General features: G+C 51.5%; 113 protein-coding genes, 1 tRNA gene, 1 pseudogene and 1 riboswitch (1 of these 116 only partly in view). Of the genes and pseudogenes, 62 read left to right on the top strand and 53 right to left on the bottom strand.

Annotated features, from left to right (window positions below):
- Positions 1 to 113 precede the first annotated feature (113 nt).
- The 10 genes from hybG to yghX all read right to left on the bottom strand — a co-directional run bounded on the left by hybG (position 114) and on the right by yghX (position 8,141).
- A complete protein-coding gene (hybG, locus tag FQ015_RS09940; protein WP_000334896.1) occupies positions 114 to 362 on the bottom strand; it encodes a hydrogenase maturation factor HybG in 249 nt (82 codons plus the stop codon).
- A 12-nt stretch (positions 363 to 374) separates the two neighbouring features.
- Positions 375 to 716 carry a hydrogenase maturation nickel metallochaperone HypA gene (gene hypA / locus FQ015_RS09935; protein ID WP_000544952.1) on the bottom strand — a complete coding sequence of 114 codons (342 nt, stop codon included), beginning with the start codon at positions 714 to 716 and terminating at the stop codon, positions 375 to 377.
- On the bottom strand, positions 709 to 1,197 hold the full coding sequence (gene hybE, locus FQ015_RS09930) for a hydrogenase-2 assembly chaperone (protein ID WP_001001337.1): 489 nt from the start codon (positions 1,195 to 1,197) through the stop codon (positions 709 to 711). Before hybE ends, hypA begins: the two co-directional genes overlap by 8 nt.
- Positions 1,190 to 1,684 carry a HyaD/HybD family hydrogenase maturation endopeptidase gene (locus FQ015_RS09925; protein WP_001221942.1) on the bottom strand — a complete coding sequence of 165 codons (495 nt, stop codon included), beginning with the start codon at positions 1,682 to 1,684 and terminating at the stop codon, positions 1,190 to 1,192. The genes hybE and FQ015_RS09925 overlap by 8 nt, the downstream gene beginning before the upstream one ends.
- Positions 1,684 to 3,387 (bottom strand): hydrogenase 2 large subunit, encoded by a 1,704-nt coding sequence (gene hybC / locus FQ015_RS09920; RefSeq protein WP_000083065.1) that lies wholly within the window; start codon positions 3,385 to 3,387, stop codon positions 1,684 to 1,686. The genes FQ015_RS09925 and hybC overlap by 1 nt, the downstream gene beginning before the upstream one ends.
- The gene (hybB, locus tag FQ015_RS09915) at positions 3,384 to 4,562 is read right to left on the bottom strand and encodes a Ni/Fe-hydrogenase cytochrome b subunit (protein ID WP_000017703.1); all 1,179 of its coding nucleotides are present in this window, start codon (positions 4,560 to 4,562) and stop codon (positions 3,384 to 3,386) included. The genes hybC and hybB overlap by 4 nt, the downstream gene beginning before the upstream one ends.
- Positions 4,552 to 5,538 carry a hydrogenase 2 operon protein HybA gene (hybA, locus tag FQ015_RS09910; RefSeq protein ID WP_001081868.1) on the bottom strand — a complete coding sequence of 329 codons (987 nt, stop codon included), beginning with the start codon at positions 5,536 to 5,538 and terminating at the stop codon, positions 4,552 to 4,554. The genes hybB and hybA overlap by 11 nt, the downstream gene beginning before the upstream one ends.
- Positions 5,539 to 5,540: 2 nt before the next feature.
- A complete protein-coding gene (hybO, locus tag FQ015_RS09905; protein WP_000145410.1) occupies positions 5,541 to 6,659 on the bottom strand; it encodes a hydrogenase 2 small subunit in 1,119 nt (372 codons plus the stop codon).
- A gap of 188 nt (positions 6,660 to 6,847) precedes the next feature.
- Positions 6,848 to 7,135: a DUF2623 family protein YghW gene (gene yghW / locus FQ015_RS09900; protein WP_001059139.1), complete on the bottom strand. Its 288-nt coding sequence runs from the start codon at positions 7,133 to 7,135 to the stop codon at positions 6,848 to 6,850.
- 118 nt (positions 7,136 to 7,253) lie between these two features.
- Positions 7,254 to 8,141, bottom strand: coding sequence for a YghX family hydrolase (yghX, locus tag FQ015_RS09895; RefSeq protein WP_001360974.1), 888 nt, complete (start codon positions 8,139 to 8,141; stop codon positions 7,254 to 7,256).
- Between the two features lie 156 nt (positions 8,142 to 8,297).
- Between yghX and gpr the strand changes: the two genes are divergently transcribed.
- Positions 8,298 to 9,338 (top strand): L-glyceraldehyde 3-phosphate reductase, encoded by a 1,041-nt coding sequence (gene gpr / locus FQ015_RS09890; RefSeq protein ID WP_032185134.1) that lies wholly within the window; start codon positions 8,298 to 8,300, stop codon positions 9,336 to 9,338.
- A 39-nt stretch (positions 9,339 to 9,377) separates the two neighbouring features.
- Here gpr and FQ015_RS09885 read toward each other — a convergent pair whose 3' ends face one another.
- Positions 9,378 to 9,872, bottom strand: coding sequence for a TIGR00645 family protein (locus FQ015_RS09885; protein ID WP_000439331.1), 495 nt, complete (start codon positions 9,870 to 9,872; stop codon positions 9,378 to 9,380).
- 190 nt (positions 9,873 to 10,062) lie between these two features.
- Here FQ015_RS09885 and yghA point away from each other — a divergent pair, with 190 nt between their 5' ends.
- Positions 10,063 to 10,947: an NADP(+)-dependent aldehyde reductase gene (gene yghA, locus FQ015_RS09880; RefSeq protein WP_160524001.1), complete on the top strand. Its 885-nt coding sequence runs from the start codon at positions 10,063 to 10,065 to the stop codon at positions 10,945 to 10,947.
- Positions 10,948 to 11,105: 158 nt separating this feature from the next.
- Here the strand turns inward: yghA and exbD are convergent, their stop codons facing one another.
- Positions 11,106 to 11,531, bottom strand: a complete 426-nt coding sequence (exbD, locus tag FQ015_RS09875) for a TonB system transport protein ExbD (protein ID WP_001240714.1) — start codon at positions 11,529 to 11,531, stop codon at positions 11,106 to 11,108.
- 6 nt (positions 11,532 to 11,537) lie between these two features.
- On the bottom strand, positions 11,538 to 12,272 hold the full coding sequence (gene exbB, locus FQ015_RS09870; protein ID WP_000527851.1) for a tol-pal system-associated acyl-CoA thioesterase: 735 nt from the start codon (positions 12,270 to 12,272) through the stop codon (positions 11,538 to 11,540).
- A gap of 251 nt (positions 12,273 to 12,523) precedes the next feature.
- On the opposite strand from exbB, the gene metC reads away from it, so the two are divergent.
- Together metC and yghB are read left to right on the top strand one after the other, a co-directional pair.
- Positions 12,524 to 13,711 (top strand): cystathionine beta-lyase, encoded by a 1,188-nt coding sequence (gene metC / locus FQ015_RS09865; RefSeq protein WP_160524000.1) that lies wholly within the window; start codon positions 12,524 to 12,526, stop codon positions 13,709 to 13,711.
- Positions 13,712 to 13,849: 138 nt separating this feature from the next.
- On the top strand, positions 13,850 to 14,509 hold the full coding sequence (gene yghB, locus FQ015_RS09860; RefSeq protein WP_000268419.1) for a DedA family general envelope maintenance protein YghB: 660 nt from the start codon (positions 13,850 to 13,852) through the stop codon (positions 14,507 to 14,509).
- Positions 14,510 to 14,548: 39 nt separating this feature from the next.
- Here the strand turns inward: yghB and yqhC are convergent, their stop codons facing one another.
- The gene (gene yqhC, locus FQ015_RS09855) at positions 14,549 to 15,448 is read right to left on the bottom strand and encodes a DNA-binding transcriptional regulator YqhC (RefSeq protein WP_001332907.1); all 900 of its coding nucleotides are present in this window, start codon (positions 15,446 to 15,448) and stop codon (positions 14,549 to 14,551) included.
- A gap of 193 nt (positions 15,449 to 15,641) precedes the next feature.
- On the opposite strand from yqhC, the gene yqhD reads away from it, so the two are divergent.
- From yqhD to FQ015_RS09830, 5 genes are all read left to right on the top strand, one after another.
- Positions 15,642 to 16,805 (top strand): alcohol dehydrogenase, encoded by a 1,164-nt coding sequence (gene yqhD / locus FQ015_RS09850; RefSeq protein ID WP_095501209.1) that lies wholly within the window; start codon positions 15,642 to 15,644, stop codon positions 16,803 to 16,805.
- A 104-nt stretch (positions 16,806 to 16,909) separates the two neighbouring features.
- The gene (gene dkgA, locus FQ015_RS09845) at positions 16,910 to 17,737 is read left to right on the top strand and encodes a 2,5-didehydrogluconate reductase DkgA (protein ID WP_160523999.1); all 828 of its coding nucleotides are present in this window, start codon (positions 16,910 to 16,912) and stop codon (positions 17,735 to 17,737) included.
- Between the two features lie 199 nt (positions 17,738 to 17,936).
- A complete protein-coding gene (locus FQ015_RS09840) occupies positions 17,937 to 18,863 on the top strand; it encodes a YbjP/YqhG family protein (protein WP_160523998.1) in 927 nt (308 codons plus the stop codon).
- A 50-nt stretch (positions 18,864 to 18,913) separates the two neighbouring features.
- On the top strand, positions 18,914 to 19,171 hold the full coding sequence (yqhH, locus tag FQ015_RS09835; protein ID WP_000848523.1) for a lipoprotein YqhH: 258 nt from the start codon (positions 18,914 to 18,916) through the stop codon (positions 19,169 to 19,171).
- Between the two features lie 17 nt (positions 19,172 to 19,188).
- Positions 19,189 to 19,419, top strand: coding sequence for an LPP leucine zipper domain-containing protein (locus FQ015_RS09830; protein ID WP_001037461.1), 231 nt, complete (start codon positions 19,189 to 19,191; stop codon positions 19,417 to 19,419).
- Positions 19,420 to 19,457: 38 nt separating this feature from the next.
- Here FQ015_RS09830 and FQ015_RS09825 read toward each other — a convergent pair whose 3' ends face one another.
- The 9 genes and pseudogenes from FQ015_RS09825 to ygiW all read right to left on the bottom strand — a co-directional run bounded on the left by FQ015_RS09825 (position 19,458) and on the right by ygiW (position 30,186).
- Complete coding sequence (locus FQ015_RS09825) at positions 19,458 to 21,677, bottom strand: YgiQ family radical SAM protein (RefSeq protein WP_000095184.1); 2,220 nt, start codon at positions 21,675 to 21,677, stop codon at positions 19,458 to 19,460.
- A gap of 115 nt (positions 21,678 to 21,792) precedes the next feature.
- Complete coding sequence (locus FQ015_RS09820; RefSeq protein ID WP_227456947.1) at positions 21,793 to 22,467, bottom strand: ankyrin repeat domain-containing protein; 675 nt, start codon at positions 22,465 to 22,467, stop codon at positions 21,793 to 21,795.
- Positions 22,468 to 22,728: 261 nt separating this feature from the next.
- Entirely contained in the window at positions 22,729 to 24,153 is a 1,425-nt protein-coding gene (locus FQ015_RS09815) for a hypothetical protein (protein WP_160523997.1), read from the bottom strand.
- A 50-nt stretch (positions 24,154 to 24,203) separates the two neighbouring features.
- On the bottom strand, positions 24,204 to 25,616 hold the full coding sequence (gene ftsP / locus FQ015_RS09810; RefSeq protein WP_000059405.1) for a cell division protein FtsP: 1,413 nt from the start codon (positions 25,614 to 25,616) through the stop codon (positions 24,204 to 24,206).
- A gap of 75 nt (positions 25,617 to 25,691) precedes the next feature.
- The gene (gene plsC / locus FQ015_RS09805) at positions 25,692 to 26,429 is read right to left on the bottom strand and encodes a 1-acylglycerol-3-phosphate O-acyltransferase (protein WP_000965712.1); all 738 of its coding nucleotides are present in this window, start codon (positions 26,427 to 26,429) and stop codon (positions 25,692 to 25,694) included.
- A 233-nt stretch (positions 26,430 to 26,662) separates the two neighbouring features.
- Positions 26,663 to 28,921, bottom strand: coding sequence for a DNA topoisomerase IV subunit A (parC, locus tag FQ015_RS09800; protein WP_001281881.1), 2,259 nt, complete (start codon positions 28,919 to 28,921; stop codon positions 26,663 to 26,665).
- Between the two features lie 137 nt (positions 28,922 to 29,058).
- Positions 29,059 to 29,130 (bottom strand): annotated as a pseudogene (locus tag FQ015_RS24710) (hypothetical protein); the annotation flags it as partial.
- Between the two features lie 128 nt (positions 29,131 to 29,258).
- Positions 29,259 to 29,741, bottom strand: a complete 483-nt coding sequence (locus FQ015_RS09790) for an AraC family transcriptional regulator (RefSeq protein ID WP_000793821.1) — start codon at positions 29,739 to 29,741, stop codon at positions 29,259 to 29,261.
- Between the two features lie 52 nt (positions 29,742 to 29,793).
- The gene (gene ygiW, locus FQ015_RS09785) at positions 29,794 to 30,186 is read right to left on the bottom strand and encodes an OB fold stress tolerance protein YgiW (RefSeq protein WP_000712658.1); all 393 of its coding nucleotides are present in this window, start codon (positions 30,184 to 30,186) and stop codon (positions 29,794 to 29,796) included.
- A gap of 151 nt (positions 30,187 to 30,337) precedes the next feature.
- Here ygiW and qseB point away from each other — a divergent pair, with 151 nt between their 5' ends.
- The gene (gene qseB / locus FQ015_RS09780; protein WP_001221493.1) at positions 30,338 to 30,997 is read left to right on the top strand and encodes a quorum sensing response regulator transcription factor QseB; all 660 of its coding nucleotides are present in this window, start codon (positions 30,338 to 30,340) and stop codon (positions 30,995 to 30,997) included.
- Positions 30,994 to 32,343 carry a quorum sensing histidine kinase QseC gene (gene qseC / locus FQ015_RS09775; RefSeq protein ID WP_000673345.1) on the top strand — a complete coding sequence of 450 codons (1,350 nt, stop codon included), beginning with the start codon at positions 30,994 to 30,996 and terminating at the stop codon, positions 32,341 to 32,343. The genes qseB and qseC overlap by 4 nt, the downstream gene beginning before the upstream one ends.
- A gap of 45 nt (positions 32,344 to 32,388) precedes the next feature.
- On the opposite strand, the gene FQ015_RS09770 is transcribed toward qseC, so the two are convergent.
- Positions 32,389 to 32,721, bottom strand: a complete 333-nt coding sequence (locus tag FQ015_RS09770) for a DUF2645 family protein (protein WP_000912121.1) — start codon at positions 32,719 to 32,721, stop codon at positions 32,389 to 32,391.
- Between the two features lie 315 nt (positions 32,722 to 33,036).
- Here FQ015_RS09770 and mdaB point away from each other — a divergent pair, with 315 nt between their 5' ends.
- Positions 33,037 to 33,618, top strand: coding sequence for an NADPH:quinone oxidoreductase MdaB (mdaB, locus tag FQ015_RS09765; protein ID WP_000065441.1), 582 nt, complete (start codon positions 33,037 to 33,039; stop codon positions 33,616 to 33,618).
- 30 nt (positions 33,619 to 33,648) lie between these two features.
- The gene (locus FQ015_RS09760; RefSeq protein WP_000958598.1) at positions 33,649 to 33,963 is read left to right on the top strand and encodes a putative quinol monooxygenase; all 315 of its coding nucleotides are present in this window, start codon (positions 33,649 to 33,651) and stop codon (positions 33,961 to 33,963) included.
- A 47-nt stretch (positions 33,964 to 34,010) separates the two neighbouring features.
- Here FQ015_RS09760 and parE read toward each other — a convergent pair whose 3' ends face one another.
- Genes parE through nudF form a run of 5 tightly spaced genes read right to left on the bottom strand, consistent with a single transcriptional unit; the run spans position 34,011 to position 38,417 of the window.
- Positions 34,011 to 35,903, bottom strand: a complete 1,893-nt coding sequence (gene parE, locus FQ015_RS09755) for a DNA topoisomerase IV subunit B (RefSeq protein ID WP_000195269.1) — start codon at positions 35,901 to 35,903, stop codon at positions 34,011 to 34,013.
- A gap of 28 nt (positions 35,904 to 35,931) precedes the next feature.
- Positions 35,932 to 36,513 carry an esterase YqiA gene (yqiA, locus tag FQ015_RS09750; protein WP_000105733.1) on the bottom strand — a complete coding sequence of 194 codons (582 nt, stop codon included), beginning with the start codon at positions 36,511 to 36,513 and terminating at the stop codon, positions 35,932 to 35,934.
- Positions 36,513 to 37,340 (bottom strand): 3',5'-cyclic-AMP phosphodiesterase, encoded by an 828-nt coding sequence (cpdA, locus tag FQ015_RS09745; RefSeq protein ID WP_105276767.1) that lies wholly within the window; start codon positions 37,338 to 37,340, stop codon positions 36,513 to 36,515. Before cpdA ends, yqiA begins: the two co-directional genes overlap by 1 nt.
- Before the next feature lie 24 nt (positions 37,341 to 37,364).
- On the bottom strand, positions 37,365 to 37,787 hold the full coding sequence (locus FQ015_RS09740) for a DUF1249 family protein (RefSeq protein WP_000833393.1): 423 nt from the start codon (positions 37,785 to 37,787) through the stop codon (positions 37,365 to 37,367).
- Positions 37,788 to 38,417: an ADP-ribose diphosphatase gene (gene nudF / locus FQ015_RS09735; protein WP_000917127.1), complete on the bottom strand. Its 630-nt coding sequence runs from the start codon at positions 38,415 to 38,417 to the stop codon at positions 37,788 to 37,790.
- Positions 38,418 to 38,621: 204 nt separating this feature from the next.
- Between nudF and tolC the strand changes: the two genes are divergently transcribed.
- The 3 genes from tolC to FQ015_RS09720 all read left to right on the top strand — a co-directional run bounded on the left by tolC (position 38,622) and on the right by FQ015_RS09720 (position 42,088).
- Complete coding sequence (gene tolC, locus FQ015_RS09730; RefSeq protein ID WP_000735298.1) at positions 38,622 to 40,103, top strand: outer membrane channel protein TolC; 1,482 nt, start codon at positions 38,622 to 38,624, stop codon at positions 40,101 to 40,103.
- Positions 40,104 to 40,250: 147 nt separating this feature from the next.
- Positions 40,251 to 40,922, top strand: a complete 672-nt coding sequence (locus tag FQ015_RS09725) for a DUF1190 family protein (RefSeq protein WP_000831534.1) — start codon at positions 40,251 to 40,253, stop codon at positions 40,920 to 40,922.
- A 5-nt stretch (positions 40,923 to 40,927) separates the two neighbouring features.
- Positions 40,928 to 42,088 (top strand): glutathionylspermidine synthase family protein, encoded by a 1,161-nt coding sequence (locus FQ015_RS09720; protein ID WP_000442860.1) that lies wholly within the window; start codon positions 40,928 to 40,930, stop codon positions 42,086 to 42,088.
- A 37-nt stretch (positions 42,089 to 42,125) separates the two neighbouring features.
- On the opposite strand, the gene ygiD is transcribed toward FQ015_RS09720, so the two are convergent.
- On the bottom strand, positions 42,126 to 42,914 hold the full coding sequence (gene ygiD, locus FQ015_RS09715) for a 4,5-DOPA dioxygenase extradiol (protein WP_105278339.1): 789 nt from the start codon (positions 42,912 to 42,914) through the stop codon (positions 42,126 to 42,128).
- A 142-nt stretch (positions 42,915 to 43,056) separates the two neighbouring features.
- Between ygiD and zupT the strand changes: the two genes are divergently transcribed.
- Entirely contained in the window at positions 43,057 to 43,830 is a 774-nt protein-coding gene (zupT, locus tag FQ015_RS09710; protein WP_001295627.1) for a zinc transporter ZupT, read from the top strand.
- A 57-nt stretch (positions 43,831 to 43,887) separates the two neighbouring features.
- Here the strand turns inward: zupT and yqiD are convergent, their stop codons facing one another.
- Positions 43,888 to 44,058: a protein YqiD gene (gene yqiD / locus FQ015_RS09705; RefSeq protein ID WP_000469268.1), complete on the bottom strand. Its 171-nt coding sequence runs from the start codon at positions 44,056 to 44,058 to the stop codon at positions 43,888 to 43,890.
- 262 nt (positions 44,059 to 44,320) lie between these two features.
- The gene (ribB, locus tag FQ015_RS09700) at positions 44,321 to 44,974 is read right to left on the bottom strand and encodes a 3,4-dihydroxy-2-butanone-4-phosphate synthase (protein ID WP_039021375.1); all 654 of its coding nucleotides are present in this window, start codon (positions 44,972 to 44,974) and stop codon (positions 44,321 to 44,323) included.
- Positions 44,975 to 45,077: 103 nt separating this feature from the next.
- A riboswitch (FMN riboswitch) is annotated at positions 45,078 to 45,226 on the bottom strand.
- A 121-nt stretch (positions 45,227 to 45,347) separates the two neighbouring features.
- On the opposite strand from ribB, the gene ubiK reads away from it, so the two are divergent.
- Positions 45,348 to 45,647 (top strand): ubiquinone biosynthesis accessory factor UbiK, encoded by a 300-nt coding sequence (gene ubiK / locus FQ015_RS09695; protein ID WP_160523995.1) that lies wholly within the window; start codon positions 45,348 to 45,350, stop codon positions 45,645 to 45,647.
- A gap of 34 nt (positions 45,648 to 45,681) precedes the next feature.
- Here ubiK and glgS read toward each other — a convergent pair whose 3' ends face one another.
- Positions 45,682 to 45,882: a cell surface composition regulator GlgS gene (gene glgS / locus FQ015_RS09690; protein ID WP_001296424.1), complete on the bottom strand. Its 201-nt coding sequence runs from the start codon at positions 45,880 to 45,882 to the stop codon at positions 45,682 to 45,684.
- Between the two features lie 268 nt (positions 45,883 to 46,150).
- Here glgS and FQ015_RS09685 point away from each other — a divergent pair, with 268 nt between their 5' ends.
- From FQ015_RS09685 to FQ015_RS09670, 4 genes are all read left to right on the top strand, one after another.
- Complete coding sequence (locus tag FQ015_RS09685; protein WP_160523994.1) at positions 46,151 to 46,780, top strand: OB-fold-containig protein; 630 nt, start codon at positions 46,151 to 46,153, stop codon at positions 46,778 to 46,780.
- Positions 46,781 to 46,806: 26 nt separating this feature from the next.
- Positions 46,807 to 48,468, top strand: a complete 1,662-nt coding sequence (locus FQ015_RS09680; RefSeq protein ID WP_039021373.1) for a flotillin family protein — start codon at positions 46,807 to 46,809, stop codon at positions 48,466 to 48,468.
- Between the two features lie 238 nt (positions 48,469 to 48,706).
- Positions 48,707 to 48,766, top strand: a complete 60-nt coding sequence (locus FQ015_RS09675; RefSeq protein WP_100733770.1) for a type I toxin-antitoxin system Ibs family toxin — start codon at positions 48,707 to 48,709, stop codon at positions 48,764 to 48,766.
- Between the two features lie 316 nt (positions 48,767 to 49,082).
- On the top strand, positions 49,083 to 49,142 hold the full coding sequence (locus FQ015_RS09670; RefSeq protein ID WP_100733770.1) for a type I toxin-antitoxin system Ibs family toxin: 60 nt from the start codon (positions 49,083 to 49,085) through the stop codon (positions 49,140 to 49,142).
- Positions 49,143 to 49,261: 119 nt separating this feature from the next.
- On the opposite strand, the gene hldE is transcribed toward FQ015_RS09670, so the two are convergent.
- From hldE to tnpA, 4 genes are all read right to left on the bottom strand, one after another.
- On the bottom strand, positions 49,262 to 50,695 hold the full coding sequence (gene hldE, locus FQ015_RS09665) for a bifunctional D-glycero-beta-D-manno-heptose-7-phosphate kinase/D-glycero-beta-D-manno-heptose 1-phosphate adenylyltransferase HldE (RefSeq protein WP_000869178.1): 1,434 nt from the start codon (positions 50,693 to 50,695) through the stop codon (positions 49,262 to 49,264).
- Positions 50,696 to 50,742: 47 nt separating this feature from the next.
- Complete coding sequence (glnE, locus tag FQ015_RS09660; protein WP_160523993.1) at positions 50,743 to 53,583, bottom strand: bifunctional [glutamate--ammonia ligase]-adenylyl-L-tyrosine phosphorylase/[glutamate--ammonia-ligase] adenylyltransferase; 2,841 nt, start codon at positions 53,581 to 53,583, stop codon at positions 50,743 to 50,745.
- Between the two features lie 22 nt (positions 53,584 to 53,605).
- Entirely contained in the window at positions 53,606 to 54,907 is a 1,302-nt protein-coding gene (gene ygiF / locus FQ015_RS09655) for an inorganic triphosphatase (RefSeq protein ID WP_039021371.1), read from the bottom strand.
- Positions 54,908 to 54,978: 71 nt separating this feature from the next.
- Complete coding sequence (gene tnpA, locus FQ015_RS09650) at positions 54,979 to 55,431, bottom strand: IS200/IS605-like element ISEc41 family transposase (protein ID WP_000266196.1); 453 nt, start codon at positions 55,429 to 55,431, stop codon at positions 54,979 to 54,981.
- A 12-nt stretch (positions 55,432 to 55,443) separates the two neighbouring features.
- Here tnpA and FQ015_RS09645 point away from each other — a divergent pair, with 12 nt between their 5' ends.
- The 3 genes from FQ015_RS09645 to cca all read left to right on the top strand — a co-directional run bounded on the left by FQ015_RS09645 (position 55,444) and on the right by cca (position 58,914).
- Positions 55,444 to 56,649 carry an RNA-guided endonuclease InsQ/TnpB family protein gene (locus FQ015_RS09645; protein WP_160523992.1) on the top strand — a complete coding sequence of 402 codons (1,206 nt, stop codon included), beginning with the start codon at positions 55,444 to 55,446 and terminating at the stop codon, positions 56,647 to 56,649.
- A 342-nt stretch (positions 56,650 to 56,991) separates the two neighbouring features.
- Positions 56,992 to 57,612 (top strand): TIGR04211 family SH3 domain-containing protein, encoded by a 621-nt coding sequence (locus FQ015_RS09640; protein ID WP_001125332.1) that lies wholly within the window; start codon positions 56,992 to 56,994, stop codon positions 57,610 to 57,612.
- 63 nt (positions 57,613 to 57,675) lie between these two features.
- Positions 57,676 to 58,914 carry a fused tRNA nucleotidyltransferase/2',3'-cyclic phosphodiesterase/2' nucleotidase/phosphatase Cca gene (gene cca, locus FQ015_RS09635; RefSeq protein ID WP_160523991.1) on the top strand — a complete coding sequence of 413 codons (1,239 nt, stop codon included), beginning with the start codon at positions 57,676 to 57,678 and terminating at the stop codon, positions 58,912 to 58,914.
- An 80-nt stretch (positions 58,915 to 58,994) separates the two neighbouring features.
- Here cca and bacA read toward each other — a convergent pair whose 3' ends face one another.
- Both bacA and folB read right to left on the bottom strand, forming a co-directional pair.
- Positions 58,995 to 59,816 (bottom strand): undecaprenyl-diphosphate phosphatase, encoded by an 822-nt coding sequence (bacA, locus tag FQ015_RS09630; RefSeq protein WP_001305111.1) that lies wholly within the window; start codon positions 59,814 to 59,816, stop codon positions 58,995 to 58,997.
- Positions 59,817 to 59,906: 90 nt separating this feature from the next.
- On the bottom strand, positions 59,907 to 60,275 hold the full coding sequence (gene folB, locus FQ015_RS09625; RefSeq protein WP_001295541.1) for a bifunctional dihydroneopterin aldolase/7,8-dihydroneopterin epimerase: 369 nt from the start codon (positions 60,273 to 60,275) through the stop codon (positions 59,907 to 59,909).
- A 104-nt stretch (positions 60,276 to 60,379) separates the two neighbouring features.
- Between folB and plsY the strand changes: the two genes are divergently transcribed.
- Positions 60,380 to 60,997 carry a glycerol-3-phosphate 1-O-acyltransferase PlsY gene (gene plsY, locus FQ015_RS09620; RefSeq protein ID WP_001272796.1) on the top strand — a complete coding sequence of 206 codons (618 nt, stop codon included), beginning with the start codon at positions 60,380 to 60,382 and terminating at the stop codon, positions 60,995 to 60,997.
- Between the two features lie 12 nt (positions 60,998 to 61,009).
- On the opposite strand, the gene ttdR is transcribed toward plsY, so the two are convergent.
- Positions 61,010 to 61,942 (bottom strand): L-tartrate utilization transcriptional activator TtdR, encoded by a 933-nt coding sequence (ttdR, locus tag FQ015_RS09615; protein WP_000935203.1) that lies wholly within the window; start codon positions 61,940 to 61,942, stop codon positions 61,010 to 61,012.
- 206 nt (positions 61,943 to 62,148) lie between these two features.
- On the opposite strand from ttdR, the gene ttdA reads away from it, so the two are divergent.
- The 3 genes from ttdA to ttdT are packed head-to-tail and all read left to right on the top strand — an operon-like array spanning position 62,149 to position 65,174.
- Positions 62,149 to 63,060, top strand: coding sequence for a L(+)-tartrate dehydratase subunit alpha (gene ttdA / locus FQ015_RS09610; protein ID WP_000986806.1), 912 nt, complete (start codon positions 62,149 to 62,151; stop codon positions 63,058 to 63,060).
- Entirely contained in the window at positions 63,057 to 63,662 is a 606-nt protein-coding gene (gene ttdB / locus FQ015_RS09605) for a L(+)-tartrate dehydratase subunit beta (protein WP_000722957.1), read from the top strand. Before ttdA ends, ttdB begins: the two co-directional genes overlap by 4 nt.
- 48 nt (positions 63,663 to 63,710) lie before the next feature.
- On the top strand, positions 63,711 to 65,174 hold the full coding sequence (gene ttdT / locus FQ015_RS09600; protein ID WP_000804924.1) for an L-tartrate/succinate antiporter: 1,464 nt from the start codon (positions 63,711 to 63,713) through the stop codon (positions 65,172 to 65,174).
- A 42-nt stretch (positions 65,175 to 65,216) separates the two neighbouring features.
- Here ttdT and tsaD read toward each other — a convergent pair whose 3' ends face one another.
- Positions 65,217 to 66,230: a tRNA (adenosine(37)-N6)-threonylcarbamoyltransferase complex transferase subunit TsaD gene (tsaD, locus tag FQ015_RS09595; RefSeq protein WP_001264356.1), complete on the bottom strand. Its 1,014-nt coding sequence runs from the start codon at positions 66,228 to 66,230 to the stop codon at positions 65,217 to 65,219.
- A gap of 237 nt (positions 66,231 to 66,467) precedes the next feature.
- Here tsaD and rpsU point away from each other — a divergent pair, with 237 nt between their 5' ends.
- The 3 genes from rpsU to rpoD all read left to right on the top strand — a co-directional run bounded on the left by rpsU (position 66,468) and on the right by rpoD (position 70,575).
- Positions 66,468 to 66,683 carry a 30S ribosomal protein S21 gene (gene rpsU / locus FQ015_RS09590; protein WP_001144069.1) on the top strand — a complete coding sequence of 72 codons (216 nt, stop codon included), beginning with the start codon at positions 66,468 to 66,470 and terminating at the stop codon, positions 66,681 to 66,683.
- Positions 66,684 to 66,793: 110 nt separating this feature from the next.
- Entirely contained in the window at positions 66,794 to 68,539 is a 1,746-nt protein-coding gene (gene dnaG / locus FQ015_RS09585; protein ID WP_000918834.1) for a DNA primase, read from the top strand.
- 194 nt (positions 68,540 to 68,733) lie between these two features.
- On the top strand, positions 68,734 to 70,575 hold the full coding sequence (rpoD, locus tag FQ015_RS09580) for an RNA polymerase sigma factor RpoD (protein WP_000437371.1): 1,842 nt from the start codon (positions 68,734 to 68,736) through the stop codon (positions 70,573 to 70,575).
- A 78-nt stretch (positions 70,576 to 70,653) separates the two neighbouring features.
- Here the strand turns inward: rpoD and mug are convergent, their stop codons facing one another.
- Positions 70,654 to 71,160, bottom strand: coding sequence for a G/U mismatch-specific DNA glycosylase (gene mug, locus FQ015_RS09575; RefSeq protein ID WP_000228932.1), 507 nt, complete (start codon positions 71,158 to 71,160; stop codon positions 70,654 to 70,656).
- A 124-nt stretch (positions 71,161 to 71,284) separates the two neighbouring features.
- Here mug and FQ015_RS09570 point away from each other — a divergent pair.
- A tRNA-Ile gene (locus tag FQ015_RS09570) sits at positions 71,285 to 71,360 on the top strand.
- Positions 71,361 to 71,413: 53 nt separating this feature from the next.
- Here the strand turns inward: FQ015_RS09570 and nfeF are convergent.
- Positions 71,414 to 72,178 carry an NADPH-dependent ferric chelate reductase NfeF gene (gene nfeF / locus FQ015_RS09565; protein ID WP_001065923.1) on the bottom strand — a complete coding sequence of 255 codons (765 nt, stop codon included), beginning with the start codon at positions 72,176 to 72,178 and terminating at the stop codon, positions 71,414 to 71,416.
- A gap of 287 nt (positions 72,179 to 72,465) precedes the next feature.
- On the opposite strand from nfeF, the gene nfeR reads away from it, so the two are divergent.
- Complete coding sequence (gene nfeR / locus FQ015_RS09560) at positions 72,466 to 73,089, top strand: DNA-binding transcriptional regulator NfeR (protein WP_000018005.1); 624 nt, start codon at positions 72,466 to 72,468, stop codon at positions 73,087 to 73,089.
- Positions 73,090 to 73,195: 106 nt separating this feature from the next.
- Here nfeR and aer read toward each other — a convergent pair whose 3' ends face one another.
- Positions 73,196 to 74,716, bottom strand: a complete 1,521-nt coding sequence (gene aer, locus FQ015_RS09555) for an aerotaxis sensor receptor Aer (protein WP_160523990.1) — start codon at positions 74,714 to 74,716, stop codon at positions 73,196 to 73,198.
- Positions 74,717 to 75,133: 417 nt separating this feature from the next.
- Here aer and ygjG point away from each other — a divergent pair, with 417 nt between their 5' ends.
- Positions 75,134 to 76,513 carry a putrescine aminotransferase gene (ygjG, locus tag FQ015_RS09550; RefSeq protein WP_039021416.1) on the top strand — a complete coding sequence of 460 codons (1,380 nt, stop codon included), beginning with the start codon at positions 75,134 to 75,136 and terminating at the stop codon, positions 76,511 to 76,513.
- Between the two features lie 41 nt (positions 76,514 to 76,554).
- Here ygjG and FQ015_RS09545 read toward each other — a convergent pair whose 3' ends face one another.
- Positions 76,555 to 76,887 carry a tRNA-binding protein gene (locus FQ015_RS09545; RefSeq protein ID WP_000450588.1) on the bottom strand — a complete coding sequence of 111 codons (333 nt, stop codon included), beginning with the start codon at positions 76,885 to 76,887 and terminating at the stop codon, positions 76,555 to 76,557.
- A gap of 218 nt (positions 76,888 to 77,105) precedes the next feature.
- Here FQ015_RS09545 and ebgR point away from each other — a divergent pair, with 218 nt between their 5' ends.
- The 7 genes from ebgR (at position 77,106) to fadH (ending at position 89,120) form a co-directional block, all read left to right on the top strand.
- Entirely contained in the window at positions 77,106 to 78,089 is a 984-nt protein-coding gene (ebgR, locus tag FQ015_RS09540) for a transcriptional regulator EbgR (RefSeq protein WP_160523989.1), read from the top strand.
- A gap of 183 nt (positions 78,090 to 78,272) precedes the next feature.
- Entirely contained in the window at positions 78,273 to 81,365 is a 3,093-nt protein-coding gene (gene ebgA / locus FQ015_RS09535) for a beta-galactosidase subunit alpha (RefSeq protein ID WP_160523988.1), read from the top strand.
- On the top strand, positions 81,362 to 81,811 hold the full coding sequence (locus FQ015_RS09530; protein WP_001219950.1) for a beta-galactosidase subunit beta: 450 nt from the start codon (positions 81,362 to 81,364) through the stop codon (positions 81,809 to 81,811). The genes ebgA and FQ015_RS09530 overlap by 4 nt, the downstream gene beginning before the upstream one ends.
- Before the next feature lie 62 nt (positions 81,812 to 81,873).
- Positions 81,874 to 83,307, top strand: coding sequence for an amino acid permease (locus tag FQ015_RS09525; RefSeq protein ID WP_001285446.1), 1,434 nt, complete (start codon positions 81,874 to 81,876; stop codon positions 83,305 to 83,307).
- A gap of 133 nt (positions 83,308 to 83,440) precedes the next feature.
- Positions 83,441 to 84,511, top strand: coding sequence for a protein YgjJ (ygjJ, locus tag FQ015_RS09520; protein ID WP_160523987.1), 1,071 nt, complete (start codon positions 83,441 to 83,443; stop codon positions 84,509 to 84,511).
- Positions 84,512 to 84,526: 15 nt separating this feature from the next.
- Entirely contained in the window at positions 84,527 to 86,878 is a 2,352-nt protein-coding gene (gene ygjK, locus FQ015_RS09515) for an alpha-glucosidase (RefSeq protein WP_160523986.1), read from the top strand.
- Positions 86,879 to 87,101: 223 nt separating this feature from the next.
- Positions 87,102 to 89,120 carry an NADPH-dependent 2,4-dienoyl-CoA reductase gene (fadH, locus tag FQ015_RS09510; RefSeq protein ID WP_160523985.1) on the top strand — a complete coding sequence of 673 codons (2,019 nt, stop codon included), beginning with the start codon at positions 87,102 to 87,104 and terminating at the stop codon, positions 89,118 to 89,120.
- Positions 89,121 to 89,164: 44 nt separating this feature from the next.
- Here fadH and higA read toward each other — a convergent pair whose 3' ends face one another.
- The 3 genes from higA to rlmG form a co-directional block, all read right to left on the bottom strand.
- Positions 89,165 to 89,581, bottom strand: coding sequence for a type II toxin-antitoxin system antitoxin HigA (gene higA, locus FQ015_RS09505; protein WP_000560266.1), 417 nt, complete (start codon positions 89,579 to 89,581; stop codon positions 89,165 to 89,167).
- Positions 89,578 to 89,892, bottom strand: a complete 315-nt coding sequence (gene higB, locus FQ015_RS09500; RefSeq protein WP_000550189.1) for a type II toxin-antitoxin system toxin HigB — start codon at positions 89,890 to 89,892, stop codon at positions 89,578 to 89,580. The genes higA and higB overlap by 4 nt, the downstream gene beginning before the upstream one ends.
- 284 nt (positions 89,893 to 90,176) lie before the next feature.
- Positions 90,177 to 91,313, bottom strand: a complete 1,137-nt coding sequence (rlmG, locus tag FQ015_RS09495) for a 23S rRNA (guanine(1835)-N(2))-methyltransferase RlmG (RefSeq protein WP_039021360.1) — start codon at positions 91,311 to 91,313, stop codon at positions 90,177 to 90,179.
- 84 nt (positions 91,314 to 91,397) lie between these two features.
- Here rlmG and FQ015_RS09490 point away from each other — a divergent pair, with 84 nt between their 5' ends.
- The 5 genes from FQ015_RS09490 to sstT all read left to right on the top strand — a co-directional run bounded on the left by FQ015_RS09490 (position 91,398) and on the right by sstT (position 96,697).
- On the top strand, positions 91,398 to 91,901 hold the full coding sequence (locus FQ015_RS09490; protein ID WP_160523984.1) for a M48 metallopeptidase family protein: 504 nt from the start codon (positions 91,398 to 91,400) through the stop codon (positions 91,899 to 91,901).
- A gap of 76 nt (positions 91,902 to 91,977) precedes the next feature.
- Positions 91,978 to 92,670, top strand: a complete 693-nt coding sequence (locus FQ015_RS09485; protein WP_160523983.1) for a SanA/YdcF family protein — start codon at positions 91,978 to 91,980, stop codon at positions 92,668 to 92,670.
- 78 nt (positions 92,671 to 92,748) lie between these two features.
- Entirely contained in the window at positions 92,749 to 93,735 is a 987-nt protein-coding gene (locus FQ015_RS09480) for a Gfo/Idh/MocA family protein (RefSeq protein ID WP_160523982.1), read from the top strand.
- Between the two features lie 282 nt (positions 93,736 to 94,017).
- Positions 94,018 to 94,983, top strand: a complete 966-nt coding sequence (gene alx / locus FQ015_RS09475) for a TerC family membrane protein Alx (RefSeq protein WP_001098830.1) — start codon at positions 94,018 to 94,020, stop codon at positions 94,981 to 94,983.
- A gap of 469 nt (positions 94,984 to 95,452) precedes the next feature.
- The gene (gene sstT / locus FQ015_RS09470) at positions 95,453 to 96,697 is read left to right on the top strand and encodes a serine/threonine transporter SstT (protein WP_000211655.1); all 1,245 of its coding nucleotides are present in this window, start codon (positions 95,453 to 95,455) and stop codon (positions 96,695 to 96,697) included.
- Positions 96,698 to 96,700: 3 nt separating this feature from the next.
- Here sstT and FQ015_RS09465 read toward each other — a convergent pair whose 3' ends face one another.
- From FQ015_RS09465 to uxaC, 3 genes are all read right to left on the bottom strand, one after another.
- Entirely contained in the window at positions 96,701 to 97,252 is a 552-nt protein-coding gene (locus FQ015_RS09465; RefSeq protein WP_000128138.1) for a YgjV family protein, read from the bottom strand.
- 82 nt (positions 97,253 to 97,334) lie between these two features.
- Complete coding sequence (uxaA, locus tag FQ015_RS09460) at positions 97,335 to 98,822, bottom strand: altronate dehydratase (protein ID WP_001199369.1); 1,488 nt, start codon at positions 98,820 to 98,822, stop codon at positions 97,335 to 97,337.
- Positions 98,823 to 98,836: 14 nt separating this feature from the next.
- Entirely contained in the window at positions 98,837 to 100,249 is a 1,413-nt protein-coding gene (gene uxaC / locus FQ015_RS09455) for a glucuronate isomerase (RefSeq protein ID WP_160523981.1), read from the bottom strand.
- 482 nt (positions 100,250 to 100,731) lie between these two features.
- On the opposite strand from uxaC, the gene exuT reads away from it, so the two are divergent.
- The 13 genes from exuT (at position 100,732) to FQ015_RS09395 (ending at position 108,943) form a co-directional block, all read left to right on the top strand.
- The gene (gene exuT, locus FQ015_RS09450) at positions 100,732 to 102,030 is read left to right on the top strand and encodes a hexuronate transporter ExuT (RefSeq protein ID WP_001298326.1); all 1,299 of its coding nucleotides are present in this window, start codon (positions 100,732 to 100,734) and stop codon (positions 102,028 to 102,030) included.
- Between the two features lie 129 nt (positions 102,031 to 102,159).
- Positions 102,160 to 102,936 (top strand): transcriptional regulator ExuR, encoded by a 777-nt coding sequence (gene exuR / locus FQ015_RS09445; RefSeq protein WP_000406496.1) that lies wholly within the window; start codon positions 102,160 to 102,162, stop codon positions 102,934 to 102,936.
- A gap of 239 nt (positions 102,937 to 103,175) precedes the next feature.
- Positions 103,176 to 103,259: a protein YqiM gene (gene yqiM, locus FQ015_RS24165; RefSeq protein WP_211180508.1), complete on the top strand. Its 84-nt coding sequence runs from the start codon at positions 103,176 to 103,178 to the stop codon at positions 103,257 to 103,259.
- Between the two features lie 21 nt (positions 103,260 to 103,280).
- Positions 103,281 to 103,943, top strand: a complete 663-nt coding sequence (gene yqjA / locus FQ015_RS09440; protein ID WP_000422149.1) for a DedA family general envelope maintenance protein YqjA — start codon at positions 103,281 to 103,283, stop codon at positions 103,941 to 103,943.
- Positions 103,944 to 103,946: 3 nt separating this feature from the next.
- Positions 103,947 to 104,330: an EnvZ/OmpR regulon moderator MzrA gene (gene mzrA / locus FQ015_RS09435; RefSeq protein WP_001166773.1), complete on the top strand. Its 384-nt coding sequence runs from the start codon at positions 103,947 to 103,949 to the stop codon at positions 104,328 to 104,330.
- A gap of 146 nt (positions 104,331 to 104,476) precedes the next feature.
- Positions 104,477 to 104,845, top strand: a complete 369-nt coding sequence (gene yqjC, locus FQ015_RS09430; RefSeq protein WP_001352920.1) for a DUF1090 family protein YqjC — start codon at positions 104,477 to 104,479, stop codon at positions 104,843 to 104,845.
- Positions 104,846 to 104,882: 37 nt separating this feature from the next.
- Positions 104,883 to 105,188: a DUF883 family protein gene (locus tag FQ015_RS09425; protein ID WP_000031415.1), complete on the top strand. Its 306-nt coding sequence runs from the start codon at positions 104,883 to 104,885 to the stop codon at positions 105,186 to 105,188.
- Positions 105,189 to 105,190: 2 nt separating this feature from the next.
- On the top strand, positions 105,191 to 105,595 hold the full coding sequence (locus tag FQ015_RS09420; protein WP_000785722.1) for a phage holin family protein: 405 nt from the start codon (positions 105,191 to 105,193) through the stop codon (positions 105,593 to 105,595).
- Positions 105,585 to 105,884 (top strand): YqjK-like family protein, encoded by a 300-nt coding sequence (locus FQ015_RS09415; protein WP_000096086.1) that lies wholly within the window; start codon positions 105,585 to 105,587, stop codon positions 105,882 to 105,884. The genes FQ015_RS09420 and FQ015_RS09415 overlap by 11 nt, the downstream gene beginning before the upstream one ends.
- A gap of 186 nt (positions 105,885 to 106,070) precedes the next feature.
- Positions 106,071 to 106,463 (top strand): DoxX family protein, encoded by a 393-nt coding sequence (locus FQ015_RS09410; RefSeq protein WP_000732238.1) that lies wholly within the window; start codon positions 106,071 to 106,073, stop codon positions 106,461 to 106,463.
- 247 nt (positions 106,464 to 106,710) lie between these two features.
- Positions 106,711 to 107,697, top strand: a complete 987-nt coding sequence (yqjG, locus tag FQ015_RS09405) for a glutathionyl-hydroquinone reductase YqjG (RefSeq protein WP_160523980.1) — start codon at positions 106,711 to 106,713, stop codon at positions 107,695 to 107,697.
- Positions 107,698 to 107,979: 282 nt separating this feature from the next.
- Positions 107,980 to 108,345 (top strand): DUF805 domain-containing protein, encoded by a 366-nt coding sequence (locus FQ015_RS09400; protein WP_000384145.1) that lies wholly within the window; start codon positions 107,980 to 107,982, stop codon positions 108,343 to 108,345.
- Positions 108,346 to 108,586: 241 nt separating this feature from the next.
- Positions 108,587 to 108,943: a DUF805 domain-containing protein gene (locus FQ015_RS09395; RefSeq protein ID WP_001198788.1), complete on the top strand. Its 357-nt coding sequence runs from the start codon at positions 108,587 to 108,589 to the stop codon at positions 108,941 to 108,943.
- Positions 108,944 to 108,993: 50 nt separating this feature from the next.
- Here the strand turns inward: FQ015_RS09395 and yhaJ are convergent, their stop codons facing one another.
- Positions 108,994 to 109,890, bottom strand: coding sequence for a DNA-binding transcriptional regulator YhaJ (gene yhaJ, locus FQ015_RS09390; protein ID WP_001041010.1), 897 nt, complete (start codon positions 109,888 to 109,890; stop codon positions 108,994 to 108,996).
- A 104-nt stretch (positions 109,891 to 109,994) separates the two neighbouring features.
- On the opposite strand from yhaJ, the gene FQ015_RS09385 reads away from it, so the two are divergent.
- Both FQ015_RS09385 and yhaL read left to right on the top strand, forming a co-directional pair.
- Positions 109,995 to 110,696 (top strand): pirin family protein, encoded by a 702-nt coding sequence (locus FQ015_RS09385; protein WP_160523979.1) that lies wholly within the window; start codon positions 109,995 to 109,997, stop codon positions 110,694 to 110,696.
- A 22-nt stretch (positions 110,697 to 110,718) separates the two neighbouring features.
- Positions 110,719 to 110,883, top strand: coding sequence for a protein YhaL (yhaL, locus tag FQ015_RS09380; RefSeq protein ID WP_001306007.1), 165 nt, complete (start codon positions 110,719 to 110,721; stop codon positions 110,881 to 110,883).
- 132 nt (positions 110,884 to 111,015) lie between these two features.
- On the opposite strand, the gene cyuA is transcribed toward yhaL, so the two are convergent.
- On the bottom strand, positions 111,016 to 112,186 hold the 3' portion of the coding sequence (cyuA, locus tag FQ015_RS09375) for a cysteine desulfidase (protein ID WP_160523978.1). The gene runs 140 nt beyond the window's last position; only the last 1,171 of its 1,311 coding nucleotides appear in the window; its start codon lies off the right edge, out of view; it ends in the stop codon at positions 111,016 to 111,018.

Genomic DNA, 112,186 nt, shown 5'->3' with positions numbered 1-112,186 from the left:
GAAGGGATGAAAAAAACAGCGCCTGACGGCGCTGTGTCTGGCATGCCTGCAATCTGGGAAACCGGGGTAGAAAAAAACTTGCAGGCCATAACAGTATCTACGAAAGCTAATCATCACGCGCTGGTAATGTCGTAATCCATTTGGCGCAGCGCGTCTAATGTGGCTTTGGCTTCATCTTCGTCGATGATGCTCATGGCAAATCCGACGTGTACCAGTACCCACTGGCCCAGCAAATCGGCAGGGTTACCTTCACAAATCAGGGCGATATTCACGTCGCGCTTGATACCACATACTTCTACCTGCGCAAGCTGGTGAATATCTTCACCGACAGCCAGCACCTGGCCTGGAACGCCAATACACATTGTTAACTCCGGTTATTCAACTTCAATACTTTTGACGATCAGCGAATCGCCGGTATCGACACGCAACCGCTCGCCGTGACAGATCGGACACTGCGCATCGTGCTGATGAATCTCCACCACCTGGCTACAATCCCAGCACCAGGCCTGGGCGGGTTTATAGACGATATGTAAATCGCACCCTTGCGCCACCGTTCCGTGGCAGACAATTTCAAAACTAAAACGGACGGCGCTCTCCTCAACGCAGGATAGCGCGCCAATTTCCAGCCACACGGCGGTGACGCGCTTAACATCGTGCTGCTCCGCCTGCCGTTGGATAATTTCAACGGCGCTCTGGCAAAGCGACAACTCATGCATTTTCGCCACTCCTGCGGCCAAACAGCAGGGCGCGACGCCCTGCGTGTGGTACATCCGGATTGGTGACCGGCAGCGAAAGGATCATCCGCGCGCAGTCATCCGTCAGCCGTTGGCCCTCTTCAATCGACATGCTATGCGAAAGCGGCGACATCAGCGAGCAGGAGAGGTATTGCGAAACACCGTCCAGTTCACCAACAGTAAAGGTCATGGTGCCATACGGCAGTTGCAGACCAATTTTTTCACTGACTTTGCGCAGTGGCCAGAGTTGATCCGGGCCGGGGAAGATAACTGCACTCAGCATCCACGGGGTGATTACACACCCCGTCCACTGACCTTCGAACAGCGTAAAGTCAGAAACATACACTGGCATTGAAGGATGCAGAAAAGAGAGATCGTGCATCGAACGCCGGGCAATTTCTTCAAACGCTGCCTGTACTTGCGCCTTCGGGGAGGTCTGAAAACCTGCTATCTCTTCATTCATGAGTCGCCTCCCGTGGGATGGCTTCCACGCCTGATTCGCGCAGCGCAACCAGAACCTGCTCAAGCGCAGGTTCAATCATCGCTTCGACCGTCGGCGTCAAGCCGATGTGCGGCTCCAGCGATTCCGGGATCACGCCGACCAGGGTCAGCTTTTTCGGAAACTCACCGGTGAAGCGCAGGGCCGACAATACGTCGGCCAGGCCAAGCTGATGCGGAGAGATTTTGTTGGTAAACAACGCCGGAACTTCTTCATCCCGCAGGATCATCATCGTTCCCGGCGCGTTCTTTTTCGACACAATGGCATCGGCGATAATCAGATGATCGCGATTTGCCATGTCGCCAAGCAGCTCCATTCCCGCCGTGCCGCCATCGAGGATCTCAACATAATCCGGCAGAATGTATCGTTGCTCTAATGCTTCGACAATCCGCACACCGATGGCTTCATCGGTCAGCAAAATATTGCCAACCCCTAAGACTAAAATACGCATTACAGTACCTTCACTGAAACCACTTCGTTGCCGTCGGCATCCACTACGTGTACCGCACAGGCCATGCACGGGTCAAAGGAGTGAATGGTTCGCACGACTTCCAGCGGTTTATTCGGATCAGCAACCGGCGTGCCCACCAGCGACTGTTCGTAAGGACCAACGTCGTCATTGAAGTTACGCGGGCCAGAGTTCCAGGTTGATGGAACAACTGCCTGGTAGTTACTGATAATACCGTCTTTGATCACCATCCAGTGAGAGAGCATACCGCGCGGTGCTTCAAGGAAGCCAACGCCTTTGAACTCACCTGTAGCCGGAATGTTCGGCTTCACAAAGGTGGTGTGATCGCCTTTGCCGATATTGGTAATCAGTGCACTGTATTGATTTTGCAGGATATCCTGCAATTCGCAGCAGTGAACGGTACGACCAATAATACGGCCCAGCGTGGAGTGCAGCTGCGCCACTTCCAGCGTGTTGCCTGTCAGTTTCTGATAAATCGCAACGATTTCATTCAGTTTGTTTTGGGTAGATTCGCGACCTGCCGCCAGTTTCACCAGCATGTTAGCCAGCGGACCCACTTCTACCGTTTTGCCGTAGAAAGTCGGTGATTTCACCCAGGAATATTTACCGTCGTCAGACCAACCGTCGTAAGCCGGAATGGTGGTACCTTCCCACGGTGCCTGCGGCGCTTCGTCTTTATACCAGGAGTGCTTCGCACTTTCCTGAATCCCTTTGATCAGATATTCATCGGAATGAGAAGTGATCGGACGATACGAGGACAGATCCGCATTCTCAATGTAGCCGCCCGGGAACAGGAAGCTACCATTTTTGCTGTCGGTCGGAAATTCCGGCACGCTCAGGTAGTTCACCGCACCTTTGCCGCGCGTCAGCCATTCCGGGTAGAACGCGGCGATAACCGCGGTATCAACCTTGTAAACCTGCTCAACAAAGTCGCTCAGTTTGTCGATGAAAGACTTGATGTACATCAGGCGCTCAAGGTTCAGCACACCCAGACCGTCGAGGTTGATCGGGTTCGCGACACCACCTACCGCCAGGTTCTGAATGTGCGGCGTTTTACCGCCCAGCAGCGCCACGACGCGGTTAGCGTCACGCTGGCACTCCAGCGCTTGCAGGTAGTGCGCTACCGCAATCAGGTTAACTTCTGGCGGCAGTTTCATTGCCGGGTGACCCCAGTAGCCATTGGCGAAAATACCCAACTGACCGCTGGCAACCAGATCTTTGATCTTGTTCTGAACTTTGGTGAACTCTTCCGGGCTGTTCAGATGCCAGGTCGAAACGCCTTTCAGCATTTCGGAGGCTTTGGTTGGATCAGCTTGCAGTGCCGAAGTGATGTCCACCCAGTCCAGCGCCGAAAGCTGATAGAAATGAACGATATGGTCATGCGTGGTGTGCGCAGCCAGAATGATGTTACGGATGTATTGCGCGTTAACCGGAACGTCGATATTCAGCGCACTCTCTGCCGCACGGACAGAAGACAGCGCGTGAGTGGTAGTACATACGCCACAGATACGTTGCACAATCATCCATGCATCGCGCGGATCGCGGTTTTTCACGATCTCTTCCATGCCGCGCCACATGGTACCGGAAGCCCATGCTTTCGAAACGACGCCATTTTCGATTTCGCAATCTATGCGTAAATGCCCTTCAATACGGGTTACCGGATCAATAGTAATTCTCTGGCTCATGCTTTGCTCGCCTCATGACGATTATGATCGTTTTGTTTTAAAGGAGGAAGTATCGGCAGTAGACGAATGAGTACGATGTAAGCGCAAATCTCAATAGCCACAAAACCAATAGAAATCAACAGTTCTTCCCAGGTCGGGAAGTAGGCGTAACCGCCGCCCGGGTTGAATGCCACCAGCGAATAGGTCAGACGCCAGGTTGCACAACCTAACAGTGCGCTCAGTGCTGACAGGAACAGCATGCGGGAATCATTACGCAGCTTCGCCACACGCAGAACAACCAGCGGGAAGAGCATCAGCAGGACTTCAATCCAGAACATCACGGAGTAGAAGTCACCGGCAAACGCTAACGACAGCTTGTCGCGATAGATCAGCTCGCCAAAGCGCAACACGATGAAAATCGCCAGCAACACACTGATGGTGTTGGTCAGTTTGACGAACAGGCTCTTTTCATCCGGACCGTTGCCACGCAGACCCGCCTGCACCAGCGAACCTTCAAAGATGACAATCGAGAAGCCCATGATGAACGCCGTCAACAGCGAGAACAGCGGCAACATTTCATAGCTTTGCCACAGCGGATGCACCTTGTAGCCCGCCGAGATCATCAGCGACCCCATTGAAGACTGGTGCATAGTTGGCAGCAGCGCGCCGAGCGCGATGATGAAGAACATCACCTTGTTCAGACGCTGTAGCGATACTTTCCAGCCCAGACGTTCAAACAGTGCCGGAGCAAACTCGAGTGCCATCACGCCGATGTAGATAGTCATACAGACCGCCGTCTCGAACAGTACCGAGTTCACGTTGAAGTGACCCGGAATGTAGAAGTACGGCAGGTTCCAGTAGCGCCCCACGTCGATAGTGATCGACAAGCCACCCAGTGAGTAACCAAACAGACTTGCCAACAGTGCCGGACGCACCAGCGGATGGTATTGCCCACGATTAAAGACGTATACCGCCCACGCCAGCGCCCAGCCGCCACAGGCAAAGCCGGTGCCGATCAGCAGGTCAAACGCGATCCACACGCCCCACGGGAAGCCGCCGTTCAGGTCAGAGACAGAGCCCAGACCGAACACCAGACGCTTCACAATCAGGAGCATACAGATGACGATTAACGGTCCAAAAATCATGACCGGTTTACTGATGATTTTGCCGCCCAGCGGTTGTGGATCATGACTCATGATCGTCTCCTCCGTCGTGATGGTCGTTTTTGGTGTTGCGACGAACCAGCACGGTTAAGCCCGCCAGCACAGCCAGTGGTAGCATCATGCCTTTATACAGGGTGTGTTGAACATGTTCGGAACGCGCACCAGTAGAAAGATCGTCCAGTTTCGGCAGGTCGAGATTTTCATAAGGCACACCCGTCAGTACCAGAACCTGAGTACCGCCGCCCTCTTTCTCGCCGTACAGATGCGGATAATATTTCGGCACTGTGTGCAGGTAAGTGTCGCCAGATTTCAGCGTCTGACGTGGATAGTGGTATTCGCTGCCAGGCTTCAGCGCCAGACGTTTTTTCGCCTCCGCCATCAGCTCTTCACGCGTACCAAAAATCACCGCGCCCGCCGGGCACACTTCTACGCAGCCAGGCAGACCGCCTTTATCAAGACGTTCCACACCTTTCTGGTTGCAAAGCTCACACTTATGCAGCGCACCAAACGGGTTGTTGTAGTCGTACTTCGGCACGTTGTACGGACAGGCAACCATGCAGTAACGGCAGCCGGTGCACACATCTTTGTCGTAATGGACAATGCCGGTTTTCGGATCTTTTTTCAGCGCAGAAACCGGGCACACTGAGACACAGTTCGGATCGACGCAGTGCATACACTGTTTCTTAATGTACGCATAGCCGTTCTCTTCCTGGTCTTTGTTGACTCCCGTGCCGCTGGTCCACACCTGGATAATGTTATTGGTGTACGGCGACAGTTTGTCGTTATTCGACCAGGTCTGTTCCCCTTGTGGGTTACGTTCAGGGAAGTTGATATCCTGACACTTAGTGACGCAAGCCTGGCAGCCTACGCACAGCGTCGAGTCGTACAACATCCCCAGCGATCCCGGAATTGGCGGGCGGTTTTCAGCAGCCGCATGACTGACAGACGGCAACGCGCCCGTCAGCAATGCCCCGCAGGAGGCTGCTTTAATAAAATTACGTCTGTTCACGGTTATTCTCCCCGTGAGTCAGCGTTATCTTTCTTTTGCTGACGACCCAGTTCACGCACCGCCATCACGCTGACACCGGCAACCAGCCCAACCACACCGCCGAGCAAACCAATAGCGCCTGCCGAGACGTTGCCGCCTTCTTTAGCGTTAACGTCCGGTTTCTGTGAACGTGGAGTCTGGTTTTCGACGTTGGCAAGCTGATGGATGCCTTTATGGAAGCCGATACCTTCTTCGTTACAGCCATAGCACGGGTGACCAATCGCTACCGGCCACACACCGCCAACATCGCAGAATTGCAGCGTTGAGCAGTTGCCGTAAGTTTCTGGCCCTTTACAGCCGAGGTGGTACAGGCACCAGCCTTCGCGGTGGCCTTCATCACCGAACTCTTTGGCAAAACGACCAGCATCGAAGTGCGGGCGGCGTTCGCAGTGTTCGTGAATCAGACGGCCATAGGCGAAAGTCGGACGGTTTTTGTCATCCAGTTTCGGCGGTTTGCCGTAAGTGATGATGTGCGCAACGGTCGCGAGGAAGTTGTGCGGGTTCGGTGGGCAGCCCGGAATATTGATAACGGTTTTGCCCGGTAGAACTTCTTGCAGGCTGACTGCGCCAGTTGGGTTAACTCCAGCTGCGGCAACACCGCCCCACGCAGAGCAGGAACCGATAGCGATAATGGCTGCTGCGCCTTCCGCCGCTTTGCGGATGTGATCCACAATCGGCTCACCGGCAACCATGCAATAAATACCATTATCTTTTAATGGGATGGAACCATCCACCACTAACACATACTGCCCTTTGTACTTCTCGAGAGCGTTATGTTTGTTCTCTTCGACCTGATGACCGAAGGCGGCGGAAAGCACTTCGTGATACTCGAGAGAGATAGTCTCCAGCACGAGGTTTTCTACCGTTGGATGCGTTGCACGAAGCAGAGATTCCGTACAACCGGTGCACTCCTGCGCGCCAATCCAGATAACTGGCGGACGCTGCGGGTTAGTAACCGATTCGGCCATTTCTGCAGCGGCTTTGCTACTTAACCCCATGGTGGCGGCTAATGCTGCACAAAGCTTCATGAAATCACGACGGTTAATGCCGTGAGAATGGATGAGGGTGTTATCTCCAGTCATTTATAGTTATTCCGTTGCGAAGACCTGGCATATATTTTGCCTCAATCGCAAAATCAATAATGCGATCGATGCGCCATTTACCACACATTTATTATGGTTATCGATATCATGATACTGCGGCGGGGCACTAAAACGAAGGGAATAAGCATTAGTGTAATTAATTAAAGCAAGATAATACGTATGTTTGATCAATTTTCGAGGCGATAACCGGCCATAAAAAAGCGCAACGTAGAACAGGAATTATTCTCACGAAAGAAATCCATTACCATCTCTTTATCCAGTCCATAGCGGCGCGTCAGAATCCCCGCTTCCCAGGCGCTAAGCTGGCGATCTCCGGTCTTTTCGTACATCCGGTGTGAGTAGCCTAATACAAAACCGCGTTTATAATCGGCACAGTATTTTGTCACATTAACCGCACTGTCGGCATGCGTTGCTTTTAATCCCGCCATTAAGCCTTTACCAAAATGGTTATTCATCGTTCACCTCATTCGCTATATATTGTCATATATAGCGATATTTTAGGCAAAGAACGACTTTTGCGCACGCTATTTTTTCATGCTTGTTTAAGACGTAATCCCGTAAGAGATAAACCTATCAGGAGAGATATTTATCGAACCATTTCAGCGTCCTTTGCCAGGCAAGATCGGCGGCAGATTTGTCATAACGGGGCGTGGAATCATTATGGAATCCGTGATTAACCCCCGGATAGATATACGCCTCATAGACCTTATTATTGGCTTTCAACGCCGCCTCGTAAGCGGGCCAGCCCTCGTTGATTCGGGTATCCAGTTCCGCGTAGTGGAGCAGTAAAGGCGCTTCAATCTTCGCCACATCGGCAGTGGGTGCCTGACGACCATAAAACGGCACCGCGCAGGCCAGTTCCGGATACGCGACAGCCGCCGCGTTCGATACACCACCGCCATAGCAAAATCCGGTAATACCCACTTTGCCTGTCGCTTGCGGATAGCGTTGCATAAACTCAATTGCGGCAAAGAAATCATTCATCAGTTTGGTTGGATCAACCTGCTGTTGCAGCTCACGACCTTTATCATCATTACCCGGATAACCTCCAACGGAACTTAAGCCGTCAGGTGCCAGGGCGATATACCCCGCCTTCGCTACTCGCCGTGCCACATCTTCGATATACGGATTCAGTCCACGATTCTCATGCACCACCACCACGGCTGGCGTTTTGCCGCTCATCTTTGCGGGCTTCACCAGATAACCCCGTACCTCGCCGTGACCATTTGGCGAAGAATACGTGATGTACTCAGCAACAATTTCCGGGTCGGTAAACTCTACCTGAGTCGCCAGCGCATAATTTGGCTTGAGCAAATCAAACAACGCTAATGCCGTCATCCCGCCCACCGCATACTTCGCCGCAAGGTTGAGGAACTCACGTTTCGAAATTTTCCCGTGAGCGTAATAGTCGTAGTAATCCAGCAACTCTTGTGGGAAATCTTTAGCGGTCAGACGCGGCATCATTGCACTCCTCAATTGGTGTTTTTTTAAGCAAAGCATAAGCACGTGTTTTTGCCCAATTTTTCGTCACACTGTGAGCGATGCTACGGGATCCCCCCTGGTAAATCGCTAAACTGGAAACATTGTTTCGAAATTGAATGGTGGAAAGGAGAGGTCATGGTCTGGTTAGCGAATCCCGAACGTTACGGGCAGATGCAATACCGCTATTGCGGAAAAAGCGGTTTACGCCTGCCCGCGTTATCGCTCGGTTTATGGCACAATTTCGGTCACGTTAACGCACTGGAATCACAGCGTGCGATCCTGCGCAAAGCGTTTGATTTGGGCATTACGCACTTTGATTTAGCCAACAATTACGGGCCGCCTCCCGGAAGCGCAGAAGAGAACTTTGGTCGCCTGCTGCGGGAGGATTTTGCCGCTTATCGCGATGAACTGATTATCTCTACCAAAGCCGGATACGATATGTGGCCCGGCCCGTACGGCTCTGGCGGCTCACGTAAATACCTGCTCGCCAGCCTCGACCAAAGCCTGAAGCGGATGGGGCTGGAGTATGTCGATATCTTTTACTCTCATCGCGTCGATGAAAATACGCCGATGGAAGAAACCGCCTCTGCGCTGGCTCATGCGGTACAAAGCGGTAAAGCGCTTTATGTCGGGATCTCCTCTTACTCGCCAGAGCGGACGCAAAAAATGGTCGAATTACTGCGTGAGTGGAAAATTCCGCTGTTAATTCATCAACCTTCATACAATTTACTTAACCGCTGGGTAGATAAAAGTGGCCTGCTGGATACCCTGGAAAATAACGGCGTGGGCTGCATTGCCTTTACTCCTCTGGCTCAGGGATTGCTGACCGGCAAATATCTCAACGGTATTCCTGAAAATTCACGTATGCATCGTGAAGGGAATAAAGTTCGTGGCCTGACGCCGAAAATGCTCACCGAAGCCAACCTCAACAGCCTGCGGTTATTGAATGAAATGGCACAGCAGCGTGGACAATCAATGGCGCAAATGGCGTTAAGCTGGTTGCTGAAAGATGAGCGAGTGACGTCGGTATTGATTGGTGCCAGCCGCGCGGAGCAACTTGAGGAGAACGTGCAGGCGCTGAATAATCTGACATTTAGCACCGAGGAGCTGGCGCAGATTGATCAGCATATCGCCGATGGCGAGCTGAATCTGTGGCAGGCGTCTTCCGATAAATGACCTGTTAATAACGGGCGCGAGAACCGCGCCCGAATCAGATCAGTGATTATGACGAGTCAGTCGGTCAAGATAGCCCATCACAAATGCAGAGAGCACAAACGTCAGATGGATAATGACGTACCACATCAGTTTGTTATCAGGGACATTTTTCGCATCCATAAAGACGCGCAGTAAGTGAATGGAAGAAATTGCCACAATCGACGCTGCTACTTTGTTTTTCAGCGACGTTGCGTCCATTTTCCCCAGCCAGTTCAGCTTCTCTTTGTTCTCGGAGATATCCAGCTGCGAGACGAAATTCTCATAACCGGAAAACATCACCATCACCAGCAAACCGCCAACCAGCGTCATATCCACCAGCGACAGCAACACGAGGATCAAATCTGATTCCGCCATCGAGAAGATATTCGGCAGTACGTGAATAATCTCCTGGAAGAACTTCAGCGCCAGAGCAACTAACGCCAGCGAAAGGCCAAAGTACACGGGGGCAAGCAGCCAGCGAGAAGCATACATTGCATTTTCAAGAAAACGTTCCATACATTCCTGTCGTGTAGTTAAAACGGGCAACAGTATATCGCAATTGAGTAAACAGCGCGCAACAGCAAATCAACATATCCGTTAAACCTTTGTCGCATAAATCCGAGGTTTAGGGATCTTCCTGGTTCCCTTATCAACGCATCGAGAGCGTCTACCCTTAAAGGACGTTGAACCTGAAGGGAGAAAAACAATGTCTCATTTAAAAGACCCGACCACGCAGTATTACACTGGTGAATATCCCAAACAGAAACAACCGACGCCAGGCATCCAGGCGAAAATGACACCGGTGCCGGATTGCGGCGAGAAAACCTATGTTGGTAGCGGTCGCCTGAAAGATCGTAAAGCACTGGTGACAGGGGGCGATTCCGGAATCGGTCGTGCTGCCGCCATCGCTTACGCGCGTGAAGGCGCTGACGTAGCGATCAGTTATCTTCCGGTGGAAGAAGAAGACGCTCAGGATGTGAAAAAGATCATTGAAGAATGCGGACGCAAAGCCGTCCTGCTGCCTGGCGATTTAAGCGATGAGAAATTCGCCCGTTCGCTGGTTCACGAAGCGCACAAGGCGTTAGGCGGGCTGGATATTATGGCGCTGGTCGCCGGGAAACAGGTTGCCATTCCTGATATTGCAGACCTCACCAGCGAACAGTTTCAAAAGACCTTTGCCATTAACGTTTTCGCACTGTTCTGGCTAACCCAGGAAGCGATCCCCCTGCTACCGAAAGGTGCCAGTATCATCTCCACTTCGTCAATCCAGGCGTACCAGCCAAGCCCACATTTGCTGGACTATGCGGCTACGAAGGCGGCGATTCTGAACTACAGCCGTGGCCTGGCAAAACAGGTCGCAGAAAAAGGCATTCGAGTGAACATTGTCGCACCAGGCCCTATCTGGACAGCACTGCAAATTTCCGGCGGACAAACGCAGGATAAGATCCCGCAGTTTGGTCAGCAAACACCAATGAAACGTGCAGGGCAACCGGCGGAGCTGGCCCCAGTGTATGTTTATCTGGCGAGTCAGGAGTCGAGCTATGTCACCGCAGAAGTACACGGCGTGTGCGGCGGCGAACATTTAGGCTAAAAAAATGCCCGGTTGCGAAAAGCAACCGGGCATCATTATGCATTTAACTCTTGCCGGATGCGGTCTAAACGCCTTATCCGGCCTACATGTCATGCAAATTCAATATGTTGCAATATATTTTGTAGGCCTGATAAGCGTAGCGCATCAGGCAATTGTCTTTATTTCGCTTTGGCAGTTTCTTCGCCAACCAGACCTATCTTCAGGTAACCCGCCTGATGCAGCGTGTCCATTACCTTCATCAACGTCTCGTAATCGACAGTTTTATCCGCACGGAAGAAGATAGTGGTATCTTTCTTACCTTCGGTTAACGCATTCAGCGCTGTAACCATTGTTTCATCGGTGACCGGATCGTTACCGATAAACATCGAGTTGTCCGCCTTCACCGACAGATAAACCGGTTTTTCCGGACGAGGCTGCGGCGTGCTGGTAGAAGCAGGCAAGTTCACCTTCACATCTACCGTCGCTAACGGCGCTGCCACCATAAAGATAATCAGCAGAACCAACATCACGTCGATAAACGGCGTCACGTTGATATCATGCATTTCGCCGTTATCGTCGAGGTTTTCGTTAAGATGCATTGCCATCGGACATTATCCTGCGCGTAATTTTTGGGCGACACGAACCGGATGCGCAGCGGCGCTGGCTTCCAGATCCAGGTCACGACTTTGCAGCAATAATACCTGCGCTGCGACATCACCCAGCATCGCTTTAAAGCCGCCAATCTGACGTGCAAATACGTTATAGATAACGACCGCCGGAATCGCTGCCACGAGGCCGATTGCCGTTGCTAACAGAGCTTCTGCGATACCCGGCGCAACGACAGCCAGATTAGTGGTCTGCGTTTGCGCAATACCGATAAAGCTGTTCATGATGCCCCAGACCGTACCAAAGAGGCCCACAAACGGCGAAATCGCGCCGATGGTTGCAAGGTAGCCGTTACCGCGGCCCATTTGACGCCCCACGGCGGCGACCCGACGCTCCAGACGGAAGCTGGTACGTTCTTTAATACCTTCGTTATCGTCGCTGCCTTCTGACAGTTCCAGCTCATCCTGCGCTTCATTGAGCAAATGCAGGCTTAAGCTTTTGCTACCAAAATCAGCGGCGATATCGTTGGCCTGGTTCAAGGAACGCGCTTGGGCCAGCAGTTGCTGTTCGCGTTTCAGGCGACGCTTCTGATTGAAGAACTCAACGCTCTTACTGAAGAAGATTGCCCAGGTGACTACGGACGCCAAAATAAGCCCAATCATCACGCACTTAACGACAATATCGGCGTGCTGATACATACCCCAGACGGAAAGGTCCGTCTGCATTAAATTATTACCCACTGTGTATCTCCAGGACGCAAATCACAAAATCTGCGCATAATAATATCAAAACGACGTCGAATTGATAGTCGTTCTCATTACTATTTGCATACTGCCGTACCTTTGTTTTCTTTTCCTTGCGTTTACGCAGTAAAAAAGTCACCAGCACGCCATTTGCGAAAATTTTCTGCTTTATGCCAATTCTTCAGGATGCGCGCGGCAACATTCATGCTAGTTTAGACATCCAGACGTATAAAAACAGGAATCCCGACATGGCGGACAAAAAGCTTGATACTCAACTGGTGAATGTAGGACGCAACAAAAAATATACCCTCGGCGCAGTAAATAGCGTGATTCAGCGCGCGTCTTCGCTGGTCTTTGACAGTGTAGAAGCCAAAAAACACGCGACGCGCAATCGTGCCAATGGCGAGTTGTTTTATGGACGGCGTGGAACGTTAACCCATTTCTCCTTACAAGAAGCGATGTGCGAACTGGAAGGTGGCGCAGGCTGCGTGCTGTTCCCCTGCGGAGCAGCAGCGGTTGCTAATTCCATTCTTGCTTTTGTCGAACAGGGCGATCATGTGTTGATGACCAACACCGCCTATGAACCGAGTCAGGATTTCTGTAGCAAAATCCTCAGCAAACTGGGCGTAACGACATCGTGGTTTGATCCGCTGATTGGCGCGAATATTGTTAAACATGTGCAGCCAAACACTAAAATTGTATTTCTGGAATCGCCGGGCTCCATCACCATGGAAGTCCACGACGTTCCGGCGATTGTTGCCGCCGTGCGCAGTGTAGTGCCAGATGCCATCATTATGATCGATAACACCTGGGCGGCCGGCGTGCTGTTTAAGGCGCTGGATTTTGGCATTGATGTTTCCATTCAGGCCGCTACCAAATATCTGGTTGGGCATTCAGATGCGATGATTGGTACTGCCGTATGCAATGCCCGTTGCTGGGAGCAGCTACGGGAGAATGCCTATCTGATGGGGCAGATGGTCGATGCCGATACCGCCTATATAACCAGTCGTGGCCTGCGCACTTTGGGTGTTCGCCTGCGTCAACATCACGAAAGTAGCCTGAAAGTAGCTGAATGGCTGGCGGAACATCCGCAAGTAGCGCGAGTTAACCACCCTGCTCTGCCTGGCAGTAAAGGTCACGAATTCTGGCAACGAGACTTTACAGGTAGCAGCGGGCTATTTTCCTTTGTGCTTAAGAAAAAACTCAATGATGAAGAGCTGGCGAACTATCTGGATAACTTCAGTTTATTCAGCATGGCCTACTCGTGGGGCGGGTATGAATCGTTGATCCTGGCAAATCAACCAGAACATATCGCCGCCATTCGCCCGCAAGGCGAGATCGATTTTAGCGGGACCTTGATTCGCCTGCATATTGGTCTGGAGGATGTCGATGATTTGATTGCCGATCTGGACGCCGGTTTTGCGCGAATTGTGTAATGTTGCCAGTTTGGACAAATTTGCAGACATTTAATTGTGAAAAGTCTTAAATTGTTGCGTCCGGGATCAAGGCGTCCCGGGTGATTCAGGAGTACAATAGGCAGATAAAGGCTTAAACGCTGTTCCACAGGAAAGTCCATGGCTGTTATTCAAGATATCATCGCTGCGCTCTGGCAACACGACTTTGCCGCGCTGGCGGATCCTCATATTGTTAGCGTTGTTTACTTTGTCATGTTTGCCACGCTGTTTTTAGAAAACGGCCTGCTGCCCGCCTCATTTTTGCCAGGCGACAGCTTGTTGATATTGGCTGGCGCATTGATTGCCCAGGGGGTTATGGATTTTCTGCCTACGATTGCGATTCTGACCGCCGCAGCAAGTCTGGGCTGCTGGTTAAGTTATATTCAGGGGCGCTGGTTAGGGAATACCAAAACGGTGAAAGGCTGGCTGGCACAGCTTCCCGCTAAATATCACCAGCGCGCCACCTGCATGTTTGACCGCCACGGTCTGCTGGCGCTGCTGGCTGGACGTTTTCTTGCATTTGTCCGTACGTTGCTGCCAACCATGGCGGGAATTTCCGGTCTGCCAAACCGCCGCTTCCAGTTTTTCAACTGGTTAAGCGGATTGCTGTGGGTCAGCGTGGTAACCAGTTTCGGCTATGCCTTAAGCATGATTCCGTTCGTTAAACGGCATGAAGATCAGGTAATGACATTCCTGATGATCCTGCCGATTGCCTTGTTAACTGCAGGCTTGTTAGGCACGCTGTTTGTGGTGATTAAAAAGAAATACTGTAACGCCTGACAATTTCCCCCGTTCCCGGTTGCGGTACCGGGAACGCATTTAACTCCCCTGCATCGCCCGCATTCTTGCCGCATCCTCCCCCGGTGTCACACCAAAGTAACGTTTAAACTCACGGCTAAATTGCGACGCGCTTTCGTAGCCGACGCGCATCGCTGCTGCACTGGCCTTCATGCCGTCGTGGATAATCATCATCCGCGCCTTATGCAGACGGTAATTCTTCAAATACTGCAACGGCGAGGTGCTGGTGACAGACTTAAAATTATGGTGGAACGCCGATACGCTCATGTTGGCTTCTGCCGCCAGTTGCTCGACGCTCAGGTTTTCGGTGTATTTATTCTCAATTCGTTTCAGCACACGACTAATCAGGCTGAAGTGGGTCTGACGGCTGACCAGCGCCAGTAACGCGCCACCGCAAGGTCCGGTCAGCACGTAGTACAGAATTTCGCGGATAATCTGTTTGCCGAGAATACGCGCATCCAGCGGTCGCTCCATCACGTCGAGTAACCGCTCCGCCGCACATAAAATCTCTTCTGATAACGTGGCAGAGTTAATCCCGCTAGCTGCCATCGACGGCCGAAAATGCTCATCTTCGCCAATGTCCATCAACAGCTCTTGTAACTGCAAAACATCGACATTGAGACGCAACCCTGCCAGCGGTACCTCTGACGTGGCATAAGTTTCGCACTCAAACGGCAATGGCACCGTCAGCAGCAGATATTCATTGGCATCATAACGAAACACGCGTTCATTGATATAACCGATTTTATGCCCAGAAAAGAGAATTATGATGCCGGGCTCGTACATCACCGGCGTACGTGCGAAAGGCGTCTCGCCATACAACAAACGCACATCGGGCAATAGCTCTGACAAACTATTTTCTTTATTTTTCAGTTTATTAACTTTACCCGCCAGCAAGCGGCAAATCTCTTCACGTTTCATATCGCGTAATTTCTTAGGAATAATGCGGCAATTTGATTGTGCGCAATTTTGTAGCATTTCTCCAGAACTCTGGAGAAATAGGCAAGACATTGGCAGAAATGAGCATTGAGAGGTACGGCGCTGGCGACCACAATGAAAAACATCAGGCAGACCGATCTCTGCCCTCATATTGACCCAGCAAAGGGAGCAAGTAATGAACAACTTTAATCTGCACACCCCAACCCGCATTCTTTTTGGTAAAGGCGCAATCGCTGGTTTACGCGAACAAATTCCTCACGATGCTCGCGTATTGATTACCTACGGCGGCGGCAGCGTGAAAAAAACCGGCGTTCTCGATCAAGTTCTGGATGCCCTGAAAGGCATGGACGTGCTGGAATTTGGCGGTATTGAGCCAAACCCGGCTTATGAAACGCTGATGAACGCCGTGAAACTGGTTCGCGAACAGAAAGTAACCTTCCTGCTGGCGGTTGGCGGCGGTTCTGTACTGGACGGCACCAAATTTATCGCTGCGGCGGCTAACTATCCAGAAAATATCGATCCGTGGCACATTCTGCAAACGGGCGGTAAAGAGATTAAAAGCGCTATCCCGATGGGCTGTGTGCTGACGCTGCCAGCGACCGGTTCAGAATCCAACGCAGGTGCGGTCATCTCCCGTAAAACTACAGGCGACAAGCAGGCGTTCCATTCTGCCCATGTTCAGCCGGTATTTGCCGTGCTCGATCCGGTTTATACCTACACTCTGCCGCCGCGTCAGGTGGCTAACGGTGTAGTGGATGCCTTTGTGCACACCGTGGAACAGTATGTTACCAAACCAGTTGATGCCAAAATTCAGGACCGTTTCGCAGAAGGCATTTTGCTGACGCTGATCGAAGATGGTCCGAAAGCCCTGAAAGAGCCAGAAAACTACGATGTACGCGCCAACGTTATGTGGGCGGCGACTCAGGCGCTGAACGGTTTAATTGGCGCAGGTGTACCCCAGGATTGGGCAACGCATATGCTGGGCCACGAACTGACTGCGATGCACGGTCTGGATCACGCGCAAACGCTGGCTATCGTCCTGCCTGCACTGTGGAATGAGAAACGCGACACTAAACGCACTAAACTGCTGCAATATGCTGAACGCGTCTGGAACATCACAGAAGGTTCTGACGATGAGCGTATTGACGCCGCGATTGCCGCAACCCGCAATTTCTTTGAGCAATTAGGCGTGCCGACCCACCTCTCCGACTACGGTCTGGACGGCAGCTCCATCCCGGCTTTGTTGAAAAAACTGGAAGAGCACGGTATGACCCAACTGGGCGAAAATCATGACATTACGCTGGATGTCAGCCGCCGCATATACGAAGCCGCCCGCTAAGCTTTTTACGCCTCAAACTTTCGTTTTCGGGCATTTCGTCCAGACTTAAGTTCACAACACCTCACCGGAGCCTGCTCCGGTGAGTTCATATAAAGGAGGAACGTATGGCTAATCCAACCGTTATTAAGCTACAGGATGGCAATGTCATGCCCCAGTTGGGACTGGGCGTCTGGCAAGCAAGTAATGAGGAAGTAATCACTGCCATTCAAAAAGCGTTAGACGTGGGTTATCGCTCGATTGATACCGCCGCGGCCTATAAGAACGAAGAAGGTGTCGGCAAAGCCCTGAAAAATGCCTCAGTTAACAGAGAAGAACTGTTCATCACCACTAAACTTTGGAACGACGACCACAAGCGCCCCCGCGAAGCCCTGCTCGACAGCCTGAAAAAACTCCAGCTTGATTATGTCGACCTTTACTTAATGCACTGGCCCGTTCCTGCTATCGACCATTATGTCGAAGCATGGAAGGGCATGATCGAATTGCAAAAAGAGGGCTTAATCAAAAGCATCGGCGTGTGCGACTTCCAGATCCACCACCTGCAACGCCTGATTGATGAAACTGGCGTGACGCCGGTGATAAACCAGATTGAACTCCACCCGCTGATGCAGCAACGCCAGCTTCACGCCTGGAACGCGACACACAAAATCCAGACCGAATCCTGGAGCCCATTAGCGCAAGGTGGGAAAGGCGTTTTCGATCAGAAAGTCATTCGCGATCTGGCAGATAAATACGGCAAAACCCCGGCGCAGATTGTTATCCGCTGGCATCTGGATAACGGCCTGGTGGTGATCCCGAAATCGGTCACACCTTCACGTATTGCCGAAAACTTTGATGTCTGGGATTTCCGTCTCGACAAAGACGAGCTAGGTGAAATTGCCAAACTCGACCAGGGCAAACGCCTCGGCCCCGATCCCGACCAGTTCGGCGGCTAACGCGCAAATTCTTCCGGTGGCGGTAATGTTCCGCTACCGGACTTTTCAGAAATCATTTATTCCCCTCGCGTCACGCCCATTGTTACTCTTCCTTGTTCAGGAATGCCAAATATAAGGACATCATCATGCAGAGCCGGAAGCTCTTAAAGGAACAATCCATCTACACCCGGGATAAACGCAACGGAGAGGTGAAAAACAGATGAAAATAATACTTCTGTTTTTAGCAGCCCTAGCAAGTTTTACCGTACACGCACAGCCTCCCTCACAGACCGTAGAACAAACAGTCCGGCAGATTTATCAGAACTATAAATCAGATGCCAGTACGCCTTATTTTGGTGAAACCGGAGAGCGAGCGATAACTTCTGCGCGTATTCAACAGGCGCTTACCCTGAACGACAATCTTACGCTGCCGGGCAATATTGGCTGGCTGGATTATGATCCGGTTTGTGATTGTCAGGATTTTGGCGATCTGGTGTTAGAAAGCGTAGCGATAACCCAACCTGACGCCGATCATGCCGATGTCGTTGTGCGCTTTCGTATCTTTAAAGACGATAAAGAAAAGACCACGCAGACACTGAAAATGGTGGCGGAAAATGGTCGTTGGGTCATTGACGATATTGTCAGCAATCATGGCAGCGTCTTACAAGCAGTTAATAGCGAGAATGAAAAAACGCTGGCCGCTATAGCTTCGTTGCAAAAAGAACAGCCGGAAGCCTTTGTTGCCGAACTCTTTGAACATATTGCTGATTATAGCTGGCCGTGGACGTGGGTGGTTTCCGACTCTTACCGCCAGGCGGTCAATGCCTTCTATAAAACCACCTTCAAGACTGCCAACAATCCCGATGAGGATATGCAAATAGAACGGCAATTTATTTACGACAATCCGATCTGTTTTGGCGAAGAGTCGCTATTTTCACGTGTTGATGAAATTCGTGTCCTGGAGAAAACCGCCGATTCCGCCCGCATTCATGTTCGTTTTACGCTGACCAATGGCAACAACGAAGAGCAAGAATTGATTTTACAGCGGCGCGAAGGTAAGTGGGAAATCGCTGATTTTATCCGCCCGAACAGCGGCAGCCTACTTAAGCAAATTGAGGCAAAAACCGCCGCCAGATTAAAGCAATGAGCTGAATTAAATAACAATTAGCCGGAACAATAAATAAAAGGGAACACTATATGAAAACGATTTTCACCGTGGGAGCTGTTGTTCTGGCAACCTGCTTGCTCAGTGGCTGCGTCAATGAGCAAAAGGTCAATCAGCTGGCGAGCAATGTGCAAACATTAAATGCCAAAATCGCCCGGCTTGAGCAGGATATGAAAGCATTACGCCCACAAATCTATGCTGCCAAATCCGACGCTAACAGAGCCAATACGCGCCTTGACGCCCAGGACTATTTCGATTGCCTGCGCTGCTTACGTATGTATGCGGAATGACGGTTCTGGAATTCATAATGAACAAACTTATCTTATCCATTCCGCTGGCGCTGTGTCTTGCTGGCTGTACCAGCAATGCCAAAATTGAACACCTGGAACATGATATTCAGGCATTGAATAACAAAATTAATCAACTGCAACAGGATATTGACGCCCTGCGTCCGGAAATTCAGCAAGTTAAAGACGAAACAGCAAGAGCGCATTACCGCTTAGACGTTCGTAACAGTCCTTATAAACCAAGGTTATAAATTTCCCGGCAGTATCATTGCTGCCGGGCACATTTCACTTAACGACCAACCGCCGCTTTAGGCCGTTTCTTTGCACCAGCATTCACCGGGCGAGATGGCGTAGACGACGCTTTTTTTGCCGTTGCAGGTGTCTGACGCTGGGTCGCCATCGGCGTATGTTTAGTCAACGCCGGACGGGTATTGCGGTTCTGACGGCGGGCTTCGCGCATCTCTTCAATGGTTGGCGCAGGCACTAAGCAATCGCGACGGCTGCCAATCAGATGCTTTTTACCCATCGCTTCCAGCGCCTGGCGGATTAACGGCCAGTTTGCCGGATCGTGGTAACGCAACAACGCTTTATGCAAACGACGCTGTTTGTCGCCCTTCGGTACGAAGACGTCTTCACTCTTATAACCAATCTTCGCCAGCGGGTTTTTCCCGGTGTAATACATGGTGGTCGAGTTAGCCAGCGGCGATGGGTAGAAGTTCTGTACCTGGTCGAGACGGAAACGATGCTTTTTCAGCCACAGCGCCAGATTCACCATATCTTCATCACGCGTACCCGGGTGCGCGGAGATGAAATAGGGGATCAGATACTGCTCTTTACCTGCCTGTTTCGAGTAAGTATCGAACAGCTCTTTAAAGCGGTCATAGCTGCCCATGCCCGGCTTCATCATCTTCGACAACGGCCCTTCTTCGGTATGTTCCGGAGCAATCTTCAGATAACCGCCGACGTGATGGGTCGCCAACTCTTTGATATAGCGCGGATCTTCCACGGCGATGTCATAACGTACGCCTGAGGCGATGAGGATTTTTTTAATGCCTTTCAGATCACGCGCACGGCGATAGAGGTTGATCGTCGGTTCGTGGTTAGTGTCCATATGAGGACAAATATCCGGGTAAACGCACGATAAACGGCGGCAAGTCTGCTCGGCGCGCGGCGATTTGCAGCGCAACATATACATGTTGGCAGTTGGCCCACCGAGATCGGAAATCACGCCCGTAAAACCTGGAACAGTGTCGCGGATCGCTTCGATCTCATTAATAATCGAATCTTCGGAACGGCTCTGAATAATGCGCCCTTCGTGCTCGGTAATAGAACAGAAAGAGCAGCCGCCAAAGCAGCCACGCATAATGTTGACCGAGAAACGGATCATTTCGTAAGCCGGAATTCGGGCATTACCGTAAGCCGGATGCGGCACGCGCTTGTACGGCAGCGCAAAGACGCTGTCCATCTCTTCGGTAGAAAGCGGGATGGCAGGCGGGTTGATCCATACATAGCGGTCGCCATGTTTTTGCATCAGCGCACGCGCGCAGCCTGGGTTGGTTTCATGGTGCAGAATACGCGAAGCATGAGCGTACAGCACTTTATCGCCCTTCACTTTCTCGAAAGAAGGCAGCAATACGTAAGTTTTTTCCCACGGTTTCGGGCGCGGTGGCTGCACGGTTACGGCTTTCGCTTCCTGCTTTTTCGGGGCCACCGGTTTGTTATCCGCGCACGGCAAATCTTCACCATACGGATGCGGGATCGGGTCGATTTTCCCAGGAGTATCAAGACGGGTGGAATCCACACCGCTCCAGCCTGGCAACGCCTCTTTTACGATAATCGCGGTATTACGCACATCGCGGATTTCACTAATCGGCTCACCCATCGCCAGACGATGCGCCACTTCCACCAGCGGACGCTCACCGTTACCGAACATCAGCATGTCGGCTTTGGAATCCACCAGCACCGAACGGCGCACGGTATCGGACCAGTAATCATAATGCGCGGTACGGCGCAGACTTGCCTCAATACCGCCGAGGATCACCGGTACATCTTTCCACGCCTCTTTACAACGCTGGGTATAAACCAGTGTGGCGCGATCCGGTCGCTTACCCGCGACGTTATCCGGCGTGTAGGCATCGTCATGACGTAAACGGCGATCGGCAGTATAGCGGTTGATCATCGAGTCCATGTTGCCAGCAGTAACACCGAAAAACAGATTCGGTTTACCCAGACGCATGAAATCGTCTTTGCTGCTCCAGTCTGGCTGGGCGATGATCCCGACGCGAAAGCCCTGCGCTTCAAGCATACGACCGCAAATCGCCATCCCGAAGCTTGGATGATCGACATACGCGTCGCCAGTAACCAAAATGATGTCGCAGCTATCCCAGCCAAGTTGATCCATCTCTTCACGAGACATCGGCAAAAACGGTGCCGGTCCAAAACAGGCGGCCCAGTACTGCGGCCAGGAGAACAGGTCGCGATCCGGTTGGATCAGGGAGATAGAGCTCATTTTGCTTCCAGAAATGATAAAAAAATAATCAAAGGCCGGGGATTATAAGCCGGAACGAAAGAGAAATCGAAAAGTTAATGCGATGTTTTCAGCGGATGACTTAACTTCCGGTTGGTTACAGCTTTGCACACCGCGAGGATTGCAGATGGCGTAATCGATTCGCCGGTAATACTGACGTTTTCGCCTGGAGGCTTTGTTCAATCGCAGAACAGAATTGCGTGTTGCTCATTCCGGCAGATAAAAAATCATCTGCGGTCATACCATCCTTAATGCAGTTCATTATTTCCTCTGCTGAGGGTGGCGCATTTTTTGCCAGCATGTCCTTTAAAATCAATGGGAAGATTACATAATCATCGTCGTATTTTTGTCGCCAGATCGCCAGTAATAATGGTGTTGACCTTCCTGTCGATTGGCGGAGCCGTTGCCAGTCGATCAGATTAGCGTCAATCAGTGCCTGTACTGCGGCAATATTCCCAAAGCGCACGATGTAAGTTAGTACTGTCCTGCCACTTTTATCTTCCAGTTCAAGCCGCTTTGGTGACTCCCTCACCTGTTGAACCAGTGCCGCTGTCATGGGAATTACCGACATCGCTTCCAGGCGTAAAACCGGCGTGGGCGGCAGCTGGATCTGCCAAAAAGCCTTCAGCGTTGCGCTGTCATTAGCATCAATGACATTTGCATACGCCTCTTCGTTTAATAATTCTGGCATCAGGGGCAGCAAGGTGAGGCTTATCTCGCGAGCGGCAACAATGTGGCGGGCGATCTCTTCTTCACTAAAACGAATTGGCAAACTTATTCCCCGGTACATCTGCTGCAGTGGATTTTTTTGATGAACAATCGCGCGATATTCCTGCGCTTTTGAGGAATTTCCTTGCAGAAAGCGGCTAAACGCGCGGATGGCGCGGGCGTTGTAATGCTTCAACGCAATCGTAAAAAAAGTGCGGGTAGAATACTGTTCATCGCCAATGGAAGGTATAGCAAATGGTGAGATTCGCCCTGACAGATAGCGAAAGGCATTTATTTTTTATCCCTTAACCGCCCCAAACTGCTCCTATTTTGTGGGCGTACATACGCGATCCACTTCTTCCCTGGCGTTTTGACTATACATGCCATTATTTCGCTTTTTGTCGGACTCAATTGCCGCATATAACTTATCACAATGTACGCCCGCCTTTAAAAAAATCTCGCCCATTGCTCCCGTCCACGTTAAATATTTGGCAATGCGTTCCTCCGGCAGTGCGTTTTGCGCATTAATATCATGAATAATTAATGCCAAAACCTCCCGGTCATTGTCGTTTTCTCCCAGTTTTGAAATAGACCATATTAAGGGGTCCTTATCAAACCCCTCAATGTTCATAAGGTGCTGCCAGTTAACTATTCCTTTTTCAACCAGTGCATGTATTACAGCGGTATCTCCTCCATAAATTAAGAAATGGAGAAACTCCTCTTCATTCAGGTCCCCCTCAGACGAGATATTCAGTACCTCTGGAGTATGTCGAATCTCTGCCAACAGCGCATCTGTTTGTGGTATTAATGCCATAGCCTTTAAGCGATACAACCGATTTTCTGGTGGTTGCTTACGCCAGAACCATCGTGCTGCATCGGCATCATATACATTGAGCACGGCACGCCAGACGGCATCTGTTAATAGTTCTGGCATAATAGCCATTAATTGCTTACTTATTTCTAACCCTGAGTTACGTTGTTTTTTTGAACCATGACTATATTTATACACTTCGATCAAAGGGTTTGCCCGGCGCACAATGTCACGATTATTTTTTGCTTTTGGTGAGTTTCCCATAAGCAATTGACTAAAAAAACGAACAGAATGTATATTATGATTCTGAATAGCCGCCATAAAAGGTGTAGTATCTACAGAATAAATCTCTACTGAATCCTCACCCGTACAGTTATCTGACATTGTCAGAAATGGCGATACTCTCTTTGCAATAAGAGTACGTAACGTCTCTTCTTTGACGTCATCACGTTCCGCTGCCAGGGTGAGTAGTTGCATTAATTCTGAACAAGTTACATCGTTATTCAGCGCATGCGCTCCATTGTCCTGCACTTGCTCAAATAAACGCGTTATTTTATATTCCTTCCAGTCGCTATTAATTATGTGTTGCAGATTTTCCCTATGCCCCTGATATAAAACTCCAGCAAGAAAAATCACATGAGACAGAGTAAACAGCAATCTGGAATATTGTGTTTTTTTACCAGCAAACAAAAAAATTGCCGTAGTGATGCATAAAACTGGCTGAAAAAAGACAAAAACATAAATTAACCGAGAGTTAATCCAATAAAGCAATAAGGTCGTAATACAAAGAATAATAAACTGGGGCGCAACACCCCATAGCAGAACGCGACGAATCCTCTTAGATTCAAAAGCGCACCCCGTTATGATTAACAACGCCAGTCCATAGCCCATCCAAAGAAAGGGAAGTACCAAAATAATCATCCATCCCATGCCATCCATGATTCATCCTTGTATCGCCCCACCACTCTGTGGGGCATTGAATTGGTCCATTACGGTACCGGATTGACCAACAGTTGCCCTATCGAGCCACGGTCCGCCATTTCCAGCGTCTGACTGTTGAAGTAGAACGGGAAGTGCGCCCAGGAAGGCTGACCGAAATAAACAAGCAGCTCCACTTGTCCGTCAACCCAAACGGTATCTTTCCAGCCTCTGTCTTCCGGGAATGGCATCGCGCCATTCACGTTACGGATCTGGAACATCACGCCTTCAATATGGAACGCTTGCGGCTCGTCCGCGCGTACCGTCCAGCGTTCCCACGTTCCTTGCTGCGCGGTGACATCAATACGGTTGACGTCCCACAGCTGCCCATTAATACCCGGGTCATCACCCAGACTGATATCGCGACTGCGAATCGGCGAACCGGCCATGATCTCAGTTGGCAGCAAGCGCATCGGAAGACTGTCTGTGACCAGCGGCAGAAGACCGGTTGGGCGCAGCGTTAGCACCAGCGTAGAAACCAGAATGCTGGATGGCTCAAAGAAGCCACGAATACGATCAACAATGCTCGCCGCTTCACCACAGGTGATCGACACTTCATCACCGTTGCTCATATCCACCAGAATCTCGCGGCGCTCGCCCGGTGCCAGCGAAAGTTGCTTCACCGATACAGGAGCAGGCAAGAATCCCTGATCGCCAGAAATCACATGTAACGGGCGACCATCGCTCATCTGTAGTTGATAGCGACGAGAGTTCGACGCGTTCAACAGACGCAAGCGCACCCAGCCACGCGAGACTTCAACGTACGGGCTTTGTACACCGTTGACCAGCAGCGTATCTCCAACAAAGCCGCCGCTTCCCGGTTCGTTGTATTCTGGCGTACCAAAGTTATCCAGCCGTTTATCCTGGATAATGACCGGAAAATCATCCACTCCATAATGGTTGGGGATAGGCAGCGACTTGCTGACTTCATCTTCCACCAGCCACATTCCGGCAAGGCCATTATAGACCTGCTGAGCCGTGCGATTGGGGGTATTAGCGTGATACCACAATGTCGCTGCGTTCTGGCGAATGGGTAATACGGGTGCCCAGTCAGCGTTTGGCGACATCATCCGTGCCGGACCGCCCATCAGCGGGCCAGGCACCTGTAAACCAGACACCGTCATTGAGACATTTTCTGTCAGGCGGTTACTGTAGATCAGCTTAACATCATCGCCCTTCCAGACGCGGATAGTCGGCCCCAGGTAACGACCATTGATTCCCCAGACCGACGCGCGTGTTCCTGGCGTAAATGACCAGTGCGCACGTTGTACAGTCATAAACAGCGGTTGCCCACGGCGAGATTCAAGCAGCGGCGGAACGGGTAGCGGTTGCTGTTGCCCGGCTGCGCTGGCCTTCAGGGGAACAGCGCCTGCACAAAGTGCAATCCCCGATGCCTGAATGAACTGACGCCGACTGAGTGACATATTTGCTCCATGTAAAACTGGCTAAAGTAATACCGTGCAGGAAAGTGTTCCCCCGCAAAAATACAGATTGCCGACTTAAACTTTTCCGGCGGCTTCGCGCTCTGCGACTTCTTTATCGAGCTCAGCGATTTTTTGTTCCATTATCGAACGACAATGGGCAGCCAACTCGCGAACCTGATCTTTGCCATACTGACTGACGTCAATTGGCGGCAGCATTTCGACAATCACCAGACCGTTGTGTAGCCGATTAAGATTAATCTTATTCGAAGTTGTAGAGACGCACACGGGAATAATCGGGACGCCCGCCGCAATTGCCGCGTGAAATGCTCCGGTCTTGAACGGCAGCAGGCCGCGACCACGGCTGCGGGTACCTTCCGGGAACATCCAGATGGAAATACGGCGTTTTTTGAAGTGATTCACTACTTCCGCAATAGTGCCGTGAGCTTTAGTGCGATTGTTTCTGTCGATCAATAAGTTGCCGGTTAACCAGTACAACTGACCAAAGAAGGGGATCCACAGCAAACTCTTTTTACCTACCGTCACCGTCGGCGGTTGCACGATGTTCGATGCTGTCACCATGTCATAGTTGTTCTGGTGGTTAGCAATATAAATAGCATTGCCGTAGCTTTCAGCATCTGCAGGTTTGCGACACTCAACTTTCAGGCCGAACAGCGGCGCAAGACGACCAAACATATGCCCAAAGGTGGCTACATGTTTCGGGTTACGCGGGCTGAAAAGGCAGTAAATGGAGCCGAATACACAGACTAAGATGCTGTAAATCACGGTAATAATAAGACGAAAGATATATAGCATAACACCCTCTGAAGGTCTGAGAGACTGGCATTGTACGTCACCTGAAATCAGGTTAGGGCATTGTTAAAAGCCGCTCTCTGGAAAAGCGTATTGTTAATCGCAACGCATGAATAAACAACGGTTTCAAGGGAATTTTTATCGTTTCCGGGGGTTGAATATGCTGCCGGATGACGACTTAACGTTTCATCCGGCGTTCCTTGCAAGCGGGAGGAAGCAATACCCTCCCCGGCATACTACTCTTCGCTATCGCCGCTGCTGGCGCGGCGAGGAGAGTCGATCTCGACACGATCGATACGCTGCAAACCGCGCATCAACGTACCGCGGCGTCCACGTTCGCCAGTGACTTTCTGTAGCTCTTCCGGACGCAGTTTAATTTTGCGTTTCCCAACATGAATGGTCAGCGTGCTTTGCGGCGGCAGAACGTACAGTTGCGCCAGACCATCCTCGCCACGCGCGGCTTCTGCCGACGGAATGTTGATAATCTTGTTGCCTTTGCCCTTCGACAGCTGCGGCAGATCGCTTACCGGGAACATCAACATACGGCCTGCCTGAGTGATTGCCAGCAGCATATCGGAAGCATCTTCAATCACCACCGGCGGCATAACATGGGCATTTTCCGGTAAGGTGATCAAAGCCTTACCTGCACGGTTACGCGCCACCAGATCGTTAAAGGTACAGACGAAACCGTAACCCGCATCGGAAGCCATCAGCAGTTTCTGATCGTCGCTTTCCATCAGCATATGGTCAACGGTCGCCCCAGGCGGCAACGTTAATTTGCCGGTGAGCGGTTCGCCCTGACCACGCGCCGACGGCAGCGTAATCGGGTCGATGGCATAGCTACGACCGGTGGAATCAACAAACACTACCGGTTGGTTACTCTTGCCTTTCACCGCCGCTTTGAAGCTATCACCCGCTTTATAATTCAGGCCCGGCGCGTCGATATCATGGCCTTTAGCGCTGCGTACCCAGCCCATCTGCGACAGCACAATGGTGACGGGTTCCGACGGCAGCATGTCGTGCTCACTCATCGCTTTCGCTTCTTCGCGTTCCTGCAACGGCGAACGACGATCGTCACCGTAGGCTTGCGCGTCTGCCTGCAGTTCTTTCTTCAGCAGGTTATTCATTTTACGCTCGGAAGCCAAAATGCCCTGCAACTGGTCGCGCTCTTTTTCCAGCTCACTCTGCTCACCGCGAATCTTCATCTCTTCCAGTTTGGCAAGATGACGCAGTTTCAGTTCGAGGATCGCTTCCGCCTGAGTTTCCGTAAGACCAAACCGCGACATCAGAGCCGGTTTCGGTTCATCTTCATTACGAATGATCTCAATCACTTCGTCGATATTGAGAAACGCCACCAGCAAACCTTCGAGGATATGCAGGCGCTTGAGGACTTTCTCCAGACGATAGTTCAGTCGGCGGCGTACGGTATCGCGGCGGAACACCAGCCATTCGGAGAGGATTTCCAGCAGGTTTTTCACCGCCGGACGGCCATCCAGACCGATCATATTAAGGTTAATACGATAGCTCTTTTCCAGATCGGTGGTGGCGAAAAGGTGATTCATCACCTGATCCATATCCACGCGGTTGGAACGCGGCACAATCACCAGACGGGTCGGGTTCTCGTGGTCAGACTCATCGCGCAGATCGTCAACCATCGGCAGCTTTTTGTTGCGCATTTGCGCAGCAATTTGCTCCAGTACGCGCGCACCAGAAACCTGATGCGGCAATGCGCTGATAACCACCGCCCCATCTTCTTTCTTCCACACCGCGCGCATACGCACAGAACCGCGACCATTTTCGTAGATTTTACGGATCTCGGCACGCGAGGTGATGATTTCCGCTTCGGTCGGATAATCCGGCCCCTGCACGATATCCAGCAGCTGGTCGAGCGTGGTTTTCGGCTGGTCGATTAATGCGATTGCCGCCTGAGCCACTTCACGCAGGTTATGCGGTGGAATATCGGTCGCCATGCCGACGGCAATACCGGTGGTGCCGTTAAGCAAAATGTTTGGCAGACGGGCAGGCAGCATTTTCGGCTCCTGCAAAGTGCCGTCGAAGTTTGGCACCCAGTCAGCCGTCCCCTGCCCCAGCTCGCTCAATAGCAGCTCGGAATATTTCGACAACCGGGATTCGGTGTAACGCATTGCTGCGAACGATTTCGGATCGTCCGGCGCGCCCCAGTTCCCCTGACCATCAACCAGCGGATAACGGTAAGAGAACGGCTGCGCCATCAGGACCATCGCTTCATAACAAGCGCTATCGCCGTGCGGATGGTATTTACCCAGTACGTCACCGACGGTACGGGCCGATTTTTTAAATTTGGCGCTGGCATTCAGGCCCAGCTCAGACATCGCATACACAATGCGGCGCTGAACAGGTTTCAGACCATCACCAATAAACGGCAACGCACGGTCCATGATCACGTACATGGAGTAGTTTAAGTAGGCGTTTTCCGTAAATTCATGTAGCGCAAGGCGCTCTGCCATATCGCTCATTAATTCTGATTCCTCAACTTATTCGCCAGCCTTCAAAGGGGCAATATTGCCGGAGATACTACATTATCTGCCGCGTCGAGTCACAGGAGATCAGCGTGAATAGCGCCGCCGGACGTGCTCCGACGGCGATAAAGGCATCAATGTGCCTTGATATACAACTCTTTGCTGTAGACATAATCCTGCGGATTATGCAGCGGAAAACCGCCAATGGCGGTTTCTGTGTGGAAGGACAAAATCCTGTGCCGTCAGAGTCTGAGCGGACAACAATACGCCTGTGGCATTGTTCGCTCAAACTTATCGCGAGTGATTTGGCTCACACTCCGGTAAAGATTCTTCATCACGCCAACGGCACATAAACATCCGTTTCCAGTCGCTGCTCTGTTACCCCTTCGGCAAGATTGGTGTAGTGAAACAGAATCGGTGCTTTACGCATTTTCTCGCCGCTTGCAGGCAGCCAGTGGCGAATGATGCCCCATACCGTATGTGAAATATCGTCCAGCTCGCCAACGTGGCGGGCCACGGCATAACGTCCACCGGTAAGTTCACCATTACTCACGCCATAACGATTATCGGGAATCGGTTCGTTAACGCTGCCGCAGATATCAAAGCGAAACGCTTCCGGTACGGTGGTGGCAGGGTCATCCCAGGCGACACCAAAAGTCTGGCTTTGGTTAACAGGAGAAAGCCCCGTTTCTTTACGCCACATGATAAATTTCGCCACGCTGTAGTTGAGCAATTCAGGGCTACAGCGATGTGGCAACATCGCCACAGGGATTGATGGGAAATCGATAATATTTACATCCAGTGTCAGGTTTTTCATTTTGCCTCCCTGCGAAATTATTCCCGGGAACGTGTCCCGGGAGCGCTAACAATTACGGATTTACTTTGCGGATCTGTTTGACGTCAATTTCAACAGAGTTCCAGTCTTTATCGACTTCACCCTGAATCTCAACGGTATCTTTCGGGGTCACCGTCACGCCGTTCCAGCGTTTGTGGTCGATATCAACATTGATAGTACCGCTGGCATCTTTGAACACGTAGAGATCGTCAGAGATACGTTCAACGATATTGCCGCGCAGGGTGACCCAAGTGTCATCACGCAGGGATTTTGCGCTTTCTACGGTCGTTACGCTGCCATTCGGCCCCTGGAATCCTCCGGCCTGACTTTGTGTTGCCGATGGACCAGAAAAACCGCCCTGCTCTGCTGCCATCACCGGTGCACTGCACAGGGCCATTACTGCGATTACTGCTGCGAATTTTTTCATGTTTATTACTCCCTTTAATGTCTGTTTTCGAGCATTTAACAAGATAGTCCTTAACAACTTCTTAAGGGAAAAAAATAAAATTTAGTGCTGTACAGAGCGCGTTACAACACGGTTTACTGGCAGCAAATATGGTTATCGCAGGGATGAAAAAATGCGAATTTTACTGATAGAAGATGACATGCTGATTGGCGACGGCATCAAAACGGGCCTTAGTAAAATGGGTTTTAGCGTCGACTGGTTTACACAAGGTCGTCAGGGAAAAGAGGCGCTATATAGCGCACCTTATGATGCGGTGATCCTGGATTTAACCTTACCGGGCATGGATGGTCGCGATATTTTGCGCGAATGGCGAGAAAAAGGTCAGCGTGAGCCGGTATTGATCCTGACTGCGCGCGATGCGCTGGCGGAACGTGTAGAAGGGCTGCGTCTGGGAGCTGACGATTATCTGTGTAAACCTTTTGCGTTGATAGAAGTCGCCGCCAGGCTGGAAGCTCTGATGCGCCGAACCAACGGCCAGGCCAGCAACGAGCTGCGCCACGGCAACGTCATGCTCGACCCCGGCAAACGTATCGCCACGCTGGCTGGCGAACCCTTAACGCTGAAACCAAAAGAATTTGCCCTGCTGGAATTACTGATGCGTAACGCTGGTCGGGTACTGCCGCGCAAACTGATTGAAGAGAAACTGTATACCTGGGACGAAGAGGTCACCAGTAATGCCGTTGAAGTGCATGTGCATCATCTGCGACGCAAACTCGGTAGTGATTTTATTCGTACCGTGCATGGTATTGGCTACACATTAGGTGAGAAATGAAATTTACCCAACGTCTTAGTCTGCGAGTCAGGCTGACGCTAATCTTTTTAATTCTGGCCTCGGTGACCTGGCTGCTTTCCAGCTTTGTCGCCTGGAAACAAACAACGGATAACGTCGATGAGTTGTTCGACACCCAACTGATGCTGTTTGCCAAACGGTTAAGTACGCTCGATCTCAACGAAATCAACGCGGCGGATCGCATGGCACAGACGCCAAATAAATTAAAACACGGTCATGTTGATGACGATGCGCTGACCTTTGCCATCTTTACCCACGACGGCAGAATGGTGCTTAACGATGGGGATAACGGAGAAGATATTCCCTATAGCTATCAACGGGAAGGTTTTGCTGACGGGCAACTGGTGGGCGATAAAGATCCCTGGCGTTTTGTCTGGATGACCTCACCAGATGGCAAATATCGCATCGTTGTTGGTCAGGAATGGGAATACCGTGAAGACATGGCGCTGGCGATTGTTGCCGGGCAATTGATCCCGTGGCTTGTCGCACTGCCGATTATGTTAATCATCATGATGGTACTACTGGGTCGTGAACTCGCGCCGCTGAACAAACTGGCGCTGGCACTACGTATGCGTGACCCTGACTCGGAAAAACCACTAAACGCGACGGGCGTACCCAGCGAAGTGCGTCCACTGGTTGAGTCGTTGAATCAACTGTTCGCCCGCACACATGCGATGATGGTTCGTGAACGACGCTTTACCTCCGACGCAGCTCACGAACTTCGTAGCCCGTTAACGGCGCTGAAAGTGCAAACCGAAGTTGCGCAGCTCTCTGACGATGATCCGCAGGCGCGGAAAAAAGCGCTGCTTCAATTACATTCCGGAATCGATCGTGCTACTCGTCTGGTTGATCAACTGCTCACGCTATCGCGGCTGGACTCACTGGATAACCTTCAGGACGTCGCGGAGATCCCGCTTGAAGATCTCCTGCAATCGTCGGTGATGGATATTTACCACACGGCGCAGCAGGCGAAAATTGACGTGCGACTGACACTCAATGCCCACGGCATCAAACGCACCGGACAACCGCTATTGCTAAGTTTGTTGGTGCGAAATTTGCTGGATAACGCCGTGCGCTACAGTCCACAAGGTAGCGTGGTGGACGTCACGCTGAATGCCGATAATTTCATCGTGAGGGATAACGGCCCCGGTGTGACACCAGAGGCACTGGCGAGAATTGGCGAACGCTTCTATCGCCCACCCGGACAAACCGCTACCGGCAGTGGACTTGGGCTTTCAATTGTCCAGCGAATCGCCAAGCTGCATGGCATGAATGTTGAGTTTGGGAATGCGGAACAAGGTGGATTTGAGGCGAAAGTAAGCTGGTAACTTCTCTGTCTATGAGAGCCGTTAAAACGACTCTCATAGATTTTATTAATAGCAAAATATAAACCGTCCCCAAAAAAGCCACCAACCACAAACCAAACAAATAACGAGCGAGATTACATATAACCAAAACTCAAACATTTCTCGCACAAAGAGTTTTCTTAAGATAATAATAATAAGTGGCGTCAGAAGAAAAAATGCTGCAATCATTGTTTGCAATATACGATCTTCGCCTGAAACGGAAGGTATACTGCAAATATTGTCTCCCGACTCAAGCATCCAGTCATACTTATTGAATGCAAAAAAAGCATCTATTAACCAATAAGTAAGCATTATATATAACAGAGCTTCAAATATTGTTTGAATTTTATGCTTTAACATATGTTAGCACGCTCATAAAAATCCATTTATAATTATCAACGTGACGCGTTGATATTTTCATTTTTACTTATCCAACGCCATATTTTTAATCCCAAAAAACCGAACCAAACCTGTAAATTAATCCGGTGCGAGTAGGAATTATGAGGAATGGCTATCAGTATTGTCATTTTCAGAAAATATTTATCCTGCATCGGTGAATCGGAGCAAGATCAGACTTTTGCTAAATTCGCAAAAGACTTTGCACATTTTGCTAATTTCACCGTACCGCTCTGTGACGTACTATAGTCGGCAAACGTCTCACCTTGAGGTTAAAAAATGAGCAACATCCTGATTATCAACGGCGCGAAAAAATTCGCCCACTCCAATGGTCAACTGAACGACACCCTGACCGAAGTCGCGGATGGCACACTGCGCGACCTCGGGCATGATGTCCGCATCGTTCGCGCCGAGAGCGACTACGATGTCAAAGCGGAAGTACAAAACTTTCTCTGGGCTGATGTGGTGATCTGGCAGATGCCAGGCTGGTGGATGGGCGCGCCGTGGACAGTGAAAAAATATATTGATGATGTATTCACCGAAGGTCACGGGACTCTATATGCCAGCGATGGTCGTACCCGCAAAGATCCATCAAAAAAATACGGTTCCGGCGGCCTGGTACAGGGCAAAAAATATATGCTTTCACTGACCTGGAACGCACCAATGGAAGCCTTCACCGAAAAAGATCAGTTCTTCCACGGCGTTGGTGTTGACGGTGTGTACCTGCCGTTCCATAAAGCAAACCAATTCCTTGGCATGGAACCGCTGCCGACATTTATCGCTAATGACGTGATAAAAATGCCTGATGTTCCCCGCTATACTGAAGAATATCGCAAGCATCTTGTGGAAATTTTTGGTTAACTAGAGCTCTGGCTTTAGAAGGAGTTAACCATGCTTACCGTAATCGCAGAAATCCGTACTCGTCCTGGTCAACATCACCGTCAGGCAGTGTTGGATCAGTTTGCTAAAATCGTTCCAACCGTACTGAAAGAAGAAGGTTGCCACGGCTATGCGCCAATGGTGGATTGTGCTGCTGGCGTGAGTTTCCAGTCTATGGCACCGGATTCTATCGTGATGATTGAGCAGTGGGAAAGCATCGCGCACCTTGAAGCGCATCTGCAAACCCCGCACATGAAGGCGTACAGCGAAGCCGTAAAAGGCGACGTGCTGGAGATGAATATTCGTATTCTGCAGCCAGGGATTTAATCCTGCCTTGTTTGCCCGGCCATCCTGACCGGGCAATGTTCTTTCCTTTAAACCTCAATCTCCGCCATGTCGCCTTTCTCTTGCAACCAGTTACGGCGATCTTCCGAGCGTTTCTTCGCCAGTAGCATGTCCATCATCGCGTCAGTACGCTGATCGTCTTCATCATCGATGGTCAACTGCACCAGACGGCGAGTATTCGGATCAAGCGTGGTTTCGCGCAATTGCATCGGGTTCATTTCCCCCAGACCTTTAAAACGCTGAACGTTCGGCTTGCCTTTCTTGCGTTTTAATTGCTCGAGCACGCCCTCTTTTTCTTCTTCTGTCAGCGCGTAATAAACCTCTTTTCCAAGGTCAATACGGTAGAGCGGTGGCAGAGCAACGTAAACGTGACCGTGTTTCACCAACGCGCGGAAGTGTTTTACAAACAAAGCGCAAAGCAGCGTGGCAATGTGCAGACCATCGGAGTCCGCATCCGCCAGAATACAGATCTTGCCATAACGCAGTTGGCTAAGATCGTCACTGTCAGGATCGATACCGATCGCTACCGAAATATCGTGCACTTCCTGCGAAGCAAGCACTTCATCAGAAGAGACTTCCCAGGTGTTAAGGATCTTACCTTTCAACGGCATGATCGCCTGATATTCACGATCGCGCGCCTGCTTGGCAGAGCCGCCTGCGGAGTCACCTTCCACGAGGAACAGTTCAGTACGGTTAAGGTCCTGCGCGGTACAGTCAGCCAGTTTGCCAGGCAGTGCCGGGCCGCTGGTCAGCTTTTTACGCACCACTTTCTTGGCCGCACGCATACGGCGCTGGGCGCTGGAAATCGCCATTTCTGCCAACAGTTCAGCCGCCTGAACGTTCTGGTTCAGCCACAGGATGAAAGCATCTTTCACTACGCCAGAAACGAATGCCGCACATTGACGCGAGGAGAGGCGCTCTTTGGTCTGCCCGGCAAACTGTGGATCCTGCATTTTTACTGACAGCACATAGGCGCAGCGATCCCAGATATCTTCCGCTGATAGCTTCACGCCGCGCGGCAGAATGTTGCGGTATTCACAGAACTCGCGCATTGCGTCCAGCAGGCCCTGACGCAAACCGTTAACGTGCGTACCGCCCTGCATCGTAGGGATCAGGTTGACGTAGCTTTCGGTCAGCAGTTCTCCGCCTTCCGGCAGCCACAGTAGCGCCCAGTCCACCGCTTCAGTATCGCCAGCGAAATTACCGATAAACGGTTTTTCCGGCAGCGTCGGTAAACCGTTTACCGCTTCCGCCAGGTAATCGTTCAGACCGTCCTGATAGCACCAGCGTTGTTCGGTGTTGTTGATCTCATCTTTAAAAGTGATCTCAACGCCCGGGCACAGTACCGCTTTGGCTTTCAGCACATGCGTCAGGCGTGAAACAGAGAAACGCGGGCTGTCAAAGAAGGCTTCATCCGGCCAGAAGTGCACGCTGGTACCGGTATTGCGTTTACCGCAAGTGCCAACAACCTGCAAATCCTGTACCTTTTCGCCATTTTCAAAGGCGATGTTATAGATCTGACCATCGCGGCGTACGTTAACTTCTACGCGCTTCGACAGGGCGTTAACCACCGAAATCCCCACGCCATGCAGGCCGCCAGAGAACTGGTAGTTTTTGTTAGAAAATTTACCACCCGCGTGCAAACGGCAAAGAATCAGTTCGACCGCCGGAACGCCTTCTTCAGGGTGAATATCCACCGGCATCCCGCGACCATCATCAATCACTTCTAACGACTGGTCAGCATGTAAAATAACGTCCACGCGTTTTGCGTGACCCGCCAGTGCTTCATCGACACTGTTATCAATGACTTCTTGCCCCAAATGGTTAGGGCGCGTGGTATCGGTATACATCCCCGGGCGGCGGCGAACCGGCTCAAGCCCGGTGAGTACCTCAATGGCATCAGCGTTATAAGTTTGCGTCATGGTTTAAGTTAGCAATTCGAGTTGATCGTCAGAGATGGTGCAGACCAAGAAAATCGACGATCGGGTTGAAATAATCTTCGAAGCCTGTGAATGCATGGTTGCCGCCTTCTATAACAGTCTGGCGGCAGGAAGCGTAGTACGCCACCGCCTGGCGGTAATCCAGCACTTCATCTCCCGTCTGTTGCAGCAGCCAGATCAAATCCGGCGCTTCCAGCGGGTCAATCTGCATGACTTTGAGATCGTAAATATGGCGTGACTCTAGCACATATTGCTGCCCGGTGTAGGGGTTCTCGTTCTGACCGAGATAGTCCGTCAACAGTTCAAACGGGCGCACCGCTGGGTTTACCACCACGGCGGGTAGCATAAAACATTGCGACAACCAGGTGGCGTAATATCCCCCCAGTGATGAACCGACGATCCCCAGTGAATCGCCGCCATGTTCCAGGACAATGGATTCCAGCAGTTCTGCCGCGTCGGAAGGATACGGCGGCAACTGCGGAATGATCATCTCAACGTCAGGGTGATGTTCCGCCAGCCAGTTTTTCAACAAGCTCGCTTTCGCAGAACGCGGCGAACTATTGAAACCGTGTAAATAAAGAAGCGTCGACATCAGTAACCTTCTGAAGCGGTATCTGGTTGGAAACGGGAGTCTGCCAGGCGGTGCACCTCGGTGGTCAGCGTACCATCAGCATGTAACTCGAGCGTACGCCAGCCAGGCGCGATGGTGTCCAGCGTAAAGTTGGAACAATGCGGCTTAAACTGTACACAGGTCGATGGCGTTGCCAGCAGGCGGCGACCATTCCAGTCGAGATCCAGCTCCTGATGGATATGTCCACACAGCAAGTATTTAACGTTCGGAAACTTCGCCAGCACGTTATCCAGTTCGCCCGCGTTACGCAGACTGTGTTGGTCGAGCCAGCTACAACCCGCAGGTAGCGGATGATGGTGCAGCAGCAGCAACGTATGGCGTTCTGGCGCATCGGCCAGTTTACGTTCCAGCCACTCAAGCTGAAACTCGCTCAGCTCACCGTGCGGCACGCCAAACACCTGGCTATCCAGCAACAGGATTTGCCATTGCTCACCAATAAACACCCGCTTCGCCGGGGAGATCCCCGCATCCTGTAGCGCGCTGTACATCGCAGGCTGAAAATCGTGGTTGCCCGGCAGCCAGACGCAGGGCGCACGAAAACTTGCGATGCCTTCAGCGAAATGCTGATAGGCCGCAGAGGATTGATCCTGCGCTAAATCACCGGTCGCGACAATCAGGTCGAATTCGTGCTGGTGTGGACGAATCGCCTCCAGCACCGCCTGGTAGCTTTCCCAGGTATTTACCCCCAACAGGGCTTCGTGCTTTTGCGCAAACAGGTGAGTGTCGGTAATTTGTAAAATCCTGACTCTGGCCTCACCAGCCAGAGGAAGGGTTAACAGGCTTTCCAAATGGTGTCCTTAGGTTTCACGACGCTAATAAACCGGAATCGCCATCGCTCCATGTGCTAAACAGTATCGCAACCAGTCCGCTAAAAACTGGTTAATTTGATGCTTTTCGTCGCGTTGATGCAACTTTTTATTAGGATAATCATACCGCGCTTTGAAGCGAAAAATCTGCTGACTTGAACACACTTCAGCCACCATCGCGTCATGATACAGACGCACCGTCATTGACGGAAGGCTCCAGTAACTGATCGCGGGCGCAGTCTGTTCGATTGTCACCAGGGTAGTGTATCGGGTCGATTCCACAATCGTTAGCCGATATTGTGCGTTTGCCACCTGATAGCTTACAGTTTCGCCGGGTGCGTCATTGCGCGGTAACAAACGCCGCAATTGTGAAAAGTTCATCTCGCACAGGCGCATCATTTCAGGAAAGTCAGGTGTGTAACGCTTCATTTATGCCCACTCATTTTTTAACGCTTGATGATGCAGCTGCAGCCATTGCAAAGCGATGACCGACGCTGCGTTGTCGATTTTCCCCTCTTCTACCCATTGGTATGCCTGTTCCCGGCTTACCACATGAACGCGAATATCTTCGTTTTCATCAGCCAGACCGTGAATACCGCTTGCGGTCGTGGCGTCCACTTCGCCCACCATAATTGACGAACGCTCACTGGTGCCCCCAGGGCTTGCCAGGAAACTTAACACCGGTTTGGTCCGTTTGACTATCAGTCCCGCCTCTTCAATCGCTTCGCGACGGGCGACATCTTCCACACTTTCACCCTCTTCAATCATCCCGGCCACCATCTCCAGTAGCCAGGGGGTTTCGCTGGTGTCATACGCGGCAATCCGAATCTGCTCAATCAGCACAACTTCATCGCGCACTGGGTCAAAGGGTAGCAAGACTGCGGCGTGACCGCGCTCAAAAATTTCCCGCCGTACCTCACGACTCATTTGCCCGTTGAATAGACGATGACGAAATCTATAAAGATCTAATGAAAAAAAGCCGCGATAAAGTGTTTCTCGTGCAATAATTTCAACATCGTTTTTGCCAAAAGTAACGGGCAGGTTGTCTGGCTTAAGCATTGTTAATGTCCTGGCACTAATAGTGAATTAAATGTGAATTTCAGCGACGTTTGACTGCCGTTTGAGCAGTCATGTGTTAAATTGAGGCACATTAACGCCCTATGGCACGTAACGCCAACCTTTTGCGGTAGCGGCTTCTGCTAGAATCCGCAATAATTTTACAGTTTGATCGCGCTAAATACTGCTTCACCACAAGGAATGCAAATGAAGAAATTGCTCCCCATTCTTATCGGCCTGAGCCTTTCTGGGTTCAGTACGTTGAGCCAGGCCGAGAACCTGATGCAAGTTTATCAGCAAGCACGCCTTAGTAACCCGGAATTGCGTAAGTCTGCCGCCGATCGTGATGCTGCCTTTGAAAAAATTAATGAAGCGCGCAGTCCATTACTGCCACAGCTAGGTTTAGGTGCAGATTACACCTATAGCAACGGCTACCGCGACGCGAACGGCATCAACTCTAACGCGACCAGTGCGTCCCTGCAGTTAACTCAATCCATTTTTGATATGTCGAAATGGCGTGCGTTAACGCTACAGGAAAAAGCAGCGGGTATTCAGGACGTCACGTATCAGACCGATCAACAAACCTTGATCCTCAACACCGCGACCGCTTATTTCAACGTGTTGAATGCCATTGATGTTCTTTCCTATACGCAGGCGCAAAAAGAAGCGATCTACCGTCAGTTAGATCAAACCACTCAACGTTTTAACGTGGGCCTGGTGGCGATCACCGACGTGCAGAACGCCCGTGCACAGTACGATACCGTGCTGGCGAATGAAGTGACCGCACGTAATAACCTCGATAACGCGGTAGAGCAACTGCGTCAGATCACCGGTAATTACTATCCGGAACTGGCGGCACTGAATGTCGATAACTTTAAAACCGACAAACCACAGCCGGTTAACGCACTGCTGAAAGAAGCCGAAAAACGCAACCTGTCGCTGTTACAGGCACGCTTGAGTCAGGACCTGGCGCGCGAGCAAATTCGCCAGGCGCAGGATGGTCACTTACCGACTCTGGATTTAACGGCTTCTACCGGGATATCTGACACCTCATATAGCGGTTCGAAAACTCGTGGTGCCGCTGGTACCCAGTATGACGATAGCAATATGGGACAGAACAAAGTTGGCCTGAGCTTCTCGCTGCCGATTTATCAGGGCGGAATGGTTAACTCGCAGGTGAAACAGGCACAGTACAACTTTGTTGGTGCCAGCGAACAACTGGAAAGCGCGCATCGTAGCGTCGTGCAAACCGTGCGTTCCTCCTTCAACAACATTAATGCTTCTATCAGCAGCATTAACGCCTACAAACAAGCCGTAGTTTCCGCTCAAAGCTCATTAGACGCGATGGAAGCGGGCTACTCGGTCGGTACGCGTACCATTGTTGATGTGCTGGATGCCACCACCACGCTGTACAACGCCAAGCAAGAGCTGGCGAATGCGCGTTATAACTACCTGATTAACCAGTTGAATATTAAATCAGCTCTGGGTACGTTGAACGAGCAGGATCTGCTGGCACTGAACAATGCGCTGAGCAAACCGGTTTCCACTAATCCAGAAAACGTTGCGCCGCAAACGCCAGAACAAAATGCTATTGCTGATGGTTATGCACCAGATAGCCCGGCCCCAGCCGTTCAGCAAGCATCCGCACGCACTACCACCAGTAACGGTCATAACCCTTTCCGTAACTGATGCTGACGACGGGGCTTCGGCCCCGTCTGAACGTAAGGCAACGTAAAGATACGGGTTTTCTGCCGCATTCTTCCCCCTTCTCGCTTCAATTTCGACCAGCCATCCTCTATTCTGATGGGTATTTACCACTGGTCCCGGAAGACAAAAATGAAACGGACAAAATCCATACGCCACGCATCGTTCCGCAAAAACTGGAGCGCACGCCATCTGACACCTGTCGCTCTTGCTGTTGCCACTGTTTTTATGCTGGCAGGCTGTGAAAAGAGTGATGAAACAGTGTCTCTCTATCAAAATGCTGACGACTGTTCAGCTGCAAACCCAGGCAAAAGCGCCGAATGTACCACTGCGTACAACAATGCGCTGAAAGAAGCCGAACGTACTGCGCCGAAATACGCCACTCGTGAAGACTGTATTGCTGAATTTGGCGAAGGCCAGTGCCAGCAGGCACCAGCCCAGGCTGGTATGGCACCAGAAAACCAGGCGCAGGCCCAGCAATCCAGCGGGAGTTTCTGGATGCCGCTGATGGCCGGTTACATGATGGGGCGTCTGATGGGCGGCGGCGCGGGCTTTGCACAACAGCCGCTGTTCTCCTCGAAAAACCCAGCCAGCCCGGCTTACGGTAAATATACCGACGCGACGGGTAAAAACTATGGCGCAGCGCAGCCAGGCCGCACCATGACCGTACCGAAGACAGCTATGGCGCCAAAACCGGCGACCACCACTACCGTTACCCGCGGTGGCTTTGGTGAATCTGTTGCCAAACAAAGCACCATGCAGCGTAGCGCAACTGGCACCTCTTCTCGTTCAATGGGTGGCTGATACCGATGGAAAGAGTCAGTATTACCGAGCGTCCGGACTGGCGCGAAAAAGCCCACGAATACGGTTTCAATTTTCACACCATGTACGGAGAGCCATACTGGTGTGAAGATGCTTACTACAAGTTGACCCTCGCCCAGGTTGAAAAGCTGGAAGAAGTCACTGCCGAACTGCACCAGATGTGCCTGAAAGTGGTGGAAAAAGTGATCGCCAGCGATGAGCTGATGACTAAATTCCGCATTCCAAAACATACCTGGAGTTTTGTGCGCCAGTCATGGCTGACTCACCAGCCATCGCTTTATTCGCGTCTTGATCTGGCGTGGGATGGTACTGGCGAACCTAAACTTCTGGAAAATAACGCCGATACGCCAACCTCACTATACGAGGCAGCGTTCTTTCAGTGGATCTGGCTGGAAGATCAGCTTAACGCGGGCAACCTGCCGGAAGGCAGCGACCAGTTTAACAGTCTGCAAGAAAAGCTTATTGATCGCTTTGTCGAGTTGCGTGAACAGTATGGCTTCCAGTTGCTGCATCTCACCTGCTGTCGCGACACGGTGGAAGATCGCGGAACCATTCAGTATTTGCAGGACTGCGCGACAGAAGCTGAAATCGCTACTGAATTCCTCTACATCGACGATATCGGTTTAGGCGAAAAAGGTCAGTTCACGGATTTACAGGATCAGGTGATTTCTAACCTGTTCAAGCTGTATCCGTGGGAATTTATGCTGCGTGAGATGTTCTCCACCAAGCTGGAGGATGCAGGCGTACGCTGGCTGGAACCGGCGTGGAAGAGCATTATCTCCAACAAAGCGCTTCTGCCGCTACTGTGGGAGATGTTCCCGAATCACCCGAACCTGCTGCCCGCTTATTTTGCGGAAGATGATCATCCGCAAATGGAAAAATATGTGGTTAAACCGATCTTCTCCCGTGAAGGCGCAAACGTGTCGATCATTGAGAACGGCAAAACCATTGAAGCAGCGGAAGGTCCGTATGGCGAAGAAGGGATGATTGTTCAGCAATTCCACCCGTTACCGAAATTCGGCGACAGCTATATGCTGATTGGTAGCTGGCTGGTGAACGATCAACCTGCCGGAATTGGCATTCGTGAAGACCGTGCATTGATCACCCAAGATATGTCTCGGTTTTATCCACATATTTTTGTTGAATAAGCCATGATACCGGATGGCACTCGCCATCCGGTAATTATTAGCCTATCTGCACCGACAACATACTTAAACTGCCCATTTCTATACCATCGACCGGAATGGTAATTGGCTCCTGCCCATCCCACGCACCTAAGACATACAACAACGGCAGATAGTGCTCTGGCGTTGGGTTCGATAACGCGCCACCTTCATGGTCGAGATAATTCACCAGAGGATGCTGCTCTACCGGTCCTTGCCACGTCAGATTCGCTTTCACATACTCATTAAATGACGTCGCCCACGGATATGGTGAACTATCACCGTGCCACTTCACCGTACGCAGGTTATGCACCACGTTACCGCTGGCGACCAACATTATTCCTTCGTCTCGCAGAGCCGCCAGTTTACGCCCCATCTCAAAGTGCCAGGCGGCAGGTTTGGTACTGTCGATACTCAACTGCACCATCGGGATATCGGCGTCAGGATACATCTTAATCAGCACGCCCCAGGAACCGTGGTCAAAGCCCCAGGCTTCTTTATCCAGCGTCACAGGGACCGGCGCTAACAGCTCAACCAGACGCTGTGCCAGCGCAGGCGAACCCGGAGCAGGATAATGGGTGTCGTACAGCGCCTGCGGAAAACCGCCAAAATCATGAATCGTGGGCGGCGTCTCCATCGCGGTCACTCCAGTTCCACGGGTAAACCAGTGAGCCGAAACCACCACAATCGCTTGTGGGCGTGGCAATGTCATCCCCAACTTCTGCCAGCTGCGGGTATACAAATTATCTTCCAGCACGTTCATCGGACTACCGTGACCTAAAAACAATGCTGGCATACGTGTTGAAGACATGATGATATCCTTAACTAAAGGTGTCATTTTGATATCCTCACAATACGCTTGTTCGGCGGAGTAAGAACCCGGATAACAATGATGATGATCATCAGTTATTTTGACGATCTGCCTGAAGGTAAAGATTTATAAGGAGTTGTCGATGTCAGTACCTCTCATTCTGACCATACTGGCGGGGGCAGCCACGTTTATTGGCGCGTTTCTCGGCGTTCTCGGACAAAAACCCTCGAACCGCTTACTGGCGTTTTCGCTAGGATTTGCGGCGGGGATTATGTTGCTCATCTCATTAATGGAAATGCTTCCTGCCGCATTAGCCGCCGAAGGAATGTCGCCTGTGCTGGGTTATGGAATGTTTATCTTCGGTCTGCTTGGCTATTTTGGTCTGGACCGCATGTTGCCACATGCGCATCCGCAGGATTTAATGCAAAAATCGGTGCAGCCGTTGCCAAAATCGATCAAGCGCACAGCCATTCTGCTCACTCTCGGCATCAGTCTGCATAACTTCCCGGAAGGCATTGCCACCTTTGTCACGGCGAGCAGTAACCTGGAGCTGGGCTTTGGCATCGCGCTGGCTGTTGCATTGCATAATATTCCTGAAGGTCTGGCAGTTGCGGGGCCGGTTTACGCGGCAACGGGGTCAAAACGCACCGCAATTTTGTGGGCGGGCATTTCTGGGCTGGCAGAAATTCTTGGTGGTGTTCTGGCGTGGTTAATCCTCGGTAGCATGATTTCTCCGGTGGTCATGGCGGCAATCATGGCGGCGGTTGCAGGAATTATGGTGGCGCTCTCGGTTGATGAATTAATGCCGCTAGCTAAAGAGATTGACCCCAATAATAACCCCAGCTATGGCGTCCTATGTGGAATGTCAGTGATGGGATTCAGTTTAGTGCTACTACAAACGGCGGGAATTGGTTAAAAGCAACATCAGAAGTTGTCCAGCGCATGGACAACTTCTGCCAGCTTCACTAAAGCCCTATTCTACCTTCTCGGCTGTCTCTTCTCTCGTACTGTTTAAGTATTTATTCCGCGCTTCAAGCAGTGCGTCTCTGTCCTGACGAAACGCCCGACAATAACGTTTCAAATGCAGTAAATAACCCACCACAACCAGAGCAATCAATACAATCCAGTACCAGGCGATAAACATCCTTTTACCCTTAATATTTAACAATACTAAACATTTAGCGCATAAAATTCACATATCCTTTTTCGGATATATTCATATGGTCGCATAATAACGGAACAATTATATGATTTTGATCATAATGGAAAAGAATGCCTGATATTAATGAAATTTTCTCATAGAAAGAGAAGAGGAATTAACATCTTGCATAACAAGAGCAAAATAAAAACCGAAGCCAGTAATAGCTTCGGTTTCTTGATTAACGCGGTAAATTAAGCAGCGGTTTTCAGCTAGCTTTACGCTCATGTGCCTGACGGTATGCCACCAGGTCTTCAATAGTCACGAGCGCCATATTGTGTTTCTTGGCAAACTCAATGCACTCTGGCGCACGCGCCATCGTGCCATCGTCATTAGTCAGCTCACACAACACACCAGCTGGTTTAAAGCCTGCCAGCGTCATCAGATCAATAGTCGCTTCGGTATGGCCGCCACGCGTCAGCACACCACCCGCCTGCGCGCGCAGTGGGAAAACGTGGCCAGGACGATTCAGATCAGAAGGTTTAGCGCCATCGGCAATCGCAGCACGAACGGTCGTAATACGGTCAGCGGCAGAAACACCGGTAGTCACCCCTTCAGCCGCTTCAATGGTCACGGTAAAACCGGTGCCATAGGCGCTGGTGTTATTTTCTACCATCATTGGCAGATCGAGTTGTTTACGGCGATCTTCAGTGATGCACAGGCAAACAATACCGCTACCGTGGCGAATGGTCAGCGCCATCTGCTCAACGGTCATGGTTTCTGCCGGGAAGATCATATCGCCTTCGTTTTCACGGTCTTCATCATCAAGCACCATTACACCGCGTCCTTCACGCAGCGCAGCCAGTGCATTTTCAACACGTTCGAAAGGCGTACCAAAAGAGGAAAGTAGCGTCTGATTCATGGTAAAAAAACCTCACTAAAATTATGGTTACCAGAATCAGGGCAGTCTTAGGAGTGGCGGCATATAGCCAAAATAACGTGAGCGGGTCCATGCCCGACAGAATCGTTACTCTCTCCCATCCGGACTCTAACCGTCGGCCCCGGAATTACACCGGATCTGCTGTCCTTTGAGTTCGCACCCAAAGCGCTCGCGGGCTTTCAACTGAGTTGATTTACCGCCGGTGGGGAATTTCGCCCCGCCCTGAGAATAAGCGGATTCACTATAACGCTAATGATTAGCGGCAGCAACGCATAGCTTCACATTATTCTGGTTTATGACTTACCCTTATCGCACTACAATGGCACTCAACACCTATCAGTACAGGGAAACTACAATGATTGACCCGAAAAAAATTGAGCAAATCGCTCGCCAGGTTCACGAATCAATGCCTAAAGGAATCAGGGAGTTCGGGGAAGATGTGGAGAAAAAAATCCGCCAAACCCTACAAGCGCAGTTGACGCGTCTCGATCTGGTAAGCCGCGAAGAATTCGACGTTCAGACGCAAGTCCTGTTACGGACTCGTGAAAAACTGGCGTTACTGGAACAACGCATCAGCGAACTGGAAACGCGCAATAATCCTGTAGCAGATCTTCAATCTCCTCCGGCTATCCCGCCTATTGATAAAACAGAATAAAGCAACACAAAAACGGGCCAGACGGCCCGTAATATCAGTGTTCTAATTCAAGTTCTCTGGTTTGCATCATTTGTTGGCAATACCAGGCATAACGTGCGCAAAACCAGGTTCTATGTTCTTCATCCATGTTACCAGTAACGGCCAGAATATCGACCGGGCGACCTTCTGCGTGCATTCTGGCAAAACTACGCGCCAGGAAATCGAAATTATTTAAAGAATTAAGACTATGATCCATAAGCACATCCTCCGGTTATCGCATACCTTTTAAGGCCATATGCTTTTTCTGATTTCAGTATTCCCCAATCAGTGTAGTGCCTTTAAACATAACGTGCGTAAATATATTGTCCCCGATCACACTTTTTAGTGAAAAATAAAAAACCATATTAAAAGACTTTCTCTTCCAGAACTTCTCTAACATGTGTTATTATTAACAAAGATAAATGTAAGCAAGGAAATTATCGCAAAATAAATATTGCGTCACTAAATGGACATTGGAGTGACATATGAGTTTATTCGCTGACTATAACACCCCTTATCTTTTCGCTATTTCTTTTGTACTTTTGATCGGCCTTTTAGAAATTTTTGCACTTATCTGCGGTCACATGCTCTCCGGTGCTCTTGATGCACATCTTGACCATTATGATTCCATAACCACAGGTCATATTAGCCAGGCACTTCATTATCTCAATTTTGGAAGATTGCCAGCTCTCGTCGTTCTCTGCTTACATGCTGGTTTTTTTGGCCTTATTGGCATCCTGCTACAGCAGGTCTGCATCATGGTCTGGCAATCACCACTCACAAATCTGTTTGTGGTTCCTGTCAGTTTACTGCTAACGATTATTGCAGTGCATTATACCGGTAAAGTAATTGCGCCCTGGTTACCACGAGATCATAGCACTGCTATTACAGAAGACGATTATATTGGCTGCATGGCATTAATTACCGGACATCAGGCCACTTCAGGTAACCCCTGTGAAGGAAAACTCACCGATCAATTTGGCCAAATACATTATTTACTACTGGAACCTGAAGAAGAAAAAACTTTCACTAAAGGAGACAAAGTATTAATTATTTGCCAACTTTCTGCAACGCGATATTTGGCGGAAAAAAATCCCTGGCCCCAAATACTATAATTTATTAATCAAAAGGAAATTTAATAATGGATGATATTGTTAATTCTATGCCCTCCTGGATGTTTACCGCAATTATTGCCGTATGCGTTCTGTTTATTATTGGGATTATTTTCGCCAGGCTCTATCGTCGCGCTTCGGCAGAGCAAGCATTTGTTCGTACTGGTTTAGGTGGGCAAAAAGTGGTAATGAGCGGTGGCGCAATCGTGATGCCGATCTTTCATGAAATAATCCCCATCAATATGAATACTCTGAAGCTGGAAGTCAGCCGCTCAACCATTGATAGCCTGATTACGAAAGATCGTATGCGCGTCGATGTCGTTGTCGCTTTCTTTGTGCGGGTAAAACCGTCAGTGGAAGGTATTGCCACCGCCGCCCAGACGCTGGGGCAACGCACCCTGTCGCCTGAAGACTTACGTATGTTGGTTGAAGATAAATTTGTCGATGCCCTCCGTGCAACAGCTGCACAAATGACCATGCATGAGTTACAGGATACCCGCGAGAACTTCGTGCAGGGCGTACAAAATACCGTTGCTGAAGATCTGTCGAAAAACGGCCTGGAACTGGAAAGCGTTTCACTTACCAACTTTAACCAGACGTCGAAAGAACATTTCAATCCTAACAACGCCTTTGACGCCGAAGGTTTAACCAAGCTGACGCAGGAGACGGAGCGCCGTCGTCGCGAACGTAACGAAGTTGAACAGGATGTAGAAGTTGCGGTGCGTGAGAAAAACCGTGATGCGCTTTCGCGGAAGCTGGAGATTGAACAGCAAGAAGCGTTTATGACGCTTGAGCAGGAGCAGCAGGTTAAAACCCGTACCGCTGAGCAGAATGCGAAAATTGCGGCTTTTGAGGCCGAGCGTCGTCGGGAAGCAGAGCAGACGCGAATTCTGGCTGAACGACAGATTCAGGAAACGGAAATCGACCGCGAACAGGCCGTCCGTTCCAGAAAAGTTGAAGCTGAACGTGAAGTTCGTATTAAAGAGATCGAACAGCAGCAGGTCACCGAAATCGCCAATCAGACGAAATCGATCGCTATTGCCGCCAAATCGGAACAGCAGTCACAAGCGGAAGCGCGTGCCAACCTTGCACTTGCAGAAGCGGTAAGCGCCCAGCAAAACGTAGAAACCACTCGCCAGACCGCAGAAGCCGATCGTGCTAAACAAGTTGCCCTAATCGCTGCCGCGCAGGATGCAGAAACCAAAGCGGTTGAACTGACCGTGCGGGCGAAAGCAGAAAAAGAAGCCGCAGAGATGCAGGCGGCGGCGATCGTTGAGTTAGCCGAAGCTACGCGTAAAAAAGGCCTGGCGGAAGCAGAAGCGCAACGTGCGCTGAACGATGCTATCAACGTACTTTCTGACGAGCAAACCAGCCTTAAATTCAAACTGGCATTGTTGCAGGCGCTCCCTGCGGTAATTGAGAAATCTGTGGAACCAATGAAGTCTATCGACGGTATTAAGATTATTCAGGTCGATGGTCTGAACCGTGGTGGTACCGCAGGGGATGCAATATCAGGTAGCGTTGGTGGAGGAAATCTGGCGGAACAAGCGTTATCAGCCGCGCTTTCTTATCGCACACAGGCACCACTGATTGACTCCTTACTCAATGAAATCGGTGTTTCAGGCGGCTCACTGGCGGCATTGACTTCACCCTTAACCTCAACAACTCCCGTCGCAGAAAACATAGAATAAATTTTCAACTATGAACATCCCTGGCCCAAAAAGCCGGGGATTTTTTATATCTGCGTTCCGCTAAAAAGTACAAATGATCAGGTTGTTACAGCGTTTTGCGAGCCGACTCGGGGAAGAGAAAAGTGCATCAGGGAAAGCATTGCGCGGGGTCTGGCGCTCATCAACAATCGGGGAATCAGCAAGGGGCTGAAACGGGAAAGCCCCTCCCGAAGAAGGGGCCTTGTATAAGGAAAGGGTTATGATGAAGTTCGTCATCATACTGATTGTGCTGTTACTGATAAGTTTCCACGCTTATTAACGGCCATTCAGAGGGGGGAGAAATCCTCCCTTACCCTTGTTCCTTTACTTTAGGTTGAAAAAAAATCAGCGTCAAGAAGGTTTCATTAACACATATCCCTGGCCCAAAAAGCCGGGGATTTTTTATATCTGCGTTCCGCTAAAAAGTACAAATGATCAGGTTGTTACAGCGTTTTGCGAGCCGACTCGGGGAAGAGAAAAGTGCATCAGGGAAAGCATTGCGCGGGGTCTGGCGCTCATCAACAATCGGGGAATCAGCAAGGGGCTGAAACGGGAAAGCCCCTCCCGAAGAAGGGGCCTTGTATAAGGAAAGGGTTATGATGAAGTTCGTCATCATACTGATTGTGCTGTTACTGATAAGTTTCCACGCTTATTAACGGCCATTCAGAGGGGGGAGAAATCCTCCCTTACCCTTGTTCCTTTACTTTAGGTTGAAAAAACAACAGCGTCAATAGGACTATCCGGCACAACGCGAGAACTGTGAACCGCTTTCCGGTTAGCCTTTTTTATCCTGTTGGATCTTCTTGATAATGTTAGTGGTTGAGCAACCGTCTTCGAAGTTGAGCACCAGCACTTCGCCACCGTTGGCCCAGACTTCTTTACTCCCGGCAATCTCTTCTGGTTTATAGTCGCCGCCTTTCACCAGCAGGTCTGGCAAGATCCCGGCGATCAAGCGCTGCGGCGTGTCTTCTTCAAACGACACCACCCAGTCGACCGCTTCCAGGGCACCCAGCACAATCATACGCTGTTCGAGTGGGTTAACCGGGCGAGAATCCCCTTTCAGCCGTTTGGTGGAGGCATCGCTGTTCACAGCGACAATCAGGCGGTCACCCAGTTTGCGGGCATTTGCCAGATAGGAGACGTGCCCGGCGTGCAGGATGTCGAAGACGCCATTGGTCATCACCACTTTTTCACCGCGTTTACGCGCCGCCGCTACCGCCAGCTTCAACTCCTCTTCGGTCATCACACCAAAGCCGGTATCTGCACGTCCACGTACTGCGTTTTCCAGCTCGATCGGCGAAACCGTGGATGTTCCCAGTTTGCCAACCACCACACCGGCCGCCGCGTTGGCAAAGAAGCAGGCTTCTTCCAGCGAATTACCCGCCGCCAGCGTTGCTGCCAGCACACCAATCACCGTATCGCCCGCACCGGTGACGTCATACACTTCCTGCGCCTGGGTTGGCATATGCAGCGGCGCTTTACCCGGTTGCAGCAGCGACATCCCCTGCTCGGAACGGGTTACCAGCAGCGCAGAGAGTTCGTAGTCGGCAATCAGTTTCATGCCGCGTTCAACAATCTCTTCTTCTGTTTTACATTTACCAACAACAGCTTCAAATTCCGAGAGATTCGGCGTTAACAGCGTAGCGCCGCGGTAGCGCTCAAAATCGGTCCCTTTTGGATCAATCAGCACCGGAACGCCCGCTTTACGCGCCAGTTGGATCATCTGCTGTACGCTTGCCAGCGCACCTTTCGCGTAGTCCGAAAGTACCAGCGCACCAATCGAACTCAGCGCCTGATTAATCCGCTCATGGAGCGGTTGCGGATCAACGCCTTCAAAACCTTCTTCGAAATCCAGGCGGATTAGCTGTTGGTTACGGGAAAGCACCCGCAGTTTGGTGATGGTCGGATGCGTCGGTACAGAAACGAAGTCGCATTTGACGTTGACGTCGGCCAGAGATTTACTCAGCGCGCGCGCCGCATCGTCAATGCCCGTCAACCCGACCAGGCGTGCATTAGCACCGAGAGAAGCGATATTCATCGCCACGTTAGCCGCGCCGCCCGGACGTTCTTCGATGGTATTCACTTTAACCACGGGCACCGGCGCTTCCGGCGAGATACGGCTGGTGGGACCGTACCAGTAACGATCCAGCATCACATCACCAACCACCATCACTCCTGCACGTTCAAACTCTGGCAGCGTTACTTTCATTCCTGTCTCCTGAGAGATTCAAAATTTGCGCGCGATAATACCATACTTCATTCTTCCACCAGCCACTTCTGCCAGCTTGCCCGCACCAGATCACGCTCTGCGGTGAAGCAATCCTCCGACACATGGCCCGGCAATTCCTGTAATGCCAGATGATGAAGTTCATCGCGCAGCGTAGTGTAAGCACGGGTCAGCGCCATCGCTTCCTGCTCTTCCATAATGTCGTTTTGCGCCAGCAGCTCCAGAATACGCACGTTGTCTGACCAGCGCGTTAACTTCGGTTTTTCATGAGCGTAGCGCAACACCAGATATTGGGTAATAAATTCGATATCGGTAATTCCGCCTTCATCGGCTTTGATATCAAAGCGATCGCGATGTTTATTGCCGAGATGAGCGCGCATTTTCTCGCGCATTTCCCGCACTTCCGTTTGCAGAGTTTTGCCTTCGCGCGGCAGTGTCATTATCTCGCGACGTACCGCGTCAAAGTGCGCGGTGAGCTGTGGATCGCCATATACTACGCGCGCACGTACCAGCGCCTGATGCTCCCACGTCCAGGCCTCGTTTTTCTGATAATCGGAAAACGCTTCTGCAGAGGTGACCAGCATTCCCGCCGCCCCGGACGGACGCAGTCGAGCATCCACTTCATACAAAATGCCGGAAGAGGTTCGCGTACTGAACAGATGCATAATGCGTTGCGCCAGACGCAGATAAAACTGTCGCCCGTCGATTTCCCGCTCCCCGTCAGTCATCGCATCCATTGGGCAATCATGGAGGAAGATCAGGTCAAGATCGGAACTGTAGCCTAACTCCCAGCCGCCCAGCTTGCCGTAGCCGACCACCGCAAAACCACGCCCTTCGCGTTCGTTCAGGTGATTCGGTTTACCGTAGCGGGCAACCATTTGAACCCACGCCTGCTGAACGACGGCATCTATCATAGCTTCCGCCAGCCAGGTTAAGTGATCGCTCACTTTCATTACCGGTAGCGTACCGGCGATATCCGCTGCCGCAATACGTAACAGTTGCGCCTGTTTGAACTGACGCAGCGCCTCAAGCTGTTGTTCTTCGTCATCTTCCGGCACGCGCAGCAAATACTGGCGCAGTTCATCACGGTAGGCATCCGTCGCCGTCGGCTGGTAGAGAGTGTTTGGATCGAGCAGTTCGTCCAGCAATAATGGATAACGCGCCAGTTGGCTGGCAATCATCGGCGATGCGGCACACAGAGAAATCAAATGCTTAAGCGCCGCGGGGAATTCACTAAGCAATTCTAAATAGGTAGTGCGGGTAACAATCCCCACCAGCAAGGCGGTAATGCGCGACAGCGTGACAGCAGCGTCTTCACGCGCACAGACATCACTTAGCAGATGCGGCATCAGATGGTCGAGCACCTGACGTCCTCGCGGCCCAATAGTGCGCTTATCCAGCTCTTTGCGGAAATCGGCAATCAGTGTTAGCACCTGTTTGCGATCATCTTCGCTAAGATGCGCCAGCACTGGCGTAGTGTCATCTTCCTGCAACGCATCCTGCCACAGCTCACGCCACTGTTCCGACAGCGACTCTTCCTGAGTTTCGCTTTCGTCGTCGCCAATCAATTCATTAAACACCCGGCGCACATTGGTCATATGTACGGTCAGCGCCCCGGTCAGTTGCGGCCAGTCAGCAAAGTCCATCGCCCACGCCAGCCGCGCACGGTTAAGCTCATCAGAAGGAAGTGTCTGGGTTTGTTCGTCGTTAATGCTTTGCAGCAGGTTTTCCAGACGCCGCAGGAACAGATACGCCACTCGCAATTGTTCAGCATCGTTTTCAGAAAGCAGATGCAGCGCGGCAATGGTGCTGAGAGTGGGTAGTAAAGAGCGGGATTGCAGCGACGGCTCGCGCCCACCGCGAATGAGCTGGAACACCTGAACGATAAATTCAATTTCGCGAATGCCACCCGCGCCAAGTTTGATGTTATCGGTCAAACCACGACGACGTACTTCACGGGCAATCATTCCTTTCATGTTACGCAGCGACTGGATCACGCTGAAATCGATGTAACGGCGGAAAACAAACGGGCGCAGCATCGCACGCAACTCGTTAGCATAGACGCCGTCGCTATCGCCCATAATCCGCGCCTTGACCATGGCGTATCGCTCCCAGTCGCGCCCCTGCTCCTGGTAATAGTCTTCCAGTGCCGCAAAGCTCAGCACCAGCGGGCCACTTTCGCCAAACGGACGCAGTCGCATATCCACGCGATAAACAAAACCATCCTGCGTTGGTTGATCCAGCACTTTAATCAGCCGCTGGCCCATGCGGGTAAAAAACTGCGCATTATCCAGTTCCCGGCGTCCGCCCTGCGTACAACCATGTTCCGGCCAGGCAAAAATCAGATCGATATCTGAGGAGAAATTCAGCTCCCCGCCGCCCAGCTTACCCATGCCTAAAATCAGCAGCGGTTGCGCTTCGCCCTGCGCATTGCACGGCGTTCCCCACTCGCGGCAGCAGGCCTCATACAGCCAGTCACGCGCGGCGACAATCAATGTCTCCGCCAGATGGCTGAGCTGCTGCAATATGCTCTCTTCAGTAACCAGTGCCAGCGTTTGCGCCCAGGCAATGCGCACCATAATGCGCCGCCGGAACAGACGCAGCTCGCGCATTAACCCTGCTTCGTCGCTTACATCACTGAGCGCCTTCTGCAACCATGCAGCGTAATGCTGCCATTCGTCGGCCTGCGGCGGCTGGCTTTCCAGTTCCGTCAGCCACTCTGGATGCGCAATTACGCTGTCCTGCACAAAATCACTGAAGGTAAGTACTGACTTCGCCTGTGCGCTAAGTGATTCCTCGGCTAAAGGCGCTGGCAGCCGCTCAACAACGGTCTGCCAGTACTGCTGTAACGGTGAAGAGAGCGGCTTCATAAGCGATTTTATCCTTGCCTGATTAACGTTTTCCGCTGTGCAACCAGAACGGTTCCTGATTGTTTGCCTCATTACGGAAATGTTCAATTTCAATGCGTTGCCCGGTCGCAATGGCATGACGCAGTCCCTGCCAGTTCTCCAGCCAGGCTTGCGCGACGAGAGGATCGTAGTAACCCGCCAGCAACAATATTGAGTCAATGTCACGCGTCAGGCGCGGCAACTGGTCACGGTAGCGATCGCCTAATGGCTGGCAGAAAACGCTTTTCAGTTCAGCGGCATGGCGGGAAAGATGGATATCGGCAAAGCGTTTGAAAGAATCGCTGATTTTGCCCTGCGCTTTGGCATCTAAAAACGGCTGCCAGGCTTTGCTTACCAGCCATTCGGTCAACGCCAGCTTCGCCATCGCCGTTTCGGTAGAGTAGACCGCCGTTACGGCAGACACCGCTGAAGCGATGGTCGCTTCGCATTGAGTCAGCAGGTCACGTAAGTGAGTGCTCGCTTTACGCGGCACAATGCCACCGAACAGCATCAGCGTATGACGGACCAGGCCAATGGCAGCCAGCACTTGCTCTTTCGCCGCATCGTTGCCGCGTACCCACAGTTCTTCATGGTACTGCCATTGCGCTAACGCCAGCTCGAGCGCCGCTTCCAGCCCCTGTTCCACATCGGCTTTTGCCGCAACATGCAAAATGGTGGTGGGTTTGATTTCACGCGCAGGATTGCCCTGCGCCAGATGATAGCCACGCGCCGCTTTGCTCAGGCTGCCCTGACGTAATCCGGTTTGCGATACCAGTTGGTTCGCCAGTTTCAGCACCGCGCGCGTGTCGCCGCTAAGCAGTTCCAGTTCAAGCTCGCAGATAGGCTCAGCAAATTCGCCTGCCTTCACCTCGCCCTGATCGAGAGCGATTTCAATTTGGCTACCATCGACCTCTACCAGCCACTTTTCGCGATAAAAATCGGTGCTGAACAGCGGTTGTAAGCGGGAAGCGAGATCGGCAGGCAATTCGCCGTTCGGCCAGACTTCCGTCGGTAACTGCGCCAGGTCGAGCGTCGGTTCGCTCAACGCCACGTTATATTCCGGGCGCTGGTGTAAGCCGCCTGTCACTCTTCCTGCAACTTTCATGGTCATCTCATAGCGACCGTTTTCGCCACGGATACGTAAGCCCATGTCGTGCCCACGCAGCCAGTTATCCAGCGTTTCGTAGTAAATATTCAGCAACTGCACGGGGTCATGGTGCTCGCCGCCCAGCGTATTGAGATGGTCACGCAACGCCTCAACGGCACTGTGATTAACAATAAACTTTAATTCGATTTCCTGAGCCATCCTTCCTCCACTGGGTACTCCCCCCCCAACGTAGGCGGGAGGGGAATTTGGGCTGTTAAGCCCGCAGTTTATCAGCCACGCTGATTCTGAATATACTTTTTCACAACTTCCAGCGGTGCTCCACCACATGAACCGATGAAATAAGAGCGTGACCAGAGTACGGGCTTTGAATACGCGGCGCGCAAATCAATAAAATCATTCCGCAGCCGCCTACTGGTAACGGACTTAAGGCTGTTTACCAGCTTTGTGAGTTGCACCAACGGTGGGTATTCAATCAGCATATGAACATGATCTGCCTCGCCGTCACATTCCTTTAACTCGGCGCCAAAGTCCGCGCATACCTCCGCTACATACTGACGCATGTTTGCATGATGCAATTCACCAAAAACTGGACGGCGGTATTTTGTCATAAAAACAACGTGAACATGCAACAGGTAAGCTGAATAGCGTGAACGATTGATTTCGCACACGTATTGATCCTCCCAAAAAAATGTGGATATATTGTACATTCTAAATAACCACATACTGAATGCAAAATGTTAATCCAGAAAGCATATAAATACAGGCTCTACCCCACTGACCAGCAGGCGCAAAGGTTGCGTCAGTTGTGCGGTTGCGCTCGCTTTGTCTGGAACTATGCACTGAATGAAACACTGAGCATTCATGACGCGGGCGGAAAAATTCCGTCAGCTTTCGACCTGAATAAACGACTTACGGGCTGGAAAAAACGCCCTGAGCTGGCCTTTCTTGCTGAGGGTTACACTGACAACCTCCAGCAGAAACTGAAAGACCTGCGGAGCGCATGGGATCGCTGTTTTGATAAATCCCTGACGGCTGAAAAGCGCGTTTTCAAAAAGAAAACCAAAGGCTGCGACTCTATCCGGTTCGTCAATTTCAGCAAATATTGTGGGCTGGATTATGGCCGTGTGAAACTCCCGTCAGGACTGGGCTGGGTTAAATTTCGTCAGTCCCGGAAGATTGAAGGCGTCATTAAAAATTGCACCATCAGCCAGCATGCCGGACACTGGTATGTGTCTTTTCAGGTCGAATTAGCTGTTACCGATCCGATTCACGCATCGACCAGCGCAATAGGCCTGGATGCAGGTATAACGAAGCTGGCAACACTTTCAGACGGCACTGTCTTTGAACCGGTAAACAGCTTTAAAAAAAATCAGGATAAGCTGGCTCGCTTACAGCGCCGTCTGGCCCGGATGGTTAAATTCTCCGCCAACTGGAAAAAGCAGAAAGCGAAGATTTCCCGTTTCCACTCTCATATCGCAAACATCCGCCGCGATTACCTTCATAAAACCACGACGACGATCAGCAAAAACCACGCGATGATAGTCATTGAGGATTTAAAGGTTGCGAACATGTCAAAATCAGCAGCGGGTACGGTAGACCAGCCGGGGCGCAACGTCGCGGCAAAATCAGGTCTTAACCGAGCGATACTGGATCAGGGCTGGGCAGAAATGCGCCGCCAGCTCGAATATAAGCAGGCATGGCGCGGCGGTGATGTGCTGGCGATTAATCCGGCGTACACCAGTCAGAAATGCGCATGTTGTGGGCATACATCGAAAAATAACCGCAGGACGCAGGCGAGCTTTATCTGTACCGCGTGCGGCTATACGGCAAACGCCGATGTAAACGGCGCTCGCAATATATTAACAGCAGGTTTTGAAGTCATGGCGGCAGGACAAATATTGCCGTCAGTCCGTAAAGGACGCGCCCGTAAGGCGGCGTAAGCCGTCGAGCGAGGAACCGGGCAATGCGGCAACGTATTGCTACCCTGACAAGGGAATCCCCCTCCTGAGTCGCTTTGCGCGAAGGTGGGGGAGGATGTCAAGGCCTTTACTTATCGGTTATGTCACATAAGTGACGATGAACGGCGAACTTAATGCGATCTTTTTTGTCAGTAGATAGTATTTTGCGCCAAATTGCCATGCAACGGGCAATTTGACGGGCGTAAAAGTTTGAAGCAGTGGCAAGACCTGACACAGAGGATTCCGATTGATGTCGAATGCTTTGCGTAGCGACACTGATGCCACTACTATCGTTCCACTTTCCATGACAATAACGACAGCCTGATGCCAAAATTACGCCTGATCGGATTAACTTTACTCGCACTTAGCGCGACTGCCGTCTCACACGCTGAAGAAACGCGCTATGTTTCCGACGAACTGAATACCTGGGTCCGTAGCGGTCCGGGAGACCATTATCGCCTCGTGGGCACGGTTAACGCCGGCGAGGAAGTGACCTTATTACAAACTGACGCCAACACCAATTATGCCCAGGTGAAAGACAGCTCTGGCCGTACCGCCTGGATCCCGTTGAAACAACTTAGCACAGAGCCAAGCCTGCGCTCCCGTGTGCCAGATCTGGAAAATCAGGTCAAAACCCTGACCGATAAGCTCACCAATATCGATAACACCTGGAATCAGCGCACCGCAGAAATGCAGCAAAAAGTGGCGCAGAGCGACAGCGTGATCAACGGGTTAAAAGAAGAAAATCAGAAACTGAAAAACGAGCTGATTGTCGCGCAGAAAAAGGTCGATGCCGCCAGCGTGCAGCTGGATGACAAACAGCGCACCATCATCATGCAGTGGTTTATGTATGGTGGCGGCGTGCTGGGGCTTGGCTTGCTGCTCGGTCTGGTACTGCCGCACCTGATCCCAACGCGCAAACGTAAAGATCGCTGGATGAACTAAATCGCCTTCTTCGTTGCACTGTCTTATTATTAGGAATTGTGTATTTGACGAAGGGATGATGGCGTGAAGATTTATCTGGTCGGTGGTGCTGTTCGGGATGCATTGTTAGGGCTACCGGTCAAAGACAGAGATTGGGTGGTAGTCGGTAGTACGCCACAGGAGATGCTCGCCGCGGGCTACCAGCAGGTAGGCCGCGATTTTCCTGTTTTTCTGCATCCGCAAACGCATGAAGAGTATGCGCTGGCACGTACCGAACGGAAATCCGGTTCCGGTTACACCGGTTTTACCTGCTATGCCGCACCGGATGTCACGCTGGAAGATGATCTTAAGCGGCGCGATCTGACCATTAATGCGCTGGCCCAGGACGATAACGGCGAGATTATCGACCCGTACAACGGTCTGGGCGATCTGCAAAATCGTCTGTTGCGCCATGTTTCCCCCGCTTTTGGCGAAGATCCGTTACGCGTACTGCGCGTGGCGCGTTTTGCTGCGCGTTATGCCCACCTCGGTTTTCGTATTGCTGATGAAACTCTGGCGCTAATGCGCGAGATGACCCACGCGGGTGAACTGGAACACCTGACGCCTGAACGAGTGTGGAAAGAGACGGAAAGTGCCCTCACCACCCGCAATCCCCAGGTGTTCTTCCAGGTGCTGCGCGATTGCGGCGCCCTGCGCGTTCTATTCCCGGAAATTGACGCCCTGTTTGGCGTTCCGGCCCCCGCCAAGTGGCATCCGGAAATCGATACGGGTATTCACACCTTAATGACGCTCTCCATGGCGGCAATGCTGAGTTCGCAGGTCGATGTCCGTTTCGCAACGCTATGCCACGATCTCGGTAAAGGCCTGACGCCGCCAGAACTTTGGCCACGTCATCACGGTCACGGCCCGGCGGGTGTGAAATTAGTGGAACAACTATGCCAGCGTCTGCGCGTGCCAAATGAAATTCGCGATTTAGCCAGACTGGTGGCCGAGTTTCACGATCTCATCCACACCTTCCCAATGCTGAACCCAAAAACCATCGTCAAATTATTTGATTCCATCGACGCCTGGCGTAAACCGCAGCGTGTCGAACAACTGGCGCTGACCAGCGAAGCGGATGTACGTGGCAGAACCGGTTTTGAGTCAGCGGACTACCCGCAAGGCCGCTGGTTGCGCGAAGCCTGGGAAGTGGCGCAGTCAGTGCCGACAAAAGACGTCGTTGAAGCGGGATTTAAAGGTGTGGAGATTCGCGAGGAGCTGACCCGACGGCGGATTGCGGCGGTAGCCAGCTGGAAGGAACAACGTTGTCCAAAGCCTGATTAAGCACTTGAATTTCAATTTATTGCAAACACCGGCCAGGTCGGATAAGACGCACAAGCGTCATATCCGACACTATTCCTCAATCAAAAGAACACGACATACACCGCAGCAGCCACAATAAAGCGATAAATGGCGAAAGGGATAAACGAAATGCGCTTAATCAATTGCAGGAAGGTTTTAATCGCTATCAGCGCCACCACAAAAGCGGTGATAAACCCAACGGCAAACATCGGGATATCGCCGGTTGTCAGGAAGCCCCAGCTTTTGTAGAGATCGAGCGCCGTTGCGCCCATCATCATCGGCACCGCCAGCAGGAACGAGAACTCGGAAGCCGCGTAACGGCTCACGCCCATCAGCATCCCGCCAGATATGGTCGCCCCGGAGCGTGAAAAACCCGGCCACAGCGCCAGACACTGGAAGCAGCCAATCATAAACGCCTGGCGATAGGTCATATCATCCAGACCCGGCGCACGCGGTTCTTTTGGTTTCAGGCATTCGGCGGCAATCAGCAACAGACCGCCAACCACTAGCGCATACATCACATTTATTGGATTAAACAACGATTTAATCGTGTCATGGAACAACAGCCCCAGCACCACCGCTGGGATCATGCCAAGCAGAATGTGGATCAGCGTTAAACGGCCTTTGCTTTCTCCTTCGTGCTGCAACGGACGACCAAAGTGAATACCAATCAGGCCAAACAGACGCCGCCAGAACATCACTACTACCGCCAGAATTGATCCTAACTGGATCACGACTTCAAAGGTTTTCGCCGTGTCGCCCTCAAATCCCAACAAGTGACCGACAATAATCATATGGCCCGTGCTGGATACCGGCAGAAATTCTGTCAATCCTTCGACCACACCCAATATTGCCGCTATCAGCAGCGAGTGCATATCGCTCATCAATAAACCCCTAAATTATAAAAATGTAACGCTTGTCCAAACTACTGCAGTATGACCAGGTTATAACCGTTTGGTTTAACAGCTGTAAAATTAATTATTTTCTTTCAGATTATTGCCACGCTCAATGATGACGCCAACATTCGCCGCCCGCGCCACTGCGCCTGGCTTGCTGAGTTTGATACGCACCCACGGCGAGTTGAAGCGTGCTAACAGCAGCTCCGCCACCTCTTCCGCCACACGTTCCACCAGCGCAAAACGCGCGCCCTCGACGTGGCTGACTACCGTTTCTGCAATGTCAGCGTAACTGAGGCAATCCGCCACATCATCACTTTTCGCCGCTTTACGGTTATCCCACGCCATTTCGATATCGAACACTAACTTCTGTTCGATGGTCTGTTCCCAGTCGTAAACACCAATAGTGGTGATTACCGAAAGTTGCTCTATAAATACAATATCCATCACGTCCTGCCTGCTTTTTGGCTAACCGGATACCACTTCCGGCGAAATGTGCGTATTATCCACAGATTCATCGTTGAACACGAATTTTCAAAACGGAACAGCTTATGAGTGCAATCGCGCCTGGAATGATCCTCATCGCGTACCTCTGCGGCTCCATTTCCAGTGCCATTCTGGTTTGCCGCTTGTGTGGGCTGCCCGATCCGCGAACCAGCGGCTCCGGTAATCCTGGCGCAACCAATGTGTTACGTATCGGTGGCAAGGGAGCAGCCGTAGCAGTACTGATTTTCGACGTTCTGAAAGGAATGTTGCCCGTCTGGGGCGCGTATGAATTAGGTGTCAGCCCCTTCTGGCTAGGCTTAATTGCCATCGCCGCCTGCCTTGGACACATCTGGCCCGTTTTCTTCGGTTTTAAAGGAGGAAAAGGCGTTGCTACCGCTTTTGGTGCCATTGCACCAATTGGCTGGGATCTCACCGGAGTAATGGCGGGAACCTGGTTACTGACCGTGCTATTGAGCGGATACTCGTCGCTGGGAGCGATTGTCAGCGCACTGATTGCTCCATTTTACGTCTGGTGGTTTAAGCCACAATTCACCTTCCCGGTTTCGATGCTCTCATGCCTGATCCTGCTGCGCCATCATGACAACATCCAGCGTCTGTGGCGTCGTCAGGAGACAAAAATCTGGACGAAATTCAAAAGAAAGCGCGAAAAGGATCCTGAGTGATTTTTCGCGAGTCTACATAACCTGATAGCCTTCGTCGGGCTTGCCTAGCCGCTGCTGGCACCATGCCGCCAGAAATTCCACGCAGACACGTAATTTCATGCTGCGATAGAGCGGCTCCCGGTAAACAGCCCAGATATTGGCGCTTTGTGCATACTCCGGCAATACTCGCACCAGTTTGCCACTCTCCAGAAACGGTAAAACATCCCACTCAGAACGCAGCATAATTCCTTTTCCTTCCAGCGCCCATTGCAGCACAATCTCGCCGCTATTGGAGGAAAGGTGCCCGCTTACCTTCACCGATTTTTTCTCCTGACCGTTCCCCAACTCCCATATTCCGTGGGTCATATCACGCTCTTTGGTCACAAGACAGTCATGACGACTTAATTCCTGCAAGGATAGTGGCTGCGGATATTTTTGCAGATACTCAGGTGCTGCACATAATATTCGTTTATTTTTTGTCAAAAGATGCGCAATATAATAATCAGGAATTTCGTCATTAATACGAATATCCAGATCAATATTATCCTGCACTAAATCAATTTGCCGATCGAACAATTCAAAATGCACCTGTAACTCAGGATAATTGCGCATCAGTTCGGTAATAGCTGGCGCAATATGGCTGCGCCCAAAACCAAAACTACAGCCAATACGAATCATCCCCTCCGGGCGCGTTTTGATTTGCGTGACGTCATCGACCAGTCGCTGATATTGGGTGAGGATTTCCAGCGCATGCTCGTAACAACGTTGGCCACTTTCAGTCAGCGCCACGCCGCGGGCGGAGCGGTTCAGCAGCGTTGTTGCCAGCGTATTTTCAAGGATTTGGATCCGCTTGGTGACAAATGCAGGCGTTTGCCCAAGCGTCGCCGCTGCAGCACTAAAACTCCCGCTGTGGACGATTTCTACCAGTACCTGCAAATCTTTGGCTAAAGGCCAGCTATTCAGCATCGTTAATTATCCGCAGTTGTGATAAGCGCAGTGTATTTCGCAAAACATTGCCATTCCCTGCTCTGGCGCAATATTCATTCTTATTTTCGCGTTGATTCACGAACTGTGAATTACATATTCACGGCGGCAAAAAATATAAAACCACATTTTTAGTGGTAGTTTGTGGCGGTGAATTTTTCCAGACAAATACATAAACTGGAGTTGCCATGATGAGCGAAAGTAATAAGCAACAGGCAGTGAATAAGTTGACGGAGATTGTCGCTAACTTTACCGCCATGATTTCTACCCGAATGCCCGATGACGTGGTGGACAAACTAAAACAGCTAAAGGATGCCGAAACGTCGTCGATGGGGAAAATCATCTACCACACGATGTTCGACAACATGCAAAAAGCAATCGACCTGAATCGTCCTGCCTGTCAGGACACCGGCGAAATCATGTTTTTTGTTAAGGTCGGTTCCCGTTTCCCACTGCTTGGCGAGCTGCAAAGCATTCTTAAGCAAGCCGTGGAAGAGGCAACCGTCAAAGCGCCACTGCGTCACAATGCGGTAGAAATTTTTGACGAAGTGAACACCGGCAAAAATACCGGCAGCGGCGTACCGTGGGTCACCTGGGATATCGTCCCCGACGGTGACGATGCGGAAATCGAAGTTTACATGGCAGGCGGCGGCTGCACGTTGCCTGGTCGTTCGAAAGTGTTAATGCCGTCGGAAGGCTACGAAGGCGTAGTGAAATTCGTCTTCGAAAATATCTCCACCCTCGCCGTAAACGCCTGTCCACCGGTACTGGTAGGCGTGGGCATCGCCACCTCGGTGGAAACCGCCGCTGTGCTCTCACGTAAAGCCATTTTGCGCCCGATTGGCAGCCGCCATCCCAATCCAAAAGCGGCAGAGCTGGAACTACGCCTGGAAGAAGGACTCAACCGTCTGGGGATTGGTCCACAGGGGCTGACTGGCAACAGTTCAGTGATGGGCGTACATATCGAATCTGCCGCCCGCCATCCGTCAACCATCGGCGTTGCTGTTTCTACCGGCTGCTGGGCGCATCGTCGCGGCACACTGCTGGTTCATGCCGATCTCACCTTTGAAAATCTGTCTCACACCCGGAGCGCGTTATGAAAAAGATCCTGACAACCCCGATCAAAGCTGAAGATCTGCAAGATATTCGCGTCGGCGATGTGATCTACCTGACCGGTACGCTGGTAACCTGCCGTGACGTTTGTCACCGTCGCTTGATCGAACTCAAACGTCCGATCCCTTACGATCTCAACGGCAAAGCGATTTTCCACGCTGGCCCCATCGTGCGCAAAAACGGCGACAAATGGGAGATGGTATCCGTCGGCCCGACAACCAGTATGCGTATGGAAAGTTTTGAACGTGAATTTATCGAACAGACCGGCGTGAAACTGGTGGTCGGCAAAGGCGGAATGGGGCCGCTGACCGAAGAAGGCTGCCAGAAATTCAAGGCGCTGCATGTGATTTTCCCGGCAGGCTGCGCAGTACTGGCGGCAACCCAGGTGGAAGAGATTGAAGAGGTGCACTGGACAGAACTCGGGATGCCGGAGTCGCTGTGGGTCTGCCGGGTCAAAGAGTTCGGTCCGCTGATTGTCTCTATTGATACCCACGGCAACAACCTGATAGCCGAAAACAAAAAGCTGTTCGCCGAACGCCGCGATCCCATCGTGGAAGAGATTTGCGAGCACGTCCACTACATCAAATAACCCTCCCGGAGAGGCTCACCCCCTCTCCTTTTTCGCAGGCATAACACGATGAAACCTTCCACTGAATGGTGGCGATACCTTGCGCCGCTGGCGGTCATCGCCATTATTGCTCTAATTCCGGTTCCCGCAGGGCTGGAGAGTCATACCTGGCTCTACTTTGCCGTTTTTACTGGCGTGATCGTTGGACTGATCCTCGAACCCGTGCCGGGTGCCGTGGTGGCGATGGTGGGTATCTCCATTATCGCCATTCTCTCGCCGTGGCTGCTGTTTAGCCCGGAGCAGCTCGCCCAGCCAGGTTTTAAGTTCACCGCCAAATCCCTCTCCTGGGCGGTTTCTGGTTTTTCTAATTCGGTTATCTGGCTGATTTTCGCCGCCTTTATGTTTGGCACAGGCTATGAAAAAACCGGGCTGGGGCGACGTATCGCACTGATTCTGGTGAAAAAGATGGGGCATCGTACGCTGTTTCTCGGCTATGCGGTGATGTTCTCCGAGCTGATCCTGGCACCTGTAACACCGTCCAACTCGGCGCGCGGTGCGGGGATTATCTATCCCATCATCCGTAACCTGCCACCGCTCTATCAATCACAACCAAACGACAGCAGTTCGCGCAGCATTGGCTCGTACATCATGTGGATGGGGATTGTTGCCGACTGCGTGACCAGCGCCATTTTCCTGACGGCGATGGCACCAAACTTGCTGTTAATTGGCCTGATGAAAAGCGCATCTCACGCCACGCTGAGTTGGGGCGACTGGTTTCTTGGCATGTTGCCGCTCAGCATTTTACTGGTTCTGCTGGTTCCCTGGCTGGCTTACGTGCTGTACCCGCCGGTACTGAAGTCTGGTGATCAGGTGCCGCGCTGGGCAGAGACGGAACTGCAGGCAATGGGCCCGCTCTGTTCTCGTGAAAAACGGATGCTGGGGCTGATGGTAGGCGCACTGGTGCTGTGGATTTTCGGCGGTGATTATATCGATGCCGCGATGGTCGGTTACAGCGTGGTGGCACTGATGCTGCTTCTGCGCATTATCTGCTGGGACGATATTGTCAGTAATAAAGCGGCGTGGAACGTTTTCTTCTGGCTGGCCTCGCTTATCACCCTCGCTACCGGACTCAACAACACCGGTTTTATTAGCTGGTTTGGCAAACTGTTAGCAGGCAGCTTAAGCGGTTATTCGCCAACGATGGTGATGGTGGCGTTGATTGTGGTCTTTTATCTGCTGCGCTACTTCTTTGCCAGCGCCACGGCGTATACCTCCGCTCTCGCGCCGATGATGATTGCCGCCGCGCTGGCAATGCCGGAAATCCCGCTTCCCGTGTTCTGCCTGATGGTTGGCGCGGCCATTGGTCTGGGGAGCATTCTTACACCATACGCCACCGGACCCAGTCCGATTTACTACGGTAGTGGTTATCTGCCAACGGTGGATTACTGGCGACTGGGGGCGATTTTTGGGCTGATATTCCTCGTGTTGCTGGTGATTACCGGCTTACTGTGGATGCCCGTGGTGTTGCTTTAAGTGAGGACGGTGCCGGAAGTGACTCTCCGGCACCTAATAGTTTTACGCGGCCGGTAACTCTGCCAGCGGCCAGCGCGGACGCACGCTAACGCCGAGATCCGCCGTCGCGCCTGCTTTAAACCGCACCATTCCGGCATAGGCGATCATCGCGCCGTTATCAGTACAAAATTCCGGACGCGCGTAGAACACTTCGCCACGGCGTTTTTTCATCATTTCAGCCAGCTTCGCCCGTAACGTGCGGTTAGCACTCACGCCGCCTGCCATTACCAGTCGCTTAAAGCCCGTCTGATCCAGCGCTCGCTTACACTTAATCATCAACGTATCGACCACCGCATCTTCAAAGGCGCGGGCGATATCAGCACGCGTCTGGTCGTCGGTGCCGTTGTCACGAATCGTGTTCGCCGCAAAGGTTTTCAGACCAGAAAAGCTGAAATCCAGCCCCGGACGGTCGGTCATCGGACGCGGGAAGACAAAGCGCCCGGCAGTACCCTGAGCCGCCATTTTCGACAGTAATGGCCCGCCAGGATAATCCAGCCCCAGCAGCTTCGCGGTTTTATCAAACGCTTCCCCGGCGGCATCATCGATAGACTCTCCGAGCAGCTCGTACTGACCAATGCCAGTCACGCTGATTAACTGCGTATGACCGCCGGAAACCAGCAGCGCGACAAACGGAAATTCCGGTGGGTTATCTTCCAGCATCGGCGCTAACAGATGCCCTTCCATATGGTGTACCGGGATCGCCGGAACGCCCCAGGCAAATGCCAGCGAACGCCCGACCGTTGCGCCAACCAACAGCGCACCGACTAATCCAGGGCCTGCAGTATAGGCCACGGCGTCAATGTCTTTTGCCGTTAAACCGGACTCTTTCAGCGCCGCCTGGATCAACGGTACGGTTTTACGCACGTGATCGCGGGAGGCCAGTTCAGGCACGACGCCGCCGTAGTCAGCGTGCAATTTCACCTGACTATACAATTGGTTGGCTAACAAACCTTTTTCATCGTCGTAAATGGCGATGCCGGTTTCATCGCAGGAAGTTTCAATACCCAGTACACGCATGACTTGTTTTACCTCGCTTTATTACCGCGCAGTGTAGGACCAATGCGGGTTGATGTAAAACTTTGTTCGCCCCTGGAGAAAGCCTCGTGTATACTCCTCACCCTTATAAAAGTCCCTTTCAAAAAAGGCCGCGGTGCTTTACAAAGCAGCAGCAATTGCAGTAAAATTCCGCACCATTTTGAAATAAGCTGGCGTTGATGCCAGCGGCAAACCGAATTAATCAAAGGTGAGAGGCACATGCCGGTAATTAAAGTACGTGAAAACGAGCCGTTCGACGTAGCTCTGCGTCGCTTCAAGCGTTCCTGCGAAAAAGCAGGTGTTCTGGCGGAAGTTCGTCGTCGTGAGTTCTATGAAAAACCGACTACCGAACGTAAGCGCGCTAAAGCTTCTGCAGTGAAACGTCACGCGAAGAAACTGGCTCGCGAAAACGCACGCCGCACTCGTCTGTACTAATTCCCCGAGAGCGTTGCTCTCCGATCAGACCGAGTTGTAGTTGTAAGGCCGTGCTTCCGAAAGGAATGCGCGGCTTATTTTCGTTTATGAATTGCTAAAAATCGGGGCCTATGGCTGGACGAATCCCACGCGTATTCATTAATGATCTGCTGGCACGCACTGACATCGTCGATCTGATCGATGCCCGTGTAAAGCTGAAAAAGCAGGGCAAGAATTTTCACGCGTGTTGTCCATTCCACAACGAGAAAACCCCGTCATTCACCGTTAACGGTGAGAAACAGTTTTACCACTGCTTTGGATGTGGCGCGCACGGCAACGCGATCGACTTCCTGATGAACTATGACAAGCTCGAGTTCGTCGAAACGGTCGAAGAGCTGGCGGCAATGCACAATCTTGAAGTGCCATTTGAAGCAGGCAGCGGCCCCAGTCAGATCGAACGCCATCAACGGCAAACGCTTTATCAGTTGATGGACGGTCTGAATACGTTTTACCAACAATCTTTACAGCAACCTGTTGCCACGTCTGCGCGCCAGTATCTGGAAAAACGCGGACTAAGCCACGAGGTTATCGCCCGCTTTGCGATTGGTTTTGCGCCCCCCGGCTGGGACAACGTCCTGAAACGGTTTGGCGGTAATCCAGAAAATCGTCAGTCATTGATTGATGCGGGCATGTTGGTCACCAACGATCAGGGGCGTAGTTACGATCGTTTCCGCGAGCGGGTGATGTTCCCCATTCGCGATAAACGCGGTCGGGTAATTGGTTTTGGCGGGCGCGTGCTGGGCAACGATACCCCCAAATACCTGAACTCGCCGGAAACCGATATTTTCCATAAAGGCCGCCAGCTTTACGGTCTTTATGAAGCGCAGCAGGATAACGCTGAACCCAATCGTCTGCTTGTGGTCGAAGGCTATATGGACGTGGTGGCGCTGGCGCAGTACGGTATTAATTACGCCGTTGCGTCGTTAGGTACGTCAACCACCGCCGATCACATACAACTGTTGTTCCGCGCGACCAACAATGTCATTTGCTGTTATGACGGCGACCGTGCAGGCCGCGATGCCGCCTGGCGAGCGTTGGAAACGGCGTTGCCTTACATGACAGACGGACGGCAGCTACGTTTTATGTTTTTGCCTGATGGCGAAGACCCTGACACGCTGGTGCGCAAAGAAGGTAAAGAAGCGTTTGAAGCGCGGATGGAGCAGGCGATGCCGCTCTCCGCTTTTCTGTTTAACAGTCTGATGCCGCAAGTTGATCTGAGTACCCCTGACGGGCGCGCACGTTTGAGTACGCTGGCACTGCCATTGATATCGCAGGTGCCGGGCGAAACGCTGCGAATATATCTTCGTCAGGAATTAGGCAACAAATTAGGCATACTTGATGACAGCCAGCTTGAACGATTAATGCCAAAAGCGGCGGAGAGCAGCGTTTCTCGCCCTGTTCCACAGCTAAAACGCACGACCATGCGTATACTTATAGGGTTGCTGGTGCAAAATCCAGAATTAGCGACATTGGTCCCGCCGCTTGAGAATCTGGATGAAAATAAGCTCCCTGGACTTGGCTTATTCAGAGAACTGGTCAACACTTGTCTCTCTCAGCCAGGTCTGACCACCGGGCAACTTTTAGAGCACTATCGTGGTACAAATAATGCTGCCACCCTTGAAAAACTGTCGATGTGGGACGATATAGCAGATAGGAATATTGCTGAGCAAACCTTCACCGACTCACTCAACCATATGTTTGATTCGCTGCTTGAACTGCGCCAGGAAGAGTTAATCGCTCGTGAGCGCACGCATGGTTTAAGCAACGAAGAACGCCTGGAGCTCTGGACATTAAACCAGGAGCTGGCGAAAAAGTAATTTAACGGCTTAAGTGCCGAAGAGCGATCGGGAAGCCCCCGACAGCCGCACTGAGAGGCAGCGGCAAATATATAAGTACGCCCTCGTAATTATCGTTGGCGGTAAATAACCGTTGGATTTCAGCGTTAACGGCTGAAGGACAGCGGGTCAATCGCCCAACACCAACCTCATGAAATAAGTGTGGATACCGTCTTATGGAGCAAAACCCGCAGTCACAGCTGAAACTTCTTGTCACCCGTGGTAAGGAGCAAGGCTATCTGACCTATGCCGAGGTCAATGACCATCTGCCGGAAGATATCGTCGATTCAGATCAGATCGAAGACATCATCCAAATGATCAACGACATGGGCATTCAGGTGATGGAAGAAGCACCGGATGCCGATGATCTGATGCTGGCTGAAAACACCGCGGACGAAGATGCTGCCGAAGCCGCCGCGCAGGTGCTTTCCAGCGTGGAATCTGAAATCGGGCGCACGACTGACCCGGTACGCATGTACATGCGTGAAATGGGCACCGTTGAACTGTTGACCCGCGAAGGCGAAATTGACATCGCTAAGCGTATTGAAGACGGGATCAACCAGGTTCAATGCTCCGTTGCTGAATATCCGGAAGCGATCACCTATCTGCTGGAACAGTACGATCGTGTTGAAGCAGAAGAAGCGCGTCTGTCCGATCTGATCACCGGCTTTGTTGACCCGAACGCAGAAGAAGATCTGGCACCTACCGCCACTCACGTCGGTTCTGAGCTTTCCCAGGAAGATCTGGACGATGACGAAGATGAAGACGAAGAAGATGGCGATGACGATAGCGCCGATGATGACAACAGCATCGACCCGGAACTGGCTCGCGAAAAATTTGCGGAACTGCGCGCTCAGTACGTTGTAACGCGTGACACCATCAAAGCGAAAGGTCGCAGTCACGCAGCCGCTCAGGAAGAGATCCTGAAACTGTCTGAAGTATTCAAACAGTTCCGCCTGGTACCGAAGCAGTTTGACTACCTGGTCAACAGCATGCGCGTCATGATGGACCGCGTTCGTACGCAAGAACGTCTGATCATGAAGCTCTGCGTTGAACAGTGCAAAATGCCGAAGAAAAACTTCATTACCCTGTTTACCGGCAACGAAACCAGCGATACCTGGTTCAACGCGGCAATTGCGATGAACAAGCCGTGGTCGGAAAAACTGCACGATGTCTCTGAAGAAGTGCATCGCGCTCTGCAGAAGCTGCAACAGATTGAAGAAGAAACCGGCCTGACCATCGAGCAGGTTAAAGATATCAACCGTCGTATGTCCATCGGTGAAGCGAAAGCCCGCCGTGCGAAGAAAGAGATGGTTGAAGCGAACTTACGTCTGGTTATTTCTATCGCCAAGAAATACACCAACCGTGGCTTGCAGTTCCTTGACCTGATTCAGGAAGGTAACATCGGCCTGATGAAAGCGGTTGATAAGTTCGAATACCGTCGTGGTTACAAATTCTCTACCTACGCAACCTGGTGGATTCGTCAGGCGATTACTCGTTCTATCGCGGATCAGGCGCGCACCATCCGTATTCCGGTGCATATGATTGAGACTATCAACAAGCTCAACCGTATTTCTCGCCAGATGCTGCAAGAGATGGGCCGCGAGCCGACGCCGGAAGAACTGGCTGAACGTATGCTGATGCCGGAAGACAAAATCCGTAAAGTGCTGAAGATCGCCAAAGAGCCAATCTCCATGGAAACGCCGATCGGTGATGATGAAGATTCGCATCTGGGGGATTTCATCGAGGATACCACCCTCGAGCTGCCGCTGGATTCTGCGACCACCGAAAGCCTGCGTGCGGCAACGCACGACGTGCTGGCTGGCCTGACCGCGCGTGAAGCGAAAGTTCTGCGTATGCGCTTCGGTATCGATATGAACACCGACCACACGCTGGAAGAAGTGGGTAAACAGTTCGACGTTACCCGTGAACGTATCCGTCAGATCGAAGCGAAGGCGCTGCGTAAACTGCGTCACCCGAGCCGTTCTGAAGTACTGCGTAGCTTCCTGGACGATTAATCGGTAGGCCGGATCAGGCGTTACACCACATCCGGCACTTTTCCCTTTGCACAAACGCCACCTTTTCGGTGGCGTTTTTTATCGCCCACGCACTACCAGCGCCTGGTCCAGTTCCCGATACGCCTCAACCAGTTTCTCCAGTGAAACGCGACTTAAACCGCTGGGATTTGGCAGTACCCAAATCTGCGTCGAACCAATAGTGAGCGTTTGTTTCCCCCACTGTGCACCGCGTTGGCTGAATCCTTGCTCAAACGCCTGTTTGCCCAGAATTGCCAACGCTTGTGGTTGGTAATCTTCAATTTTTTCAATCAGCTTACGCCCGCCTGCGTGCAGCTCCTGCTTTGAAACTTCATTGGCTTGCACCGTTGGACGGTCTACCAGTTTGGTGACACCACAACGATAATCCAGCAGATGCTGTGCCTCCTGCGGCTTCAACTGACGGTCGGTAAACCCAGCCTGATATATCACCTTCCAGAAGCGATTTGCCGGATGAGCAAAGGGAAAACCAGTTCCGGCGGATGAAAGACCAGGATTGATACCGCAAAACACAACCCGTAACCCTGGAGCCAAAATATCCTCAACCATATTTACTCCTTTCTAACATCACCAGGAAAAGTATAACGGATTGAAAATACATTGTTTATAAAAACAGCAGGCGAGCGGTAATGGCTGGATTGCGACACGGAGTTACTTTATAATCCGCTACCATGGCCCCTTAGCTCAGTGGTTAGAGCAGGCGACTCATAATCGCTTGGTCGCTGGTTCAAGTCCAGCAGGGGCCACCAGACATAGCAAAGGCTGACGAGAAATCGTCAGCCTTTTTCTTTTTATATATCAGTTACTTTTCGTGCCAGTAAGCCGCTGCGCGTACCCGCTGTGGGTCATACTGTTCCGCTTCAAAGCGGCTGCTTAAATTCTTAACGACTTTGCCTTCGCCGGTTATCCAGATGAAGTAATCATCGGCAGGGATTTGCAGCTGCGCCAGGCGTGCGTCTACCGCCTGCTCATCATGCGCCAACCATTCGATATTAAAACCATCAAGGTGCGCGAGATAATCCTGACAGGCGTTATCCTGTACGCTGACCAGCGCGGTAACTTGCGGTTTAACGGCAAGTTTACTCAACGTTTCCAGGCGGCGGCGCAGTGCCGGCATTCCGGACTCATCGCAAACATACACCTGATACGCGTAATCTTCCGGCACCACCAGCGAACCGCGCGGCCCTGCCACCGTGAGTTTATCGCCCGGTTGCGCCTGCATTGCCCAGCTGCTGGCGACTCCGCCGTCGTGAATAAAGAAATCGATCGCCAGTTCATGACGTTGTTCGTCATACAGTGGCGTATAGTCACGCGACGGTGGGCGTGGTCCTTCCGGCCAGACGATCCCCTCTTCCGTTACCGTTGGCGGCACAAAGTGAACGTCAGATTGAGGAAAGAAGAGTTTGCTGTGATCGTCAAAGCCGCGCGATGTAAAACCGTCCAGCGCCTCGCCGCCGAGGACAATGCGCTGAAAACCGGCACTGATACGCTCAACGCGTAACACAGTCAGTTCACGGAAGCGCAGATCATTGCGAACGCGCTGTGGGTAGCTGGGGGAGTTATTCATTGTTATCGCCTTCGTGATGATAATCAGATATATCTAAATAATTTTCGTAAATGATAATGATTGTTAATCATGATAAATGCAAGCGATTTGTAGAACTGATATGTCTATAGTCTGATAAGACGAACCGCCTCTTCTCAGGCATCATTACTCAACGCCGGATGCGGCGTGAACGCCTTATCCGGCCTACGTGTGAGATGAGTCCACGTTTAAAAATCATTTTTACACTTGCACTAATGCTTACATCAGATATAAATTAGATATATCTAATTAAGCAAAAGGAGGCTGATATGAGCCATCATCACGAAGGGTGTTGTAAACATGAAGGCCAGCCACGTCATGAAGGCTGCTGCAAAGGTGAGAAATCAGAACACGAACACTGTGGACACGGTCACCAGCATGAACACGGTCAATGCTGTGGTGGTCGCCACGGTCGCGGCGGCGGTCGTCGGCAACGTTTCTTTGGTCACGGTGAATTGCGTCTGGTGATTCTGGATATTCTCTCGCGCGATGACAGCCACGGTTACGAATTGATTAAAGCGATTGAAAATCTGACCCAGGGAAATTACACCCCAAGCCCGGGCGTCATCTACCCAACGCTGGATTTTCTGCAGGAGCAGTCGCTAATTACCATCCGCGAAGAGGAAGGTGGTAAGAAGCAGATTGCGCTGACCGAACAAGGCGCGCAGTGGCTGGAAGAAAACCGCGAACAGGTGGAGATGATTGAAGAACGCATCAAAGCGCGTTGCGTTGGTGCTGCACTCCGTCAGAACCCGCAAATGAAGCGGGCACTGGATAATTTTAAAGCGGTGCTGGATTTACGCGTCAACCAGAGCGATATCACTGATGCACAAATAAAAAAGATCATTGCGGTGATCGACCGCGCCGCTTTTGATATTACCCAACTGGATTAATCACCGATTGCCGGATGCGGCGTACCCTACACACCCCGTAGGCCTGATAAGATGCGCCAGCATCGCATCAGGCATTGTGTACAAACGGCTATATCCGGCATACCGATTAATGCAGCACCGTCACCGCGTCTTCCAGTCGGCTGGCGCGGTGTTTCACCATCGCCGACACCTGCGCACTCTCTTCCACTAACTCGGCGTTTTTCTGGGTGATCAGGTTAAGCTCATCCACTGCACGGGTCAGGCTGGAAAGCCCATCGGACTGTTCCAACGTTGAATGGCTAATCTGAGCTATCAACTGGGTGACGTTTTTTACCTGCGCCACAATATCTTCCATCGTCCGTCCGGCGGCGTGTACCTGCTGCGAACCGGATTGCACCTTATCAGCACTGGCATCAATCAGCTTGCGAATATCGTTGGCGGCATTAGCACTGCGGCTGGCTAAATGACGCACTTCCCCTGCCACCACTGCAAAACCTTTGCCTTGTTCTCCGGCACGCGCCGCTTCCACCGCCGCATTCAGGGCGAGAATATTGGTCTGAAACGCAATATCGTTAATCAGCGAAGTAATGGTGCCAATGCGCTGGGTACTGTCAGCAATATCGTCCATCGTTTTGATCACCGTGGACATCGCCTCCCCGCCCTGCACGGCCGCATTACTGGCGGTGATCGAAAGTTTATCGGCAGCCGACGCCGTGGCAGAGTTCTGTTTCACCGACGCCGCCATCTGGTTCATGGTCGCCACCGTTTGCTGAACATTATCAACCGTCTGCTGGGTATGTTCGTTCAGTTCATCGGTGCCTTTCGCTAGCGTCTCACTGCCGTTTCTGACGCTGGAAACCTGGCTTGAGACATCGTTAATTAGCCAACGGCACATCAGGCCAAGCTGCCCTACCGCGCGTAATGTCAGCCCCAGCTCATCGCTGCGATTCAGATGCTCAACACTATTACGCTCTCCGGTCGCCACCTTCAGTGCCTGACGGGCGACATTTTCTATCGGACGCACAATCTGCCATTCAAAACAGGCGCTTGCCAACAATACCACTAACGCACAGAGGATATACGTCACCACCGGGGCAGCAACAAACCAAAGCATGACCGCCAGCAAGATAAACATCAGCGTCATCACTCCACGCGCCCGCCAGCGAAGCGGCAGTGAAGGCAGTTTTCCCAGCCAGCCTTTACGCACCACCAGGCCTTTATGAATACGCTTACTGGTACGTCCGGCGTTCAACGCTTTGTACAGTGGCTCCACCGCCGCAATCTCTTCATCCGTCGCCCGGGTACGAATCGACATATAGCCACTGATTTTTCCCTCGCGCACCATCGGTACCGCATTGGCCCGCACCCAATAATGGTCGCCATTTTTGCGGCGATTTTTCACGATGCCGCTCCAGGGCTCCCCTTTTTTCAGGGTGAACCACATATCCGCAAACGCCGCTTTTGGCATATCGGGATGACGCACCATATTGTGCGGCTGCCCCTGTAACTCCTGCAAGGTATAGCCGCTCACCTGCACAAAAGTGTCATTAGCATGAGTGATATAGCTTTGCAGATCGGTAGTGGACATCAGAGTGGTATCGTCCGCCAGCGGGGTATTTTGCTGGGTGACATACGGATGAGAAGACATGTTCGCGTCCTGTGCAGGTTATATGGTTGTTAACTTCTTGTCAGAGTTTATGTCGGCCCCGCTGCGGTTATCTTTAACCGATTAATTTGATTTAGATCGCAATTTGCGATTAAAGCACAAATCTAATTCCTTGATTTAAAATACTTTCACTCTGTTACTATACGAAAACGTTAATTATCTTGCCCAAAAATCAGGCATTTATTGCCCTAAAAGCGTGCATTTGCGCAGCGATCACCACATCCATACCCAATATAGACCGTGCAAAATAAGAGCAAATGTTAACAAATAGCATTAAATATTGCGTAAATGATAACCACATTTGTGTTTATCCCGATTTTCGCGATCGCAGCCGGAGTGGCGCAATCCCTGCAATACTTAAATCGGTATCATGTGATACGCGAGCCTCCGGAGCATATTTTGAACAGGTTACCTTCGAGCGCATCGGCTTTAGCGTGCAGCGCCCACGCCCTGAATCTCATTGAGAAGCGAACGCTGGATCATGAGGAGATGAAAGCACTTAACCGAGAGGTCATTGAATACTTCAAAGAGCATGTCAATCCGGGGTTTTTAGAGTATCGCAAATCTGTTACCGCCGGCGGGGATTACGGAGCCGTAGAGTGGCAAGCGGGAGGTTTAAATACGCTTGTCGACACCCAGGGACAGGAGTTTATCGACTGCCTTGGAGGTTTTGGAATTTTCAACGTGGGGCACCGTAATCCAGTTGTGGTTTCCGCCGTACAGAATCAACTTGCGAAACAACCGTTACATAGCCAGGAGCTGCTCGATCCGTTACGAGCGATGCTGGCGAAAACCCTTGCTGCGCTAACGCCCGGTAAGCTGAAATACAGCTTCTTCTGTAATAGCGGCACCGAGTCCGTTGAAGCGGCGCTGAAACTGGCGAAGGCTTATCAGTCACCGCGTGGCAAGTTTACTTTTATTGCCACCAGCGGCGCGTTCCACGGTAAATCGCTTGGCGCGCTGTCGGCCACGGCGAAATCGACCTTCCGCAAACCGTTTATGCCACTGCTGCCAGGGTTCCGTCACGTACCGTTTGGCAATATCGAAGCCATGCGCACGACCCTTAGCGAGTGTAAAAAAACCGGTGATGATGTTGCTGCAGTGATCCTTGAGCCGATTCAGGGCGAAGGTGGCGTAATTCTGCCGCCGCCGGGCTATCTCACCACCGTGCGTAAGCTGTGCGATGAGTTCGGCGCACTGATGATCCTCGATGAAGTACAAACGGGCATGGGGCGCACGGGCAAGATGTTCGCCTGCGAGCATGAGAACGTTCAGCCGGACATTCTGTGTCTGGCAAAAGCCCTCGGCGGCGGCGTGATGCCGATTGGCGCAACCATCGCCACTGAAGAGGTGTTCTCAGTTCTGTTCGACAACCCGTTCCTGCATACCACCACCTTTGGCGGCAACCCGCTGGCCTGTGCGGCGGCGCTGGCGACCATCAATGTGTTGCTGGAGCAGAACTTACCGGCTCAGGCTGAGCAAAAAGGCGATATGTTGCTGGACGGTTTCCGTCAACTGGCGCGGGAATATCCCGATCTGGTACAGGAAGCGCGTGGTAAAGGGATGTTGATGGCGATTGAGTTTGTTGATAACGAAATCGGCTATAACTTTGCCAGCGAGATGTTCCGCCAGCGCGTACTGGTGGCCGGAACGCTCAATAACGCCAAAACGATCCGCATTGAACCGCCACTGACACTGACCATTGAACAGTGCGAACTGGTGATCAAAGCGGCGCGTAAGGCGCTGGCGGCCATGCGAGTCAGTGTCGAAGAAGCGTAATATCAAATCGGATGGCGATACGACGTCGCCATCCGATTGTTTTATACGATACGTACGCCCGCAGGCATCATCCGCTCCGGCGTTAACAGCACGCTTTCACTGCCATCATCGGTTTCCGCACACAACAGCATGCATTCCGATGTTTCACCACGCATTTTTGCTTTTTGCAGATTGCATAAGACCACCACCGTTTTCCCCATCAGCTCTTCTTCGCTGTAGTACGGCACCAGGCTGGTCACTGTTTGCAGCGTTTTTTCACCCACATCAACCTGTACGATGTACAGCTTGTCGGCGTTTTCATGGCGTTTCACTTCCACAATCTTTCCGACGCGCATTTCCAGACGTGCAAAATCAGCGTAAGCCACGGTTTCCATTGTTTCCTCCCTTCGAGTAAAATTTTACTAAACTATAGCAAAAGTTTTTCTCAATCCTGTAGGCTAAAAATGGAGAATGCAGGCGTGATCACATTCGTGAGCCGCTGTGTTACCGTTACAGCGTCAAAGAAACGCGCTTTATTTACTGAAAACAGGTGACCCGATAAGCACTTCCTCTACAATGGGGGCGCACATCAGGGAAAGTAAAAAAGGTAAACATGGCAACACTAAAAGACATCGCAATCGAAGCTGGCGTATCCCTGGCGACAGTATCCAGGGTCTTGAATGACGATCCGACATTGAATGTGAAAGAAGAGACGAAACATCGCATTCTCGAGATCGCCGAAAAGCTGGAGTACAAGACCAGTAGCGCCCGTAAACTACAGACAGGCGCAGTCAACCAGCACCATATTTTGGCTATCTACAGCTACCAACAAGAGCTGGAAATCAACGATCCTTACTATCTGGCGATCCGCCACGGCATTGAAACCCAGTGCGAAAAACTGGCGATCGAACTGACCAACTGTTATGAACACAACGGTTTGCCAGACATTAAAAACGTCACCGGTATTTTGATTGTCGGCAAACCCACGCCAGCCTTGCGCGCCGCCGCCTGCGCACTGACTGACAATATCTGTTTTATCGACTTTCACGAACCCAGCAGCGGTTACGATGCAGTGGATATCGATCTGGCTCGCATCAGTAAAGAAATCATCGACTTCTATATCGATCAGGGTGTTAATCGTATTGGTTTTATTGGCGGCGAAGATGAGCCTGGTAAGGCAGATATTCGTGAGGTCGCCTTTGTGGAATATGGTCGACTGAAACAAGTGGTACGCGAAGAGGATATCTGGCGCGGCGGTTTTTCCAGTTCGTCGGGCTACGAACTGGCGAAACAGATGCTGGCTCGGGAAGACTACCCGAAGGCGCTTTTTGTTGCTTCCGATTCTATTGCTATTGGCGTACTGCGGGCAATTCATGAACGTGGTCTGAACATCCCGCAGGATATTTCACTTATCAGCGTTAACGACATCCCCACCGCACGATTTACCTTTCCGCCGCTCTCCACCGTGCGCATCCATTCCGAGATGATGGGAAGCCAGGGCGTTAATCTGGTGTATGAAAAAGCTCGCGATGGTCGCGCGCTGCCGCTGCTAGTCTTCGTTCCCAGCAAATTAAAACTCCGCGGCACGACCCGTTAAATCCCCTCACACACTGTCTGGCAATCGTTTTTGCCGGACAGTGCTGCCGTTTATTTTCGTGATCCAGTTAAAGTAAATGCATTTACTCGCTATATTTTAGTAAAAATTTTACTAAACTCCCCAGCAATTACACAAACTACCATCACCATGAATGGTTCCGATTTCTCTCTACCGGGAGGCCCTATGAATCGCTGGGAAAACATTCAGCTCACCCACGAAAACCGACTTGCGCCGCGTGCGTACTTTTTTTCATATGATTCTGTTGCGCAAGCGCGTACCTTTGCCCGCGAAACCAGCAGCCTGTTTCTGCCCTTAAGTGGTCAGTGGAATTTCCACTTTTTTGACCATCCGCTGCAAGTGCCAGAAGCCTTCACCTCTGAGTTAATGGCTGACTGGGGGCATATTACCGTCCCCGCCATGTGGCAAATGGAAGGCCACGGCAAACTGCAATATACCGACGAAGGTTTTCCGTTCCCCATTGATGTGCCGTTTGTCCCCAGCGATAACCCAACCGGTGCCTATCAACGCATTTTCACCCTCAGCGACGGATGGCAGGGCAAACAGACGCTGATTAAATTTGACGGCGTCGAAACCTATTTTGAAGTCTACGTTAACGGTCAGTATGTTGGTTTCAGCAAAGGCAGCCGCCTGACCGCAGAGTTTGACATCAGCGCAATGGTAAAAACCGGCGACAACCTGTTGTGTGTGCGCGTGATGCAGTGGGCGGACTCCACCTACGTGGAGGACCAGGATATGTGGTGGTCGGCAGGGATTTTCCGCGATGTTTATCTGGTCGGAAAACAACTCACGCATATTAACGATTTCACCGTGCGCACTGACTTTGACGAAGCCTATTGCGATGCCACGCTTTCCTGTGAAGTAGTGCTGGAAAATCTCGCCGCCTCCCCTGTCCTAACGACGCTGGAATATACCCTGTTTGATGGCGAACGCGTGGTACACAGCAGCGCCATCGATCATTTGGCAATTGAAAAACTGACCAGCGCCAGCTTTGCTTTTACTGTCGAACAGCCGCAGCAATGGTCAGCAGAATCCCCTTATCTTTACCATCTGGTCATGACGCTGAAAGACGCCGACGGCAACGTTCTGGAAGTGGTGCCACAACGCGTTGGCTTCCGTGATATCAAAGTGCGCGACGGTCTGTTCTGGATCAATAACCGTTATGTGATGCTGCACGGCGTCAACCGTCACGACAACGATCATCGCAAAGGCCGCGCCGTTGGAATGGATCGCGTCGAGAAAGATCTCCAGTTGATGAAACAGCACAACATCAACTCTGTGCGTACCGCTCACTACCCCAACGATCCGCGTTTTTACGAACTGTGTGATATCTACGGCCTGTTTGTGATGGCGGAAACCGATGTCGAATCGCACGGCTTTGCTAACGTCGGCGATATCAGCCGTATTACCGACGATCCGCAGTGGGAAAAAGTCTACGTCGAGCGCATCGTTCGCCATATTCATGCACAGAAAAACCATCCGTCGATCATCATCTGGTCGCTGGGCAACGAATCCGGCTATGGCTGTAACATCCGCGCGATGTACCACGCAGCGAAAGCGCTGGATAACACGCGACTGGTGCACTACGAAGAAGATCGCGATGCTGAAGTGGTCGATATTATTTCCACCATGTACACCCGCGTGCCGCTGATGAATGAGTTTGGTGAATATCCGCATCCGAAGCCGCGCATCATCTGTGAATACGCCCATGCGATGGGGAACGGTCCGGGCGGGCTGACGGAGTACCAAAACGTATTCTATAAGCACGATTGCATTCAGGGACATTATGTTTGGGAATGGTGCGACCACGGGATCCAGGCGCAGGATGACAACGGCAATGTCTGGTATAAATTCGGCGGTGACTACGGCGACTATCCCAACAACTATAACTTCTGTCTTGATGGTTTGATCTATTCCGATCAGACGCCGGGGCCGGGACTGAAAGAGTACAAACAGGTTATCGCGCCGGTAAAAATCCACGCGCTGGATCTGACTCGCGGCGAGCTGAAAGTAGAAAATAAACTGTGGTTTACCACGCTTGATGACTACACTCTGCACGCAGAAGTGCGCGCCGAAGGTGAAACACTCGCGACGCAGCAGATTAAACTGCGCGACGTTGCACCGAACAGCGAAGCGCCCTTGCACATTACGCTGCCGCAACTGGACGCCCGTGAAGCGTTCCTCAACATTACAGTGACCAAGGATTCCCGCACCCGCTACAGCGACGCCGGGCACCCTATCGCCACTTATCAGTTCCCGCTGAAGGAAAACACCGCGCAGCCAGTGCCTTTCGCACCAAATAATGCGCGTCCGCTGACGCTGGAAGACGATCGTTTGAGCTGCACCGTTCGCGGCTACAACTTCGCGATCACCTTCTCAAAAATGAGTGGCAAACCGACATCCTGGCAGGTGAATGGCGAGTCGCTGCTGACCCGCGAGCCAAAGATCAACTTCTTCAAGCCAATGATCGACAACCACAAGCAGGAGTACGAAGGACTGTGGCAACCGAACCATTTGCAGATTATGCAGGAACATCTGCGCGACTTTGCCGTTGAGCAAAGTGATGATGAAGTGTTGATTATCAGCCGCACGGTTATTGCCCCACCGGTGTTTGACTTCGGGATGCGCTGTACCTACATCTGGCGCATCGCTGCCGATGGTCAGGTTAATGTGGCGCTTTCCGGCGAACGATACGGCGACTATCCGCACATCATTCCGTGCATCGGTTTCACCATGGGGATTAACGGCGAATACGACCAGGTAGCATATTACGGACGTGGACCGGGCGAAAACTACGCCGACAGCCAGCAGGCTAACATCATTGATATCTGGCGCAGTACCGTCGATGCCATGTTCGAGAACTATCCCTTCCCGCAGAACAACGGCAACCGTCAGCATGTCCGCTGGACGGCACTCACTAATCGCCACGGCAACGGTCTGCTGGTGGTTCCGCAGCGCCCCATTAACTTCAGCGCCTGGCACTACACCCAGGAAAACATCCACGCTGCCCAGCACTGTAACGAACTGCAGCGCAGTGATGACATCACCCTGAATCTTGACCACCAACTGCTTGGCCTCGGCTCTAACTCCTGGGGCAGCGAAGTGCTGGACACCTGGCGCGTCAGGTTCCGTGACTTCAGCTACGGCTTTACGTTGCTGCCAGTTTCTGGCGGGGAAGCTACCGCGCAAAGCCTGGCGTCGTATGAGTTCGGCGCAGGGTTCTTTTCCACGAATTTGCACAGCGAGAATAAGCAATGAGGATCATCGATAACTTAGAACAGTTCCGCCAGATTTACGCCTCTGGCAAAAAGTGGCAACGCTGCGTTGAAGCGATTGAAAATATCGACAACATTCAGCCTGGCGTCGCCCACTCCATCGGTGACTCATTGACTTACCGCGTGGAGACAGACTCCGCGACCGATGCACTATTTACCGGGCATCGACGCTATTTTGAAGTACATTACTACCTGCAAGGACAACAAAAAATTGAATATGCGCCGAAAGAGACATTACAGGTAGTGGAATATTATCGTGATGAAACTGACCGTGAATATCTAAAAGGCTGCGGAGAAGCCGTTGAGGTCCACGAAGGGCAAATCGTTATTTGTGATATCCATGAAGCGTATCGATTTATCTGTAATAACGCGGTCAAAAAAGTGGTTCTCAAAGTCACCATCGAAGATGGTTATTTCCATAACAAATAACAATTACGGCGGCATAAGGAGTTTGCCGCCACCGCTACCCTACTCATTTTCGGAGATGTGTTATGTCTGATACCAAACGTAATACAATCGGCAAATTCGGCTTGCTCTCGCTGACTTTTGCCGCCGTTTACAGCTTTAACAACGTTATCAATAATAATATTGAGCTTGGACTGGCCTCAGCACCAATGTTTTTCCTCGCGACGATTTTTTATTTTATTCCCTTCTGTCTGATCATCGCAGAATTTGTTTCGTTAAATAAAAACTCGGAAGCCGGTGTCTACGCGTGGGTAAAAAGTTCGCTGGGCGGACGTTGGGCATTTATTACTGCCTATACCTACTGGTTCGTAAACCTGTTCTTTTTCACCTCATTATTACCGCGCGTTATTGCTTACGCCTCGTATGCTTTCCTCGGCTACGAATATATTATGACGCCGGTTGCCACCACCATTATCAGTATGGTGCTGTTCGCCTTCTCCACCTGGGTTTCCACCAACGGGGCGAAAATGCTGGGGCCAATCACCTCCGTCACTTCAACGCTGATGCTGCTGTTAACGCTCTCCTACATTTTACTGGCAGGCACGGCGCTGGTTGGCGGCGTACAGCCTGCCGATCCGATCACCGTTGACGCGATGATCCCTAACTTTAACTGGGCGTTCCTCGGCGTTACTACCTGGATCTTTATGGCCGCAGGTGGCGCGGAATCTGTCGCGGTCTACGTTAACGACGTCAAAGGCGGTTCAAAATCGTTTGTTAAAGTGATCATTCTCGCCGGGATTTTTATCGGTGTACTGTATTCCGTCTCCTCGGTGCTGATTAACGTCTTCGTCAGCAGCAAAGAGTTGAAGTTTACCGGCGGATCGGTGCAGGTATTCCATGGCATGGCGGCGTATTTTGGTCTGCCGGAAGCGTTGATGAATCGCTTTGTTGGCCTGGTGTCCTTTACCGCGATGTTCGGCTCCCTGCTGATGTGGACCGCTACGCCGGTAAAAATTTTCTTCTCCGAAATCCCGGAAGGCATCTTTGGTAAGAAAACCGTCGAACTGAACGAAAACGGCGTTCCGGCGCGCGCGGCATGGATCCAGTTCCTGATTGTCATCCCGCTGATGATTATCCCGATGCTCGGTTCCAATACCGTGCAAGATCTGATGAATACCATTATTAATATGACCGCCGCAGCATCCATGCTTCCACCGTTATTCATCATGTTGGCTTACCTGAATTTACGCGCCAAATTAGATCACCTGCCACGCGATTTCCGTATGGGCTCCCGCCGCACAGGTATTATCGTTGTTTCAATGCTGATTGCGATATTTGCCGTAGGGTTTGTCGCTTCGACATTCCCGACTGGCGCGAATATTCTGACCATCATTTTTTATAACGTCGGCGGTATTGTTATCTTCCTCGGCTTTGCGTGGTGGAAATACAGTAAATATATAAAGGGATTAACGGCTGAAGAGCGCCATATTGAAGCGACGCCAGCCAGCAATGTTGATTAAGCAGAATAATAAAAAATGAGCAGGCATTTTCCCTCTTCCTGGATAGGGAGAGGGAAAATAGTTTCTGCCTTTATATTTTTATAATTACAACGATAAAAGGCTGTACTTTTTCTTTAGCTCATGGATTAACACAATGAAATTAATCACTGCACCATGCAGAGCATTACTTGCTCTGCCGTTTTGCTACGCCTTTTCTGCGGCTGCTGAAGAAGCACGTCCAGCAGAACATGGCGACACAAAAACACCCGCAATGACCTCGACATCTTCTCCTTCATTTCGTTTTTACGGCGAATTAGGGGTTGGTGGATATATGGATTTAGAGGGTGAGAATAAACATAAATACAGCGACGGCACCTATATTGAAGGTGGCCTGGAGATGAAGTACGGCTCCTGGTTCGGCCTGATTTACGGCGAAGGCTGGACCGTGCAGGCCGACCACGACGGTAATGCCTGGGTGCCTGACCATAGCTGGGGTGGTTTCGAAGGTGGGATTAACCGTTTCTATGGCGGTTATCGTACCAATGATGGCACCGAAATCATGCTCAGTCTGCGTCAGGATTCCTCGCTGGATGACCTGCAATGGTGGGGCGATTTCACGCCCGATCTGGGCTACGTCATTCCCAATACCCGCGACATTATGACTGCGCTGAAGGTACAGAACTTAAGCGGCAACTTTCGTTATAGCGTCACCGCCACACCTGCCGGTCATCATGACGAAAGCAAAGCCTGGCTACATTTTGGCAAGTACGATCGCTACGACGACAAATACACCTATCCGGCAATGATGAACGGTTACATCCAGTATGACCTTGCCGAAGGCATCACCTGGATGAACGGTCTGGAAATCACCGACGGCACAGGACAACTCTATCTGACGGGCCTGCTTACCCCTAACTTTGTCGCTCGCGCCTGGCACCATACCGGACGCGCCGACGGGCTGGACGTACCGGGAAGTGAAAGCGGGATGATGGTGAGTGCTATGTATGAAGCGTTAAAGGGCGTTTATCTCTCCACCGCTTACACCTACGCCAAACATCGCCCTGACCACGCTGACGATGAAACCACCTCTTTCATGCAGTTTGGTATCTGGTACGAATACGGCGGCGGACGTTTCGCAACGGCTTTTGATAGCCGCTTCAACATGAAAAATGCCTCTCACGATCCCAGCGACCAACTCTTCCTGATGCAATATTTCTACTGGTAAAAGGACAATAATCTCATGAAAATCAAAACTATTTTAACGCCAGTAGCCTGCGCTCTACTGATGAGTTTTTCCGCCCATGCCGCTAATGCCGACAATTACAAAAACGTGATTAACCGTACCGGCGCACCGCAGTACATGAAGGATTACGATTACGACGATCACCAGCGTTTTAATCCGTTTTTCGATCTCGGATCCTGGCATGGTCATCTGTTGCCAGACGGCCCGAACACCATGGGCGGTTTTCCAGGCGTTGCGCTGCTGACAGAAGAATACATCAACTTTATGGCCAGCAATTTCGACCGCCTGACCGTCTTGCAGGACGGCAAGAAAGTCAATTTCACGCTGGAGGCATACAGTATTCCCGGCGCGCTGGTACAAAAAATGACAGCAAAAGATGTGCAGGTCGAAATGACTCTTCGCTTCGCCACGCCGCGTACCTCATTACTGGAAACTAAAATCACCAGCAATAAACCGCTGGATCTGGTGTGGGACGGCGAGCTGCTGGAAAAACTGGAAGCGAAGGAAGGGAAACCGATTTCCGATAAAACCATTGCTGGCGAGTACCCTGATTATCAGCGCAAAATCAGCGCCACCCGTGATGGCCTGAAAGTCACCTTTGGCAAAGTGCGCGCCACCTGGGATCTGCTGACCTCCGGCGAATCAGAATATCAGGTGCATAAATCCCTGCCAGTGCAGACTGAAATCAACGGTAATCACTTTACCAGTAAGGCGCATATCAACGGGTCGACGACGCTCTATACCACCTACTCCCACCTGCTGACCGCTCAGGAAGTTAGCAAAGAGCAAATGCAGATCCGCGATATTCTGGCGCGTCCGGCGTTTTATCTCACCGCCTCGCAGCAACGCTGGGAAGAGTACCTGAAGAAAGGGTTAACCAATCCGGATGCGACGCCGGAACAGACGCGCGTCGCGGTGAAAGCCATCGAAACACTCAACGGTAACTGGCGCTCACCGGGCGGGGCGGTGAAATTTAATACCGTCACACCGTCGGTGACCGGGCGCTGGTTCTCCGGCAATCAGACCTGGCCGTGGGATACCTGGAAACAGGCGTTTGCGATGGCGCATTTCAATCCGGAGATCGCCAAAGAGAATATCCGCGCGGTCTTCTCCTGGCAGATCCAACCTGGCGACACCGTGCGTCCACAGGATGTGGGATTTGTCCCCGACCTGATTGCGTGGAACCTTAGCCCCGAGCGTGGCGGCGATGGCGGCAACTGGAACGAACGCAATACCAAGCCCAGCCTTGCCGCCTGGTCGGTGATGGAAGTGTACAACGTCACCCAGGATAAAACCTGGCTGGCAGAGATGTACCCGAAACTGGTGGCCTATCACGACTGGTGGTTACGTAACCGCGATCATAACGGCAACGGCGTGCCGGAATATGGCGCGACCCGCGATAAAGCCCATAACACCAAGAGCGGCGAGATGCTGTTTACGGTGAAAAAAGGCGATAAAGAAGAGACGCTGTCTGGGCTGAACAACTACGCCCGCGTGGTGGAGAAAGGCCAGTACGACAGTCTGGAAATTCCGGCACAAGTTGCTGCGTCGTGGGAATCGGGCCGTGATGACGCCGCCGTCTTTGGGTTTATCGACAAGGAACAGCTGGATAAATATGTCGCTAACGGCGGCAAACGTAGCGACTGGACGGTGAAATTCGCCGAGAACCGCAGCCAGGACGGAACGTTGCTGGGCTACTCGCTATTGCAGGAGTCGGTGGATCAGGCCAGCTATATGTACAGCGATAACCATTATTTGGCAGAGATGGCAACTATCCTCGGTAAGCCGGCAGAGGCCAAACGCTATCGCCAGTTGGCGCAGCAGCTCGCGGACTACATCAATACCTGTATGTTCGACCCGACCACGCAGTTCTACTATGATGTGCGCATTGAAGATAAACCGCTGGCGAACGGCTGTGCGGGCAAACCGATTGTTGAGCGCGGTAAAGGGCCTGAAGGCTGGTCGCCGCTGTTTAACGGTGCGGCAACGCAGGCCAATGCCGACGCGGTGGTGAAGGTGATGCTGGACACCAAAGAGTTCAACACCTTTGTACCGCTGGGAACGGCGGCGTTAACCAACCCGGCTTTTGGCGCGGATATCTACTGGCGCGGGCGCGTATGGGTAGATCAGTTCTGGTTTGGTCTGAAAGGAATGGAGCGTTACGGTTATCGCGATGATGCCCTGAAACTGGCGGATACGTTCTTCCAGCATGCCAAAGGATTAACCGCCGACGGTCCGATTCAGGAGAATTACAACCCTCTGACTGGCGCGCAGCAAGGGGCACCCAATTTCTCCTGGAGTGCCGCACATTTGTATATGTTGTATAACGATTTTTTCCGTAAGCAGTAATTTGCAACGGCTGGCGGATGCGGCGTAAACGCCTTATCCGCCCTACATGTACGTTCCCCCAGGCCGGATAAGACGCGGCAAGCGTCGCATCCGGCATTACCACCAGCGTATTCTTTTTGATTCCCATCACAAACCCCGCATTCCCCTTTTCCCTTTTCCCCGGCGACGGCTAAATTAGAACTCATCCGACCACATAACAATTATTTTACATGCTGGATAATTTATGAGCTACCCGTCGCTGTTTGCCCCGCTTGATTTAGGTTTTACCACGTTAAAAAACCGCGTGTTGATGGGTTCAATGCACACCGGGCTGGAGGAATACCCGGACGGTGCCGAGCGGCTGGCGGCGTTTTATGCTGAACGCGCCCGTCACGGCGTGGCGCTGATCGTTAGCGGCGGTATTGCACCTGATTTAACAGGCGTTGGCATGGAAGGCGGTGCAATGCTCAATGACGTCAGCCAGATCCCGCACCATCGCACCATTACCGAAGCGGTACATCAGGAAGGCGGCAAAATCGCCCTGCAAATTTTGCATACCGGACGCTACAGCTACCAACCGCATCTGGTAGCGCCCTCCGCGTTGCAGGCCCCCATCAACCGTTTCGTTCCTCATGAACTCACCCATGAAGAGATCCTGCGACTGATCGACGATTTCGCCCGCTGCGCGCAACTGGCGCGGGAGGCCGGATACGATGGCGTAGAGGTGATGGGTTCCGAAGGGTATTTGATCAACGAATTTCTGACTCTGCGCACCAACCAGCGTAGTGACCAGTGGGGCGGCGATTACCGCAACCGGATGCGGTTTGCCGTCGAAGTAGTGCGTGCGGTGCGCGAGCGCGTCGGCAACGACTTCATTATTATCTATCGGCTGTCGATGCTCGACCTGGTAGAAGGCGGCGGGACTTTTACCGAAACGGTAGAACTGGCGCAGGCCATTGAAGCGGCGGGCGCAACCATTATCAACACTGGAATAGGCTGGCATGAAGCGCGGATTCCGACCATCGCCACGCCAGTGCCGCGCGGCGCATTTAGCTGGGTCACACGCAAACTGAAAGGTCACGTCTCATTGCCGCTGGTGACCACCAACCGGATTAACGATCCGCAGGTTGCCGACGATATTCTCTCGCGCGGTGATGCCGATATGGTATCGATGGCGCGACCGTTTCTTGCTGATGCGGAGCTGCTGTCAAAAGCGCAATCGGGGCGAGCCGATGAGATCAACACCTGCATTGGCTGCAATCAGGCCTGTCTCGATCAGATCTTTGTCGGCAAGGTCACCTCGTGTCTGGTGAATCCTCGCGCCTGCCACGAAACCAAAATGCCGATCCTTCCCGCCGTGCAGAAAAAAAATCTGGCGGTGGTCGGCGCAGGTCCGGCGGGGCTGGCGTTTGCCATCAATGCGGCGGCGCGTGGTCATCAGGTAACGTTGTTTGATGCACATAGCGAGATCGGCGGGCAGTTTAATATCGCCAAACAGATCCCCGGCAAAGAGGAATTTTACGAAACATTGCGCTACTACCGCCGGATGATCGAAGTGACTGGCGTGACACTGAAACTTAATCACACCGTGACCGCAGATCAGTTAAAGGCGTTCGATGAAACGATCCTCGCCAGTGGGATCGTACCGCGCATTCCGCCCATCGACGGGATCGATCATCCGAAGGTGTTGAGTTATCTCGACGTACTGCGCGACAAAGCGCCGGTGGGCAACAACGTCGCCATCATTGGTTGTGGTGGGATTGGCTTTGATACAGCGATGTATTTGAGTCAGCCAGGGGAGTCCACCAGCCAGAATATCACCGAGTTTTGTAATGAGTGGGGAATCGACAGTAGCCTGCAACAGGGTGGTGGGTTAAGCCCGCAGGGAATGCAGATCCCCCGTAGCCCGCGACAGATTGTGATGCTTCAACGCAAAGCCAGCAAACCAGGGCAAGGGTTGGGCAAAACTACGGGCTGGATCCATCGCACCACCCTGCTCTCACGGGGTGTAAAAATGATCCCAGGCGTAAGTTACCAGAAGATCGACGATGAAGGGCTGCATGTGGTGATCAACGGCGAACCGCAAATTTTTGCGGTAGATCATGTGGTGATCTGCGCGGGGCAGGAGCCAAACCGCACGCTGGCACAACCCTTAATCGATGCAGGAAAAACCGTGCATTTAATCGGCGGTTGCGATGTGGCTACGGAGCTGGACGCACGACGGGCGATCGCGCAGGGAACACGGCTGGCGCTGGAGATTTAAATCGTTGTTTGAAGCGCCGGATGCGACGCATCCGGCACGTCGCGTTAATCAATAAACAAGGCGGGAGAAATGCCGAATCGCGTTGCCAGTTTTTTAGCGTGTTCCAGCGTTAATTTCCTCTTCCCGCTCAAAACGCGTGACACCATCGATTTACTGCCAATTTCCGGCAGATCGGAAAGGGTTAAACCATATTGATCCATAAGGGTACGAATCACAGCTATACCGCCAGGCATGGCTTGAGCCATGGCATTAAATTCAGCAAATTCGGGCGCTGATTCTTCCCACGCGGTTATTTTGGCACACACCAGATCCAGCAAGGGGTTTTCAGGATCGTTGAGCAGCAGATGATCTACCAGTTCCAGCGCCTGGGTGTATTGTTCCTCGTTCTGAATACCCGCCAGAAAAGGTGCCACAGCAGTTAGCTTTTCTCCTGCTTGTAAGATGTCGGCAATCGCAATCATTTTTTCCCCTTAGTACGATGAACGGCGGTAAAGAAATCGTATTCTTTATGCGTCATAACTTCACGTATGTAGCACTTTTGCGATTCAAAAAAGACCATTGCTACAACACGTAATTCATTGCCCCCGACATTGAAAACATAATGCTTATCCAGATATTTGAAGTTATCCAGAGAAGGGAATACTGCTTTTAATGACTCAGGTTTTTTGAAATATCCCTTAGCAATCGTGTTCCCCAGAGCCACCAACTCCGTTTTATGTTGCGGGTATTTTTCCGCAGCATCTTTCAATGCTTTTTGAGTTATCAGGTGCATTCTTCATCACGTCCGTTGACAAATTGGCAACATGATAACATCCGTTGACAGATTGGCAACGGATGAATTTATCTGTGTGACGGAAGAATAAACGTAGAAAAACGCTAAACAAGAGAATGTAGAGGATGGTGACAGGGATTTTTTGTTTTATGGAAGCGCGATTCCAGAACTGGGCAGACATTGCCGGATGCGACGCTTGCCGCGTCTTATCCGACCTGGGGGTAATGTGCTGAACGTAGGCCGGATAAGGCGTTTACGCCGCATCCGGCAGGTAGCTGTCAATCTTACCGACGACGCCCCAGCTTCACCGCTTTCAGCACCACAAATTTATTATTGGTGGCAATGGTGGTGCAGTTGCCAAAAATTTTCTTCAGTTTATGGAAGTAATCCAGGTGACGGTTGGCAACGATATACAGCTCGCCGTTGATTTTCAGGCAGCGGCGCGCGTGGTGGAACATTTCCCAGGCAACGTTATCGGTCAGTGCATGTTGCTGGTGAAACGGCGGGTTGCAGAGCACAGCATTAAAGCGGAACGGCTCCACGCCGGAGAGCGCGTTGTTGATCATAAACTCGCAGCGATCCAACGCCTCTGGCATGTTGGTTTCAACATTCAAACGGCTGGAAGCAACCGCCATCGGTGATTCATCGACAAACACCACTTTCGCCTGCGGGTTTTTATCAAGCAGCGTCAGGCCAATAACGCCGTTACCACAACCGAGATCGACAACCTCACCCTCGAGATTCTCTGGCAGATGCTGCATAAAGAAGCGCGCGCCAATATCCAGACCGGTGCGTGAGAAGACATTCGCATGGTTGTGGATAGTCCAGTCAGTACCCTCCAGCTTCCAGCTAACGGTCTGCGGTGCATCAACCAGCGGCGGCTCGTTGAAAGTGCAGTTAATCAGGCGCGCTTTCTTCCATGCCAGCGTGGTGGTGGTCGGGCCGAGCACTTTTTCGAACAGTTCCAGCGTGGAGGTGTGAATGTCACGGGCTTTAGCACCGGCAATAATACGTGTATCCGGCGTGACCACGTTGCGCAATGCGCGCAGTTGCTGTTCCAGCAATGCCAGTGTTTTCGGCACTTTGATCAGTACCACGCCCGGCTGCTGCGGGTAGTCAGCGGTGCTGTCGAGAAACTTCACGCTCGATTCATCAATCCCGTTGAGGCGTAAATTCTCGCGCGTCGCCAGTTCGCTGATGTATGAGTCGCCAATGCTGTACGGCTTATGTTCCGCCAGCGCACAACTTAACGCACCAAAGGCATCATTCAGGATTAACACCGGGCCGCGGATTTCTGTGTCGTCCAACTGTTGCAGCAAATATTCATCTGCCGCTTCCCACGCCTGTAGCGGGTTAACGTCATCCGTCGCCGGAAAACGTTGTAGTGTCAGTGAACGGAAACCGTTGTCTAAGTGGCTCATCGGCCCTCCTGAATGATAAAATTTCGACGTTGCCCCTGAAAAGGGTGCGTGAGTATACCCTTTTTCTCTTTTTCGTGGGCGGTTATGAGCAATCTTACTTATCTTCAGGGTTATCCCGAACAGTTGCTTTCCCAGGTGCGCACGCTGATTAATGAACAGCGTCTGGGCGATGTGCTGGCAAAACGCTATCCAGGAACGCACGACTACGCCACCGATAAAGCCCTCTGGCAATATACTCAGGATCTGAAAAATCAGTTTCTGCGCAATGCCCCGCCGATCAATAAAGTGATGTATGACAACAAGATCCATGTGCTGAAAAACTCGCTCGGGTTACATACCGCTGTTTCGCGTGTGCAGGGCGGCAAGCTGAAAGCAAAAGCAGAGATCCGCGTCGCTACCGTGTTTCGCAACGCGCCGGAACCGTTTTTGCGCATGATCGTGGTGCACGAGTTGGCGCACCTGAAGGAGAAAGAGCACAACAAAGCGTTCTATCAATTGTGCTGTCATATGGAGCCGCAGTACCACCAGCTTGAATTCGACACTCGTCTGTGGCTAACGCAGTTGTCGCTTGGGCAGGACAAAATCTGAAAATGATGTCAGGCGTTATCTTTTCTTCCTTTAGCGCCTAAAATCGACCTCCCCCCTTTCGTTAAGGATAACGACCATGCTGCGCGCCTTTGCCCGCCTTCTTCTCCGTATTTGTTTTTCTCGCCGGACTCTAAAGCTTGGCTGTTTATTGTTGCTTATAGCAGGAGCGACCATTTTTATTGCCGATCGCGTTATGGTCAACGCCAGCAAGCAGCTGACCTGGAGCAATGTCAACGCCGTTCCGGCGCGTAACGTGGGTTTATTGCTGGGAGCGAGGCCGGGTAATCGCTACTTTACCCGACGTATTGATACCGCAGCAGAGTTGTACCACGCCGGAAAAGTGAAATGGCTACTAGTGAGCGGCGATAACGGACGTAAAAATTACGATGAAGCCTCAGGCATGCAGCAGGCTTTGATCGCTAAAGGCGTACCCGCAAAAGTCATCTTCTGCGACTATGCCGGATTCTCAACGCTTGATTCGGTGGTGCGTGCCAAAAAGGTGTTTGGTGAAAGCCATATCACTATTATTTCGCAAGAATTTCATAACCAACGCGCCATCTGGCTGGCAAAACAGTACGGCATCGATGCCATCGGGTTTAACGCACCAGACCTGAATATGAAACATGGTTTTTATACTCAGCTGCGGGAGAAACTCGCTCGCGTCAGCGCAGTGATTGACGCGAAAATCCTCCATCGACAGCCGAAATATCTCGGGCCGTCGGTCATGATTGGGCCGTTTAGCGAGCATGGCTGTCCGGCGAAAGAATAATGCGTATCTGCGCACGTCGAAGATGAAAAAGGCGTGCTACATTGACGACAGAATCCCTTTATGGAGTATCCACGCGTTATGATACGTTTCGCTGTGATTGGCACGAACTGGATCACTCGCCAGTTCGTCGAGGCCGCCCATGAGAGCGGTAAATACAAGTTAACCGCTGTCTATTCCCGCAGCCTTGAACAGGCCCAGCACTTCGCCAATGATTTTTCTGTCGAGCATCTGTTTACATCGCTGGAAGCGATGGCAGAAAGCGATGCCATTGACGCGGTGTATATTGCCAGCCCGAATGCCCTGCATTTTTCCCAGACACAACTTTTCCTTAGCCATAAAACTCATGTGATTTGCGAGAAACCGCTGGCGTCGAATCTGGCGGAAGTGGATGCCGCCATTGCCTGTGCGCGGGAAAATCAGGTGGTGCTGTTTGAGGCATTTAAAACAGCCAGCCTGCCGAACTTTCATTTGCTGCGCCAGGCGCTGCCGAAAGTAGGCAAACTGCGGAAAGTCTTTTTCAACTATTGCCAGTATTCCTCGCGATATCAACGTTATCTGGACGGCGAGAATCCCAACACCTTCAATCCGGCATTCTCCAACGGTTCAATTATGGATATCGGCTTTTACTGTCTGGCGTCGGCGGTGGCGTTATTTGGTGAACCGAAAAGCGTGCAGGCAACCGCCAGTTTGCTGGCAAGTGGTGTGGATGCCCACGGCGTGGTGGTGATGGATTACGGTGATTTCAGCGTTACCTTGCAGCACTCAAAGGTCAGTGATTCTGTGCTGGCAAGTGAGATTCAGGGCGAAGCGGGATCGCTGGTGATTGAAAAACTGTCTGAATGCCAGAAAGTTTGCTATGTGCCGCGCGGCAGCCAGATGCAGGATCTTACCCAGCCGCAGCATATTAATACCATGCTGTACGAAGCAGAGCTGTTCGCTACCCTGGTGGATGAACATCTGGTAGATCATCCAGGGCTGGCGGTCAGTCGTATCACCGCCAGGCTGCTGACCGAGATCCGCCGCCAGACCGGGGTGATTTTTCCGGCAGATAGCGTAAAACTATAATAGCCAAAGTAAAACAGTGTAAAAGGGATGTAACAGACCATTGACTGACCGAATGGTCTGTCATACTTTGTTACCTGCAAAGGGGAGTAACTTCATTGCCGGTCGATCGTCATTACGATGTGTGAAAAACCACATCCGGTCACCGGGCAACCTGAAAGGAATACGCAGACGTATTCCTTTTTTGTTGTAAGTGAGACCTTGCCGGAAGGCGAGGTCTATGCATAAAAAGCAGCGGCTGACGTCTTCCGACGTTGGCCGTTTTTTTATGTGTAAGGAACTTCTATGAATACTGTCGGCACGCCGTTGCTATGGGGCGGATTCGCTGTTGTTGTCGTCATTATGCTGGCTATCGACCTGTTGTTGCAGGGGCGTCGCGGGGCACATGCGATGACCATGAAACAGGCTGCGGCCTGGTCGCTGGTCTGGGTGACACTGTCGTTATTGTTTAATGCCGCTTTCTGGTGGTATCTGGCGCAGACACAGGGGCGCGAAGTCGCGGACCCTCAGGCATTGGCCTTCCTCACGGGTTATCTGATTGAGAAATCACTGGCGGTCGATAACGTCTTCGTCTGGCTGATGTTGTTCAGCTATTTCTCTGTTCCGGCGGCATTACAACGCCGCGTGCTCGTGTATGGCGTACTCGGGGCGATTGTTCTGCGTACCATCATGATCTTCACTGGCAGCTGGCTGATTTCGCAGTTCGACTGGATCCTGTATATCTTCGGTGCCTTCCTGCTGTTTACTGGCGTGAAGATGGCGCTGGCTCATGAAGATGAATCAGGTATTGGTGACAAGCCGCTGGTGCGCTGGCTGCGCGGTCATTTGCGTATGACCGACACCATCGACAACGAGCATTTCTTTGTGCGTAAGAATGGTTTGTTGTATGCCACGCCGCTGATGCTGGTACTGATTCTGGTGGAGTTGAGCGACGTGATTTTCGCCGTGGATAGCATTCCGGCTATCTTCGCCGTGACCACCGATCCGTTTATTGTGCTGACCTCAAACCTGTTTGCGATCCTCGGCCTGCGTGCGATGTATTTCCTGTTGGCGGGCGTAGCAGAACGTTTCTCGATGCTCAAATATGGTCTGGCGGTAATTCTGGTGTTTATCGGTATCAAGATGCTGATTGTCGATTTCTACCATATTCCGATCGCCGTTTCGCTGGGCGTGGTGTTTGGTATTCTGGTGATGACGTTTATTATCAACGCCTGGGTGAATTATCGGCATGATAAGCAGCGGGTGGGATAATTCGCTGTATATTAAGCCACTACGGGTGATAACTCATTCCAGACAAAGATGAGCGATTAAGTATGTAACCGACTTATAGCTCTTTACAAAAAGATCGCTTGGGTGTTAGTGGCGTCAAAATCACCGAAGCGTTCCCTGGAGGCCGGGGCAGCGGCGATTGGCCGCTCCCTGCGCCAGTGACTTTATATGGCATAGCACATCACAGGAGCGCAACAGTTCTCATATGCCAAATAGTTTTGCCTATATGTTATCTAATCAGTCTCAGCAGCCAGTCCTTCTGTCTGTTTATGTCAAACAAATGTAATCATTAAGTTGCAAAATATGACCTCTCTTTAAAATCCAGCATTTTTCGCTTCCCGAAGCTGTAACTTTCCTTATACTCGACCTTGCAAACACTTTGTTACATCCTGAAAGATGCGTCGACAGAACGCACCAGGGATGTGCGACAACACAATGAAAGGATCGAAAAATGACTACGCAACGTTCACCGGGGCTATTCCGGCGTCTGGCTCATGGCAGCCTGGTAAAACAAATCCTGGTCGGCCTTGTTCTGGGGATTCTTCTGGCATGGATCTCAAAACCGGCGGCGGAAGCTGTCGGTCTGTTAGGTACTTTGTTCGTCGGCGCACTGAAAGCCGTTGCCCCCATCCTGGTGTTGATGCTGGTAATGGCGTCTATTGCTAACCACCAGCACGGGCAGAAAACCAATATCCGTCCTATTTTGTTCCTCTATCTACTGGGCACCTTCTCTGCTGCTCTGGCCGCAGTAGTCTTCAGCTTTGCCTTCCCTTCTACCCTGCACTTGTCCAGTAGCGCGGGTGATATTTCGCCGCCGTCAGGCATTGTCGAAGTGATGCGCGGGCTGGTAATGAGCATGGTTTCCAACCCCATCGACGCGCTGCTGAAAGGTAACTACATCGGGATTCTGGTGTGGGCAATTGGCCTCGGTTTCGCACTGCGTCATGGTAACGAGACCACCAAAAACCTGGTCAACGATATGTCGAATGCCGTCACCTTTATGGTGAAACTGGTCATTCGCTTCGCACCGATCGGTATTTTTGGGTTGGTTTCTTCTACCCTGGCTACCACCGGTTTCTCCACACTGTGGGGCTACGCGCAACTGCTGGTCGTGCTGGTTGGCTGTATGTTACTGGTGGCGCTGGTGGTTAACCCATTGCTGGTGTGGTGGAAAATTCGTCGTAACCCGTTCCCGCTGGTGCTGCTGTGCCTGCGTGAAAGCGGTGTGTATGCCTTCTTCACCCGCAGCTCTGCGGCGAACATTCCGGTGAATATGGCGCTGTGTGAAAAGCTGAATCTGGATCGCGATACCTATTCCGTTTCTATTCCGCTGGGTGCAACGATCAATATGGCGGGCGCAGCAATCACCATTACCGTGTTGACGCTGGCTGCGGTTAATACGCTGGGTATTCCGGTGGATCTACCAACGGCGCTGCTGTTGAGCGTAGTGGCTTCTCTGTGCGCCTGTGGTGCGTCCGGCGTGGCAGGTGGTTCTCTGCTGCTGATCCCGCTGGCCTGTAATATGTTCGGTATTTCGAACGATATCGCCATGCAGGTGGTTGCCGTCGGCTTTATCATCGGCGTATTGCAGGACTCTTGCGAAACCGCGCTGAACTCTTCAACTGACGTGCTGTTCACTGCGGCAGCTTGCCAGGCAGAAGACGATCGTCTGGCAAATAGCGCCCTGCGTAACTAATACTTAGCCCCTTTCGTCTACGGCGGAAGGGGTTTTCTCCACTTTAAACGGATCAATTCCCCTTTTCTGCATCCGCCAGAAACGAATGATATTCAGGCCATTCATGAGCAGAAAACTCCCCTCAATCATCGTGCCGCCTATCGACCCCGCCCAGAAGTTGTGAATCACCCAGCAACACGTTGAAAACCACATTACGCAGCGCATGGTCAGCCCTTTACAGCGGAATAGCGCCCAGGTACTGACAATCGTGCCGATAACCGGCAATAGTTCGACAGGATGATGGAACTTCGCGAGGCCAATTCCGCCAGTCAGCACAATAAAAATCGCCATTACCCATAAGCTGCGCGTGCGTAAGGTAATCAGCGTACGAATGGCATTAAGGATGGCACTGGCACCAGCGGGATAGGTGCCCAGAAGAAAAAAATGTACGCCAATAACGGCGCTATAGACCGAAAGCTGCTTTTTGAAGCGACGTTCGTCACGATTGAAAAATGTTGTGATACCAATCAGAAAGGCGATGACACCCACGCCCTGGGCCAGCCAATACGCGGTCATGATAAATCCTTAGCAGGTATGGAAAAGCAAACGGCGCTTCACATTATGAAACGCCGTTTTTTATTAACAACTCATTTCGACTTTATAGCGTTACGCCGCTTTTAAAGATCGCCAGTTCGCGGAAGTCGTTACGCTCGTTGCAGGTTTGTTTACCATTGGCAAACTCAACGATGGTGTCGATAAATTCTTCCAGCAACTGCGGCATCGCTTTACCGTGGATCAGCTGACCCGCGTCAAAGTCGATCCAGTGTTTTTTCTTCGCCGCCAGTTCACTGTTGGTGGCGATTTTCACCGTCGGCACAAATCCACCATACGGCGTGCCACGACCAGTACTGAACAGCACCATATGGCAGCCCGCACCCGCCAGGGCGCTGGTCGCTACGGCATCGTTACCCGGCGCACTTAACAAGTTCAGCCCCGGCGTTTTCAGACGCTCGCCGTAACGCAGCACGTCAACCACGACGCTGGAACCCGCTTTCTGGGTACAGCCAAGTGATTTGTCTTCCAGCGTGGTGATACCGCCCGCTTTGTTCCCCGGCGATGGGTTTTCATAGATCGGCTGGTCATGGGCAATAAAGTACTGTTTGAAGTCGTTGACCATAGTGACCAGTTTTTCAAACGTTGCTTCGTCGCGGCAATGGTCCATCAGCAACTGCTCTGCGCCAAACATCTCCGGCACTTCGGTCAGTACGGTAGTACCGCCGTTAGCAATCACGTAGTCAGAGAAACGCCCCAGCATCGGGTTAGCAGTAATACCAGAAAGACCGTCAGAACCACCGCACTCCAGACCAAACTTCAGTTCGCTGAGTTTGCCTGGCTCACGTTTGTCGTTGCGCATTACGTTATACAACTGATGCAAATGCGCGATCCCGGCTTCGATCTCATCATCCTGCTGTTGGCAGATCATGAAATGAACGCGTTCAGGATCGATATCACCCAGCGTTTCACGGAATGCGGCAACCTGGTTGTTTTCACATCCCAGACCAATGACCAACACGGCGCCTGCGTTCGGGTGGCGCACCATGTTTTGCAGCATGGTGCGGGTATTGATGTGATCGTCGCCCAGCTGCGAGCAGCCGTAGGTGTGGCTGAAGAGGAACACGCCGTCAGTGCCTTCGGCGTTGTTGGTCTCTTTCAGGAAACGGTTCTGGATCTGTCGTGCGATGCCGTTGACACAGCCTACGGTTGGCAGGATCCACAGCTCGTTACGCACCCCGACATCGCCGTTAGCGCGACGATAGATCTGCACTTCACGATCTGCCGCTTGCGCAGGCAGATCCTGAAAATCAGGTTGATAGCGATACTGATCCAGATCGCTCAGATTCGTGCGCGTATTGTGGGCGTGAACGTGTTCCCCCGCCGCAATATCCGCCAATGCATAACCAATCGGCAGGCCATATTTAATGACGTTGGCCCCTTTTGCGATATCCGTTAACGCAAATTTATGTCCACGAGCAACATCCTGGCGCAGCGTAACAGTTTGGTTGTCGACACTGACTTCTGTGCCTTCCGCCAAATCTGCTAAAGCAACCGCGACGTTATCCAGCGCATGGATCTTGATGTATTGCATATCAACCCCAGACCTTAGTTCAGTTCAATGGCGAAGTAGTCACGCGCATTGTTAAAGCAAATATTTTTCACCATCTCGCCCAGCAGGTTGATGTCCGCCGGTGCTTCGCCCGCTTCCACCCAGCGGCCAATCATCTGGCACAGAATGCGGCGGAAGTATTCGTGACGGGTGTATGACAGGAAGCTACGGCTGTCAGTCAGCATACCGACAAAGCGGCTCAGCAGACCGAGCTGCGCCAGTTGGGTCATCTGACGTTCCATACCGTCTTTCTGATCATTAAACCACCAGCCGGAACCGAACTGCATTTTGCCCGGCATACCTTCGCCCTGGAAGTTACCGATCATGGTGCCCAGCACTTCGTTATCGCGCGGGTTCAGGCAGTAGAGAATGGTTTTCGGCAGCAGGTTTTCTTCGTTCTGCTTGCTCAGCAGCTTAGACAGTTCTTCCGCCATCGGACGGTCGTTGATGGAGTCAAAGCCTACATCCGGCCCCAGCAGTTTGAACTGACGCAAGTTGTTATTACGCAGTGCGCCAATGTGGTACTGCTGTACCCAGCCGCGACGTGCATATTCAGCGCCAAGGAACACCAGCACCGCAGTTTTGAACTGTGCCACTTCGTGCTCGCTCAGGGTTTCGCCTGCCAGACGGCGCGCCAGAATGCTATCCAGTTCCGCTTCGTTCGCTTCGGCAAACATCACCACGTCCAGCGCATGATCAGACACTTTACAGCCGTGAGCGGCGAAGTGATCCAGACGCTTGGTCAGGACAGTTTGCAGGTCAGCAAAACGACGGATGTCGGTATCAGAGACTTCACCCAGCTTCGCCATGTAGTCGTTAAAGGTCGCCTGTTCGATGTTGAAGGCTTTGTCCGGACGCCAGCTCGGTAGCACTTTAATGGTGAAAGAGCCGTCTTTGGCGATCTCTGCGTGATGCTCCAGAGAATCGATCGGATCGTCGGTGGTGCCGACCATTTTCACGTTCATCTGCTGCATGATGCCGCGCGCAGAGAAATTATCCTGCGCCAGCAGTTCGTTACATTCGTTCCAGATTTCGTCAGCGGTAGACGGGGAAAGCAATTTGCCGGTAATACCAAATGGACGACGCAGTTCGAGGTGCGTCCAGTGGTATAACGGGTTGCCGATAGTGTGCGGAACGGTCGCCGCCCAGGCGTCAAATTTTTCTCGGTCAGATGCATCACCAGTACACAGACGCTCAGCCACGCCATTAGTGCGCATAGCACGCCATTTGTAGTGATCACCTTTCAGCCAGATGTCATACAGATTTTTAAAGCGGTAGTCTTCTGCGATTTGCTGCGGCGGCAAATGGCAATGGTAATCGAAAATCGGCTGGTCTTTTGCGTAGTCGTGATACAGACGGCGGGCAAATTCGGTATCTAACAGGAAATCTTCAGTCATAAACGGAGTCATTTTCGTCTTCCTCTCAACGAGTGAGCTAGCTTGCTTATGGTGCGATGCTGACAAAGTTATCACACCAATTTCCAGAGTCCGAAGATATTTTCGTGAGATAGATCAATAAACGTAGTTAAAAAAATTACTCTCAAAGTGGTAAATCTCGCTGCAAGCCGCGCCAGTACTGGCCTCGCTGTCATCAGGTAATGTCCCTACAAATATTCCCACATTTGTGATGGCTCTCACCTTTTAAAGTTGTATGACAAGTTATCTTTCTGCCGTCGCAAATCATAAGTCGACGGAATGCAAATTGCCGATTCATTCATTTGTTAGATGAATCGGGTTAACCGGTACGGAAGCCGAATTAGCACGAAACTTTCATGGCAACGTTCGGGGCGTGCCGGTTTTTTTTCGGTTACCCGGTCGTAACTAACATCTTCAGCCTCTGGCGGGATGATGGCCGCGCTTCCTGCGGATATAACAAAACGATGAGGTTTTACATGCGTAAAATTAAAGGGTTACGTTGGTATATGATCGCACTGGTGACGCTCGGCACTGTGCTTGGTTACCTGACGCGTAACACTGTGGCGGCAGCTGCGCCAACTCTGATGGAAGAGTTAAACATCTCCACCCAACAGTATTCCTATATCATCGCAGCCTATTCTGCTGCTTATACGGTCATGCAACCGGTAGCAGGTTATGTACTGGATGTGCTGGGTACGAAAATCGGTTACGCAATGTTTGCTGTACTGTGGGCTGTGTTCTGTGGCGCAACCGCGCTGGCAGGTAGCTGGGGTGGCCTGGCGGTTGCTCGTGGTGCGGTAGGTGCTGCAGAGGCGGCGATGATCCCGGCGGGTCTGAAAGCCAGTTCCGAATGGTTCCCGGCAAAAGAGCGTTCCATCGCGGTCGGCTACTTTAACGTAGGTTCTTCGATTGGTGCGATGATTGCGCCGCCGCTGGTGGTATGGGCAATCGTGATGCACAGCTGGCAGATGGCATTTATCATCTCCGGTGCGTTGAGCTTTATCTGGGCGATGGCATGGCTGATTTTCTACAAGCATCCGCGCGACCAGAAACATCTGACCGATGAAGAACGTGACTACATTATTAATGGTCAGGAAGCCCAGCACCAGGTTGACACAGCGAAGAAAATGTCCGTTGGTCAGATCCTGCGTAACCGTCAGTTCTGGGGTATCGCGCTACCGCGTTTCCTGGCTGAACCGGCCTGGGGTACTTTTAACGCGTGGATCCCGCTGTTCATGTTTAAAGTTTACGGCTTTAACCTGAAAGAGATCGCGATGTTCGCCTGGATGCCGATGCTGTTTGCTGACCTTGGTTGTATCCTCGGTGGTTACCTGCCGCCGCTGTTCCAGCGTTGGTTTGGCGTGAACCTGATCGTTTCCCGTAAGATGGTAGTAACGCTGGGTGCGGTGCTGATGATTGGCCCAGGTATGATCGGTCTGTTCACTAACCCGTATGTCGCGATTATGCTGCTGTGTATCGGTGGTTTTGCTCACCAGGCCCTGTCTGGCGCACTGATTACGCTCTCTTCTGACGTGTTCGGTCGTAACGAAGTGGCGACGGCGAACGGTTTAACCGGGATGTCCGCATGGCTGGCAAGTACGCTGTTTGCACTGGTAGTCGGTGCACTGGCTGACACCATCGGCTTCAGCCCGCTGTTCGCAGTTCTGGCAGTATTCGACCTGCTGGGTGCGCTGGTTATCTGGACTGTGTTGCAGAACAAACCGGCGATTGAGGTGGCGCAGGAATCACATAACGATCCCGCACCGCAACATTAAGGCTTCGTGTAAGTTTTAGTTTCCCTTCAAAGCCGCCTTCTCAGGCGGCTTTTTCATCACTGTGAGTAGAGCTAAACTCGCAAAAGTGGTATAACAAATATAGTCTGCCGTATCATGCCTGGAGCGCATATGGAAATCACTGAACCACGCCGTTTGTATCAACAACTTGCCGCTGATCTGAAAGAGCGCATCGAACAGGGCGTCTATCTGGTGGGTGATAAACTACCTGCTGAGCGCTTTATTGCCGATGAAAAAAACGTCAGTCGCACCGTGGTTCGTGAAGCCATCATCATGCTTGAAGTTGAAGGCTATGTAGAGGTGCGTAAAGGCTCGGGTATTCATGTGGTTTCCAACCAGCCGCGCCATCAGCAGTCAGCTGACACTAATATGGAATTCGCCAATTACGGTCCGTTTGAGCTGCTTCAGGCACGTCAGCTCATCGAAAGTAATATTGCCGAGTTCGCAGCGACCCAGGTAACCAAACAGGACATCATGAAACTGATGGCCATCCAGGAGCAGGCGCGCGGCGAACAATGCTTCCGTGATTCCGAATGGGATTTACAGTTCCATATTCAGGTTGCCCTGGCGACGCAGAACTCCGCCCTGGCAGCCATCGTTGAAAAAATGTGGACCCAACGTAGCCATAACCCATACTGGAAAAAACTGCACGAGCATATTGATGCCCGTACTGTCGATAACTGGTGCGATGACCACGATCAGATCCTCAAAGCGTTAATTCGCAAAGATCCCCATGCCGCTAAGCTGGCAATGTGGCAGCATCTGGAAAACACCAAGATCATGTTATTTAACGAAACCAGCGACGATTTCGAGTTCAATGCCGACCGCTATCTGTTCGCCGAAAATCCCGTTGTGCATCTTGATACGGCCACCAGCGGCAGCAAATGAAATCCCCATTCGGCAGGCGCAACGACGCGCCTGTTTGCCTCGTCGGTAAGCGAAAAGTATAAAGTGTCAGCCTGTGTAAATCCTCTCGCCACCCTCCCCTGCATTCAGCAAAATCAGACACCACGGACATGTAATTTTGATAACGAACAACGTTGACCTTTGTTACAATTAGATTCAATTTGAATTTATGCTTTTGAATGCTTTCTTATCTCACGATTTAACAGGGAATAGTTCAGGCTGTGTTGATGTATCAAACCCGCAGAACATACCAAAACAGCAATAACATTGCGGTAGTGCATCTTTTAAAACCAGCGTGGCGTTAACCGATTCACCAGGAATAATGAATGGAACTTTTGACCCAATTGCTGCAAGCCCTGTGGGCGCAGGATTTTGAAACCCTGGCCAATCCGTCGATGATTGGCATGCTCTATTTTGTTTTATTTGTAATTTTGTTCCTTGAAAACGGCTTGCTTCCGGCGGCCTTTTTACCGGGCGACAGTTTACTGGTGTTGGTCGGCGTATTGATTGCGAAAGGCGCGATGGGCTATCCGCAAACGATTCTGCTACTGACCGTTGCCGCCAGCCTCGGCTGCTGGGTCAGCTATATTCAGGGGCGATGGCTGGGCAATACCCGCACCGTACAAAACTGGCTATCTCATTTACCCGCGCATTATCATCAACGCGCACACCATCTTTTTCATAAACACGGTTTATCGGCGCTGTTAATTGGTCGCTTTATTGCGTTTGTCAGAACACTGCTGCCGACGATTGCCGGGTTATCAGGGCTGAATAACGCGCGCTTTCAGTTCTTCAACTGGATGAGCGGTCTGCTGTGGGTATTAATCCTGACAACTCTGGGTTACATGCTCGGCAAAACGCCGGTATTTTTAAAGTACGAGGACCAGTTGATGTCATGCCTGATGCTGCTCCCGGTGGTGCTGCTGGTGTTTGGCCTGGCAGGTTCTCTGGTCGTGTTATGGAAAAAGAAATATGGAAATCGGGGGTAAGGGATGCAAATACCTCGCATGTCGCTTCGCCAGCTAACCTGGTCCGGCGCTGTTTTACTTCTGGTCGGCACGCTGTTGCTGGCCTGGTCCGCGGTTCGCCAGCAAGAGTCTACGCTGGCGATTCGTGCCGTTCATCAAGGCACAACGATGCCAGACGGTTTTTCAATCTGGCATCACCTTGACGCTCACGGCATTCCTTTCAAAAGCATCACCCCTAAAAACGACACTCTGTTAATTACGTTTGACTCCAGCGACCAGAGTGCCGCAGCAAAAGCGGTTCTCGACAGAACATTGCCCCATGGCTACATCATTGCGCAGCAGGACAATAATAGTCAGGCTATGCAGTGGCTAACCCGATTGCGGGATAACTCTCATCGCTTCGGATAACTTCCTGTTATCCGAAACAGATCACTCACTTTGGTGATTTCACCGTAACTGTCTATGATTAATGAGGCGGTGGTCAACACTACCGCTTCGTTGTCTGGACAATCGTTCCTTTGTAATAGGTCCGAATCACAATGGAAGGTTCAAGAATGAAATACCGCATCGCTTTAGCTGTTTCTCTTTTTGCTCTTAGTACCGGTAGTTATGCCACTACCCTGTGTCAGGAAAAGGAGCAAAATATCCTTAAGGAGATCAGCTATGCCGAAAAACACCAAAACCAGAATCGTATTGACGGTCTGAATAAAGCCCTGAGTGAAGTCCGGGCCAACTGTTCAGATAGCCAGCTGCGTGCCGATCATCAGAAGAAAATCGCAAAGCAGAAAGATGAGGTGGCGGAACGCCAGCAAGATTTAGCCGAGGCGAAGCAAAAAGGCGATGCCGATAAGATTGCCAAACGCGAACGGAAACTGGCAGAAGCGCAGGAAGAGCTGAAAAAGCTGGAAGCGCGCGACTACTAACTCACAATAGTCACTACTTACTCACCTGGAGAAAACTATGTCGAAAGAACACACTACGGAACATCTGCGTGCTGAGTTGAAATCCCTTTCCGATACGCTGGAAGAGGTGCTTAGCTCATCTGGCGAGAAGTCGAAAGAAGAGTTGAGTAAGATTCGTAGCAAAGCGGAGCAGGCACTGAAACAGAGCCGTTATCGCCTGGGTGAAACCGGTGATGCCATTGCCAAACAAACCCGTGTCGCGGCGGCGCGTGCCGATGAGTATGTGCGTGAAAATCCGTGGACGGGCGTGGGCATTGGCGCTGCAATCGGTGTAGTGCTCGGCGTTCTGCTGTCGCGTCGTTAATTATGGCGGACACTCATCACGCGCAAGGGCCCGGTAAAAGCGTTCTGGGCATCGGGCAGCGAATTGTTTCCATCATGGTTGAAATGGTGGAGACACGTCTGCGGCTGGCGGTGGTGGAGCTGGAAGAGGAAAAAGCCAATCTCTTTCAGCTTTTACTGATGCTGGGCCTGACGATGCTTTTCGCTGCATTTGGTCTTATGAGCCTGATGGTGCTGATTATCTGGGCGGTTGATCCGCAATATCGCCTGAATGCGATGATTGCCACCACCGTGGTGTTGCTGCTACTGGCACTCATTGGCGGTATCTGGACGTTACGTAAATCGCGTAAATCCACCTTACTGCGCCATACGCGCCATGAGCTGGCAAACGATCGGCAACTGCTCGAGGAGGAGTCCCGTGAGCAGTAAAGTCGAACGTGAACGACGTAAGGCGCAACTGCTTAGCCAGATCCAGCAACAACGGCTGGATCTTTCCGCCAGTCGTCGTGAATGGCTGGAGGCGACAGGCGCTTATGATCGTCGCTGGAATATGCTGCTGAGTCTGCGCTCCTGGGCGCTGGTTGGCAGTAGTGTGATGGCTATCTGGACGATTCGTCATCCCAATATGCTGGTCCGCTGGGCCAGACGTGGTTTTGGTGTATGGAGCGCCTGGCGTCTGGTGAAAACAACCCTCAAGCAACAACAGCTTCGCGGTTAACTTCCTTTCTGGCCGGAGACATTCCGGCCTTATTCCTCAAATTTTTTGAAAATATTTGACAGTTTTCCTTGCTAACAATCACGCTTCGCCACGTTTATGATTCTCTCCATCGAAAGCAACGACGCTAATACCGCGCCCTTGCACAAAAAAACAATCAGCAGCCTGAGCGGCGCAGTGGAGAGTAAGATGAAAAAATTAGAAGATGTTGGGGTACTGGTCGCACGCATTTTAATGCCGATTCTGTTTATTACGGCAGGTTGGGGAAAAATTACTGGCTACGCGGGTACGCAACAATATATGGAAGCGATGGGTGTCCCTGGCTTTATGTTGCCACTGGTGATTCTGCTTGAGTTTGGTGGTGGTCTGGCAATCCTGTTCGGTTTCCTGACACGTACCACTGCCCTGTTTACTGCGGGCTTTACGCTGCTGACGGCATTTTTATTTCACAGCAATTTTGCAGAAGGCATGAACTCGCTGATGTTTATGAAAAACCTGACTATTTCTGGCGGATTCCTGCTGCTGGCGATTACCGGTCCGGGCGCGTATAGCATCGACCGTCTGTTGAATAAAAAGTGGTAAGTACGCGCTATACTTAACGATAAAAAACGAGGGGGAACACTCCTCGTTTCAGATTGTTGACAAAGTGCGCGTTGTTCATGCCGGATTCGGCGTGAACGCCTTATCCGGCCTAAAAAAACATGCAAATTCAATACATTGCAGAAACCTCGTAGGCCTGATAAGCATAGCGCATCAGGCAGTTTTGCGTTTGCCATCAGTCTCAAACGAGGAGAAACGCTCCTCGTTTTTGCTATTGGAGGAGAGAAAAATGGGTCAACTGATTGACGGCGTCTGGCATGACACCTGGTACGACACCAAATCCACTGGCGGTAAATTTCAACGTTCAGCTTCCGCATTTCGTAACTGGCTCACTGCCGATGGCGCGCCAGGCCCCACTGGCAAAGGCGGTTTTGCCGCAGAGAAAGGTCGTTATCATCTCTATGTTTCACTCGCCTGCCCGTGGGCGCACCGCACGCTGATCATGCGTAAACTCAAAGGACTGGAACCGTTTATTTCCGTTTCCGTAGTGAACCCGTTAATGCTGGAAAACGGCTGGACCTTTGATGACAGTTTTCCGGGAGCAACCGGCGATACACTCTATCAACATGAGTTTCTGTATCAGCTTTATCTCCACGCCGATCCACACTACAGCGGACGTGTCACTGTTCCCGTACTCTGGGACAAGAAGAACCACACCATTGTCAGCAACGAATCAGCGGAAATCATCCGCATGTTTAATACCGCGTTTGATGCGCTGGGTGCGAAAGCTGGAGATTACTACCCTTCAGCCCTGCAAACGAAAATTGACGAACTTAATGGCTGGATTTACGACACCGTTAACAATGGCGTGTATAAAGCCGGTTTTGCCACCAGCCAGCAAGCCTACGACGAGGCGGTGGCGAAAGTGTTTGAATCGCTGGCGCGACTGGAACAGATTTTAGGTCAGCACCGTTACCTGACCGGCAACCAGCTAACCGAAGCCGATATTCGCCTGTGGACCACGCTGGTGCGTTTTGATCCAGTGTATGTGACCCACTTCAAGTGTGATAAGCACCGCATCAGCGATTACCTGAATCTGTATGGCTTCCTGCGCGATATCTACCAGATGCCGGGAATTGCCGAAACCGTCAATTTCGATCACATCCGTAATCATTACTTCCGCAGCCATAAGACCATCAACCCTACGGGGATTATTTCAATTGGTCCGTGGCAGGATCTCGATGAACCGCATGGACGAGATGTTCGCTTCGGTTAAAAAAAGGCACCTTACGAGGTGCCTCTGATAATTAGCTAAGTGCGTGTTGTTCATGTCGGATGCGGCGTAAACGCCTTATCAAACCTACAAAACATTTATATTCAATATGTTGCAATGACCGCGCAGGCCAGATAAGCGTAGCGCATCTGGCAATTTTGCGCTTGCCCTTATCCTTCACAGCGCCTTATTAATTCATCGAGATAATATTTACTGCCATTTCATTCACGTCTATTCTTAAATTGCTGCTTTAAAAACAAGTGATTGAGCAAAATTGAGGCAAAAATGGACTGGTATCTGAAAGTACTAAAAAATTATGTCGGTTTCCGGGGCCGTGCGCGGCGCAAAGAGTACTGGATGTTTATTCTGGTCAACATCATCTTTACGTTCGTGCTGGGGCTACTGGATAAAATGTTAGGCTGGCAACGTGCCGGTGGCGAAGGCATCCTGACGACAATCTACGGTATTCTGGTGTTTTTACCATGGTGGGCAGTTCAGTTCCGCCGCCTGCACGACACCGACCGCTCGGCGTGGTGGGCACTGTTGTTCTTAATCCCGTTTATCGGCTGGCTTATTATCATCGTCTTTAACTGTCAGGCGGGTACGCCAGGCGAAAACCGCTTTGGACCAGATCCGAAACTGGAACCTTAAAACAAATCTCCTCGCCGGATGTCTGACTCATCCGGCTTTTATCATCATGTTGATGAATAAATAATCTACTAATGTTTATTTAAATTATTTCAATGTCGTTATATAAATTACATATAAAAAACGGCCATGTATTTATCTTAAATATCAAAACCTTTATAACATCCGAAAAAGAAAGATACGAATAGCATTTACTCCATCCCCGGAATAGACTTTCGCAACTTTTAATTAAAGGGATGTTTTTATGCAGTGGTATTTAGCCGTATTAAAAAATTATGTTGGTTTCTCTGGTCGTGCACGTCGTAAAGAGTACTGGATGTTTACTCTGATTAACGCCATCGTCGGCACTATTATCAATGTCATTCAATTGATTTTAGGTTTAGAGTTTCCATTCCTTTCTCTCATTTACCTGGCAGCAACAATCATTCCGGTCATTGCTCTGTGCGTTCGTCGTCTGCACGATACTGACCGTTCAGGTGCGTGGGCGCTTCTCTATCTGGTACCGGTCATTGGCTGGTTAGTTCTGTTTGTATTTGCCTGTTTAGAAGGCAATTCTGGCAGCAATCGTTACGGAAACGATCCGAAGTTTGGTTCAAATTAATCTTAGAATTGGGGCGATATTTCGCCCCTTTTTATTAAAAATAACAAATATTATTTTCCGCTAAAAAGTTTGGGAATTTCCCGCAGACACCAGGATTTCGCTTCCCCCATACTGTCACGACGCCAGGCCATAATAATATCGATCTCGCTGGTCGATTCCGGGCTGACGACACGCAACCGTCCTTCCGCAATATCTTTTTCAACCATCGGATACGGCATCGTCGCCACGCCAAGCCCCGCCAGTAATGCCTGACGTTTATCTTCAATCGTGCTCACCGTTAAGCGCGGCTGTTTGTCCAGCAGCTGTACGGTCAATACCGGGCGCTCACGAGCGGTATCCGCCACCGCAATACCACGATATTTCACACGCGTCACTTCAGAGAGCGGTTCTGGCTCTTGATGAATCGGGTGATCTGGCGCGGCAACGTAGACGTTCATTAAGGTATAGAGCTTGCGCGAGTTAATCTCCGACGAGGAACGAAAATGCATATCCGGCGCGATAACAATATCCGCGCGCCCCTGCTCCAGCCGTTCCCACGCCCCCGCCAGCACTTCGGTGATGATTGCCAGTTGGGTATTGGCTTTTGCCGCCAGTTTGTCGATTAACGGGAAAAAGGCGGGTGTCGGTACCAGCGCCTCAGTCACAATGGTGAGATGCGTTTCCCAACCGCGCGCGAGGGCTTCCGCATCGGTAGTCAGTTTATCTGCGGCTTCCAGCAAAACGCGCCCTCGCTCCAGCAACATTCGCCCGACATTGGTGAATTTGGTGCGATGGCCCGAGCGGTCAAACAACACCACATCCAGCTCTTCTTCTAGTTTTTGCATGGTGTAGCTAAGTGCGGAAGGCACGCGTCCCAGCTCATCCGCCGCCGCCGCAAAACTGCCCCGGCGATCGATCGCATCCATAACCCGTAGTGCTTCCAGCGTTAATGCCCTTTCTTTGGCCATTTCGTTCTCATTCAGGAAATTTGAACATACCGGGCAGAATATCTGGCTAACAATGTAGCGTCCAGCCCCTTACCATAAAAGGAAGTAAAGAGAGGTCAAGAATTATGATTACTACCCGAACTGCCAGGCAGTGTGGACAAGCAGACTACGGATGGTTGCAGGCCCGGTATACTTTTTCCTTTGGACACTACTTCGACCCGAAATTGTTAGGTTATGCCTCCCTGCGTGTGCTTAACCAGGAAGTTCTGGCCCCAGGTGCCGCCTTCCAGCCGCGTACCTATCCTAAAGTCGATATTTTAAATGTGATTCTGGATGGAGAAGCTGAGTATCGTGACAGCGAAGGCAATCATGTTCAGGCCTACGCAGGTGAAGCGTTGCTGCTCTCTACCCAGCCGGGTGTCAGCTATAGCGAACACAATCTCAGCAAAGACAAACCGTTAACACGGATGCAGCTTTGGCTGGATGCCTGCCCGCAGCGAGAGAATCCGCTGATTCAAAAACTGGCGCTTGATATGGGCAAGCAGCAATTAATCGCCTCGCCAGAGGGGGCGATGGGAAGCCTGCAGTTGCGCCAGCAAGTGTGGCTGCATCATATCGTGCTAGACAAAGGCGAAAGTGCGAATTTCCAGTTGCATGGGCCACGCGCGTATTTGCAATCGATTCACGGGCAATTTCATGCGCTTACGCATCATGAAGAGAAAGCGGCGCTGACCTGCGGTGATGGGGCGTTTATTCGTGACGAGGCTAACATTACGCTGGTTGCCGATTCCCCACTGCGCGCTTTGCTGATAGATTTGCCTGTCTAGTTGTTTTTACAGGGAGATGAAGATGAGTAAAAAATCGGCCAAAAAGCGTCAGCCGGTGAAGCCCGTGGTGGCGAAGGAACCGGCTCGCACCGCCAATAATTTTGGCTATGAAGAGATGTTGAGCGAACTGGAAGCCATTGTCGCGGATGCTGAAACGCGTTTAGCCGAGGATGAAGCTACCGCGTAAAGACAGGTTGCCGGATGCGGCGTAAACGCCTTATCCGGCCTACAAAACCAGCAACATCAACAAATTGCACAACTCGTAGGCCAAATAAGATGCACCAGCATCGCATCCGACACGATACCCAAAACCAGGTGTTTATCTGGCCTTGCTCGCCATAATCTCGATAATCTGCCGATCCGTTTGCTGCATCGAATGGCTTGCCAGCGCACACAGGTTGGCAATCGACTGCTCAACATCATGCGCCACAATACCTTCATTACCGGTCACAGCGGTATCATCCAGCGCCATTAACACTGCTTTCCACGCAGCCGAAGCACTGGTCGAAACCTTCATCGCGCAGCTGTTGGACGCACCATCGCAAATCATGCCGCTGACATCGCCGATCATACTGCTGATCGCCATCGAGATGGTTTCATAACGCCCATCCACCAGCCATGCCATCCCGGCGGCAGCCCCCATTGCTGCTGTCGTTGCGGCACACAACGCAGACAAACGCGGTAACTGGTTATGGATGTAAATCGCGCTCAAATGCGAAAGCATCAGCGCACGCGCCAGTCGCTCATCATCTGCCCCGAAGTGTTCTGCGACCACCACCACAGGCATTGTTGCGGTGATCCCCTGATTGCCAGAACCGGAGTTACTCATTGCCGGAAGCGTAGCACCGCCCATACGCGCATCGGATGCCGCGCTGGTACGAATCACAATGGATGAAGAGAGATCTTTCGCCAGCAAACCGCGTTCACACTGTTTTTCCAGCGTCGCGCCAATATGTAGCCCCCAGTTACCACTCAAACCTTCCTGCGATAACGCGCAATTTAACTTCGCGGAATCGAGAATAAAGCGGATCGCCGCAAACGGCACTTCATTGACGAACTTCAGGATCTCAGCCAGCGTCGTTCTGGAGAGCACCGTCAGTGGCGACTCTTGCTCGCCCTCTGCCACACTGGCCTGCTGGGTAAACACCACGCCATTGTGCGTCTCAATATGCACAATGTTGGTATGCCCGCCAACGATGGTGACACACGCCCACTTCTCACCTCTCCAGACTTTGGCGCGTGAGAAGAGGATTTCATCGCAAGGTTCCTGGATTTTAACCGAGACTTTCCCCGCCGCCAGCAGTGCTTTGGCATCGGCAATTGCCTGCGCTGTTGCGTCTTTCAGCACTTCCAGCCCGGCGTTAGCATTTCCACCTAACGCCCCCAGCGCCGCCGCAATCGGCAGCCCCACCATTCCCGTGCCAGGAACGGTGACGCCCAGACCGTTCTTCATCAGATTTGGCGAAACCCAGGCTTCTACACGTTCAACC

Origin of the sequence: Escherichia sp. HH26CH (assembly GCF_009820205.1) — a bacterium.
Lineage (GTDB): Bacteria > Pseudomonadota > Gammaproteobacteria > Enterobacterales > Enterobacteriaceae > Escherichia > Escherichia coli_F.
Note: the sequence above shows the minus strand (reverse complement) of the source record. Positions and strands in the feature narration are given on the sequence as shown.

Bases quoted from the DNA above. Each gene is read 5' to 3' on its own strand.
- parC (WP_001281881.1), bottom strand. From the start codon at position 28,921: ATGAGCGATATGGCAGAGCGCCTTGCGCTACATGAATTTACGGAAAAC.
- hybE (WP_001001337.1), bottom strand. From the start codon at position 1,197: ATGAATGAAGAGATAGCAGGTTTTCAGACCTCCCCGAAGGCGCAAGTA.
- aer (WP_160523990.1), bottom strand. From the start codon at position 74,716: ATGTCTTCTCATCCGTATGTCACCCAGCAAAATACCCCGCTGGCGGAC.
- FQ015_RS09840 (WP_160523998.1), top strand. From the start codon at position 17,937: ATGAAAATAATACTTCTGTTTTTAGCAGCCCTAGCAAGTTTTACCGTA.
- sstT (WP_000211655.1), top strand. From the start codon at position 95,453: ATGACTACGCAACGTTCACCGGGGCTATTCCGGCGTCTGGCTCATGGC.
- yghA (WP_160524001.1), top strand. From the start codon at position 10,063: ATGTCTCATTTAAAAGACCCGACCACGCAGTATTACACTGGTGAATAT.
- yqhH (WP_000848523.1), top strand. From the start codon at position 18,914: ATGAAAACGATTTTCACCGTGGGAGCTGTTGTTCTGGCAACCTGCTTG.
- ebgA (WP_160523988.1), top strand. From the start codon at position 78,273: ATGAATCGCTGGGAAAACATTCAGCTCACCCACGAAAACCGACTTGCG.
- yghW (WP_001059139.1), bottom strand. From the start codon at position 7,135: ATGAATAACCATTTTGGTAAAGGCTTAATGGCGGGATTAAAAGCAACG.
- FQ015_RS09530 (WP_001219950.1), top strand. From the start codon at position 81,362: ATGAGGATCATCGATAACTTAGAACAGTTCCGCCAGATTTACGCCTCT.
- qseB (WP_001221493.1), top strand. From the start codon at position 30,338: ATGCGAATTTTACTGATAGAAGATGACATGCTGATTGGCGACGGCATC.
- FQ015_RS09385 (WP_160523979.1), top strand. From the start codon at position 109,995: ATGATTACTACCCGAACTGCCAGGCAGTGTGGACAAGCAGACTACGGA.
- tnpA (WP_000266196.1), bottom strand. From the start codon at position 55,431: ATGTGGTTATTTAGAATGTACAATATATCCACATTTTTTTGGGAGGAT.
- alx (WP_001098830.1), top strand. From the start codon at position 94,018: ATGAATACTGTCGGCACGCCGTTGCTATGGGGCGGATTCGCTGTTGTT.
- mdaB (WP_000065441.1), top strand. From the start codon at position 33,037: ATGAGCAACATCCTGATTATCAACGGCGCGAAAAAATTCGCCCACTCC.
- FQ015_RS09425 (WP_000031415.1), top strand. From the start codon at position 104,883: ATGTCGAAAGAACACACTACGGAACATCTGCGTGCTGAGTTGAAATCC.
- exuT (WP_001298326.1), top strand. From the start codon at position 100,732: ATGCGTAAAATTAAAGGGTTACGTTGGTATATGATCGCACTGGTGACG.
- FQ015_RS09525 (WP_001285446.1), top strand. From the start codon at position 81,874: ATGTCTGATACCAAACGTAATACAATCGGCAAATTCGGCTTGCTCTCG.
- FQ015_RS09685 (WP_160523994.1), top strand. From the start codon at position 46,151: ATGAGTTTATTCGCTGACTATAACACCCCTTATCTTTTCGCTATTTCT.
- FQ015_RS09770 (WP_000912121.1), bottom strand. From the start codon at position 32,721: ATGTTAAAGCATAAAATTCAAACAATATTTGAAGCTCTGTTATATATA.
- hybB (WP_000017703.1), bottom strand. From the start codon at position 4,562: ATGAGTCATGATCCACAACCGCTGGGCGGCAAAATCATCAGTAAACCG.
- FQ015_RS09485 (WP_160523983.1), top strand. From the start codon at position 91,978: ATGCTGCGCGCCTTTGCCCGCCTTCTTCTCCGTATTTGTTTTTCTCGC.
- rpoD (WP_000437371.1), top strand. From the start codon at position 68,734: ATGGAGCAAAACCCGCAGTCACAGCTGAAACTTCTTGTCACCCGTGGT.
- FQ015_RS09490 (WP_160523984.1), top strand. From the start codon at position 91,398: ATGAGCAATCTTACTTATCTTCAGGGTTATCCCGAACAGTTGCTTTCC.
- uxaA (WP_001199369.1), bottom strand. From the start codon at position 98,822: ATGCAATACATCAAGATCCATGCGCTGGATAACGTCGCGGTTGCTTTA.
- FQ015_RS09830 (WP_001037461.1), top strand. From the start codon at position 19,189: ATGAACAAACTTATCTTATCCATTCCGCTGGCGCTGTGTCTTGCTGGC.
- FQ015_RS09545 (WP_000450588.1), bottom strand. From the start codon at position 76,887: ATGGAAACCGTGGCTTACGCTGATTTTGCACGTCTGGAAATGCGCGTC.
- ygjK (WP_160523986.1), top strand. From the start codon at position 84,527: ATGAAAATCAAAACTATTTTAACGCCAGTAGCCTGCGCTCTACTGATG.
- higA (WP_000560266.1), bottom strand. From the start codon at position 89,581: ATGATTGCGATTGCCGACATCTTACAAGCAGGAGAAAAGCTAACTGCT.
- rlmG (WP_039021360.1), bottom strand. From the start codon at position 91,313: ATGAGCCACTTAGACAACGGTTTCCGTTCACTGACACTACAACGTTTT.
- exbD (WP_001240714.1), bottom strand. From the start codon at position 11,531: ATGGCAATGCATCTTAACGAAAACCTCGACGATAACGGCGAAATGCAT.
- folB (WP_001295541.1), bottom strand. From the start codon at position 60,275: ATGGATATTGTATTTATAGAGCAACTTTCGGTAATCACCACTATTGGT.
- yqiA (WP_000105733.1), bottom strand. From the start codon at position 36,513: ATGTCGACGCTTCTTTATTTACACGGTTTCAATAGTTCGCCGCGTTCT.
- exuR (WP_000406496.1), top strand. From the start codon at position 102,160: ATGGAAATCACTGAACCACGCCGTTTGTATCAACAACTTGCCGCTGAT.
- plsC (WP_000965712.1), bottom strand. From the start codon at position 26,429: ATGCTATATATCTTTCGTCTTATTATTACCGTGATTTACAGCATCTTA.
- tolC (WP_000735298.1), top strand. From the start codon at position 38,622: ATGAAGAAATTGCTCCCCATTCTTATCGGCCTGAGCCTTTCTGGGTTC.
- FQ015_RS09400 (WP_000384145.1), top strand. From the start codon at position 107,980: ATGGACTGGTATCTGAAAGTACTAAAAAATTATGTCGGTTTCCGGGGC.
- uxaC (WP_160523981.1), bottom strand. From the start codon at position 100,249: ATGACTCCGTTTATGACTGAAGATTTCCTGTTAGATACCGAATTTGCC.
- zupT (WP_001295627.1), top strand. From the start codon at position 43,057: ATGTCAGTACCTCTCATTCTGACCATACTGGCGGGGGCAGCCACGTTT.
- parE (WP_000195269.1), bottom strand. From the start codon at position 35,903: ATGACGCAAACTTATAACGCTGATGCCATTGAGGTACTCACCGGGCTT.
- gpr (WP_032185134.1), top strand. From the start codon at position 8,298: ATGGTCTGGTTAGCGAATCCCGAACGTTACGGGCAGATGCAATACCGC.
- yqhC (WP_001332907.1), bottom strand. From the start codon at position 15,448: ATGAAACGTGAAGAGATTTGCCGCTTGCTGGCGGGTAAAGTTAATAAA.
- fadH (WP_160523985.1), top strand. From the start codon at position 87,102: ATGAGCTACCCGTCGCTGTTTGCCCCGCTTGATTTAGGTTTTACCACG.
- FQ015_RS09790 (WP_000793821.1), bottom strand. From the start codon at position 29,741: ATGAAAAACCTGACACTGGATGTAAATATTATCGATTTCCCATCAATC.
- yhaL (WP_001306007.1), top strand. From the start codon at position 110,719: ATGAGTAAAAAATCGGCCAAAAAGCGTCAGCCGGTGAAGCCCGTGGTG.
- yqhD (WP_095501209.1), top strand. From the start codon at position 15,642: ATGAACAACTTTAATCTGCACACCCCAACCCGCATTCTTTTTGGTAAA.
- higB (WP_000550189.1), bottom strand. From the start codon at position 89,892: ATGCACCTGATAACTCAAAAAGCATTGAAAGATGCTGCGGAAAAATAC.
- ubiK (WP_160523995.1), top strand. From the start codon at position 45,348: ATGATTGACCCGAAAAAAATTGAGCAAATCGCTCGCCAGGTTCACGAA.
- ttdR (WP_000935203.1), bottom strand. From the start codon at position 61,942: ATGCTGAATAGCTGGCCTTTAGCCAAAGATTTGCAGGTACTGGTAGAA.
- yqjA (WP_000422149.1), top strand. From the start codon at position 103,281: ATGGAACTTTTGACCCAATTGCTGCAAGCCCTGTGGGCGCAGGATTTT.
- FQ015_RS09740 (WP_000833393.1), bottom strand. From the start codon at position 37,787: ATGAAGCGTTACACACCTGACTTTCCTGAAATGATGCGCCTGTGCGAG.
- FQ015_RS09760 (WP_000958598.1), top strand. From the start codon at position 33,649: ATGCTTACCGTAATCGCAGAAATCCGTACTCGTCCTGGTCAACATCAC.
- dnaG (WP_000918834.1), top strand. From the start codon at position 66,794: ATGGCTGGACGAATCCCACGCGTATTCATTAATGATCTGCTGGCACGC.
- tsaD (WP_001264356.1), bottom strand. From the start codon at position 66,230: ATGCGTGTACTGGGTATTGAAACTTCCTGCGATGAAACCGGCATCGCC.
- hldE (WP_000869178.1), bottom strand. From the start codon at position 50,695: ATGAAAGTAACGCTGCCAGAGTTTGAACGTGCAGGAGTGATGGTGGTT.
- hybG (WP_000334896.1), bottom strand. From the start codon at position 362: ATGTGTATTGGCGTTCCAGGCCAGGTGCTGGCTGTCGGTGAAGATATT.
- FQ015_RS09640 (WP_001125332.1), top strand. From the start codon at position 56,992: ATGCCAAAATTACGCCTGATCGGATTAACTTTACTCGCACTTAGCGCG.
- ribB (WP_039021375.1), bottom strand. From the start codon at position 44,974: ATGAATCAGACGCTACTTTCCTCTTTTGGTACGCCTTTCGAACGTGTT.
- nfeF (WP_001065923.1), bottom strand. From the start codon at position 72,178: ATGAATAACTCCCCCAGCTACCCACAGCGCGTTCGCAATGATCTGCGC.
- ebgR (WP_160523989.1), top strand. From the start codon at position 77,106: ATGGCAACACTAAAAGACATCGCAATCGAAGCTGGCGTATCCCTGGCG.
- nfeR (WP_000018005.1), top strand. From the start codon at position 72,466: ATGAGCCATCATCACGAAGGGTGTTGTAAACATGAAGGCCAGCCACGT.
- yhaJ (WP_001041010.1), bottom strand. From the start codon at position 109,890: ATGGCCAAAGAAAGGGCATTAACGCTGGAAGCACTACGGGTTATGGAT.
- FQ015_RS09925 (WP_001221942.1), bottom strand. From the start codon at position 1,684: ATGCGTATTTTAGTCTTAGGGGTTGGCAATATTTTGCTGACCGATGAA.
- FQ015_RS09480 (WP_160523982.1), top strand. From the start codon at position 92,749: ATGATACGTTTCGCTGTGATTGGCACGAACTGGATCACTCGCCAGTTC.
- metC (WP_160524000.1), top strand. From the start codon at position 12,524: ATGGCGGACAAAAAGCTTGATACTCAACTGGTGAATGTAGGACGCAAC.
- yghX (WP_001360974.1), bottom strand. From the start codon at position 8,141: ATGCCGCGTCTGACCGCTAAAGATTTCCCACAAGAGTTGCTGGATTAC.
- yqiD (WP_000469268.1), bottom strand. From the start codon at position 44,058: ATGTTTATCGCCTGGTACTGGATTGTATTGATTGCTCTGGTTGTGGTG.
- FQ015_RS09825 (WP_000095184.1), bottom strand. From the start codon at position 21,677: ATGAGCTCTATCTCCCTGATCCAACCGGATCGCGACCTGTTCTCCTGG.
- FQ015_RS09815 (WP_160523997.1), bottom strand. From the start codon at position 24,153: ATGGATGGCATGGGATGGATGATTATTTTGGTACTTCCCTTTCTTTGG.
- glgS (WP_001296424.1), bottom strand. From the start codon at position 45,882: ATGGATCATAGTCTTAATTCTTTAAATAATTTCGATTTCCTGGCGCGT.
- ttdT (WP_000804924.1), top strand. From the start codon at position 63,711: ATGAAACCTTCCACTGAATGGTGGCGATACCTTGCGCCGCTGGCGGTC.
- hybC (WP_000083065.1), bottom strand. From the start codon at position 3,387: ATGAGCCAGAGAATTACTATTGATCCGGTAACCCGTATTGAAGGGCAT.
- ygiD (WP_105278339.1), bottom strand. From the start codon at position 42,914: ATGTCTTCAACACGTATGCCAGCATTGTTTTTAGGTCACGGTAGTCCG.
- FQ015_RS09720 (WP_000442860.1), top strand. From the start codon at position 40,928: ATGGAAAGAGTCAGTATTACCGAGCGTCCGGACTGGCGCGAAAAAGCC.
- qseC (WP_000673345.1), top strand. From the start codon at position 30,994: ATGAAATTTACCCAACGTCTTAGTCTGCGAGTCAGGCTGACGCTAATC.
- bacA (WP_001305111.1), bottom strand. From the start codon at position 59,816: ATGAGCGATATGCACTCGCTGCTGATAGCGGCAATATTGGGTGTGGTC.
- ttdB (WP_000722957.1), top strand. From the start codon at position 63,057: ATGAAAAAGATCCTGACAACCCCGATCAAAGCTGAAGATCTGCAAGAT.
- ftsP (WP_000059405.1), bottom strand. From the start codon at position 25,616: ATGTCACTCAGTCGGCGTCAGTTCATTCAGGCATCGGGGATTGCACTT.
- FQ015_RS09680 (WP_039021373.1), top strand. From the start codon at position 46,807: ATGGATGATATTGTTAATTCTATGCCCTCCTGGATGTTTACCGCAATT.
- yghB (WP_000268419.1), top strand. From the start codon at position 13,850: ATGGCTGTTATTCAAGATATCATCGCTGCGCTCTGGCAACACGACTTT.
- yqjG (WP_160523980.1), top strand. From the start codon at position 106,711: ATGGGTCAACTGATTGACGGCGTCTGGCATGACACCTGGTACGACACC.
- FQ015_RS09885 (WP_000439331.1), bottom strand. From the start codon at position 9,872: ATGGAACGTTTTCTTGAAAATGCAATGTATGCTTCTCGCTGGCTGCTT.
- plsY (WP_001272796.1), top strand. From the start codon at position 60,380: ATGAGTGCAATCGCGCCTGGAATGATCCTCATCGCGTACCTCTGCGGC.
- ttdA (WP_000986806.1), top strand. From the start codon at position 62,149: ATGATGAGCGAAAGTAATAAGCAACAGGCAGTGAATAAGTTGACGGAG.
- nudF (WP_000917127.1), bottom strand. From the start codon at position 38,417: ATGCTTAAGCCAGACAACCTGCCCGTTACTTTTGGCAAAAACGATGTT.
- FQ015_RS09395 (WP_001198788.1), top strand. From the start codon at position 108,587: ATGCAGTGGTATTTAGCCGTATTAAAAAATTATGTTGGTTTCTCTGGT.
- FQ015_RS09645 (WP_160523992.1), top strand. From the start codon at position 55,444: ATGTTAATCCAGAAAGCATATAAATACAGGCTCTACCCCACTGACCAG.
- rpsU (WP_001144069.1), top strand. From the start codon at position 66,468: ATGCCGGTAATTAAAGTACGTGAAAACGAGCCGTTCGACGTAGCTCTG.
- glnE (WP_160523993.1), bottom strand. From the start codon at position 53,583: ATGAAGCCGCTCTCTTCACCGTTACAGCAGTACTGGCAGACCGTTGTT.
- mzrA (WP_001166773.1), top strand. From the start codon at position 103,947: ATGCAAATACCTCGCATGTCGCTTCGCCAGCTAACCTGGTCCGGCGCT.
- ygiF (WP_039021371.1), bottom strand. From the start codon at position 54,907: ATGGCTCAGGAAATCGAATTAAAGTTTATTGTTAATCACAGTGCCGTT.
- yqjC (WP_001352920.1), top strand. From the start codon at position 104,477: ATGAAATACCGCATCGCTTTAGCTGTTTCTCTTTTTGCTCTTAGTACC.
- dkgA (WP_160523999.1), top strand. From the start codon at position 16,910: ATGGCTAATCCAACCGTTATTAAGCTACAGGATGGCAATGTCATGCCC.
- FQ015_RS09410 (WP_000732238.1), top strand. From the start codon at position 106,071: ATGAAAAAATTAGAAGATGTTGGGGTACTGGTCGCACGCATTTTAATG.
- ygjJ (WP_160523987.1), top strand. From the start codon at position 83,441: ATGAAATTAATCACTGCACCATGCAGAGCATTACTTGCTCTGCCGTTT.
- FQ015_RS09420 (WP_000785722.1), top strand. From the start codon at position 105,191: ATGGCGGACACTCATCACGCGCAAGGGCCCGGTAAAAGCGTTCTGGGC.
- ygiW (WP_000712658.1), bottom strand. From the start codon at position 30,186: ATGAAAAAATTCGCAGCAGTAATCGCAGTAATGGCCCTGTGCAGTGCA.
- hybO (WP_000145410.1), bottom strand. From the start codon at position 6,659: ATGACTGGAGATAACACCCTCATCCATTCTCACGGCATTAACCGTCGT.
- mug (WP_000228932.1), bottom strand. From the start codon at position 71,160: ATGGTTGAGGATATTTTGGCTCCAGGGTTACGGGTTGTGTTTTGCGGT.
- hypA (WP_000544952.1), bottom strand. From the start codon at position 716: ATGCATGAGTTGTCGCTTTGCCAGAGCGCCGTTGAAATTATCCAACGG.
- FQ015_RS09465 (WP_000128138.1), bottom strand. From the start codon at position 97,252: ATGACCGCGTATTGGCTGGCCCAGGGCGTGGGTGTCATCGCCTTTCTG.
- FQ015_RS09725 (WP_000831534.1), top strand. From the start codon at position 40,251: ATGAAACGGACAAAATCCATACGCCACGCATCGTTCCGCAAAAACTGG.